The 97,364-nt window shown below is 59.5% G+C and carries 86 protein-coding genes and 9 pseudogenes; 30 read left to right on the top strand and 65 right to left on the bottom strand.

Annotated features, from left to right (window positions below):
- A pseudogene (locus C7411_RS29640) lies at positions 1-292 on the top strand (IS6 family transposase); the annotation flags it as partial.
- Positions 293-405: 113 nt separating this feature from the next.
- Here C7411_RS29640 and C7411_RS29635 read toward each other — a convergent pair.
- The 9 genes from C7411_RS29635 to C7411_RS29590 form a co-directional block, all read right to left on the bottom strand.
- Complete coding sequence (locus C7411_RS29635) at positions 406-1,605, bottom strand: acetyl-CoA C-acetyltransferase (protein WP_110387541.1); 1,200 nt, start codon at positions 1,603-1,605, stop codon at positions 406-408.
- A gap of 459 nt (positions 1,606-2,064) precedes the next feature.
- A complete protein-coding gene (locus C7411_RS29625) occupies positions 2,065-3,303 on the bottom strand; it encodes an MFS transporter (RefSeq protein ID WP_165822913.1) in 1,239 nt (412 codons plus the stop codon).
- Between the two features lie 63 nt (positions 3,304-3,366).
- A complete protein-coding gene (locus C7411_RS29620; protein WP_110387538.1) occupies positions 3,367-4,020 on the bottom strand; it encodes a 3-oxoacid CoA-transferase subunit B in 654 nt (217 codons plus the stop codon).
- Positions 4,021-4,057: 37 nt separating this feature from the next.
- On the bottom strand, positions 4,058-4,723 hold the full coding sequence (locus C7411_RS29615; RefSeq protein WP_110387537.1) for a 3-oxoacid CoA-transferase subunit A: 666 nt from the start codon (positions 4,721-4,723) through the stop codon (positions 4,058-4,060).
- A 276-nt stretch (positions 4,724-4,999) separates the two neighbouring features.
- Positions 5,000-5,896, bottom strand: a complete 897-nt coding sequence (locus C7411_RS29610; RefSeq protein WP_110387536.1) for a LysR family transcriptional regulator — start codon at positions 5,894-5,896, stop codon at positions 5,000-5,002.
- A gap of 54 nt (positions 5,897-5,950) precedes the next feature.
- Entirely contained in the window at positions 5,951-6,517 is a 567-nt protein-coding gene (locus C7411_RS29605; protein WP_110387535.1) for a carboxymuconolactone decarboxylase family protein, read from the bottom strand.
- 37 nt (positions 6,518-6,554) lie between these two features.
- Positions 6,555-7,733 (bottom strand): porin, encoded by a 1,179-nt coding sequence (locus C7411_RS29600; RefSeq protein ID WP_243413392.1) that lies wholly within the window; start codon positions 7,731-7,733, stop codon positions 6,555-6,557.
- A gap of 40 nt (positions 7,734-7,773) precedes the next feature.
- On the bottom strand, positions 7,774-8,610 hold the full coding sequence (locus C7411_RS29595) for an amidohydrolase family protein (RefSeq protein WP_110387534.1): 837 nt from the start codon (positions 8,608-8,610) through the stop codon (positions 7,774-7,776).
- 12 nt (positions 8,611-8,622) lie between these two features.
- Entirely contained in the window at positions 8,623-9,813 is a 1,191-nt protein-coding gene (locus tag C7411_RS29590) for a CaiB/BaiF CoA transferase family protein (protein WP_181431391.1), read from the bottom strand.
- A gap of 584 nt (positions 9,814-10,397) precedes the next feature.
- Between C7411_RS29590 and C7411_RS29585 the strand changes: the two genes are divergently transcribed.
- From C7411_RS29585 to C7411_RS29575, 3 genes are all read left to right on the top strand, one after another.
- Positions 10,398-11,129 (top strand): IS6 family transposase, encoded by a 732-nt coding sequence (locus tag C7411_RS29585; protein ID WP_110387533.1) that lies wholly within the window; start codon positions 10,398-10,400, stop codon positions 11,127-11,129.
- A gap of 69 nt (positions 11,130-11,198) precedes the next feature.
- A complete protein-coding gene (locus C7411_RS29580) occupies positions 11,199-11,489 on the top strand; it encodes a hypothetical protein (protein WP_110387532.1) in 291 nt (96 codons plus the stop codon).
- Positions 11,490-11,786: 297 nt separating this feature from the next.
- On the top strand, positions 11,787-12,218 hold the full coding sequence (locus C7411_RS29575) for a hypothetical protein (protein WP_110387531.1): 432 nt from the start codon (positions 11,787-11,789) through the stop codon (positions 12,216-12,218).
- 60 nt (positions 12,219-12,278) lie between these two features.
- Here C7411_RS29575 and C7411_RS29570 read toward each other — a convergent pair.
- A pseudogene (locus C7411_RS29570) lies at positions 12,279-12,910 on the bottom strand (DNA adenine methylase).
- Here C7411_RS29570 and C7411_RS39050 point away from each other — a divergent pair.
- Positions 12,854-13,105 carry a hypothetical protein gene (locus tag C7411_RS39050; protein WP_423802875.1) on the top strand — a complete coding sequence of 84 codons (252 nt, stop codon included), beginning with the start codon at positions 12,854-12,856 and terminating at the stop codon, positions 13,103-13,105. The pseudogene C7411_RS29570 and the gene C7411_RS39050 sit on opposite strands and share 57 nt — an antisense overlap.
- Here C7411_RS39050 and C7411_RS29565 read toward each other — a convergent pair.
- From C7411_RS29565 to C7411_RS29470, 19 genes are all read right to left on the bottom strand, one after another.
- Positions 13,073-14,086: a relaxase/mobilization nuclease domain-containing protein gene (locus C7411_RS29565; protein WP_110387530.1), complete on the bottom strand. Its 1,014-nt coding sequence runs from the start codon at positions 14,084-14,086 to the stop codon at positions 13,073-13,075. The two genes, C7411_RS39050 and C7411_RS29565, sit on opposite strands and share 33 nt — an antisense overlap.
- A gap of 1 nt (position 14,087) precedes the next feature.
- Entirely contained in the window at positions 14,088-14,621 is a 534-nt protein-coding gene (locus C7411_RS29560; protein WP_110387529.1) for a plasmid stabilization protein, read from the bottom strand.
- Between the two features lie 8 nt (positions 14,622-14,629).
- A complete protein-coding gene (locus tag C7411_RS29555; protein ID WP_110387528.1) occupies positions 14,630-16,171 on the bottom strand; it encodes an LPD7 domain-containing protein in 1,542 nt (513 codons plus the stop codon).
- Positions 16,172-16,224: 53 nt separating this feature from the next.
- The gene (locus C7411_RS29550) at positions 16,225-18,102 is read right to left on the bottom strand and encodes a PriCT-2 domain-containing protein (RefSeq protein ID WP_110387527.1); all 1,878 of its coding nucleotides are present in this window, start codon (positions 18,100-18,102) and stop codon (positions 16,225-16,227) included.
- Positions 18,099-19,817: a type IV secretory system conjugative DNA transfer family protein gene (locus C7411_RS29545; protein WP_110387526.1), complete on the bottom strand. Its 1,719-nt coding sequence runs from the start codon at positions 19,815-19,817 to the stop codon at positions 18,099-18,101. The genes C7411_RS29550 and C7411_RS29545 overlap by 4 nt, the downstream gene beginning before the upstream one ends.
- Positions 19,814-20,188, bottom strand: a complete 375-nt coding sequence (locus C7411_RS29540; protein WP_110387525.1) for a hypothetical protein — start codon at positions 20,186-20,188, stop codon at positions 19,814-19,816. The genes C7411_RS29545 and C7411_RS29540 overlap by 4 nt, the downstream gene beginning before the upstream one ends.
- Positions 20,189-20,197: 9 nt before the next feature.
- Positions 20,198-21,310, bottom strand: a complete 1,113-nt coding sequence (virB11, locus tag C7411_RS29535; RefSeq protein WP_110387524.1) for a P-type DNA transfer ATPase VirB11 — start codon at positions 21,308-21,310, stop codon at positions 20,198-20,200.
- Positions 21,307-22,542 carry a type IV secretion system protein VirB10 gene (virB10, locus tag C7411_RS29530; protein WP_110387523.1) on the bottom strand — a complete coding sequence of 412 codons (1,236 nt, stop codon included), beginning with the start codon at positions 22,540-22,542 and terminating at the stop codon, positions 21,307-21,309. Before virB10 ends, virB11 begins: the two co-directional genes overlap by 4 nt.
- Positions 22,535-23,359 carry a P-type conjugative transfer protein VirB9 gene (gene virB9 / locus C7411_RS29525; protein WP_110387522.1) on the bottom strand — a complete coding sequence of 275 codons (825 nt, stop codon included), beginning with the start codon at positions 23,357-23,359 and terminating at the stop codon, positions 22,535-22,537. The genes virB10 and virB9 overlap by 8 nt, the downstream gene beginning before the upstream one ends.
- Positions 23,356-24,060 (bottom strand): VirB8 family type IV secretion system protein, encoded by a 705-nt coding sequence (locus C7411_RS29520; protein ID WP_110387521.1) that lies wholly within the window; start codon positions 24,058-24,060, stop codon positions 23,356-23,358. Before C7411_RS29520 ends, virB9 begins: the two co-directional genes overlap by 4 nt.
- A gap of 241 nt (positions 24,061-24,301) precedes the next feature.
- Positions 24,302-24,997 carry a P-type DNA transfer protein VirB5 gene (gene virB5 / locus C7411_RS29510; RefSeq protein ID WP_110387571.1) on the bottom strand — a complete coding sequence of 232 codons (696 nt, stop codon included), beginning with the start codon at positions 24,995-24,997 and terminating at the stop codon, positions 24,302-24,304.
- 27 nt (positions 24,998-25,024) lie between these two features.
- A complete protein-coding gene (locus tag C7411_RS29505) occupies positions 25,025-26,176 on the bottom strand; it encodes a TrbL/VirB6 family protein (RefSeq protein WP_110387519.1) in 1,152 nt (383 codons plus the stop codon).
- On the bottom strand, positions 26,173-28,653 hold the full coding sequence (locus C7411_RS29500) for a VirB4 family type IV secretion/conjugal transfer ATPase (protein ID WP_110387518.1): 2,481 nt from the start codon (positions 28,651-28,653) through the stop codon (positions 26,173-26,175). Before C7411_RS29500 ends, C7411_RS29505 begins: the two co-directional genes overlap by 4 nt.
- 1 nt (position 28,654) lies before the next feature.
- Positions 28,655-28,975, bottom strand: a complete 321-nt coding sequence (locus C7411_RS29495; protein ID WP_110387517.1) for a VirB3 family type IV secretion system protein — start codon at positions 28,973-28,975, stop codon at positions 28,655-28,657.
- 16 nt (positions 28,976-28,991) lie between these two features.
- Positions 28,992-29,333, bottom strand: coding sequence for a TrbC/VirB2 family protein (locus tag C7411_RS29490; protein ID WP_110387516.1), 342 nt, complete (start codon positions 29,331-29,333; stop codon positions 28,992-28,994).
- A gap of 50 nt (positions 29,334-29,383) precedes the next feature.
- Positions 29,384-30,034, bottom strand: coding sequence for a lytic transglycosylase domain-containing protein (locus C7411_RS29485; RefSeq protein WP_110387570.1), 651 nt, complete (start codon positions 30,032-30,034; stop codon positions 29,384-29,386).
- Positions 30,034-30,609, bottom strand: coding sequence for a hypothetical protein (locus tag C7411_RS29480; protein WP_110387515.1), 576 nt, complete (start codon positions 30,607-30,609; stop codon positions 30,034-30,036). Before C7411_RS29480 ends, C7411_RS29485 begins: the two co-directional genes overlap by 1 nt.
- Before the next feature lie 373 nt (positions 30,610-30,982).
- A complete protein-coding gene (locus C7411_RS29475; protein ID WP_110387514.1) occupies positions 30,983-31,261 on the bottom strand; it encodes a hypothetical protein in 279 nt (92 codons plus the stop codon).
- Entirely contained in the window at positions 31,254-31,493 is a 240-nt protein-coding gene (locus C7411_RS29470) for a helix-turn-helix transcriptional regulator (protein WP_110387513.1), read from the bottom strand. The genes C7411_RS29475 and C7411_RS29470 overlap by 8 nt, the downstream gene beginning before the upstream one ends.
- Positions 31,494-31,735: 242 nt before the next feature.
- Here C7411_RS29470 and C7411_RS29465 point away from each other — a divergent pair, with 242 nt between their 5' ends.
- Positions 31,736-32,617 (top strand): hypothetical protein, encoded by an 882-nt coding sequence (locus C7411_RS29465; RefSeq protein ID WP_110387512.1) that lies wholly within the window; start codon positions 31,736-31,738, stop codon positions 32,615-32,617.
- A gap of 134 nt (positions 32,618-32,751) precedes the next feature.
- Complete coding sequence (locus tag C7411_RS29460) at positions 32,752-33,624, top strand: hypothetical protein (RefSeq protein WP_110387511.1); 873 nt, start codon at positions 32,752-32,754, stop codon at positions 33,622-33,624.
- 106 nt (positions 33,625-33,730) lie between these two features.
- Here C7411_RS29460 and C7411_RS29455 read toward each other — a convergent pair whose 3' ends face one another.
- Together C7411_RS29455 and C7411_RS29450 are read right to left on the bottom strand one after the other, a co-directional pair.
- Positions 33,731-34,273, bottom strand: a complete 543-nt coding sequence (locus C7411_RS29455; RefSeq protein WP_110387510.1) for a hypothetical protein — start codon at positions 34,271-34,273, stop codon at positions 33,731-33,733.
- A 202-nt stretch (positions 34,274-34,475) separates the two neighbouring features.
- The gene (locus C7411_RS29450; RefSeq protein ID WP_243413391.1) at positions 34,476-34,874 is read right to left on the bottom strand and encodes an ACT domain-containing protein; all 399 of its coding nucleotides are present in this window, start codon (positions 34,872-34,874) and stop codon (positions 34,476-34,478) included.
- Between the two features lie 210 nt (positions 34,875-35,084).
- Between C7411_RS29450 and C7411_RS29445 the strand changes: the two genes are divergently transcribed.
- Positions 35,085-36,452, top strand: a complete 1,368-nt coding sequence (locus tag C7411_RS29445; RefSeq protein WP_110387509.1) for a fatty acid desaturase family protein — start codon at positions 35,085-35,087, stop codon at positions 36,450-36,452.
- A gap of 402 nt (positions 36,453-36,854) precedes the next feature.
- On the opposite strand, the gene C7411_RS29440 is transcribed toward C7411_RS29445, so the two are convergent.
- The 3 genes from C7411_RS29440 to C7411_RS29430 all read right to left on the bottom strand — a co-directional run bounded on the left by C7411_RS29440 (position 36,855) and on the right by C7411_RS29430 (position 39,286).
- Complete coding sequence (locus C7411_RS29440) at positions 36,855-37,799, bottom strand: HTH-type transcriptional regulator ArgP (RefSeq protein WP_110387508.1); 945 nt, start codon at positions 37,797-37,799, stop codon at positions 36,855-36,857.
- Between the two features lie 187 nt (positions 37,800-37,986).
- Positions 37,987-38,616, bottom strand: coding sequence for a TetR/AcrR family transcriptional regulator (locus tag C7411_RS29435; protein WP_081645154.1), 630 nt, complete (start codon positions 38,614-38,616; stop codon positions 37,987-37,989).
- Positions 38,617-38,848: 232 nt separating this feature from the next.
- On the bottom strand, positions 38,849-39,286 hold the full coding sequence (locus tag C7411_RS29430; protein ID WP_110387507.1) for a tautomerase family protein: 438 nt from the start codon (positions 39,284-39,286) through the stop codon (positions 38,849-38,851).
- Positions 39,287-39,746: 460 nt separating this feature from the next.
- Between C7411_RS29430 and C7411_RS29425 the strand changes: the two genes are divergently transcribed.
- The 6 genes from C7411_RS29425 to C7411_RS29400 all read left to right on the top strand — a co-directional run bounded on the left by C7411_RS29425 (position 39,747) and on the right by C7411_RS29400 (position 46,263).
- The gene (locus tag C7411_RS29425) at positions 39,747-41,156 is read left to right on the top strand and encodes an amidase (RefSeq protein ID WP_110387506.1); all 1,410 of its coding nucleotides are present in this window, start codon (positions 39,747-39,749) and stop codon (positions 41,154-41,156) included.
- 260 nt (positions 41,157-41,416) lie between these two features.
- Complete coding sequence (locus C7411_RS39045) at positions 41,417-41,542, top strand: tautomerase family protein (protein ID WP_110387505.1); 126 nt, start codon at positions 41,417-41,419, stop codon at positions 41,540-41,542.
- Between the two features lie 116 nt (positions 41,543-41,658).
- Positions 41,659-43,086 (top strand): amidase, encoded by a 1,428-nt coding sequence (locus C7411_RS29415; RefSeq protein ID WP_110387504.1) that lies wholly within the window; start codon positions 41,659-41,661, stop codon positions 43,084-43,086.
- Between the two features lie 98 nt (positions 43,087-43,184).
- On the top strand, positions 43,185-44,159 hold the full coding sequence (locus C7411_RS29410) for a quinone oxidoreductase family protein (RefSeq protein WP_010811208.1): 975 nt from the start codon (positions 43,185-43,187) through the stop codon (positions 44,157-44,159).
- A gap of 402 nt (positions 44,160-44,561) precedes the next feature.
- Positions 44,562-45,212, top strand: coding sequence for a glutathione S-transferase (locus tag C7411_RS29405; RefSeq protein ID WP_110387568.1), 651 nt, complete (start codon positions 44,562-44,564; stop codon positions 45,210-45,212).
- 112 nt (positions 45,213-45,324) lie between these two features.
- Positions 45,325-46,263 (top strand): nucleoside recognition domain-containing protein, encoded by a 939-nt coding sequence (locus C7411_RS29400; RefSeq protein WP_110387503.1) that lies wholly within the window; start codon positions 45,325-45,327, stop codon positions 46,261-46,263.
- A 483-nt stretch (positions 46,264-46,746) separates the two neighbouring features.
- Here the strand turns inward: C7411_RS29400 and C7411_RS29395 are convergent, their stop codons facing one another.
- Positions 46,747-46,911 carry a transposase gene (locus C7411_RS29395; protein ID WP_110387502.1) on the bottom strand — a complete coding sequence of 55 codons (165 nt, stop codon included), beginning with the start codon at positions 46,909-46,911 and terminating at the stop codon, positions 46,747-46,749.
- Positions 46,912-47,176: 265 nt separating this feature from the next.
- The gene (locus tag C7411_RS29390; protein ID WP_110387567.1) at positions 47,177-48,121 is read right to left on the bottom strand and encodes an AraC family transcriptional regulator; all 945 of its coding nucleotides are present in this window, start codon (positions 48,119-48,121) and stop codon (positions 47,177-47,179) included.
- Positions 48,122-48,292: 171 nt separating this feature from the next.
- Here C7411_RS29390 and C7411_RS29385 point away from each other — a divergent pair, with 171 nt between their 5' ends.
- The 3 genes and pseudogenes from C7411_RS29385 to C7411_RS29375 all read left to right on the top strand — a co-directional run.
- Positions 48,293-49,045: an SDR family NAD(P)-dependent oxidoreductase gene (locus C7411_RS29385; protein ID WP_110387501.1), complete on the top strand. Its 753-nt coding sequence runs from the start codon at positions 48,293-48,295 to the stop codon at positions 49,043-49,045.
- Positions 49,046-49,076: 31 nt separating this feature from the next.
- Positions 49,077-49,784: an SDR family oxidoreductase gene (locus C7411_RS29380; RefSeq protein ID WP_110387500.1), complete on the top strand. Its 708-nt coding sequence runs from the start codon at positions 49,077-49,079 to the stop codon at positions 49,782-49,784.
- Between the two features lie 72 nt (positions 49,785-49,856).
- Positions 49,857-50,138: pseudogene (locus C7411_RS29375) on the top strand (LysR family transcriptional regulator); the annotation flags it as partial.
- Between the two features lie 117 nt (positions 50,139-50,255).
- Here C7411_RS29375 and C7411_RS29370 read toward each other — a convergent pair.
- The 4 genes and pseudogenes from C7411_RS29370 to C7411_RS29350 form a co-directional block, all read right to left on the bottom strand.
- A pseudogene (locus C7411_RS29370) lies at positions 50,256-50,390 on the bottom strand (ISNCY family transposase); the annotation flags it as partial.
- Between the two features lie 751 nt (positions 50,391-51,141).
- A complete protein-coding gene (locus C7411_RS29360; protein WP_110387498.1) occupies positions 51,142-52,161 on the bottom strand; it encodes a zinc-dependent alcohol dehydrogenase family protein in 1,020 nt (339 codons plus the stop codon).
- A 28-nt stretch (positions 52,162-52,189) separates the two neighbouring features.
- On the bottom strand, positions 52,190-53,266 hold the full coding sequence (locus tag C7411_RS29355) for a cupin domain-containing protein (RefSeq protein WP_110387497.1): 1,077 nt from the start codon (positions 53,264-53,266) through the stop codon (positions 52,190-52,192).
- 281 nt (positions 53,267-53,547) lie between these two features.
- Entirely contained in the window at positions 53,548-54,312 is a 765-nt protein-coding gene (locus C7411_RS29350; RefSeq protein ID WP_110387496.1) for a GntR family transcriptional regulator, read from the bottom strand.
- Positions 54,313-54,411: 99 nt separating this feature from the next.
- On the opposite strand from C7411_RS29350, the gene C7411_RS29345 reads away from it, so the two are divergent.
- From C7411_RS29345 to C7411_RS29335, 3 genes are all read left to right on the top strand, one after another.
- A complete protein-coding gene (locus C7411_RS29345) occupies positions 54,412-55,287 on the top strand; it encodes an isocitrate lyase/PEP mutase family protein (RefSeq protein WP_110387495.1) in 876 nt (291 codons plus the stop codon).
- A gap of 189 nt (positions 55,288-55,476) precedes the next feature.
- Positions 55,477-56,715, top strand: a complete 1,239-nt coding sequence (locus C7411_RS29340; protein ID WP_243413390.1) for a porin — start codon at positions 55,477-55,479, stop codon at positions 56,713-56,715.
- Positions 56,716-56,799: 84 nt separating this feature from the next.
- The gene (locus C7411_RS29335) at positions 56,800-58,146 is read left to right on the top strand and encodes an MFS transporter (RefSeq protein ID WP_110387493.1); all 1,347 of its coding nucleotides are present in this window, start codon (positions 56,800-56,802) and stop codon (positions 58,144-58,146) included.
- Positions 58,147-59,101: 955 nt separating this feature from the next.
- Here the strand turns inward: C7411_RS29335 and C7411_RS29330 are convergent.
- The 3 genes from C7411_RS29330 to C7411_RS29320 form a co-directional block, all read right to left on the bottom strand.
- A complete protein-coding gene (locus tag C7411_RS29330) occupies positions 59,102-60,682 on the bottom strand; it encodes a class I adenylate-forming enzyme family protein (RefSeq protein ID WP_110387492.1) in 1,581 nt (526 codons plus the stop codon).
- Positions 60,683-60,884: 202 nt separating this feature from the next.
- Positions 60,885-61,724 carry an aspartate/glutamate racemase family protein gene (locus C7411_RS29325; RefSeq protein WP_110387491.1) on the bottom strand — a complete coding sequence of 280 codons (840 nt, stop codon included), beginning with the start codon at positions 61,722-61,724 and terminating at the stop codon, positions 60,885-60,887.
- Between the two features lie 73 nt (positions 61,725-61,797).
- Positions 61,798-62,499 (bottom strand): maleate cis-trans isomerase family protein, encoded by a 702-nt coding sequence (locus tag C7411_RS29320; protein ID WP_133253715.1) that lies wholly within the window; start codon positions 62,497-62,499, stop codon positions 61,798-61,800.
- Between the two features lie 281 nt (positions 62,500-62,780).
- On the opposite strand from C7411_RS29320, the gene leuC reads away from it, so the two are divergent.
- Together leuC and leuD are read left to right on the top strand one after the other, a co-directional pair.
- On the top strand, positions 62,781-64,181 hold the full coding sequence (gene leuC / locus C7411_RS29315; RefSeq protein WP_110387489.1) for a 3-isopropylmalate dehydratase large subunit: 1,401 nt from the start codon (positions 62,781-62,783) through the stop codon (positions 64,179-64,181).
- A gap of 1 nt (position 64,182) precedes the next feature.
- A complete protein-coding gene (gene leuD, locus C7411_RS29310) occupies positions 64,183-64,800 on the top strand; it encodes a 3-isopropylmalate dehydratase small subunit (RefSeq protein ID WP_110387488.1) in 618 nt (205 codons plus the stop codon).
- 259 nt (positions 64,801-65,059) lie between these two features.
- Here the strand turns inward: leuD and C7411_RS29305 are convergent.
- From C7411_RS29305 to C7411_RS29295, 3 genes and pseudogenes are all read right to left on the bottom strand, one after another.
- Positions 65,060-66,317, bottom strand: a pseudogene (locus C7411_RS29305) (IS3 family transposase).
- Positions 66,318-66,430: 113 nt separating this feature from the next.
- Positions 66,431-67,874: pseudogene (locus C7411_RS29300) on the bottom strand (IS1182 family transposase).
- A gap of 140 nt (positions 67,875-68,014) precedes the next feature.
- Positions 68,015-68,989, bottom strand: a complete 975-nt coding sequence (locus C7411_RS29295; RefSeq protein WP_110387486.1) for an alpha/beta fold hydrolase — start codon at positions 68,987-68,989, stop codon at positions 68,015-68,017.
- Between the two features lie 84 nt (positions 68,990-69,073).
- Between C7411_RS29295 and C7411_RS29290 the strand changes: the two genes are divergently transcribed.
- On the top strand, positions 69,074-69,517 hold the full coding sequence (locus tag C7411_RS29290) for an RrF2 family transcriptional regulator (RefSeq protein ID WP_110387485.1): 444 nt from the start codon (positions 69,074-69,076) through the stop codon (positions 69,515-69,517).
- 145 nt (positions 69,518-69,662) lie between these two features.
- Here C7411_RS29290 and C7411_RS29285 read toward each other — a convergent pair.
- Positions 69,663-70,281: pseudogene (locus C7411_RS29285) on the bottom strand (tyrosine-type recombinase/integrase).
- Positions 70,282-70,513: 232 nt separating this feature from the next.
- The gene (locus C7411_RS29280) at positions 70,514-71,449 is read right to left on the bottom strand and encodes an SDR family NAD(P)-dependent oxidoreductase (RefSeq protein ID WP_110387484.1); all 936 of its coding nucleotides are present in this window, start codon (positions 71,447-71,449) and stop codon (positions 70,514-70,516) included.
- Positions 71,450-71,786: 337 nt separating this feature from the next.
- On the opposite strand from C7411_RS29280, the gene C7411_RS29275 reads away from it, so the two are divergent.
- On the top strand, positions 71,787-72,737 hold the full coding sequence (locus C7411_RS29275) for a LysR family transcriptional regulator (RefSeq protein ID WP_110387483.1): 951 nt from the start codon (positions 71,787-71,789) through the stop codon (positions 72,735-72,737).
- A gap of 64 nt (positions 72,738-72,801) precedes the next feature.
- Here the strand turns inward: C7411_RS29275 and C7411_RS29270 are convergent, their stop codons facing one another.
- From C7411_RS29270 to C7411_RS29250, 5 genes are all read right to left on the bottom strand, one after another.
- Entirely contained in the window at positions 72,802-73,515 is a 714-nt protein-coding gene (locus C7411_RS29270; protein WP_110387482.1) for a DUF5677 domain-containing protein, read from the bottom strand.
- A gap of 148 nt (positions 73,516-73,663) precedes the next feature.
- The gene (locus C7411_RS29265; protein ID WP_110387481.1) at positions 73,664-74,290 is read right to left on the bottom strand and encodes a tyrosine-type recombinase/integrase; all 627 of its coding nucleotides are present in this window, start codon (positions 74,288-74,290) and stop codon (positions 73,664-73,666) included.
- A gap of 262 nt (positions 74,291-74,552) precedes the next feature.
- A complete protein-coding gene (locus C7411_RS37140) occupies positions 74,553-75,128 on the bottom strand; it encodes a hypothetical protein (protein ID WP_133253714.1) in 576 nt (191 codons plus the stop codon).
- A 94-nt stretch (positions 75,129-75,222) separates the two neighbouring features.
- Positions 75,223-75,576 carry a putative periplasmic lipoprotein gene (locus C7411_RS29255; protein WP_110387479.1) on the bottom strand — a complete coding sequence of 118 codons (354 nt, stop codon included), beginning with the start codon at positions 75,574-75,576 and terminating at the stop codon, positions 75,223-75,225.
- A 312-nt stretch (positions 75,577-75,888) separates the two neighbouring features.
- A complete protein-coding gene (locus C7411_RS29250) occupies positions 75,889-76,515 on the bottom strand; it encodes a tyrosine-type recombinase/integrase (RefSeq protein ID WP_110387478.1) in 627 nt (208 codons plus the stop codon).
- A gap of 545 nt (positions 76,516-77,060) precedes the next feature.
- On the opposite strand from C7411_RS29250, the gene C7411_RS29245 reads away from it, so the two are divergent.
- Positions 77,061-77,957 (top strand): LysR family transcriptional regulator, encoded by an 897-nt coding sequence (locus C7411_RS29245; protein WP_110387477.1) that lies wholly within the window; start codon positions 77,061-77,063, stop codon positions 77,955-77,957.
- A gap of 1 nt (position 77,958) precedes the next feature.
- Here C7411_RS29245 and C7411_RS29240 read toward each other — a convergent pair whose 3' ends face one another.
- The 3 genes from C7411_RS29240 to C7411_RS29230 are packed head-to-tail and all read right to left on the bottom strand — an operon-like array spanning position 77,959 to position 81,821.
- Positions 77,959-79,392, bottom strand: coding sequence for a zinc-binding metallopeptidase family protein (locus C7411_RS29240; protein WP_207786573.1), 1,434 nt, complete (start codon positions 79,390-79,392; stop codon positions 77,959-77,961).
- Between the two features lie 26 nt (positions 79,393-79,418).
- Positions 79,419-80,969, bottom strand: coding sequence for an amino acid ABC transporter permease/ATP-binding protein (locus C7411_RS29235; RefSeq protein WP_110387476.1), 1,551 nt, complete (start codon positions 80,967-80,969; stop codon positions 79,419-79,421).
- Between the two features lie 39 nt (positions 80,970-81,008).
- Positions 81,009-81,821, bottom strand: a complete 813-nt coding sequence (locus C7411_RS29230) for a transporter substrate-binding domain-containing protein (RefSeq protein ID WP_110387475.1) — start codon at positions 81,819-81,821, stop codon at positions 81,009-81,011.
- 578 nt (positions 81,822-82,399) lie between these two features.
- Here C7411_RS29230 and C7411_RS29225 point away from each other — a divergent pair.
- Positions 82,400-83,815 (top strand): IS1182 family transposase, encoded by a 1,416-nt coding sequence (locus C7411_RS29225; protein ID WP_110387474.1) that lies wholly within the window; start codon positions 82,400-82,402, stop codon positions 83,813-83,815.
- A 213-nt stretch (positions 83,816-84,028) separates the two neighbouring features.
- On the opposite strand, the gene C7411_RS29220 is transcribed toward C7411_RS29225, so the two are convergent.
- Positions 84,029-84,610: a TetR/AcrR family transcriptional regulator gene (locus C7411_RS29220; RefSeq protein WP_110387473.1), complete on the bottom strand. Its 582-nt coding sequence runs from the start codon at positions 84,608-84,610 to the stop codon at positions 84,029-84,031.
- Between the two features lie 80 nt (positions 84,611-84,690).
- On the opposite strand from C7411_RS29220, the gene C7411_RS29215 reads away from it, so the two are divergent.
- Both C7411_RS29215 and C7411_RS29210 read left to right on the top strand, forming a co-directional pair.
- The gene (locus C7411_RS29215) at positions 84,691-85,440 is read left to right on the top strand and encodes a glucose 1-dehydrogenase (RefSeq protein WP_110387472.1); all 750 of its coding nucleotides are present in this window, start codon (positions 84,691-84,693) and stop codon (positions 85,438-85,440) included.
- A gap of 439 nt (positions 85,441-85,879) precedes the next feature.
- Positions 85,880-87,187, top strand: coding sequence for a HEPN domain-containing protein (locus tag C7411_RS29210; RefSeq protein ID WP_110387471.1), 1,308 nt, complete (start codon positions 85,880-85,882; stop codon positions 87,185-87,187).
- 265 nt (positions 87,188-87,452) lie between these two features.
- Here the strand turns inward: C7411_RS29210 and C7411_RS29205 are convergent.
- A pseudogene (locus C7411_RS29205) lies at positions 87,453-88,904 on the bottom strand (IS1182 family transposase).
- A gap of 58 nt (positions 88,905-88,962) precedes the next feature.
- Here C7411_RS29205 and tnpC point away from each other — a divergent pair.
- A pseudogene (gene tnpC / locus C7411_RS29200) lies at positions 88,963-89,760 on the top strand (IS66 family transposase); the annotation flags it as partial.
- A gap of 64 nt (positions 89,761-89,824) precedes the next feature.
- Here tnpC and C7411_RS29195 read toward each other — a convergent pair.
- From C7411_RS29195 to C7411_RS29165, 7 genes are all read right to left on the bottom strand, one after another.
- A complete protein-coding gene (locus C7411_RS29195) occupies positions 89,825-90,709 on the bottom strand; it encodes an NAD(P)-dependent oxidoreductase (RefSeq protein ID WP_110387470.1) in 885 nt (294 codons plus the stop codon).
- Between the two features lie 58 nt (positions 90,710-90,767).
- The gene (locus C7411_RS29190) at positions 90,768-91,196 is read right to left on the bottom strand and encodes a tautomerase family protein (protein WP_110387469.1); all 429 of its coding nucleotides are present in this window, start codon (positions 91,194-91,196) and stop codon (positions 90,768-90,770) included.
- A gap of 98 nt (positions 91,197-91,294) precedes the next feature.
- Positions 91,295-92,050: an SDR family NAD(P)-dependent oxidoreductase gene (locus tag C7411_RS29185; protein ID WP_110387468.1), complete on the bottom strand. Its 756-nt coding sequence runs from the start codon at positions 92,048-92,050 to the stop codon at positions 91,295-91,297.
- A 189-nt stretch (positions 92,051-92,239) separates the two neighbouring features.
- Positions 92,240-93,583, bottom strand: coding sequence for a class-II fumarase/aspartase family protein (locus C7411_RS29180; protein ID WP_110387467.1), 1,344 nt, complete (start codon positions 93,581-93,583; stop codon positions 92,240-92,242).
- The gene (locus tag C7411_RS29175) at positions 93,580-94,056 is read right to left on the bottom strand and encodes a hypothetical protein (protein WP_110387466.1); all 477 of its coding nucleotides are present in this window, start codon (positions 94,054-94,056) and stop codon (positions 93,580-93,582) included. The genes C7411_RS29180 and C7411_RS29175 overlap by 4 nt, the downstream gene beginning before the upstream one ends.
- Before the next feature lie 16 nt (positions 94,057-94,072).
- The gene (locus C7411_RS29170; protein WP_110387465.1) at positions 94,073-95,500 is read right to left on the bottom strand and encodes an NAD-dependent succinate-semialdehyde dehydrogenase; all 1,428 of its coding nucleotides are present in this window, start codon (positions 95,498-95,500) and stop codon (positions 94,073-94,075) included.
- A gap of 41 nt (positions 95,501-95,541) precedes the next feature.
- A complete protein-coding gene (locus tag C7411_RS29165) occupies positions 95,542-96,093 on the bottom strand; it encodes a type 1 glutamine amidotransferase domain-containing protein (protein ID WP_110387464.1) in 552 nt (183 codons plus the stop codon).
- Between the two features lie 164 nt (positions 96,094-96,257).
- On the opposite strand from C7411_RS29165, the gene C7411_RS29160 reads away from it, so the two are divergent.
- A complete protein-coding gene (locus C7411_RS29160) occupies positions 96,258-97,151 on the top strand; it encodes an AraC family transcriptional regulator (RefSeq protein WP_110387463.1) in 894 nt (297 codons plus the stop codon).
- Positions 97,152-97,364 lie beyond the last annotated feature (213 nt).

The following is a 97,364-nucleotide window of genomic DNA, read 5'->3' as shown; positions in this document are numbered from 1 at the left end:
CGATATTCCCGAACTGGCGAACGTGAATCACGTGTTTGCCAAAGCGGCTGCACGTGTGAGCAACCGCGCCGAGAACAGCCACCAGCCGACTCGCAGGCGCGAACGCCAGATGTGCGGCTTTCGCGATCCGCGTCGCACGCAGGCGTTTCTCTCATGCTTCGGCCCGATCCGGCAGCACTTCGCATTGCCCAGACATCAGATGAATGCGGCACGCCATCGTGCCGTACTCCAAGAGCGCTTCGCCAAATGGCATGGTTGGACTGTCTCTTCCGCAGCCGAGAAAGTTATCTGATAAGGATAACTACGTTGTAGCCAAACAGGCTATCTACGCCCCTCAACTTGACAGAGCCCGTGAGATGGGCAACTACCCCCTCATCAAGTGGCAGGTCATTGTCTTTCGGTCTTTCAGATCGCGCGCTCAAAGATAGCAGCGATTCCTTGTCCGCCGCCAATACACATTGTCTCCAGGGCGAATCGACCTTTGCGTCGATGAAGCTCGTACAGTAATGTGGTTAAAATACGGGCCCCGGTCGCACCGATCGGATGTCCGAGGGATATGCCCGAACCGTTGACATTAAGCCGAGAAGTATCGAACCAGTCCCATTTTTTCAAAACCGCCAAAACCTGACAAGCGAAGGCCTCGTTGATTTCGACGAGATCGAAATCGTCAAACGACAAGCCGGTTCTGGCTCGTAGCTTTTCCACGGCCGGCACCGGTGCGATTCCCATCAAGCGCGGATCGCAACCCGCGATAGTCCAGTCGGTGACAAAGGCCATCGGCGTCAAGCCAAGCGCGTCAAGGCGATCCTCGCTGACTACAAGACAGGCAGCGGCCGCATCGCTCTGCTGACTCGCGTTTCCCGCTGTGACCGTGCCTTCCGGGAGAATGGGACGTAGCGCTGCAAGCGCGTCGATCGTTAAGCCCTCGCGTATGCCTTCATCCTCCTGAAAGCGTTGTTCTTCTCCCCTCGCGTTGGTCGCGACGACGGGTACGATCTCTTCAGCGAACCGGCTAGCCTTGAGTGCCTCCGCGGCAAGGCGATGACTTGAAAGCGCGAAAATGTCTGCTTGCTCGCGGGTGATGCCAAACTCGCGCGCGACGTTCTCTGCAGTTTCTATCATACCTGAGATGTAACCGAAACGTGCCTCTGGCTGAGACCGCTCCCGGCCTCTCTCCAGCCGATCGTGTAGACGTGACGAACCGGAACGCGTGCCCCATCTCATATCGGTTGTGTAATACTCGATGTTGCTCATGCTCTCAACACCGCCCGCCAACACCACCTCAAACGCGCCGGATTGAACCAGCGCCGCAGCCGTCAGTATTGCCTGCAAGCCGCCGCCGCATCGCCGATCGAGCTGCATACCGGGCAGCTCCACTGGCAAGCCTGCCGCGAGTGCCGCCCAGCGGCCGATGCACGGCGTTTCGCCGTTTGAATAGGATTGCGAAAAAATTACATCGTCAATGGCGTCGGCTGGCACACCGCTACGATCGACAGTACCCTTAATCGCGACGGCAGCGAGATGGCCCGCGTCGACGTTGCGCAATCTTCCCCCAAATTTGCCCACCGCCGTCCGGCAAGGGGCCACAATGGCAGCTCTTTTCACTTTAACTTCCCCTATGACGGCCTGTGCCGCCGTTTAGCGAGACAGGACAGGATCCCTTGATAAGTAGATGCAGCGCATCGTCGGTCGTTCCAGCGTTGGCGGGAATACGCGCCACCCGCCATCCTTGTGGTAAAAAAAATACAGTCCCACCGGCCCCGTGTCCTTGTATGCTTCGACGAATACATAGCGCTCTCGGAGCGAATTCCGACTTTTTAAGCGAGTGACGCAAAGCTTTTCCGCGGCTGTCGGTGCGAGCCAACTGCCGACTACCTGGTGCAGAGACTTCCCTGTCTTAGCCATCGAGGTTTCCTAAACGATTGCAACTAGCCACACGAAAGAACATCCACGGTTGACGAGGCGGCGATCATGCTCTTGCGCGACAGTTCGGCTCGACAAACAAACAACCCTATGAAAAGCAGTATGACTGCGGCCGATTGGACCCGAAAGTCAAGTCCCGGCTCAAAAACTCTTTTTCTCCCGTACAAATGCCATACACACCGTGGCCAGAGCTGGCCCGGCAGCAAGCGTTAGGAAGGCGTCGGGAAAAGACCGAGTGGTCTGGAACACGGCTCCCACGACGGGAGGGACGGCTACAATGCCAAGTTGCCAGAAGGCATTAATCAGTCCGATCGCCGAAGCGGCGCGACCGCGGCTGACAAGCTCACCTGCCATCAGCGTAATCAGTGGTGTATAGGCAAAAGCAAATGCGCCGAGCAATGCGACAGCAATGCGAAGTGCTGTCACTGATTGCAACCATCCGAATAACGCAAGCGAAATACTAAATGCTATCCAACAGGCGATAACAAGAGCTTTGCGCTTACCGCCGAGGCGATCGGAGACAAATCCTATGAGAGGTTTGGAGATTACCGCTCCTACACCGAACATTACCATGACGTTGCCAGCAGCCTGCGCAGACATATGACGTCCGAGGGTCATGAGGGCGTTCGCCCAAAACGCGAAACCCCAGGTACCCCATAGCCCTCCGAAGCCGGCGATACCGAGAAGCACATAGTTACGGTCTAAGAACAGCGAGACGGGTCTCGATGATTCGCGAGAGACATCAACAGTGTTGGTTTTTTGGGGGGGCTGGGGGGCCTCTCTTAACGTCATTCCGCAAAGTAGGGCATATGCGCTCGTCGCTGCTCCGAGGATGATATAGACGCTACGCCAGGAGTATTGAGCTAATGCGAGGGGAATCAGCGCGTTGGCGAGTACGAGGCTAGCCGAAGAAGACGTCACTAGGATGCCGACGGCTCGGCCACGTTGCTTGACGTCAAACCATGCGGCGACGATTAAGACGCTCGCCGCGAAATCAGCTCCGGCCGCCACACCCATTAAAGATTGCATTATTAAGCCATGGGCGACGGACTGGACCTGGCTAAAGCCCGCAGTTACCACGCCTAGCACGAGGAGGGACAATACGAGCATTTTCTTCGGACCAATCCGATCAGTCACGATTCCACCTATGCAGTTCGCGATAACATAGCCTACATAGAACGCTGTGACGAATACGCCAAGCGCCGCGACCGGGACGCCGAAGCTGTGCCCGGCCGGGACAGCTATGTTGGCCCACGCGATACGATCGAGAAACGACGTCAGCATTGCTCCCCAAGCGATTAGAAGTACTGCCCATCTAAATCTTCCGTTCAATTCGCTTTCACACGGCTTATTGTCAATGGTCGCGTCGGTCGTGTTCATCCGGTGTCTCCGTGTCTTATCTGAGCGGTGCATGCCGACTCAGGTTTTCGTTGCGATTTGATGCTAGCGGGTGCGGCGGTACAGTTCGACACCCACGAGCTTCTCGAGATCTAGTAGGGTGAGCCCACTAAAGTTTTCTACGATCTCAAGCCCGCGATGCGTCACATCAACAACGAGCATGTCGGTATAAACACGGTTCACGCACCCAATAGCCGTTATAGGGTAGCTGCAGTCCTGCACAATCTTGCATTTACCTTCCCGTGTGAAAAGTTCCATCACCACCACTGTCCGTTTCGCCCCGATCGCTAAATCCATCGCGCCCCCGACGCCGGGGACAGTCCCAGCTTGGTCGACGTGCCAATTGGCGAGGTCTCCGTTTACCGATACTTGGTAAGCTCCGAGCACAGTCAAGTCCAAATGGCGACCTCTCACCATCGCGAAGGAGTCTGCGTGATGGAAGTACGAACCGCCCCGCACCAAAGTAACCGGTTGCTTTCCGGCGTTAACGAGATCCCAGTCGACATCGGCTGCTGACGGTGCTGGACCCATGCCAAGGATCCCGTTCTCGCTGTGGAAAATCACTTCGCGATTTGAAGGTATATGTTCGCTAACCAGCGTTGGCAATCCAATCCCGAGATTGACGTAGGCGCCATCAGGGATATCTTGGGCAACGCGTTGAGCAAGTTCTTGTCGGGACAGCCGATTTACGTTTGTCATTTTAAGAATCGGGGAATCAGGGAGCGGGAATAATGGCTTAGATCGCCGACGGTACGACATAGTCGATGTAAATTCCCGGTGTCACGACACATTCGGGGTCGAGCGCGCCTAGGTCCACAACCCGGTTTACGGACGCAACTGTCACGGCGGCGGCCGTAGCCATTACCGGGCCAAAGTTGCGGGCGGCTTTTCTGTATGTGAGATTACCCCAACGGTCGCCGACGTCAGCTTCTATCAACGCCAGGTCCGCATGCAGGGCTGATTCGAATACGTAGTGGTCGTCGCCGATCTGACGCGTTTCTTTTCCTGCCGCTAGCGTCGTGCCGATTGCAGTGCGTGTAAAAAAGCCGCCGATGCCAGCCCCTGCAGCGCGAATACGCTCTGCGAGCGTTCCCTGTGGGACAAGTTCCAATTCGATATCACCAGCCAAGTACAGGCGGTTGAAAACATGGGAATCAGATTGACGCGGGAACGAGCATACGATTTTCCGAACACGGCCAGTGTCGAGCAATGCAGCAATACCAGTTTCACCATTACCAGCATTGTTACTGATGATTGTGAGATCTCGAGCGGTCGTAGCTATGAGCGCATCGATCAATAAGGTCGGCTGTCCCGCACCACCGAATCCTCCAATCATTATGGTTGCGCCATCGCGAAGCTGTGCGAAGGCGTCCGAGATAGTATAGGTGAGCTTGTTGATCATTTCTGTTAGAGAAATTTCGACAGCGAGTTTCGCGAACCCGCAGACCAAGTTTTGCGCTTGCGGTTCACCGCATTCAAGTCTCGCCAGCGGGGCGCAACGATGAGGTTCGCCTTTTTAGTTGAGCAGTCGGCTCGTCGTGAACGATGCGAGGCGCGTTACAGTCATGTTATTGAGGCGGTATCAAACGGTCCAATTCACAATTTTGATACCTGTTATACACATTGCGATCAGTACCGTGGTACGTTGTCTTGCCTCGGCCTGTGGTCCCGAAAGTGTTCAGGCAAGCAATGGGGAGAGCGTGTCTGGAATCTCGTGCCAGATTGCGCTGGCCGCGGCTGTCAGTGGTCGACCCGCTGGTGTGGCTAGTTGGAGCCGGCGATTAATCGCCGGTTCGACAATTTCCCACGCCCCGAGCTTGCCTGTCTCTATTTCGGGTATGACAGTGGACCGGGGCACGATTGAGTAACAGAGTCCGCGCGCGGCAAGTCCGATCTGCAGTCGCACAGAATCGATTTCCAGTTTCACGAGCAGTGTGAAGCCCGAAGCCTCTGCGCGCGAGTCCAGTGTTTGACGAAGACTATGCACGCGACGTGGCAATGCGAGTGGAAGACCATTCAACGCATCGAAGGCAATATTGCCTTGCGGGCGGACGCCTGGGTAGCGGACACCGACAAGACACAAATTCTCGTTGAGAATCGGCTCCAGTCGGAGACTTTCACCGCTAGGCGGATTGTATAGAAACGCGATATCCACTTCGCCTCGCTGGAGCTTCTCAATAAGATGACCGCTCAAGGCGGCATCTACGCGAATCAAGACATCAGGAAAGCGTTCCATGAGCTCTGCGATTAGCGGAGGACCATACACTTCTGCAAATGTCGGTGGCATGCCAATGGTGACCTCGCCGACGATCTTAGATGAAATCGCGCTGACTTCCGTACAGGTATCGGCAACGTAGCGAAGAATTACCTGGGCCCGTTCGAGCAATTTCTGCCCAGCTGCGGTCGTGTCCATCCCTCGTCCGTGGCGTTGGAACAACTCGACCCCCAGTTCTTCTTCAAGCATGCGTATCTGCCGGCTTAGGGCCGGTTGCGCGGTATGAAGCCTATCCGCTGCTTTGGTCAGCGTCCCGAGTTCCACTATCTGGACAAAGCTGCGCAACTGCCTGATTTCCACGGGTTAGTCCTCCAGTCCTGGGAAACTCGCGCCACTATGCCGCACCGGACAGAATCATCTGGAGCACGTTGAGGTGACGAACGGGTCCGAGGCGCCCGCTGGCGCCGGGAGCTCGAAAGCGGCAATCGTCATCGAGATGAGCCCATAGTAACCGAGAATTCCGACCAAATCGACGACACCAGCCATGCCAAGCTCTCCGAGAGCAAGGCGCCAAGTTGCATCGGAAACCCGCCCGGTCTTCAGCAACTCATGCGAGAACTTAAAAGTCGCCTCTGCGTCAGTTTGCTCGAAAGAAGGAGCTCGGTTTGCGGCGATTGCACAGAGCGCGTCGCCGCTGACACCTGCGTTCAGCGCATGTCGCTCGTGCGCTGCCCACTCGTAGCCAGAGCGCCAATGAGCAGCGGTCGTCACGATGGCTAACTCGGAAAGGCGTGGAGGTAGTGCGCTCCCAAACCGGCAATACTCTCCAAGTGCTTGAGCGAGATCGGCAAGCTCCGGATTGTGAAGCCAGATTCGTAGTGGCCCAGTCACGGCTTTCCGCTGCCCCGAGGCGATACGCTCATAGACTTCCAGTTGCCGTGGCGTGAAAACATTGGGATCGAAATTCGGATAACGATACATTATCTTCAACCTAAAAATGGGCGATCAATTCGCGTGACTAGAACTTGTGGCGAATCCCGAGGATGGCCGTCCACTGCGATTTTGTAGTTGACGGGGAGAGGGAGTAGATCTGCGCTACCGCCGCGGCTCCTCCCGCACGTTGATAGATCCCGTCGAGATACAAATCAGTCCGCTTGCTGAGGAAGTAGTCACTGCCAACATTCACCTGGTTATAATGCGGCTTTGCGTCGTTCGCGGTATAACGACCGAATGTGAAGATGTAGCCGAGACCAACCAAGAAGCTTGGTGTTACGGATTTGCGGATCGATACTTCCACGTTCTGTAAGCGTAGACCCGTGGTATCCATATATCCAAACGCGGCATTCGAGTAAATGCCCGCCAACACCCAGTCGCCCAGTGCATAGGAACTGGCCACGACAAACACCGATTGGCTTTCGACACCCGCTTGTCTGCCTGGGCTTGCCAGGAACGGAGAGGTGAAGCCATAACCATTATTGTCAACAGCGCCACCGGAGTTGGTGACGCTTGCCGGATGATTCAACCGGCTATATGCCGTTGCCAACTGAAATGCATTTCTGGAGTAAGTGCCGCCTATGGACCACGCGCTATTGTTCGAAAATTGTCCCGATGCATTAGAGAATGCGAATTGGCCTGCGACTTTTAGGCCGCCGTAGTTAGTCGACTGGTAACGGATAGAGTTATTGAAGCGGAACGAGTTGAAGATGTTATCGTTGTCACCCACGTGCGCGCCGAACGCGCCGAAAACGACGCCCGACTGGAACAATGGGATGTTTTGGGCGATTTCATCGTACTGCCTGCCCAGCGTGACCGTGCCGAATCCCGTGGAAGACAACCCGACGTATGCTTGCCGGCCGAACATGCGCCCGCCTTGCGAAGCGGTACCGTTGGTCAAAGAGAAGCCGTTCTCGAGTACGAAAAGCGTCGAAATCCCACCGCCTAGATCCTCAACACCCCTCAAGCCGAAACGGGGATTCTGTTGGGGACCAGACAGCATCATCGTTTGACCGTGACCACCAGCATTGTCGGTGTATACCATGCCCACGGATAGCAGACCGTACAAGGTGACGCTGCTTTGCGCGTGCGCATTGGCTGCACCGAAAAGCAAACAAGCCGACAACATGCTGCAGAGGTGATATAGCCCGCTGCAACCTCCGCTGAAGAAATCGCCCCGTGAGTATCGGGCGTACGTTTTCATATTCGTCTCCTTAATTATTTTATAATATTTGTATTACCAATTAACCGAAACCAAAAAGGCGCGCGGGATTTTCCCAAAGGATCTTGTTTCTATCATGGTAGTTCGGTACACAGTGGCTGAGCCATTCGAACTGCGGACCGTAGTCCACGCGGCGCCCAATGTTGACGAACGGCCAATCGGATCCCCACACGCAACGTTCGACGCCAAATGCTTGTATGACACGTTGGACCCAAGGCGCCACGTCTTCGAAAGGTTCATCTTGATTCGAAGTCCTGAACGCACCGGACAACTTAGCGTAAGCGTTTCCCTTGTCGGCGACGCTGAGAAGCGCTGCAAAGCCTATTTGGTCGGGTCGCCCTAGAACGTCGGGACGACCGAAATGGTCGAAAAGCAGTTTGACGCCGGATTTTTCGAGCAGGGGCATAGCTGGAACTAGATCGTCGGCGATCGAATGAATGTCCAGAAACCACCCTGCTTCTTTCATCCAAGCAAGAAGGCGTGCGCTGGAGTTAGCGGTAAGCTCGCCAATACCGAGAGCAAGATTGAACCGCACGCCGACGATCCCCGAATCGGCGAGGTGGCGAAGGAGCGGTTCGTTGAACGTACTGGGATCGACGAGCGCAATGCCTTTAAATCGTCCCCCCGACCCAGCGATCGCATCGAGTATTGGGCCGTTTTCTGTTCCGTACGGGGCTGCGGCGACTAAAAGTGCATGGGTTAAGTGGTGCGCAGAAAGGGTGGCTGTCAGTTGAGCAGCAGTGCCTCTAAATGCAGCGGGCGGCACGTATCGTGGTGCGTGCGAAAAGTTGTAGCACGGGTCGAAGATGTGCACATGACAGTCGACAGCTTGATCCATCGTTGGGCGTGGGTCGTTCATGACGATGCCTGCTTAGATAATGTCTGCGGCTTTGAGCGAGTCGATTTCCGATTCGGAGTAGCCGAGAGATTGCAAGATTGTGAGGGTGTCTGCCCCCAGCGCTCGCGGCGGAAAATCGATACGTGGGCCGTCGCTCCGGAACGCAAACGGGGCAACGGGAACTGAGAAAGGGCGGGGAACACCAAGGCATTCCCGATGTTCATGAAGAACTCGACGCGACTTAATTTGGGGATCCTGAAGTGCCTCGGTCATACCTCTGACACGGGCAGCAGGTACGCGGTGCTCTTGAAGCAGGCTTTCCCATTCGTCAGCAGTTTTAGTGAGAAATATGCTAGATAACAACGCGAATTCCTTATGCCTATCTGCGATGCGTTCTCCTTCGTCGCATTTAATCATTTCCGCATGTCCGAGTAGACGCCATAGTCGCGCCTGTTGGCGATGGTTGGCAGCTGCGAGCATCAGCATCCCATCGGCCGTCTCGTAGCAGGAAATCGTCGCAGTGAAGTGGCTGTTTCCCATCGGACGCGGAATGTGTCCACCGTATGTATAGGAAGTGATCTGGGCGCCCATCAAAATCATCGCGACATCGAACATGGAGACATCTATATGTTGGCCCCGGCCTGATTGCTGTCTTTGATAGAGGGCGCTTGCAATTGCGAATGCGGCGCTGGTTCCGGTTGCGTAATCGACAACGGGAGAGCCGATTCGAACCGGGTTCACCTCGGGGGTACCGGTATGTGCCATAAGGCCTGACGCCGCCTGGATCACAAGGTCATAGGCGGTCTGTTCTTTGCGAGGAGCAGTCTGCCCAAATGCGGAGACGGAGCAGTAGATAAGCCCGGGATTAGTGATCGAAATCTGTTCGTAGCCCAGCCCGAGGTCGTCCAAAGCACCAGGGCGGTAGTTTTCGACAAATACATCGGCGGTTGCCACCAGTTGTGTCAGGATCTCTTGGCCGCGCGACGTCTTTAGATTCAGTGTCATGCACCGCTTGTTCGACGCCTGTGCAAGGTATGTGGTGGCCATCCCAGCTGTGCGCAACTCCGAGTCCGGGCCTTGATCGCGTGTTTGATCGGGATCAAGAGGATTTTCAACCTTAATAACGTCCGCACCAAGCAACGCCAACTGGTAGGTTGAAAATGGCCCAGCGAGGACGTGCGTGGCATCGATGACCTTGATTTTTTCGAATGGACGATTCGTCACTATCTGTTCTCCGGCATGTACGACTTTCCGACGTTCGGCGTGCTGTCGCTCGGTCCTACGTGGGCCGTGCGCGAAGCGGCGTTCGAATTCACTTTAACTTTGAGAAACACACGAGATCCAATACAAGTTTGCGAAAGCTGCTATGCGTAGGGCGGATCTGAGCTGGTCAGGGTCGACTTGCATCTACAGCGGAGGGGTGCCGCAAGGCAGCCGCCGTTCGACGCGATTCGGTTAGTCGGTGCGGGAGCGTGCGAGGCGGCGATAGCGGACGGCACCGGCAACACGTTGGAGTAACGAGGAGTGAGGCGACCCTCACAGCAGGTAGCGAGCGGAGCGACACCCGCGCATGATCGGCTATTTCTTCTGGCGCAAGCTCAGATTTGACGCCCCACTCGAACTGGATGAAGCGGACGGCTACCCGCAGTTCATTACGACCTGGTGCAGTATCGTCTGATTTATCTTGCGCTAATCTGAGCGGTTCTGGTGCAAATATGAGACCCGCGGGGTAGGCTCAAGGGTTTATTGATCCGCGCAGGGCAAACGGCTCTGTCAGGTTGGTGGGGAGGCAGCGGTAGAATCGACAGATGAAGAAGACAAGATCGCTTTATCACGGCCACCGCTTTCCTGCCGTTGTCATCAGCTGTGCGGTTCGCTGGTATTTCCGGTTCAACCTGAGTCTGCGCGACATCGAGGAGTTGTTGCTCGAGCGTGGTGTCGTGGTCACGTACGAAACGATCCGCTGCTGGTGCGACAAGTTCGGCGCCGGATTCGCCCAGTGCGCCAAAGCGGCGCGGCGCAAGCCGGGCGGCACCTGTCATCTGGACGAGATGTTCGTGACGCTGCGTGGCGAGCCGTATCTGTTGTGGCGTGCGGTCGACGAGCATGGCACCGAACTCGATGTGCTGGTGCAAAAGCGGCGTGACAAGGCCGCGGCAAGGCGCTTCTTCCAGAGCGTGCTGCGTTCGAACCCGGTGCCTCGCCGGATCGTTACGGACCAGCTGCGTAGCTATGCGGCAGCGAAGGCCGATATTCCCGAACTGGCGAACGTGAATCACGTGTTTGCCAAAGCGGCTGCACGTGTGAGCAACCGCGCCGAGAACAGCCACCAGCCGACTCGCAGGCGCGAACGCCAGATGTGCGGCTTTCGCGATCCGCGTCGCACGCAGGCGTTTCTCTCATGCTTCGGCCCGATCCGGCAGCACTTCGCATTGCCCAGACATCAGATGAATGCGGCACGCCATCGTGCCGTACTCCAAGAGCGCTTCGCCAAATGGCATGGTTGGACTGTCTCTTCCGCAGCCGAGAAAGTTATCTGATAAGGATAACTACATTGTAGCCAAACAGGCTATCTACGCCCCTCAACTTGACAGAGCCGCAGCCAGGACATGATGCTGTCCTATAGTCTTGCTGCAGTTCAGAGCCGTAATGCTGACGACGGAAGTCTGGATGAAGACGTCGAACTTGTCGCGGCCCTTCTCTTTCTCGCCGGTGCGCTCGAGTCCGGCCGCATAAACGCCGGCGACCAAGTCGTCGCCGAGATCCGCATCCCGATCTTATCCAAGCTGCGCGCCAAACGAAAGCGTTTCATGGTCCGGACGCCCTTACCCGTACCGTCGATGGAACGCATCAGGGATCGTGGGGCGCTCTGCTTCTGGACCTGTACGAACGCGTGCTGAACGGCGACAATACGAAACTGTTGAGCATCGAAGCAATATGCTGCGACGTGGTATTGATCCGGCAGCGGCTTCGCTCCTGGTGGGAGATTTTCCCTTAAATATAGACTGCCGAATCGGCCAACAGAAATTTTTTACTCCATCTTTCCATGCTCTCGCAAAGGATCGAAATTCCGGATCATTGCATTCGTGGCACGGCCGTCTATATTGGAAAGTCCGGCTGATGTGAGTTGCGCACAGTCCAGCTTTCCCAACCGTTGATTGAGCAGGCGATCAGGCCGAACGTCAGGAGCACATTCCATGGAAGTTCTGAAGCTCGCAATCATCCTCGGCGCTGTTGTCGGAATTGCCAAGGGCATCCAGCTCTTCAGTCGCCACTGCCGACGCCGCTTCGGCTACTACCTTCTCACGAAGCGCGGATTCTGGCTCGCAGCCATCGGCATCAATTTTCTGTGGTGGGGATTCTACGCATGGGGAACTGCGTACCTGCGTCATGCCCAGCAAGCGGGCGGCATCGCCCTCATGGGAATGGGGCTGGTAACGGTCGCGTGGCTGATTTATGAGAACATCCGGGATACCGATCTTCCGCATGGCATTGGTGGATCAGCACTGCAGCTCGTGCTGTTCTTCCCGCTTGCGATCTACGGCGTTCCGATGCTCCTGATCACCATAGTCTTCCTGCTGTTTGTCACGTTCAGGGCTGGGCCCGCCGCATGGTTTGTTGAACCGTAAGTCCTCAAGGTTCCCGATAGCCTGCCGCGATGGCGCAGACTGTCGCCCGCCCCTCTGCCATCAGAACAAGCCTGCCGGATCATCAGCCCTGTTCCAGCTATACAGAATCAGTTCCCCGCGCGGTGCAGTAGGTCTGGGAGCGCCGAGCGAATACTGGATTTCTACATGTTCGAAGTCCAGCCCTGCGAATACTCCGCGCATGTCCGGGTGATCGTTCACGGTCAGGATCGCGCGCCCGTGATCTCACGCATGACGCTTGCCATCCTCACATACTGCTCGATCCCAAATGGCACGCCGTACCCTTCCGTCTCCCAATACGGCGGGCCCATTATGGGGCCGGTCGTACCGGTTCACGCAAATCCGCCAGTCGAGCTTTTCAATGTACGCGCCGGACAGACGAAGGTGTGCGGCCGACAACGTATCCTCCAGACGCATCAGGTTGAGCCCCGGCGGCGACGTCGTGGCCGTCCCGAAGGTACGTCCCGCCACGCGACCACCGAAGCAGTTCTGCTGAAGGTATAAAAACGCGCGGCGCGCTGGATATCCGTGAGCGTTTCCGGTCGTGTGTCGCTCAGCCACCTGAACGCCTGCCGGCTGCTCAAGGCCTACTTGAACTGGCGGATGAACTCCTCGGGATGATGCTGCACAACGCGATACAGATTGACGAGATCATCGTTGACGTCGTTCAGCACTTCGACTTCCGCTGGCGGTCAAATGAAGAACAACGCTGCCGCGCCCGCGAAGACCTCGACGTAACAGGTATGCGGCGGGAACCGGGGGATCAGGATATCGGCCAGACGCCGCTTGCCGCCGATCCACGGCACGATAGGTATGGCCACGCCGTCCTCCCGCCATCAACGATCCACATCGGGCTCGACGTCGCCTGACCGATCCCCGGCTTCCCGCGCCGTTGTTTCCGCCGGCTCACGCCGGGTGCTCTGCGACCACTCCGTTACTGGACGGTCTCGCTGGATCGGCATACCCCCGACGAAATACGCCATTTCGACCGCCATCGCACGATCCTCACGCACACGCGATCTCGCCATCGCATAGGCCATCTCGCGCCAGGCAGCGAACACCCCGCCGTGCGCGACCCAGCCAGCGTCACGCTGTGTGTCGGCTGACAGAGGCTTCCAGTATTTCGGGACCTCGCCGCGCGCGATCATATGAACCACCGCAGGTGTTGGATAGCGCTGCGTGACACCGCGCGCGCGCCGGGGCGTCGCGTTTGCGCCGACGCCGTGCTCACGCAACTGCTCCGCAAAGCGTTCACGCCAGCGCTGCAGATCCTCGTGGCGCGGATTCAGGCGGCGGCCATCCGGGCCGCGCACCTGCACGCTCAGGTGCACGTGCGGATGGGCCTCGTCGTCGTGCGCCGCGAATACGTATGCACGTCCGTCGCCGAACTCCTGTGCCGCAAAGTCGCGCACGGCATCACGCACGGCACGGCGGTCCGTGCCCGCCGGCATCGACAGCAGAACATTGAACACCTCACGGCGTGTGCTGTTCTCGGGGATACCCCATCCACCGAGTTGCCAGGCCTGCGTCAGATCGCGCAACGCGTCGACGCCCGCAATGCGATCGCCGTTCTGGTCTTCCAGCTCGACCCTGCCGTTGCGCGAGATATAGCGCAGGTGCCGGCGCACGGCCCCCATGCCCTGCGCACTGGCTGCCTTGTTCGTGATCTTGACCATCACCTCGGGCGTGCGCCTGAGCGTACGCGCGATCTGGGCGCGCATGCGGGCGGCTTCATCCCGGATACCGACATGCGAGAGCCGCGCAGCGCGAGCGTGCCGTAGCGGCTCCTGAAACAACCGGTCGCCCCAGTTCACGAGCATCGCGTCGATGTAGATTTTTGGGTACGGCATGTCAGCTCCATCGGTCGAGATTCGCACGAATGAGAGCAGAGGTCGCACGCAAATGCGCGTCAATCCGGTCCCGCATGTCTGCCCAGTCCACCATCCGCTCCCTCGCCACCGGTTCGATCGCGCCGGACCGCACCAACTGACCCAGCAGGCGGTTGACGCCGGCAAGCTGCTGACTGGATTCCGACAGCACACGCATCTCGTGCTCTCCAAACTGCGGCTCACGCGTCAGCTGCGCGCGAACCAGCGATACGACCCAGCGGTTACCACTCAGGCCCGATGCCGTCGCCCGCTCTTCTACGGCCGCCAGCTCGGACGCTGTCAGGCGAATCTCGATGCGGGCACGTGGTTCGCCAACAACGGGGCTGCCCAGGTCACGAACGACCACGACGGATCGCGCTCCCGCATCATCGTGGATGGCAGCCATGATCAACCGGCGCGCGCCTTCGCCTGCCGTCAGACCGCGGCGCGCGCACCAGTCGTCCCAATGCAGTCTGACTGCACCGAGTTCGACGCACAGACGCTCGCGCGCGGCCACGATCCACCTCAGCGGGATGGCGACATCGGCGCCGGGCCGGCCGGCTCACGATCGATTTCCGGCGCAGGCGCGCGCTCGGGCGCCGCACGCCTGCGTTGATCCCGGCCCGACGGCGCCTTCGGATCGAATACCCTTGGCGGCGGGACGGACGTGCCCTCCTTCCCGAACGCAACGAGCATGCGTTCGGCACGCTGCTGCACGCGGGCAATCGAACGGTCGCCGAACCCCTGCTCCCGCATCGCCGTCACCAGCACGGCCATGTGCATGGCCTGGTCGTTTTCCGGATGCCGGGTGCCACGCTGACGATGGGCAGGCGGTTCCATAGCAGGTGCGACGGACGAATCGGCGACGCGTGCATCGCCCGATGGGCTAGCAGATTCCGGAGGAACGGACGCCCCCCGGTCGCGCTGCACGACATCGACCTGCCAGGTATTCCGGTAAACGTCCTTGTCTTCCTCGCCGACCACCTTGCCCTCGCCGTCGAAGGCCGGCACGCGCACGGTCACGAGGCGCTTGCCGAGATTTTCGAGCACGACCTGCTGTCCGACGCTCACCCCCGATTCGCGCATGGCACGCTCAAGATCCACACCCCATACAGCCTGATCCACTCCCGCCGGATCGCGGAACACCACGTAATACGAGTCACTGCGCGCAGGATTGTGCAGATACGGCGCACTACCGTGCTCACGCAGTTCACCGACATACCGCCGTGGCGCATCGGGTTCGTCACCAGCCGCGTTCCGGTCTGCGCGCGGCGTGCGCGGTTCCTGCACAGCGGCATGTGCCGGCGCCGGAGATGAGGCTCCGTTGACGGCAGCGGCTGGAGCAGAAGGCATCGCGGGAGACACAGTCGGCCGTGCATCCGCGCGCCCCTGCTGACCCGTAGCACCCGCCGCCATGGTCGCCGTCGTCAGCGCTACTACCTCGATACGATTGTCCAGTCGAGCCTGCCGCGCATCCGCGAGACGCGCGAGGTCCGCCGCCTTCGGCTCGTAGCCGCTGACCTCGATACCATGCAGCGTCGCCTGCAGCCAGACCTCGCTACGGAACGCCTCATTGCCCGACACACGGATGCGCTGCCACGATTTGGCATGCACCATGTCGATCATCGATTCGACCACGTCAGGCCGGTTGTGCCCGGTGACGAGGTACGGTCCCAGATCCTCGAATGCGAGCTGATACGGCGCATCCTTCAGGAAATACTGGTTGCCCGACCGCATATAGAGTTTGGTTACGCGTTCGGGCGGCCGTTCGAGCGGCACGTAACCACGATCGAGCCTGGCCGCCATTCCAGTCGGTGCCGGCCCTCCCGTCTGCCCTGCCGCCTGAGATTCCACGCCGGGATCGTCCCGGATTGCCTGATCGCGCAGCCTTGCGCGGGCCGCGTCGAACTCGCGCCGGCGCCGGGCGGACACGGCATCCATCGCAGCCGGATCCAGCGCGTCCCGATGGTCGTCCAACGGGCTCGGGCTGCCACTGCGGCCCGGCACGTCCTGCTCGATCACGTTGATGACCGGATCGGCCTCCTGAGCCGAAGTTGTCTGCGCCATGTCACCACCTCATCAATTCAAAACACGTTCGCCCTGCACGGCACTGCGCCGGCTTATCGATCCGGCTCCGTACCCGCCTCGCGCGCCGCACCGTGTTCCTTCGCTTTCTCCAGCGCTTCGGTCCGTAATTCGCGAATACGTGCCCATGATCTGGCCTGCAGCTGGTCGAGCATTCCTTCGAGATTGGGACTGAAGTTCAGCTCCTGCGCCGACTTCTTCAGCGAGCGCACGGTTCGATCCAGCAGGTCACGCGCACGGTCCCACGGATAGACCTTTGCGTGACCGCCGTCGTAGCCGACCTGCAGTTCGGAGCCGTTGAGCCGTGCGTTTTCGTCCATCCATTTCAGACGCTCGGAAACGAACGTCATCTGGTCCTTGCGGTGGAACACGACACTGCGGGTCGCCACCTCCTGGATCAGGTAGTGCTCGGTGTTGAACACTTCGCCGCGATACGGTCCGCCGTTCTCACGTGGTGTGCCCATCTTCAGCGGCGAGCCGAACCGATGCTCGGCCAGCGCCCTGATTTCGCCTGGCACGTCGCCGACACCAAACAGGGGTTCGCCGACCGGCGGGCGCGACGGCGGAAGTCGGGGCGGACTGGTGACCGGAGGCGTCGTGGCCGGGGCGGCAGCATCCGGCGATGTAGTGGCCGGTGGATCGGCCGATGTGACAGTAGCTGGTACTTCGCCTGTTGTCGGTGTCTCCGGCCCGTCCGACTTCGACGCGCCACGCTTCGAAGACCGGCGACGTGGACTGCCTTCGTCGTCGGGTAGCAGCTTTTCCTTGACGTTGCTCATTTCTGTGCCCTCCTCATACCTGTCCACTTCGACCACGGTCACCCCGGATGCGGCTGGGGCATCCGGCACCGGCCCGCCGTCTGTTCTCACGACGGAACGAACCACCTCACGCAGATGCGTGCCGACGGCATCGAAGCCCGAGAGCACCGCCATGTCGCTGAAGTCGTTCGGCGCCTTGTCGTCAATGCGCGCGTCAGCGGCAAACCGCGGCCAGGCCACGCGCGCCCCCGCGTCTTCCGCTGCCTGCCGCGCCTGCGTCTCGCCCCTGCCCAGTTCGCCGAGGACGATCAGGTCCGCATCGGGATATCGCTCGCGCAGGTTCGTTGCGACCAACGACAGATTTCCGCTCGAAAGCGCCGCCACCGCGAACCAGCCCGTCGCTCGCGAGGCAGACAGTGCCGTCGCCATGCCCTCGGCGATCAGGATCAGCGACGATTCACCGTCCGGAACCAGCGTCGGCTCTGTCATCCAGTAACCGCCCTTCTTCACGCCGCCGGCCAGCGACGACTTCAGCCCCTGCTCGTCGATCAGTTCCAGCGTCGACATGGAACCGTCGTTCCAGACCGGCACGATCAAAACGCGCCCCGTCAGGATTTCCTCTTCGCTGGCCGGCGCATAGCCGAGCAATGCGCGCAGTTCCAGCGCATCCAGCTCGCGCAATGTGTCCATCGGCCCAAGGCGCTTGCGTTCGAGATACGGATGCGCCGACCCAACGGGACGCGCCCAGTCCCATATCGATGCCGCTTCGCGCGCAACCGCCGCATGGCGTGCCTCGCGACGGGCCGCGTCGCGCTCGCGCTGCGCGAGCACTTCAGCGGACGGCGCGAGCACGGCCGTCATCTGGTCGGGGTAATGCGCGCGCCTGAGATCGAAGCCATGCTGGCGCGCGTGCCAGAACAGGGTGGACAGGGTTTTGCCGCCCGATGCACTGGCCGAGCGCCACGTCGTACGGGCCGCGCGCTCGTCATAGTTGGCGGCCGTGCGACTCCACGCGTCCCAGATCTCGAACCCCTCGTCGCCGAATCCGTGCTTGAGTGCGAACGCCATATCGACCCAGGTCTCGTAGTCGTCGGCCGGGATCACGGCAAGCGCGGCACGTGCGCGATCGGCCTCATTCACATAGGGCGTCGTCATTGCAGAACTCCCGTCGCTTGCGGACCATTCGCGGCAGCGCGCCGGGCCGGTTCAACGAAGTCCAGTTCAACCACATCGAGATCGTCCGCGCTCAGATGGCGTCTCGCCCGTTCAATCTTCCGGGCCGGCACGCCGAGCAGCCTGAAGTGCCGCTCCACGTAGGCGACTGCATCGTCCTCGCTGATATCGGCCAGGTTCGGCGGCAGGTCGCGCGGGTCCCATGCCTGCAGCACCTCCAGATACTCGGGCGGCAGATGTATCAGGCCCGCGCCATCCGGGTCGATCTCGTCCGGCCGCAGATCGCGCAGGCGGCGCTCGGTCACCGCGCTGAAGTGGGCCAGGTTCATGGCGGGTACCGCTGGCGCGGCCGTCACGCGCGAGGTGAACTCGGGATCGCGCCAGTAGCAGATCTTGTCGGCCAGAATCGGCTTGGTGTTTTCGAGCACGATGATTTCCTTCTCGCGCCCCAGCTCCTTCAGTTCCTGCGGCAGCAGCAGCGGCCGGCGCTGCTCGGACACGCTCTCGCTCGATCCGCCGTGACCGCCGAAGACTGCGTTCGAACGACTGACGCTGCGCGACTGGTCGGTCAGCGTGCCGAGCATTTCCGAGTAGTCGTTCGCATCCTTCTGCTCACGAGGCGCATAGAGAATCTGCATCGCGTGGTTCGTGATGAAGGTACGGGCATCGGCCCGCCCGTAGACCGATTCGAGCTGCGCGATCGACTGCACGATCGACAGCAGGCGCAGGTTGTAGCCCGCCATGTAGGCCACCGCGCGCGCGAGAATATGGATCTTGCCGATCGCCGTCATCTCGTCGAGCAGAAGAAGGCACTGGAACCGGAGCGTTGGATCGGCCTCGGGCAACTGCTTCGTGTTCAGGTTAATCACCTGCGAAAACAGCAGGTTCACGATCAACGCCGCTTCCGACAGGTGATCGGGCGTCACGCCGATATAGATGGAGATGCGGCGTCGGCGCAGATCGCGCGGATCGAAATCGTTCGCGCTCGTCGCCGCGTCGACGACCGGATTGGCCCAGATCGTCAGCGGCGCATTGAACGTAGCGAGGACACTGGCCAGCACCTTGTCGTCGTTCGACAGGAAGCGGTTCAGCGCATCGACACACTGCCCCGACAGCAGATCGCGATACTGGACCAGCGCGCGCTGCAGATACGTCTTGACCGGCATGCCGTTGCCCGACGACTGCCGCAACACCTCGCCGATCGTGACCGGATAGTTCGGGATCGATGCCCCCTTGCCGGCCCGGCGCGCATCGCGCCACTCGCACAACAGCAGTACGATGGCAAGGAACAGGTTGCGCGCCTGGTCCTTCCAGAAGTCATCGTGGCCGCCCGGCGGATATAGCGCATAGCCGATCGCGAGAATGTCGCCGACCCTGAACAGGCCGTCCGAAATCGCCGACAACGGGTTATACCGATGCGTGCGACCGTCCTCGGCGAACGGATTGAACAGGTAGACCTCCTGCCCATGTGCGCGCCGAAAGCCCGCCGTGATCGCATAGTTCTCCTGCTTCACGTCGAGCACCACGACCGAATCGGGGAAACTGAGCAGGTTCGGAATCACGATGCCGACGCCCTTGCCCGAGCGCGCGGGTGCCGCCAGCAGCACGAACTGCTGGCCGGTGAAACGCAGGTAACGGCCGCGCCACACGCCGACGACAATCGGCGGCGACGAACCGAGGTATGCGGGCGTCGTCATAGCAATCCCGCCCGACGGATTTCCGATTCGCTCGCAAAGCGCGCGCTACCGTAAAGACGGCGCCGGCCCGAGCGCTCCCACAATGTGTGCAGACCGAACACCGGTCCGCCGAAGGACAGCAGCACGCCGAAGAGCGCGGCCCCGGCGAGCTTGCGGCCCGCATTCGCCATCAGACCGTGCCGCCAGGCCAGCAGCGCGTCGAGCCAGCCGGACAAACCCGCGTGCAACGGATTGATCCGCAGGCTCGCGTACAGGAAGAATGACGCGAGCCAGAGCGACGCAGCCAGCCCGCCAAAAAGGCAAGCGAGCACGGCCAGCGTCACGACCGCCGTCCGGATATGCTGAATTCGATGCGAAGATGTCTGGGTCATGACCGTCCCCTATACGAACGCAGTGCGCGCCTTGCGCACCGGATCGAACCAGACTTCCGTCATGCCCCACTGCCGGCCGACCTGCTCGCCCGACGCATCCAGCACCGGATGCGCCTCCACGTGTGCGACGACATCGATCGTCAGGAACAGCAGGCGCTTGAGCGCGGCATCGTCCCAGGCGGCGGCCTCTGGATGCTCCTTCGCCATCAGCGCGAAACGCTCGATCGCCACCGCAGCATTCGGCGCGTGGTAGCTCGTGATCGAGCCGGCGTGGCCCGTCGTCAGGAGCTTGAGGAAGTCATAGGCTTCGGCGCCGCGCAGCTCGGTCAGCAGCACGCGATCAGGGCGCATGCGCATCGTGCTCGCGATGAGATCGGCGGGCGTGACGCGCGCCTGCCCGTGGCCGCCCTTGCTGTACAGCAGGTGAACACAGTTTTCGATATGCCGGATAAACAGCTCGCGGACATCCTCGATCGTCACGATCCGCTCGGTCGCGGGAATCGAGCGGCACAGGGTCTTCATGAAGCTGGTCTTGCCCGAACCCGTGTTGCCGACGATCACAAGATTGAGCCGGTCCGTGACCGCTCGCTCGAAGAACGTGCTCCAGTCGCGCTCCTCCAGCCACCGGACGAGCCTGCGGTCTTCTGCACGCAGCACGGGCAACGCCGTATCGAGCCCATCCGGGCGATGCCATACCGTGTCGTCGAACAGCCCTTCGTCGCGGTAGGCCTCGAGTGTCTTCTCGCGCGACGACGGGCGACGAATCGTGACCGAGACCGTGCGCGGCGAGACGACCGGCGGCACCACGATCTGGATGCGCGCATCGCCCGGCAGCAGCGCCGAGAGTACGGGATGCTGCGCCGAGATCTCCTGGCTGGTCAGCGTGGCCACTGCTACGGCGAACGACATCAGCCGGTCGAAATCGAGGTCCGGGCAATCGTGGCCGTGCCAGCCGCGCGAGTTTTCGGTCAGCACGCGCTGCGGCCGGTTGATCACCAGTTCCGTCACGTCGGCGTCCTCGAGCAGCGGCGCGAACGGCCGCATCAGCTCACGCACCGAGGCGTCGTCGGGCAACCGGGCGAGGACCGGGTCGCGATCGGGTGTGTCGGCGCGGGGCATCATGGCGTGGCCTCCGGCTGCAGCGCATAGACCGATCCGAAATCGAGGTCGCGCGCGACGACGATCGTGAACTCCGCGCCCTGGTTCTGCTTCAGGGTCGGCGGGATGTTGATCGTGCTGTCGAGCACGCGCGTGGCCATGTCGTTGCCCTGCTGCTGCGTGTTCTCGAACACGACCGACCCGTTGCTGTTGCCGCCGCGCGTTGCCAGATAACCGATCGCGTCCTGGGTGATGCCGAGCAGCATCGCCGCGCCGATGCGCTGGCCCCAGTGGTTATCCACGTATCCGTCCATCCCCATGCGACCGAGCGCGTCGGCAGCGGGAGAGTCGATCTCGACCGTGACGCCATCCGGCGTCTTGATGCGGGCCGACAGCACGAATACGCGCTTCTGTCCCGGCGACAGGTTCGAGCGGTACTCGCTGTTGATCTGCGAACCGCGTTCGATCAGCAGGACGTGCCCGTCGTCCGAGTACACGTTCTTCGTGACCGTGCAGGTCGAGATACCGGCCTGGGTCGAATCGAACGCCGTATCGCCGACGCAGTCGATCTTGGCGCCCTGCGCGAGGATGAGACTGCGATTGCCGAGCATCGCGGCACGCACGCGCGGGGTCGCCGTCGGCGTCAGTGCCGGGGCGAGCGCGCCGCCCGCCTGCCCCGATCCCGCGGCCGGTGCGCCCGCGCCGCCGGATACCGCCGCCGCTACCGACGAAGCGGTGCCTGCCACGCTGCCGGCCTCGGGCAAGCCAGGTAGCCCGGCCGCACTCTCCTGCCCGCCGCCGGTAGCCAGCAGTGGCGCGTCGTAATAGCTGTGGGAAGCCGCTGCATGCACGGTGCTAACAGGGGCAACGGCTACGCCCGAAGCTGGCACCGGACGAACGACAATGGCACTCGCCGGCACCGGCGTCGATGCGACGACGGCCGCAGACGCGGGAGCGTCCCTGAACGTGTGGCCCTGCGCGGATGTGTCAGCGACCGAATCGCGCCGCGCTTTCGCCTGGGCATCGTGACGCGCGAGGAATCCATGCACAGTCCAGACCGCGCCGGCGCCGACGACCAGCACGATCACAATCGGCGTCAGCCACCAGGCCCGTGGACGGGCACTGCGGTACTGACCGAGCGCAGGCATGCCGCGATCAGCTGATGCGCCTGACGCCGCATCGTTCCTGTCGGGGGTCAGCCGTGATACCGGAGAATCGTCGGGCTCAATCAGATTGCGTTCGGTATCGTCATTCATCGCCGTGGCTCCGCAGGGCACGCTTCACGCCGTCGACGGTCGTGCCATCGCGTGGCGGTACACCGTCCATGTCGTAGGCGTCGTTCCAGATTCCGACGACCTCACTACCGAGCCGCAGCACGAAGCGTTTTGCCACTTCGTGGATCACGATCGTGTCGCCATCGACGTGCCTGTCGACCACGCTCTCCGTACCATCGTCGGCCACCCGGAAGATCGCCGGCATGCGCCGGTTGTTCGGGATACGCAGATACGTGAAGCGGCCGTCGTCCCATGCTGCAGTCGGCGCGATGTCGTCCGAATCGCGCATGACCTGCATCGAGTAACGTGCATTGCGAACGGCCGGCGGTTGCGCGAGACGCCGGGCAACGAGCCCAGCATCTGATTCCGTGTGCGCCTGCTTTGCCAGCTCGTCCGGATAAACGAAGGTCACGCGATACATCACACGGTCGTTGCCGAACTTCGACTGAAGCGGGAGCACGACCAGATCGAAGCTGTAGCTGCGGCGGTCGGTGCGGATCTCGAGATTCGAGTCGTGCGCGGCGAGTTGCGGCTTCAGGTACACGTCGTGATCGCCCTTGCTCGCCACGATCTGCCAGCCGTCCCGGTCGCCGGGCGCGACGACCTGGATCTGCTCGTGCGGATCGAGCGCGATATGCGTAGCGAAACCACGCTGCGCCTCGACGCGCACCACCTCGTCCGCGCGATAGATCACCTGCCGCACGCGCGAGTCGTCGTTCCAACCAGGTAGATCGACCGCGTGGACCATGCCGGAAAACAGCAGACTCGCGACCGCCATCGTCGAGCAAAGCATTTTCATGGCGTGTCTCCCACCGCCGCGGCCGATGCCGGCGGCGTATATTCGGGATCGCGACTGTAGGCCGTGACCTTGAAACCAAACGGATTGGCGATCGCCACGCTCTCGCGCGTGAACACGGTCGGCCGGTAGGTATAGGCCAGCGTGATCACGAAACGCTGTGTCGGTTCAACGTCGGCCTGGCCGTTTTTGAACGAGGTGCGCTCGATATGAATGACTGCGTGGCCGGGTTCGTCCGGCAGAAGCGTGACCGAGAGAATCCGCACACGCCGCTCGGTGCCGGCCCCGAGCTGCCGGTCCAGCGCATCGGGGCCGCTGTAAATGCCGCGGTAGTCGCGCGCGACCACGTCATCGCTCATGGCGAGCACGCTGTCATAGTCCATCTGCAGCAGGCCCCAGTCGTAGCGCTCACGCTCGCGCACATAGGTCTCGACCCAGTGCTTGTCCTGGATCTCCTTCGTATGCACATGGCGCGCATCAAGCACGTCGATCACCTGGGACTCACCCGTCAGGCGATCGACCTCGATCGGCAACGGCACCACGCGATAGAACGGCACCATCACCGCGAGTGCGACCACGCTGAGCACCGCTATGCCGACCGACGCATAGGCGACATGCCAGGCGCGACGCTCGGAGCGTTCCTGCAGGTACGTCAGCGACGCCTCGATGTCGAGTACGCGCCCGTAGTCGTGCGGCGCACTCATGATCTGTCTCCGGTATCCGGTGCAGCAGGTCCATCGGGAACAGGCGACGGTGCAGTCGGCACAGCGGTTTGCCCATCACGCACAAGCGGCACAGGCGGCACACGATTGACCGGCACGCGGTGCAGACCATCCGGCAACATGGGCTTCGGCGGAGAGCTGCTGCACGCGGCGAGGCTCCAGGCGAGGCAGCCGGCCAATGTCATGGAAGTCAGCGAAGTCGTCATGGACATGACACCCCTCCTCAGTTCCCGAACGACGCGGGAACCATCTGGTCCTGCAGCCGGTTCGTCCTGCCCGCGCGACTCAGCACCAGTTCGCCCTGTTGCTCGGCCACGAGCTTGTCTTCCGCCTCGGACAGCATCCGGAACAGTTGCAGCTTCGTCATCTCGTTACCGACCGTCGTGCTCTCGACCTGAATGCGTGCCTGCAGTTCGGCGACACCCTTCGGGTCCTGGGTCACATCGATCTGCTGCGCGAGGCTCTGGATCTGGTTCAGTTCCTGCAGTTCGGTCTGGTAGGCCTGCTCGCCGAACGCCTTGTCCTGGAACGGCTTGTTGAGCGCGCGCTGGCAGACCTGCTGGTCGATTCCGGTCTGGTCCTCGCAGTTGTAGATCTGGCTCGCGGAACGCAGCGCCTGGGCGTTGCCCGTCAGGCCCGAGTAGCCGCCGTTCTGGACCGCCGTGTAAACGCTCTGCCAGTTCGACGGCAGCGAATTCGCCACAACCGGATTGCTCATCAGCGCGCCGAAACCGCGTGTGCCGACCGTCGACTGATAGATCTGGATTTCCTGCTGCACCTCCTGCTCGAGCTGGGCCACCGTCGCAATGGCCTGCACGACGTTCTGTGCGTCAAAGACCGGGATGCCCTGGGCATGCGCACCAGCACACCACGTCGCCATCACGAACACGGCGCCTGCCCATCTGTTTCGTGCGTTCATCGTCGTCACCTTGTTGTCCTTTCGCCGTCAACCGCCCTGCTGCCCCAGGTTCGCGCGTGCGGCACGCTGATAGGCCGGCACTGCACCACCGCCACCACCCGAACCCGTCCGGTCGTGAATCTCGCCGCCCGGCTTCGGCCCACGCCCGTTGCCCTTTAGCGCCCTCCCGATCGCGCCCACCAGGCTGCGCGAAGCCACGCCTGCAGCGAACGCACCGAAGCCGGACAGGGTTGCGCCGCCGGACAGGCCTGCCGCCACGGATGGCAACTGCCAGCCGACCATCGCGAGGAACACACCGGTCGCGAACAGGCCGAGCGCCGTTGCGGCCGCTGCGGCATCATTGAGTCCGGCTGAAATGCCCTGCACCACGGCCGAGGCATCGGCGCCGGGGGAGGCGCCAGTCGCATGCATTGCGGTCAAATCGGCCGAGAACGCCGTGAGCGCCATGCCGAGGAACGCGGCAACGAGGATCTGCAGCAGCGCGTAGTTGACGACCTTTGCGGTCCACGCCTCGAAGAAGCGGGCAGTCGGCGAAAACGCCGCGCAGGCAATAAAGACTGGACCGAGACCGAGTACGAGATCGAGCAGCATCCTCGCCATCACGACCTCGAAAGCCAGCACGATCAGGAAGATCGAGCCACCAAGCGCTGCGACCAGGCCGCACAGGAAATCGCCGATGGCGGCGGCCAGGCCACTCGCACTGAAGCCCTCGTGCGTCGCCTTGTCGAAGTAGGCGTCCATCACGAGATCGATCTGCTGGTCATAGCAGTCGAGCGTCAGGTAGATGCTGGTCGCGGCTCCCTGAGCCGTTACGCTGCTACCGCTGACGGAACCACAACCGGGATTACCACCACCCGTTGTGTTCGCCGCATTCTGGATCGTCTGGGCGAGCCCGGACGTCGCGCCGTCGACGGCAGTGACGACCTGCTGCTGGTAGATCCCGGCGCTCAGCGCGAACGCAAGCGTGATTGCCACCTTCAGTCCGCGCCACGCAAACGCCGGCACGGCCTCGTGCGCTTCACCGCGCACGACCGCGAGACCATAGGCGAGCACCCAGATCGTGACGGCCGTGGTCACGACAGGCACGAGCGCACCGGACAGCGCCGACGACACGCTCGTGACGTAGGTCGACATGCCGTTCTCGAGCGTGCCGCCGACGGCGGTAAAGAGGCCGCTCATCGCGCACCTCCCGGCCCCGGCAACTGCGGCGACTGGCGCGCGCTGGTCTGCTCTGACTGTGCGGCGCGGCGCTTCGCGAGCTGCTCGTGGAAGACCGGCAGCCAGTTCTGCGGCAGGTCGCCGACCTGAGCGCGGATCGTGTCGAGCAGTTCCACGTTGTCGGTCGTGCCGGACAGCACATCGAGCACGTCGCCGAGGCCCGCGAGATCAAGCCGGCCGATGGCCGATCGATGCCCCTGCTTGACGAGGAACATGCGGCTGTTCTCGCCGAGGTTGCGCACGATGTTGAATTCCGCTTCGGTCAGCTTGAAGCCACGGACGTAATCGTCGTAATCAGCACGCGGGTTCGGCAGAAAGAAGAATGTCGCACTCTGTTCGATCAGCGCACTGGCGATCGGGCTACGCAGCACATCGGCCGGCGACTGCGTATCGAAGATGCCGAGCCCGTTCTGCTTGCGGATCGTCTTCTGCTTGTTCTGGGCGAAGTCGGTAAAGACCGGGTCGCCGAGCCGCTTCCAGAATTCGGTCATGACGTACACGAAGCGCCGGCCGTCAATCAGGTTCTCGGTCCGGTGCAGCAGGTACATCGTGACGGGCGTCGAAACCTCAGCGTCATCGAGCAGTTCCGTATCGTCGAAACCGAACAGCGTCGCGCGCGCGTGATCAATACGGTCGGTCGGGTTGTCGAGCACCCAGCCCAAGCGCCCGCCCGCGCACCATTTCGCGAGCCGCGCATGCAGGCTGTTCTCGCCAACATTCGGCAGAAGCTGCCGGACCATCGACAGACGCCGCAGCGGCTTGTCCATGCGTGCGACCTCGCGCACCGCGCCCGAGATATCGAGTTCGTCCTTCGCGGACAGCGCCGCGCCGATATCGACGAGCTTGCGGACCAGCCGCTCCCAGAAATCGATCACAGGTTCGCCCGGCTCCATCTGGAACGGGTTCAGCCCGGTCGGCTCGCCGCGACGAAACACCGTATAGGTGCCGCCCATCGCCCGGATGGCGATCTCGGTGCCCCGATCCTTGTCGAACAGCACGGCCGTGATGCCGTATTTCGTCGCCATCGCGAGCAGGAACAGTTCGAGCACGGTCTTGCCCGCGCCAGCGCGGCCGATGATCTGGGTATTGGCGAGCGCCTTCTCGTCGAGCGAATCCTGCTTGTCGGGCGTGACGTGGAAGTTCAGGTAGAGCGGCTGGCCGCTCGGCGTCTTGACGATCGTGATCGCCTCGCCCCAGGGATTGCCGTCGCGCTTTCCCGTCGCGAAGTTGTGCAGGCTCGACAGGCCGCAGAAGTTGCGAGATGTGAGCTTGGCCTCGCGCGGCCGGTAGCGCCAGTTGCCCGGCAACTGCGCGAACCAGGCCGCGTCCGCGACGAGGTCGATCAGTGCCGTCTGGAAACCGGCATCGGCCAGTTGCGTGCGGGCCTTCGCGGTGCTCTTCGACACCTCGTCGAGCGTGTCGCCGAGCACGGCCAGCGAATAGTGGTATTCGCCGAGTACGAAATCGCCGTTGATCAGTTCATCGAGCGCGCGGTCCATCGCCTCGACCTGCGACACGGCCACGTCCTCGCCCGCAATCAGCTGGTTTCGCTGCCGCTCCAGTGCTTCCTTCGCGCTGGGCCGGTCGAGGATCGTGAACGACTGCGTCTCGATGTACTCGAAGTCGCCGTACAGCAGGCCGTTGAGCATGCCCGGCTCGGTGTCTTCGGGGTAGTCCTTCAGGTCGAGCATCGCGGCGAAGCGCGTCGCGCCCGGCATGCGGATCTCGATCTTCTCGGCGCCGACGAACAGGCGCGAGGTCGGCAGCGCCTCCCGGATCGGACCGGACGGAACAGGCTCGCGCTCCCAGACGCCGTTGACCAGATAACCGAGCAGTTCCAGCGCCGACGAATAGCGGCGTGGACGCGGCGTAAAAGGGCTTGGGCGTGTATAGACGCCGAGCGCGACCGGATCGTAGGGCTTGAGGCTTGACTCGACCTGGGCAGCCAGTTCGGCCATGACCTTCAGTGCGTCAAGCTGGTCGCGCCTGATGTCGTCACGGGTGCGGCGCGCGGCGCGGCTGAAGACACGGCCCAGCCGGGTGCGGTTCGGCCGATAGACCACTGTGAGATACAGCTCGTTGGCCATCATCCGGTAGCCCGCGAAGCTCGCGTAGTAGCGGGTGGCCAGTTCCTCACAGAAGCGGTTGCGGTATTCCGTCGCGAAGCGATCCGACACACGCCGACGCAGGCGGTGCGACCACAGCGCCACATGACCGCCGGCAAGTCCACGCACGAACTGGTTGAACCCATCGTGTCGCGCGAGGATATCGGCGGGGTCAGCCGCCTCGAACGCGATGCCGGCGATCTTCCAGAACTGCAGGTAGTCGCCTTCGCGCGTCTTGATGACGTGATCAGTCACGTGCGTCGAATACGGGATGTAGCCGGCGAGCGGCACTTCCCGGCTGGCGACGGACGCGAGTTGCGGTTCGGCCGACATGTCACGCCCTCCTCTTGAGGCGGACCGGCACGTAGGCGTGCCCGCCCCAGAAGCGGCGGTTGCCTTGGCGCAGCACCATGCGCAGACGCAGAACGTACTGTGCAAGCCGCTTGTCGTCGTGGCGCGTGATGACGCGCATCGAGACGAACGCCGGGATCATCAGAAACAGGATCGCGACACCCAGCGGCGGGCTCGCCAGCAGCGCCCAGATGGCCGGAATCAGCATGCCGCCGCCGATCAGCAGGAAGGCCACCAGCGGCACGCCCCAGATCATCGCGGGGCGCGTGGCGCCTTTGAAAACGGGATCCTTGAGCGGATTCATGGTTCGCGCTCCCGGATCAGCTCGTCGGAATCAGCATGCCGGCGATCACGGTCGCGCAGCCGACGAACAGTCCGCCGATGAACACGTTCGCGATGTCACCGAAGCGGGCGTGCTGGAACATCATCCGGAAGCCGGCCCAGATGATGGAGATCGAGCAGATCACACCGCCGACGCCGAGCAGAGTCGTCTGGATCGTGGTCAGCAGCGTATTAACCTGGGACAACTGCGCCCAGGCAGGCGACATAGCCAGCACGCCGGCAGCCACCGTCGTCACCCCGCGAGCGACCCGCTGGCTGTGGCGACGACGACTCAATGAGTCGGAGACACACCGCTTATTAATAAGTAATCCTAATTTCATGATCAACTCCTTTCCGACCTGGATATTTCTGTTACCGACTGATCTCTGGACTAGAACACCACCGCACTACGACTCGGCTCGTCGCCAGAGACCTCGGATGAGGTATCGACCGTTTGCGATCCAGGACGCCGCGAAATTGCGCGCTGCCCCGACGGCGCCGAAGCGCTGGAGGCTGGAACAACCGGAATCGGGGAGATAGCGGGCACAGCGACGGATATCAATGACGCCGGCATGACGCGCGCATTGCCGATCACGCGCTGCACGTACCCTGTACGGTAGCCGACCGAAAAATCGCCGCTGGCATAGCAGGACAGGCTGGCGCGCAGCGCCGACTGTGAATCAACGGGCGCAGTCAGGCGCGCGCGCTTCGCCAGGTCGAAGCAGCCTTGCAGGATGGAGGCTCCCGCGGCGAGGTTGCGGCACGGATCAAATGCACTCCGCTCGCTCAACCCATAGGCGGGCCAGTTCGCGTGGTTCACCTGCGCCAGCCCGACGCTGAAGTTCCAGCCGCCGGCCTCCAGCGCATGCACGATCGCTACAGCTTCGGCTTCGCTGGTTGGCTGGCGCTCGAGCCGACCATGCACCACGCCAATCGCATAGGGATTGAAGCCGGATTCCGTCCGCACGATCGCGGCCATTGTCGACAGCGAAACCTGCGGCGCGCACTGTTGCGCGAGCGAGATGAAGTCGAGCGGCGGCATCATTGCCCCCCGCCGCCGGCGCGGTCCCGTTGCCTGACCTGCCGCAGAAACAGGGAGGCGGATTGCGCCGGGTCATGCGGCACCTGTGTGCTGCCCGAGCCGTAAAATTCCGTGATCGTGCGACCCTGGCCGCTCACGTCCCACCAGACGCGGGTGTAGAGCTGGTTGTCGATATCGACGTTGATTGCCCCGGTGGCACGGCACAGCAGTTCGCTCTGTTCGGGGCCGCCCCAGTACAGCAGGTCCTGCCTGCAATATCCCCCGCTCGCGAAGGTATTGGTCGCGAAACTTCCCTGCGAGCCACCGGCACCGAACTCGCACGTCGGGAACGGATCACCGTGACGCAACGCGGTCCACAGCTTCTCAATCGGCGGCACGCACTCGCCGTACCGCTCAGGGCCGCCCGGATTGGAGAGGCACAGAAGCACCTGGCAGCCCCAGTCATCGGCATGCGCCACACCAGGCGCGAAGATCGACGTCCCGACGAACAGCATCAACGCAATCGACCAGCGTCGTGCGAGGCGATGCATCGCTCTCAGTTCACGGCACCGGCAGACGATCCAGTCCGTCTTCATGATCCTCCTTCCGTCAATCCAGTTCATCAAGGACCGAGGTACCGGAACGGATATGCGCGGAAAAAGGAACCTGCGGGGCCTGGGAGGCACGCCGCGGGTTCAAGGGGGATCAGCACCAGAAAATGAAAAAGCCTGCGACCGTCAGGCTCGCAGGCTTCGCTCGCATCTCGACCACCACGCCAACGCACATACGTCGGTACTTCGGCCGCTAACGCGTACTCGGTCTTGTTTCAATGCTTCGACCGGAACAAGTTGTTGACTGCACTCTAGGCTCGATTTTTTAGCGATGCAAGCCGCAAAATCGCCGGTTTCTCTATGTCATTGTCCCTTGAAGTCCGAGACCGTCCGACAAGGTCCGAAAAAAAATTTAAGCCTACCCTTGCTCAAGCAGACGTGCCAGCGCGCGCCTGGCCGAAGCCAGTTCGAGGTCGTAGCGGCTGCGCGGATGACGGGCAATCTTAAGCCGGCGACACACAACCTCCCGACCGGCACGCCACAAGTACACCATGCGAAGCAGCTCCTTGTAGTGAGGTTCGAGGCATCGCCACGCGGCCTCGATCTTCACCGCATCAATGGGGTCATGCGGACCACGCGCGGCATTGGCCCAGTTGTCCAGCCGGGACTCCAGCGAGGCGTGGGATGAGTCAATCATCGCCGTGCTCCTCGCTTCGCGTGCTGGATGGCACTCGATATCCGGCCGGATCGACGAGAAACAGTGCGATATCCGAAGTACGCCAGCCGACCATCCTCCCGCCGAGCGAAATTGCCCGGGGAAACGTGCCATCCTTCATGCGCTGATAAATGGTCGAACGAGACAACCCGACAATCTGCTCGACCTGCTTTCGACGCAAAATCGCGTCCACCATCCGTATCGTATCCGACATGGCTCCTGTCCTCCTGGCTTTGCCCGGATCAGCCCGGCACAGATCCGATTCAAGCAACAGGAGAGGGAGCGGAAAATACCGTCATATCAGCGGAATCATCCGTCGTCGGGTACGACGCACACTGCCTTAGCTCAACTTCGATATCTTGTGCCTACCAGAACCGGCCCAATTCCAAACCCACCCATATATTCTCGGCTTGAAGAAGGCCACCGGATGCTCGCCCAGCGTGATAGATTCGAAAAATGCTACCTCCTCCAGAAGCACCCGACATCTCGTTTTCCGCCATTTGCGGCGACCAGTTTGCGTCCGGCAAGCACCGGACAGTGCATGATGTCATTGGCCATCCGGACGTCGTCGTGAAGGTTGCGACGCACTCGACATACGCGAACTGGCATGAGTTCTTTATCAGCAGTGCCTTGCAATGCCGCCCTGGGCCTGTCGCGGATATTGTGGGCGAAGTTAAATCAACCAGCGCAAGTGGGCATTACCTGATCATGGAGCGCTTGCCCGACATTAGTAACACCAATACGGTGATACGTTATCCGAGCTGGGCGACCGACCTGCAACGTGTCAATTTCGGTATGACCTCCGGTGGCTCTGCGAGATTGCGCGATTTCGGCCACAGTAAGATCGGCATGAATCTCGCTCAATCGACCTTCGCCTTTGAAAATAACAGCCCCTCCGCTAGGGCTCACATAGTTCCAGATGGACACGACGCCGATTACGAAAAACTTCTAGGCAGTCTGATTCGGTCGGAACAGGACCGGACTATTCATGAGGTTACTGGACACCCTGACCTTGTAGTGAAACGGTGCACCGATTCTCATCGAGCAAATCAAGCAGAACTGTTCGTCTTCCATGCCTTACAGCAGAATGACGCAGACATCCTTGACAATTTTGGCGTGCTGGCGTGCAGCCGCTCAGGAAAATATCTCATCATGGAACGCCTATCTGACTTGCCCAATCACTGGACGGGCAGTCGGCCGCAATTGCCCGTTTGGCTCAAAGACAAAAGCAACACTTGCCTCGGCATGAATGTAGCCGGCGCAGTGAAGATAAGAACTTATAAAGAGATCGACATCGTTGACGCATTGACCCATACGCCCGTCTTTACGCGAGTATAAAGTGGAGGTAGCCGAGCAAAGTCGTAGGCCGATGCGCTAAGCGTCCTTCAGCCAACGTATGGTGATTACCTTCGCAAAATAGTGGCATACAACGGCGAAACTTATCTGATCCGCCACATTTTCCCGACTGAACTATGCTGAATATATTCAATCCGACGATTGACGCGCCGACCGATGTATCCCCTGCATGGTACGTCACGTTCCATGATGCTTATTGCCTCTCCCAACTTACCAATGCCGTTCTTGTCGGAGCTCTGGATTCGCTGGCACACGTCAGTCAGGCAGACGTATCCGACGATGACGTCCATGCCCATCAGCGACCTTCAGCGGGCATCGATTCCGTTGTCTCCTCGATCATCGATCGGCTACATCAGTTGCCGGAGGAATTGAAAGCGCTGGTCATGGGGATGATGCTGGATCCAGGAGACAGTTTCGCGAGGAACATCAACATAGACGGCCCAAAACTACTTCAAACCACTGGGGCCGAAAACTGGCAAGCAGCGATCAGCGGCTTCCTGAACATTTGGGAGTTTCTTTTTCTATACAGTCAGGTCGAGAGCACGCTCAAGCAAGTTTTGAACGCCCCTGACGAAGGAGTAGACGGCCTCGTAAATGCTGCGTTCAAGCGTGATGCAAATCTTGCCGATCGGCTATCCAAGCGCGACTACGTTGATCGGAATTATTGTGCTCAGCTCTGGAAGTTATTCACAGCCGTTCGACGCCTATGTGCGCATGCGCATGGCTTTCTGGCACGGCGAGACATTGAAGATCTGAAAAAATTCATAGTCCCCTTCAGAAAAAGTGTCGATACTTACTTTGAAAGAGTAAGCGAAAGAAATTTGCTAACAGCGCAGTTCGTGCGCTTCGATCCGATGGATCTGTTTCGCGAGGAAAAACTCGTGGACGGAAGGTTCTATCTTTTAGACGACCTTGAATTGAACGTCTTCCGACATTTCGTCTGCTGCTTCATGCCCGAATTGCAATCACTACCACAGTCTATCCAGTGAGAACAGAGCTCTGTTCGGTCAAGTTTTCCTTGAGCACCGAAGCTACCTTGACCGCTGTGGGTTGATGGTGATGGTTTCGATGCAAATATTCGGTCGCTGTCAGCACTTAACGGTGGCGACCGTCGGCATCCCCGAGAGAATCAGGGCGCAGCGCAGCCGCGAACGACTGCGCGTTGCGGGATGTTTCTCCATCAGCCTGCCCTTTCAGCCCGAGCTTTGCGTCGATGGAACGTGCAACGGTTGAGGACTTGGGAGGACGCTCCGGATCCCACTGTGCCCAGTGCTCCCACATCACCTCGAAGAGAAGAGACAGCGTGCGCGTCAGGTGCGGCAACCGGACGATGACGCTGCTGCCTGGGTTGTCGGACGGCGCCTGTACCGATCGGCCCGGTTCCACGGTATGCTCTCGCTGCTCTGAGTATTGCTCGAGACGCTGCTCAAGGCTGTCTTCCAGTGCATGATGAAGTGCAGCGGTACGTGCGATTACGCGCTCAAGCAGCAGGATCCGCTGATCTCGCCCTCGCAAACGAGAGGCGAGACGGGATGCATCAGCCTGGGCATCCTCGAAACGGGTTCGCCAGTACTCGGCTGATTCGGCTAGAACCTCGCAAGCTGCCGTATGAGAATCACCACTCTCGGAATAGCACATCTGCCCTCCTACCCCTCCATGCATCGTTCACGGGAGGGTGACGAATCCCCGATTCCCAATTGCTCTTATAAATAGGCCTACAAAAGCAATCTAGAAAGGGAGATGCTCGGACGCAAGACAGATGAAGTGGTCGCCACATTAACTATCCGGCCATAAGTAAAACTCATCGAGTTACTTTCGATGCCGATTCATAACCAACAGGCTATAGGTGTGATTCGCGTATTCCTTTCAGAACCGAGAGCGCCTCGATTGCACGATCGACAGGAACAAGAATGTGATCGTGGTAGTAACCGGCGATCGCGTTACAGGGTATTCCCGCTTTAGCCAGGCGTGCTGATACGACAGCCAGGAAACCCACCGCTTCGAGACTCGAATGCACCTTGAGGGTAATGAGGCGTGCCTTGAACGTATACGGCAGTGCGTACTGGTCGGCATCCCGTAGATCCAGCACGGCGGTCAGCCCTTCGGCCTCCCTGAAAGTAAAAAGCGCCGAAAAGCCTCCAGGCAATGTGAAATCCGGAAAAGAGCAGTAAACATAGACCGGTTCAACCATCTCCGGCTCGATCGTTGCACATAGCGTTGCAAGGTCTTTCTCGCTCAACGTTTCCTCCTTAGGTTGCGGTGCATCGACTCAACCTTACACCACGGTTGGCTGCTTCCGGCGGCCAGAAAAACTCAACGCCATGGAAGATTCCTAACCGCCTCAATGACGAGATGATTCATGCCTATGCTCAAGTCACTACATCCAGAAAAGTAAATACTTTCACCAATCTGAACCGCGGGGAGTTCATGCCTTCCGACGGAGGCTGCAATGAATCCTGGCGACACCTCGTCGATCCTAATTGACCGGATCTCAATCAGGCGATCCCTAGTTGCCAGTGCTCCGGCCTGGCAACTGATGAAAGCGAGAACATGGTATGCCATTTACGATATCGCTCTCGACTGGACCGTTATTTTCCTGTCCGTCTTCGCCGTGTACAAAATTGGCTGGACGCTAGCGCCAATCGCACTCGTCGCTATCGGAAACCGGCAGCGTGCGCTGGGCAATCTTCTGCATGAAGCCAGTCACGGCAATCTGAGTCAGAATCGCCTCCTCAACGATTATCTTGCGCATCTGCTGCTCGCCGCTCCGTTGATGAACAGCCTGGCGGTCTACCGCGAGCTTCACGCACGCCACCATGCATGGCTAGGTGACGCCCTACGCGACCCTGATCTGCTGCAGCCACTGGCTCAAAAAGGAGATCGTTGGCTTCGCGTCTACACTCGATACCTCGCCAAATCCTCGCTCATTCTCGGGTCGATCTCCGGCCACTTAATAACCGGCCAATGCCGCTATCGTCAGCTGCTCTGTATTGCGGCATGGTGGATCGCGACGATGTTGCCTCTGGTCACGGCCAATATCCGCCTCGGGGTGATATTCCTCGCCCTCTGGCTCAGCGCACGTATCACCGTTTTCCATGCAATCACAACCTTCCGAGAGATGACCGACCATTACGGCCTAAAACCCGGAGGCATCTTCAGCTTTACGCGGGAAATTCCAGACCACGGGATATTGTCGATGCTGATCCATCCGCATCACAACGGTTACCACCTCACGCACCATCTTTTCCCGGCAGTCCCATACCACCAGTTGCCTGCGCTACATACTCAACTGATGACTCTGCCGGCCTTCAACGAGCACGCCATCGTATGTCCGTCATATCTGGACGGACATGTTCGCACTCTCTATGTGCGGATGCACTGCGATACTGATCTTCGCTCTCGCCGAAACCCACGCCTTGATCCTATGGTTTCGCGCGCCGGCGATCTTTGTGGAATCGATACGAACGCAGCCAGTCGAGCACACGGGACTGGTGCTTCTGTCTGTCGCCGCGTTAGTTCTTTGCGGTGCCGACTATCAGCAGTTCCCTGCCATGGCGCGAACGCCAACACACGCTCGATCTGGCTGTCTGATTGCCGCCGTCATTGTCTTGGGAATTGGATTTCTTCCCGCCTCTGCCGTCATCGCAGGCGCAAACCTGTGGCAGCTCAATCACTTAACCGATCAAGCCCAAGTAGTTCCGACACTGCTTACTCGAGCGATCGACAGTTCCAGCCAGGCCATTTCACTAGCGGTCACATGCATTTTGATAATAACGACGCTCGGTTCGGCCTGCTCCATTCTTCGTGCTATGAGTGACGCGACGGCTGCCATATCGCGCAGTTCACCAATTCCATCGGTCTTCTATCGGATGCTGCCTATCCTCGCAGCAACGCAACACTCGTTGCCATTCGTGGACAAAGCATCGTCAACTTGATGGTCACATTGAACATCGTCTACCTGTCGGCAGTAGTTCCTCTACTCGTACTCACGCTGCTGGGCTATTCGATTCAGGATAAGTCTGCGAAGCAATCGATGTTGGTCGGCGCGGGGGTATCCGCGCTGTGTGTTTTGATAGACTGGATACGCGCCATCCACATACCGGAAGCGACACCTCTCATACTGGCATGGCCCTGTGCGCTAGTTGCAGCCTTGCGATCGCGCGCCACGATCACCCAGATCAAATCGCGTTGCCTCAGTGTGCAGGAGCACCGTCAACGCTCACGGGGATGACCGATCCATAGGCTCATCGTCGTCGATGCATGATATTGCGTAGTCACCTGGTTGAATGAGCACTTGACGCGCGTGGCGAACCACGAGTTCACTGATCTCCTGCGCGTTCGACGGCGCAGTCTCCCAATGATGCCAATAGAGATTGACCTCGACCTTATGGTCAGGAGCTAACCGTATCAGCTTTCCCGCGTCGATCAGCGGCGCGGCTTGCAAGCGAGGAACAAGTCCATACCCAATCCCTTTCTCGATTGCAGCCAGCAAGGCAGAAGGAGACGGGAAGTAGTGTGCCGCGTAGTTCCTTACCTCAAAATCCAGAAACCGTTCGAGAAACTGCGCATGCAATCCATCTTTCTTGTTATAGAGCACAGCAGGCGCGGAGAGGACGCCGTGCAATCCCAGCCCCTGTGGGAAAAATTTTTCGGAAAACGCGACGTTCGCTACGCACTCGTATTCCATCATGCCAATGGATTCGGCTAAAAAACCTGTCGGGGACTCACTCGAGGTTGAAACACAACCCATCGCTTCACCCTTGGCAAGCAGTGGCAGCGTGTAGTCCTGGTCGTCAACGATTAGTTCGACGGCTACGTTTCTTTCCGCAATTTCCCAAGCAACGGCTTCAAACCATGTTGCGAGGGAATCTGCATTAACAGCGATAGCTATACGAGGCTGCGTATCATCCATCGGCTTGATCTGCCGAACAGTATCCGCTTCAAGCATCTTGAGCACGCGGATATGCCGCAACAGAACCTCACCCGCGGGCGTGGGAGTGTTACCGTCCCTCAGTACCAGTGGAGTTCCAAATTCTTCTTCCAGAGCTTTAAGCCGGAGAGATACTGCACCGCGAGTTACGTTCAACAACGCTGCCGCACGACCGAAATGCCGCGCTTCCGCGATCGCAAAAAAAGCTTCGAGTTGTTGACGATCAAAATTCATGTCGATGAAAGATCAACGCCACAAGGTCACGCTTAAGACGCTACTCTGTAAATCGAAACAATATTCTCCGCCATCACCTCGAGGGACGATTAACACGCGATTCGATCTGCAGAATCGCGCCAGGCGCACCACGGCTACGGAATAGAGCACCACAAACCCTCATCCCAATGAGTGATTTGCCTCCCATTCATGCCGGCAAAAGGCCTGTCGCTCGATAAGTCGCGATCATCGTGTCAAAAAGCTTGATATCAGAACGGCTACGGGCCATAAGCTGAGCACCCGCGACAGCAGCATAAATAGCGAGCGCTCGCCGTTTAGCCTCTTTTGAGTTGCCGACTACGCCTGCCGCTAATAAGACCTTTCCGAGCCAAGCAACATTGACGTCAGCGAAGATCTGGACCTCCGTCTTAACGACGTCCGGGAGATCGTCATACTCTGCCGCCATAAAGCTGGACAAACACATACGGTTGTCATTCTCAAGTGACCTGCGAAACGTTTCTGGGTATTTACGCAGGCAAATGAGAGGATCTTGCACATCGGTCAGCAGCGCTTCCAGCGTCGATGCCGAATCTTCCCAGTACCGCTTGGCGACTGCGGCGGCCAGGTCTGCCTTGCTCGGGAAATGATAATAAAGGCTTGCTGCCTTGATACCCACCTCCTCCGCCAGGTCACGGACATTCAATCCACCATAGCCGTGCGCCTGCGCGATTTTGGTCGCTGCAGCCAAGATCTTGTCGCTGGAATTTGTGCTTACCTGGCTCTTCACGGCTTTCGCCCTCGACGAAAAGTGTTGACTGTGCCGTATTGTAGCCCACATCTGACGATCTAACAAACGTTAGTCAGTTTTCTGTACGCAGGCCTTAGTCTCGAAAGACTCACGTCGAGTGCCAAGGCTGCAACCTGCTGAACAGGCTGTGGGGCGGACGGTCTGCTCGCTTCCCCAGGGCAGGATCGCGACCGAGACGAGCATCACACAGCGGACTGCAATACCCATGGCGTCTACAGGGAAAGATCAGGACAGGAAATCAGCTCAACACCGTGCCCGGCAATCAGGTCAGCGAGCGCAAGCGTTCTTGAAGTTCAACGGAGAGCGCGGCAAACCAGGTGTCTTCCTCTCCGGGAGGTGGAAGAATGCGACCAAACTCCAGCACGCTCGGACCCGGAATGTCGGAAATATAGACCCAAACGCTTTCCCTGGAGGTTCCCGCAATTTCGGAAACCTCGTCAGCAATGCGCATTAGCAATTGGTCTTTTTGCTCTTGGGTTCGCCCTGATCGAATATCTGCACGGATCCAGATCTGGTCAACCGATGCCTCGGTCCCACCGATGAAATGGGATTGGGCCCCTAGTTCATTGAAGATAACCTGCACGAAGTAGCGCGGAGCGCGACCCACTTCATGATGTATCTCCGTGACAGACTTTGCGATTTGCGCGCGTTGGTCGGAGGAAAGTCGTCCGGTTTTAGTCCAGCAAACATAGGTTGGCATGTCGCCCTCCTTTCGTGGAACAGGCTAACTAACATATGGTAGCTACTAATCGGCTGGTCTGCTAGACATCCTAGGATTGTCCACACGCCCGGTTCGACGAGAAGCCGCACTCCGCTTCAAGCGACGGATTGCCGGCTTGAGCGCCATTCTCAAGTAACTGGTCAAGCACGTCGCTCACGTTGCCACAGATCTACGACGTACAACCCGGAGAACTCTGAGCATTAACTAAGGTGCGGCGCCCAGTATCGATACGTATGTGAATGCCTGAGCGGCCTTTGTCGTAGCCGCCCCAATTCCGTTGCACGACCTTTCAGCTAGCTCGCTCTTCACGTCTTTTTCCCTCCACGAAAAAGTTGTTGACGAGATGCACGACAACGTCTATCTTTTTATCTAACAAACGTTAGGTAGTCACAAAGCCTGACTTTTTGCATCGTCTGTCAACTTCCACAAAAGGCAAGCCATGAACTCGGAACTCGTTTATCAGGATGCGACCAAGCTGGCCGAGCTGATTCGCACCAAAGAAGTCTCTCCGGTAGAAGTCGTGCAAGCGCATCTCGACCGGATATCTGCCGTGAACTCCAAGATCAATGCGATCGTTACGGTGGCCGATGACGCGCTCAAGGCGGCGAAGGTGGCGGAGGCCGCGGTCCTGTCGGGTGAAACACTCGGCCCGCTCCACGGGGTACCCTTCACGGCGAAGGATTCGATCGACACCGCAGGCGTACTGACGCAACGCGGCTCACCGATATTCAAGGGCCGCCGCCCCCATACCGATGCGACCAGCGTTGCTCGCATGAAACAGGCCGGTGGCATCCTGCTCGCGAAGACGAACCTCCCGGAGTTTTCCTACTGGATCGAGAGCGACAACCTGCTCACCGGTGCGACGAACAACCCTTGGGATCTGACCCGCACGTCCGGCGGCTCGAGCGGTGGCGAATCGGCGGCCATTGCAGCGGGCATGTCGCCGATCGGTCTCGGTACTGATCTCGCCATCTCGGTGCGTGGCCCAGCCGCACAAACCGGCATCACCTCGATGAAAGCCACCCACGGCCGCGTGCCCATGACCGGCATCTGGCCTCGCGCGCCGCGCCGCTTCTGGCATGTCGGCCCCATGGCCCGTTCGGTGCGCGACATCGCGCTCGCCTTCTCTCAACTCGCCGGCCCCGATGGCCTGGACGCCTTTGCCTCCAGCACTGTCCCGTTCGACGCCGGCATTGGCCGTCAACCGTATCGTCAACTACGTGTGGGCTGGATGGTCGGCCCTGGCTTCGGGCCGGTCGATCCCGAAGTCACGGCGACGGTGCGGGCAGCAGCAGAAGCGCTGAAGGACATCGGCGTCTTCGTCGAGCCGGTGGGCATTCCCGCGCTCGAGCGTGATTTCGCGCTCGACGTGTTCAACAAGCTGCACGTCATGGAAATGAAGCCGGCCTTCGCCGAGGCCAGCGCCGGCCGGCGTCAGGACGAACTCTTCAAAATGGCAAAGACCATGCTCTCCCTGCCCGACACCTCGATGAAGGACTACATCGAGGCCGAGCAGGCAGCCGAGCGCATCCGCGACGGCTATGCCGACTACTTCGCGCGATACGACGCGCTGATCACTCACGTCCTGCCGATTCCGGCCCACAAGCACGGTGTCGAGGAATTCGTCATCGACGGCCAAAAAGTAGATGCCACCTATCTTCAAGGTGCGACGGTACCGCTCAACGTCGCCGGCTTGCCGGGCGTCTCGATGCGTTTCGGCACGAGCAAGGAGGGTCTGCCGATCAACGTACAGATCGTCGGCAAGTGGCAAGCAGAGTCGACCATTCTCCACGTTGCCTCGCTGCTCGAGGCCGTGAGCCCGGTACGCGGTATTCGCCCGACACTCTGACTTCAGCAGCGTCCGGAAACCACGAGCTTCTGGACGCAATACTTTTCAACAGGAGCATGAAATGTCCGTCTTCAATGTGCACGTCCCCGCAGGCAGATATTCGCGGGAGCACAGAAAGAAGATCGCCGATTCGCTGGCTCAGTCCCTTGCGGATAGCTTCGGCCTGCCCGTAGAAGACTAGTTCGTCACTCTGATCGAGCGCGAGGACAGCTGGATGTTCATTCACCCGACGTACATGGACATCAAACGATCAGCAAACGATCGTCCAGCTACTGCATGAAAACGTCGGAATCGATCCGGACGAAGTGTTCATTTCACTCGTGCCCATTCCGCCGGAAAACTTCTCCTTCGGTCGAGGGTTCAGTCCCTTCGACAAAGGTGACTAACAAGAACCTCACTTGCCGCTGTTATATACCACTTCAGCGAAAGACAGCTCCGACTTGGCCTACAGGCCGACGCTACCGAATCAGCTTTATTCAACAATGGTCATCAGGAGAAACCCATGACCACCGATCTTACCTATGCCGACGCAACCAAGCTGGCCGAGCTGATTCGCACCAGGAAGGTTTCCCCGGTCGAAGTCATGCAAGCGCATCTGGACCGCATCGAAGCCCTCAATCCCAGTCTGAACGCAATCGTCGCCGTCGCGGACGATGCGTTGAAAGCAGCGAAAGCAGCGGAAGCCGCCGTGATGGCACGGCAAAAACTTGCTCCGTTACACGGTGTTCCCTTCACCGCCAAGGATTCGATCGATACAGCCGGTGTGCGAACCCAGCGCGGCTCGCCGATCTTCAAGGGGCGCGTTCCCGACACTGACGCAACAACCGTTGCCCGCATGAAACAGGCCGGCGCAATCCTGCTGGCGAAAACCAATCTTCCGGAATTCTCCTATGCCATCGAGACCGACAACTTGCTGTCGGGACGCGCCAACAACCCGTGGAATCTGGACCGCACGCCGGGCGGGTCGAGCGGCGGCGAATCGGCTGCTATCGCTGCCGGCATGTCACCGATAGGCTTGGGCAGCGACGTTGCCATCTCGCTGCGTGGCCCGGCGGCCCATACCGGCATCGTGGCGCTCAAGGCTACCCACGGTCGCATTCCCATGACGGGTCTCTGGCCGCGCGTCTCGCGCCGCTTCTGGCATGTCGGTCCGATGGCCCGCACCGTGCGAGACATCGCACTCGCCTACTCGCTGCTGGCCGGGCCGGACGGCGCAGGTGGTTACTCGACGAGCCCGCTGAAGCTGGACATTGGCGTGAGCGCGAACCCTGGTCAGCCGCTTCGAGTGGGCTGGCTGGTGGATTCGGGCCTCGGTCCGGTGGACAACGACGTCGCCGCGACCGTGCAAGCCGCCGCCGAAGCGTTGAAGGGCCTGGGCATCATCGTCGAGCCTGTACGTATCCCTGTACTCGAACAGGTCGATGCCATCGACGTGTTCTGGAAGCTGCAGGAAATGGAGGCCAAGCCCGACTTCCAAAAGGTGACCGCCGGGCATGAGTCTGACATCTTCAAATATGTCCAACTCGTCTATGACACACCGGACACCTCTATCAGCGATTTCGTGCAAGCAGAACAGCAGGCCGAGGAACTGCGCGATGGCTTCGTCGACTACTTCCAGCGTTACGACGCGCTACTCAGCCCGGTGACACCGGTGCCGGCACACGAGCACGACGCCGCAGAGTTCGTCATCAATGGCCAGACGGTGTCGTCCCTGCACATTCCGCGGGCGACCGTGCCGTTCAACGTGACAGGACTACCGGGGCTGTCGATGCGCTTCGGCACAAGTCGCGACGGACTGCCAATCTCAGTCCAGCTAGTCGCGCCGTGGCTGGCGGAGTCCACCACTCTATACCTGGCTTCGCTACTTGAGAACGTGAGTCCGGTTCGCGACCTTCACCCCGACTTGCCGGGCATGGGCGTACGGGCGTGATCCCCCCAGCGCCTGCGCTTCGGCCTTGCACAGTGCAAGGCCAACATTGCCGACCGTAAAATCGGAATCGGGAAATCAGAGATCAACAGGAGTGAAATGTGGATATCGCGATACGCCTCACCCAACCAGGCGGTCCGGAAGTCCTCCGGGTCGAACCGATCGAGAAGGCACACCCTGGCCCCGGCGAAGCCTGGATTGAACAGGAAGCAATTGGCGTCAACTATCTGGATGTTACCCAGCGCAACGGAACTGTCCCGATTCCGCTCCCGAATGGCCTGGGACTTGAAGCGTCCGGTCTTGTGACTGCTACCGGTGCCGGGGTTACCAATGTCGCTGTAGGTGACCGTGTTGCCTACATCCTGGGGCCGCTAGGTAGCTATGCGAGCGGCCGGCTTTATCCAGCCGACCGCCTCATCCGACTCCCGGACGAGCTAAGTACAGAAGATGCGGCAACGGTGCTATTCAAAGGCATCACCGCCCATTATCTGCTGCACAGCACCTATGCGGTCAGCAGCGGCAGTATCGTGCTGCTCTATGGAGCCGCCGGTGCGCTAGGCCAACTCATGGCACCGTGGGCAAAAGCATTAGGCGCCTTCGTCATCGGCGTAGTATCCAAAAACCTAAGCGTGGCACGTGCGCAGGCCGCCGGCTGTGATGCGGTTCTCGTATGGGGGGACTGCGATCTGCCATCTGAAGTCGCCAAACTCACGAGCGGGCAGAAAGCCGACGTGGTCTACGACGGTATCGGCAAGCCGACCTTCACTGCTTCGCTCGACTCTTTGCGAGCCCGTGGCATGATGGTTTCGTTCGGCGCATCCGGCGGGGTGCCCGACCCCGTCCCAATCGGCACGTTGAATGCCAAGGGGTCTCTGTTTCTCACACGGCCTGGACTCGCGGCGCACGCAACCGATCTGCAAGAATATCGCCGTCGGGCAAATGCTGTGTTTGCTGCAGTGGCCGCTGGCGTAATCAAGGCCGCCCCGTCGAAAGTCTTTCCGCTGGCCGACGCAGCGGCGGCGCATGCGGCGCTCGAAAGCGGCACGGCAGGAGGCGCGGTACTGCTCAAGCCATAAAGGAACTTCGGCTCTACCGGCACTTGCAATCGTTGACTGTCGCCCTGCCTCCGGTCAACGACTACCCGTCGCGGCCAAGCGGGGCGGCGTTCTCGGCTCCGGCTCGTCGAGTCATGCTGTCCCGTACGTTAATGTGGCCTTTTTCATCGATAAGGGCGTACGCAGGCTGACAACTTCATCCTTGCAGGATGGAATCACAGCTCCATCCTGGATCCAACGCTGCTGGATCTCCACCTTCGATACACAATCGCGGATCGCGTTGACACATACGACAGTCTCCACACCTTCTGCACATCGCATTCGCATTCGCATTCTAACAATCGTTAGTTAGTTGTTGACGCCCGGAACGTCTATCTTTATCATAAATCTACCTATCGTTAGTTTGACAAGGAAAAGGAAATGATGAAGATCTATGACTGGTTCGATGGCCCCTATCCGGCCCGCGTTCGCATCGCTATCGCAGAAAAGAACCTGCAGTCCCGGGTGCGCTTCGAATCCGTCAATCTGTGGAAAGGCGAGCACAAGTTGCCGGAGTTTCTCGCCATTAACTACTCGGGCACGCTGCCCGTGCTGGAACTCGAAGACGGTACGCGCATCGCCGAATGTACCGCCATCACCGAGTATCTCGACAATCTCGACGGGGCACCCACGCTGACCGGCCGAACAGCCCTCGAAAAGGGCCTCATCCACATGATGAACAAGCGTACCGAGATCGAGTTCCTCGATGCCGTCAGCGTCTATTTTCACCACAGTACGCCGGGGCTTGGCCCGCACGTCGAGCTTTATCAGAATCCCGAGTGGGGCAACCGCATGCGTGACAAGGCGGTGCGCGGCATGCGCTATCTCGACGGCGTACTGCAAAAGCAACCGTATATTGCAGGTGATTTCTTCTCGATGGCCGATATCGCCGTGATCGGCGGGCTGGTCTTCACCAAGATCGTGAAACTCGAGGTTCCCGCCGAACTCGAGGCGCTGCACGCTTGGCACAAGAAGGTTCAGGAGCGTCCGAGCGTACAAAACTGGATGACGATGTCGGGACCTGCACCGGTCTAGATTCCAGTTCACCCGCCAATGACAGAAGCTCCCGGGACGCACCTCCGGGAGCTTCTGTCATTCGGTCACGACTCACGGAAAACCGCCCGCCCCAATCGAATAGGGATAAAGAATGGAGAATTTGATCGAAATTGTGCTCCACGCAGGTCATGGAGCCGTAGACGTATCACTATATACCCTGCTGCCAATCATGGTCGTAATGATGATCCTGCTACGAGCACTCGAAGTATGGGGTGTTCTGGACTGGTTCATCCAGATCTTGGCTCCTGTCGCCCGCCCCTTCGGCCTCACCGGCATGGGGGTACTGGCCATGGTGCAGATCAGTTTCGTCAGCTTCGTAGCGCCATTGCCAACCTTGGCGCTCATGGAGGACCGTGGCACCTCCGATCGCCATCTGTCCGCTGCCCTGGCTGCGGTGCTGGCTATGGCGCCGGCCAACGCACTATTTCCGATGGCAGTCGTGGGACTCAAAGTCGGACCGACGCTCGCCCTGTCCGCATTGGGTGGAATCATGGCCGCCTCCAGCACTTACTGGCTGTTTGGCCGCACGCTGTCCACGGCAATGCACGAGACCACAGCTTTCGAGCAAGAAGCCACGAACAAACCGTCTTCGCTCCTGAAAATCATCAACGTGAGCGGAGCCGAGGCCATCCAGATCGTGATCAACATCATCCCGATGCTGCTGGCATCACTGGTCGTCGTCACGGCACTGCAACAGGCGGGAGCCATCCAGTGGCTCGAAACCATACTCACCCCGGTTCTCTCTCATCTCGATATCGACCCTGCGTTCACGTTGCCTAGTTTGACCAAGTATCTCGCAGGCAGCACGGCGTTGGTTGGAGTCGTGCATGATATGGCTGTCCGACATATTCTTCCGGCAGCCGTGACGACTGCAGGAGGCGCGGGGTTCCTGCTCCACCCCCTGGACCTTCCTGGCGTCGCCATCCTTTTGTCTGCCGGGACTCGTATCGGCAAGAACGCCATGCCCGCTATCGCCGGTGCCTGTGTAGGCATCGTGCTACGCACGGTGCTCGGTGCCTGCCTCGGATAAGCGCAATGATCGGGGTTATGCCCTCTATGTTATGCCCTCGTTGGCTGTTCCCCTGTGCTGCGTTCGGCACCCTCTGCTCGCTACGGAACCCGCTTTTCAGATGGGGCTGACTCGCCGAGATTCAGCACCATGTACGCCCGACCTTTGCCGCATGCACCAGCCAGTATTCCTGCCGACATTACCCTGGTCATCCCGACAAGATTTCCAACCTACGAAGCTCATATCGAGCCCCCGACAAACGAGAATAACTTCGTGTTTGTCGGGGGCTCGAATGCCCGTCAGGCGGAAACCGTACTCGATTCGTCTTGTTCCGCATAGATCGGTTCGCTTTCATGAATCCGTACCGCCCTTCGGTGGAACGGCTCCCGTCTCCCTCGCGAACCAGGCTGCCGCGCGAGAGAGTATGTCGCGCTCCATCTCCAGTTGACGGACCTTACGACGCAGCCGCGTGAGCTCCTGCCGCTCGGCCGTGGTCAGCCCGTCCTAGCGTACACCAGCATCGCGATCGGCTTGTGCAACCCAGTTGACGATGGTCTGCGCCGTTGGCTCGAACTCACGCGCAAGCTCCTGCGGTGTGCGTCCGGCCCTGACCAGTTCCACCATCTGCGCCCGAGATTCTGCCGGGTACGGCGTACGAGTCTTGCTCATTTCGGCACCTCCTCTTGAAAAAGAATAGGTGTCCGTTCTTGCGGGTCAATCTCAGTCGTGGGATTTGGGGCGGCGACAATGGGGACTCGCTGCGGGATAAATGGAAGGGTGCCACCACTTATCGACGGCTGGCGACCACTGCACTGTTCCTGGATTGCTCTATGCCATCTGGTCACTCCGCGTCGATCAGGGCGAAACACCGTATGTCGGAGCGGACCAGCATTAGAGCCAGAATCGGAGGGCTGGTACCCGAAGTTTCTGGGATTTACTCTCGGTCTGGCAGAAAGTCCTGCCAAACCGATTCAGCCTTGACCCGCAGTATGTTCCGCATCCGGCGCGCTTCTTCCATCGGTGGCTGTCCGAAAAGACGCTTGAATTCCCGACTGAACTGCGATGGACTTTCATAGCCAACGCGGGCGGACGCATCGACTGCCGACAACCCGCTACGGATCATCAACAAGCGAGCCTGATGCAAGCGTGTCGATTTCAAATACTGGATCGGAGTGCTTTGTGTGATAGTCCTGAAATATTTGTGAAACGATGGCAAGCTCATGTTTGCTTCGCGTGCCAGATCTGCAACTTCGAGATGTTCGTGGAATGATGTCTGGATCTTGCGGATGGCTCGCGCAATCTGACCAAAGCGATCCCTCTGCGTCAGTGCTGCACGCAACGCGGGACCTTGTTCGCCGACCAACACTCGATAGTAAATCTCTCGTAACAGGCCAGCACCGAGTGCATGCGCCTCAAGTGGGCGTTCGAGTGCGCGCAAGAGCCGTAACACCGTGTCGGCTAATTCGTCGCCCATCTCCGTCGATACCATGCTGACCGGCATCGCATCGGGCACGGGTAGCGCGCGCTCTAGTGCGAGCAATAGATCGGCAAGCATCGTCAAATCCAAGCGAATCGAAAGAGCGAGAAGCGGTTCTTTTTTCGTCGCTTCCGTCTGACTGATGAACGGCAGCGGCACGGACAGAACCAGATAATGCTGAGCGTCGTACAGATACGTACGTCTGCCGAGAAATCCTCGCTTCCTCCCCTGGCAGACGATCATGATGCACGGTTCGTAAAGCACTGGCGTATGTGGGAGCGATGCGTTGGCACGCAGCAATCGAACGTCGGCCAGTTCTGTGCGGTTATATCCCTCGTCAGGCGCGAGTCGGAGTACGTGCGCCACCATCTTTTGTTGAAATCTCGCGCGTGATGCAGTCATCGAAATCCCCTTTTTATCAATGTACACCCGAACAGTCGAGAAGGCATCAGAAGGTTTTTATAGAAATAGGCAATCTTTGTTTTCTTATAGGTATTCGCAGACTAGTACGGAACTCGTAGCATGCTTGCTGTCGATTGATCGCAAGTCGGCGATTCAATATCAGGAATACGCATGAACGTGGATACCACTTTGGGCCTTGACGGAAAGATTGCTGTCGTAACAGGTGCTGCCGGCGATATAGGGCGTGCGACCGTCGCGCTATTGCGCGCACATGGGATGCGCGTTGTGGCCGAAGACCTTAATCCCGCGGTGACGGACCTCGCCGAATCGGGTTATGTCGTGCCGCTAATCGGCGACGTCAGCGAAGAGGAAACGGCGCGGGCAGCCGTCGAGTGCTCGTTGCGGGACTTCGGGCAACTGGATGTACTGGTGAACAACGCTGGGCGCACGTTGAACAAGACTGTGCTGGATACGTCCGTCGACGAATGGGATGCGATCCTCGCAACGAATGCTCGGGGCAACTTCCTGCATTCACGCGAAGCGCTGCGCGTAATGGCGAAGCAGCGCAGCGGCACGATCGTCAGCGTCGCGTCGATCGTCAGCAGCGTTGGTATGCCTGACCTCGCAGCCTATGCTGCGTCCAAAGGCGCGATCGCCCAGTTGACGAAGGTGCTCGCCGTTGAATATGGAAAGCTCGGTATACGTGTCAACGCAGTTGCACCGGGCGTCGTCGAGACGAATATCTTGGCCGGGATCGTAGAGGACAGCCGCGCAACGCTTGCGAGCTACGGACATCTTCATCCCCTAGGCCGTGTCGCACAGCCTGCTGAAATTGCCGACGTTATCGCATGGCTTGCGTCGCCGCGAGCCAGCTTCGTGACAGGCGCACTGATTATGGCTGACGGCGGCTATACGGCACTTTGATTCCTCTGTTGAGACGGGAGATTCTTCATTTATGTCGCAACCCAATATTCTGATCGTAGCTGCCGAGCGTGGCTTGGGCTTGGGTCTGACAGGGCAGTTCCTGCAACGCGGCTGGCAAGTGTTTGCCACGGCATTCCCTGGTTCGGACGTATCTGCGCTCCAAATAGCCGGACAAGCCGCGCCCGGACAATTGGAGATCGGGCACATTGACGTGACCGATCCCGCGCAGATCGCACCACTGCTTAATTCGCTCGGTGAGCGCCGCTTCGACGTGATCTATCTGAACGCGGGGATCTTCGGCCCGCTGCATCAGTCGGTGCTGCAGGCGACGCCGGACGATTTCCAGCAGATTATGATGGTCAATGCATTCGGTCCGATCCGGCTGGCTCGGCGTCTGTTGCCACATTTGAAAGTACCAGGGACGCTGGCGTTCATGTCGTCACATCGCGGTAGCGTCGCGGCTAATCTGGAAGGTGGACTCGAACTCTACAGAGCCAGCAAAGCAGCGCTAAACATGTTGGCGCGCGGCATCCACGCTGAAATCCGCGACCAAGGCCAGACGGTGCTGTCTATCCATCCCGGCTGGGCTGCGACGGCGATGGGAACGCTGGACGGCGCGGTGCAGGCAGAGATCGACGTGGAAACGAGCGTTCGCGGTGTAGCAGACGTTGTCGAGCGCTACCGCAACAGTGGCGAAAGTCTTTATCTCGACTACGCTGGCGAACGCTGGCCTTGGTGAGCGGTCTGTGGACGCTGTCTGGTTAGCTTGCCGGAATTGATGTCTCCCGGGAAAAGTAAATGAGTGGCCTGAATGGAACTGCGCCATCTCCGATGCTTTCTTGCAGTGGCTGAAGAACTCCATTTCGCACGTGCGGCGGAACGGTTGCACATTGAGCAATCGCCCTTGTCGCGGGCGATCAAGGAACTGGAAGAAGACCTAGGCGTGCGACTGTTCATCCGCAACTCGCGCAGCACGCGCCTGTCGCGTGCTGGACAGGTTTTCAAGGAGTCTGTGCCACGCATCTGCACCGCCTTGCAGCAGGCGCGCGAAGGGGCCGACCTGTCTGCATGTCGACGACGCAAGCAGACGCGATAGTTCAGGGAAGCATCCGCACCCCGATTTCCTTATTCCACCAAGATATAAAGATCCGCCGCCTCATAACTTCTACGCTTATGATCGCAATTCGGCTGACTCGTGGTCACGTGCCTACTGCGTGACGCCTTTGCCCGCGGTCTCCGAGCGCCCCTTCACGTAAAAGGCGCTGGCCTTGTCGCTGTAGAACGCGACCGGCTTGCCATGCGCCACCAGATACTTCGACAGCGCCTCAAAATAGCTGAAGGTAGATGGGCATATTCCTGGTGAACCGTGACAGACGGAATGGAGCTTTTCCACCCACTGCCCATCTTTTGGCGATGACACACAATTTGTTGATACCTATGGCCGCAAGCCGAGATACTGCGGAGTGGGCGGAAAAACGCACCAAGCGCCTGTGGCATGCTGAAAGAATGCGATACTGAGTGGATAACGCGTCCCTGCTGATGCTTCTATGCACACATATCGAGTGCCGTTAGCAGTGCGCCCAAGTCGTGTCACGCGCCCTGGCCTGCCTGCAGTCGGCGCAAGCCACTTTTCGACAAGTGAGCGTAGGGAAATCTTCTCTTCCATGATCATTCCCGATATCAATTAAATCGTGGCAATGCGCGGTGCGCTTTCCAGTTCACAACAAGTCATCGCTGCGAGGGCGAAACATAAGCTCGGCGGGCCGTGGCTGCCAGCGCATCAACTTCGCAACGCCGCCGGAACTACCTTGTGTTCGTTGACGTCCCAGTGTCCATGTTCGTTAAACATGGACACTCTGGTCGTATGTGAAACTCCATCGGCAATTGAGTAAGCCAGTTATTGAAGTGCATTATTCGATGCTACGACATAGCCGCGGTGAGGGCGATTTTCGATTAGCAGCAAAGTGCGCTCTCCGTACACATGTCGACTTGCCTATTGCTCAGGCGTCCGAAATATACGTGCGAGATTTTGTGTCAACTTGCAAAGCACGGCTATGGTCTTTACATCCTGCTGTCAGCTTGGTTCCGCGCGGAGGCTAGTCAGGCAGAGCGATAACGATCTTTCCCACATGTTCGCTTGAGCCAAGCGCTTGCATCGCCGCTTTGCTTTCGGTGAATTCGAATACTCGACTAATAACGGGCTTCACCCGGGCGCTCGTTACGGCGCGAAGCAATTCCTCAAGCAACGCTCGGTCGCCTACGCCGACTGGCCTGAGCGTGGCCCCACTCGCCTTGATCTGTGCTGCGTCTAGAGCTGGGCCGGATGTCGACAGTTGGCCGACCAGAACAACTTCGCCTCCGCGGCGAACGGCAACGAGCGAATGGTGCAAGGCGCCTGCGCCGACTACATCAACCACACGGTCTACGCCTGTGCCTTCGGTCACCTCCTGCCTGACATAACGCCCCCACGCATCGATGGCCTGGTAGTTGACGATCCGATCCGCGCCCAGTTCGAGAAGTTGCGCGCCTTTGCGATCATTTGAAGTCGTGCCGATAACAGTGGCGCCGAGAGCCTTCGCCAACTGAATCGCAAACAGTGAGACCCCTCCGCTGCCGAGAGTCAGTACTGTATCGCCCGCCCGGACAGGAGACGGGCCTGAGAGCGCGTTCCAGGCGGTCACTGCGGCGCACGGCAGTGTGCATCCCTCCTCGTACGATAATCCGGACGGTAATGGCACAACAGCTTCCTGTGACACGGCTTTGTACTCCATAAGCCACCCGTCGGTACCGTTGCCGTATGTGTCATTGCCGACGGTGGCGGGCGGGCGGCCGCCGAACCAGCGCGGATGAAACGTGCTGATCACCCGATCGCCGGCACGGAAGGCAGTGACCCCCTCGCCGACGGCGACCACCTCTCCTGCCGCGTCGCTACACGGTACACGACCTTCGGCCACTGGTCCCGGATATCCTCCCTCGGCGATCAGCAGATCACGACGGTTAAGCGAAATCGCCCGAATTTTGACGAGTACCTCGCCGCGCTGCGCGACTGGCTCATGTTCGTCATGCAGTGTTAAATGGTGCATGCCGGGGAGCCTATCGAATCGGAAAACTTTCATTGTGAGTCTCCTTGTTGTGGGGGATTGATTAGGGAGTGGCGACCGGTGTGTGTGAAACAGGTCTGACGTTTGCCGGTGCTGGAACTCGCGGTCGAGAGGCGATACGAAAGATGAGTACGCGCGCGAGCTGGCCCGGACCCCGATTCCGCCAGCAATGGCGCACTCCCCTGAGCACAGCCGATTCGCCTGTGCGAAGGTGGACCTGCATGCCGGTATCGAGTTCGATATCGGCTTCCCCCTCGAGAATCAGGCAATAGTCAATCGAGTCCGTGTGAATGTCGCCTGTCGAGCTTCCGCGAGCGAGCGTCAGAACTCCGAAGCTGGAGCCGCCGGCAAGATGACGTCCGCGTTTTGGTATCCGGAATTCCGGCGTGCCAATGTTCGATGGTGGTACCGTTGCAGTGCGCCAGATTTCAATCTCGCTGACGCCATCCATTGCATAGGAAGGCGCAAAGGATGTTTCAATCCGGTCGATGACGGCATGCCTGGAACGATCGTGCGAGGTCACAACGCATTGCGCATGCGAGAACTGGCTGCATCGTGACTCACGGAGAACAGCGTCGGACCGACGGTGGCGTTTCGGTTTTAAGGCGATTGCCAGTGATGCTAAGATCATCCTTGGGAGTGATGTCGCCCGAAGCACCTGATCGTCAATCACGACGGGTGACGCTTCGATCATGCAGACGGCGAGCCTGCTCGGGTCGGTGCCGTTATTGCGCCAAGCATGGCGGGTGCCTCGCTGAACTACAGCATCGCCTTTGCACAGCGTTACGGTCTGACCGCTATCCAGCATGAGTTCCAGCTCGCCTGAGAGCACGAAGCAGTAGTCAACTGATAGCGTACGATGCATCGGCGTCTCGTAGCCGGGACCGAACTCGGTTATCCGAAATACGGATCCCCCATAAAGCGCAACCCCCACATTGCGCCGATGTCCGTCGAGGTCCAGATCGCTGTTGTCCGCGGGCACCTCTGCTGTGCTCCACATCACTGCCCCCGCTGCCTTTGATCCGGTCCATTTCACAAGTGCTGCTTCGTCGTCGAGAAAGACTACGCCTCGGCCGTGGTCATCTTCTTTGATGACCACCCTGCGTATCGATTCGCCCATTTCGAACTCCACTTCCGTAGCTTGCCTGCTCTAAAAAGCACCCCATCAATGGCTGGGCCGTTGGTGCGGCGGAATATCTTCGAAAAAGCGCTGCATGGCGCTGGATCGTCTGATCCGGGCCACCGGAGCGTGGCCCACCGGAATGTCCCGGGCATTGTCTGACCGCTGTTGTGCCGCAGGGCACTGACTGGTACCTCACGAAGCGGCAGCATCTTTGCCTTCAAGATTCTCGCGTACCACTGTGGCTTGATGAATGTTTGGAGAAAGCTCTGACACTGGGGCTACATATGCACCAACGTGCCGCCTTCAAAGCCGTGATCATCATTGACGGGCAGTTGTTGGAACACTTTTGTACGCTCGGGTACCAGGAACATTTCCAGATACTGGATGGGTACGCGTTGCTCATTGAAGATCGTCCGGTTCAACTGCATGAGTGCGATGCCGACGTCCACCTTGAGCGCTTTCGCGCGCGCGGGGTCCGCGATGCAGGCGCTGATCTCCTGGACCACATGGCCAAACGTTAGTCCCCGGGATACCAGCACCTGGTACAGCGGCGTTTCCTGCAGGTCGTGTTTCGTCAAGCCTTCGCTGAACCGCTCGGGCACGTACGCGTCAAGCAGCATGACCGGTACCCGGCCCTTGTTGCGCGTGCGGATCACATGGAGCGTGAGTTCGTCCGGTCCGGTCAACAGGTTCTGTTGCACATGGTTAGGCGCAATGCCGAAAGAAAATTCGAGCATGTGTATGCGCGTTTCGGTGGACGTTTGCTTGAGGCGTTCCAGATACGTTGTCGCCGATAGCGGCACGTGTACGGAGCCTTGTGTGACCGGAAAGGAGCCCTTTCCATGCACGCGCCGGATGAGCCCAGCGGTTTCCAGATCGGCAAGTGCGCTGCGCACGGTCGCTCGCGAGACCGAAAACTCCAGGGTCAACGCCTCTTCGGTCGGAAGCCCCTGATCGTACCGATGTGCCGCAAGACGCTCTTTCAGTACCAGAAAAATCTGGTGATGAAGGGCAGTGCCCCGCTTTCTTTGGATGATGTCCACGTGTGGTGTTCCGTTGTGACCAGTGTAAACACTATGCCATATCTCGCTTGTCTGCCTCTGTTATGGTTGTTAGTATAAACGTACAACTAGGAGGAATCAATGACTCGACGACAACTGAAACTGGCTGGAGCAAGTACCGGAATGATCCGTGCTCCTGGGGTATACGACGGATTGTCCGCGAGGGTCGCGGAGTCCATCGGTTTCGAGGCACTCTATGTGACTGGGTACGGCGTTTCGTTCAGCCTTGGTCATCCCGACGCTGGACTCGTCACTTATTCAGAGATGGTCGAACGAATTGCGGTCATCGCTGATGTGACAGACATTCCCTTGATCTGCGACGCGGATACCGGCTTTGGTGGCGTGGCCAATATCCGGCGCACGGTGCGAGGCTACGAATCTGCAGGGGCTGCTGCGATTCAGATCGAGGACCAGATTTCCCCAAAAAAATGCGGTCATACGGATGGCCGGCTTGTCGCACCGGCCGAAGAGATGGAGGTTCGGATCAAGGTCGCAGTGGACAGCCGACGCTCCGAACACACCCAGATCATTGCGAGAACCGATGCGCGCACCACGCTTGGGCTATCGGAAGCAATCGACCGCGCGGGCCGGTACGCGGAGGCGGGCGCGGACGTCCTGTTTATTGAGGCTCCTGAGAGCATCGACGAATTAGTCAAGATCACTTCGAATCTGAAAGGACCTTTGCTCGTCAACATGGTGGTTCGAGGAAAAACGCCAATGGTGTCCGCACGCCAGCTCGAAGAAATGGGGTTTGCGATCGCTATCTATCCGAGTATTGGGTTCGCGTCGATTGCGCAGACGCTTGCTGTCGCTTATAGGTATTTGAAGGAACACCCTGACGCAATCGACTTTCCGGTCGACTTTTATGGCCAGAACGAGGCACCGGGTGCGCTGCATCGCCTTGCCGGCTTTCCGGAGGTCTGGGACCTTGAGCAACGCTTTGAGCCCAAACGGTGACAGTCCAACGCACAATTAACAGCCAAGTCTCGCGCGATTAGGGGAGTATCTACGATTATCTAAGATCACGTAAAGAAAACATAGCAATACTAATAAAAATACAAGAATGGTTCGTTGGAATAGACGGAGTTTGAGTTACTCCGTCGCCCTTTCCTGCGGGCAAATTAAAAAGAATTTTGGAGACATGCAGTGGAAAGAAAGATGCTTGTGGCGACAGTGTCACTCGTGGTCGCATCGGCTGCGCATGGACAGTCGAGCGTCACGCTGTTTGGTGTGATTGACGAAGGTCTGATGATTCAGTCCAATGCGCGAACCACTGCAGCGACCGCCGCAACCCCGGGAATCGGCTCGAGACGTGTGTTTCTCGATTCAATCGCCGGTCAGCTCGGTAGCCGATGGGGGCTCAGGGGCGTCGAGGATTTAGGCGGTGGGACCAAGGCCGTGGTCATGCTTGAGTCTGGCGTTAACCTCAATTCGGGTGCATTGGGCCAAGCTGGACTCCTCTTTGGACGGCAGGCCTACGTCGGATTTTCGAACGACCATTATGGTACCGTGACGTTCGGGCGGCAGTACGAAAGCATGGTTACCTACTTCGCGACCATGATCGCTGCAGGCCAGTTCGCCACCGGTTTCTACGCGCAGGCGGCCGATGTCAACAACGTGAACGCATCGCAGCGCGTCAACAACGCTGTCAAATATGCGAGTCCCAATCTGAACGGCCTGACGTTCGGAGGAACATACAGCTTGGGTGGCGTGCCCGGATCCTTGGGTCGGAACTCCATCTACTCCGCAGGCGTGAACTATGCGCGTGGCCCGATCGTTCTGGCAGCCGCCTACTTGTTTGTTCATCAGCCTAACACCGCGCTATTCAGCAACAGTGGACTGGCTTCCGGCCTGCTGAGTCCCGGCGGCTCGCAGGTTGCAGCTGCGAACACAATCTGGGGTGGATATGCAACGGCTGCTACGTATCAGACCTTTGCAGTTGGAAGTATCTATAAGATCGGCGACGTCGGCATCGGTGTAAATTACTCGAACACACAGTTTCGTGACCTCCAAAGCCCTTCGTCGGGGTTGTCGATCTCCGCGCTTGGCCCACAGGGAACGGCAATATTCAACGTCGGCGAATTGAATGCCGTCTGGCATGTGACGCCTGCGTTCCAGCTCGGTGCTGCATACACGTATGCACACGGTAGCCAGGTTTCCCGCAGCGCATTGAGGTCATTCGGTGGCGCGACCTACAACAGCGCAACGCTTGGGGCAGACTATTTCCTGTCGAAGGCAACGGACGTGTACGTGGTCGGTATTATCCAGAAGGCACACGGCACGGATTCCACTGGCAATCCGGCCGTGGCGAACATTGCAAACCTTACGCCGTCGTCAAATGACCGGCAGGCCGTGATGAGGATCGGACTGCGCGTGAAATTCTAGGAGAGCTGGCTCCCGGTGGCTGCGAATCTGGCCATATGGGCGGAGCGCCCTCGATTAACCGCTATCGAACACAAGGAAATTCAGATGAGCTCAGGTACGGATGAAAGGCTAGCTGTCATCAATCGGAAGAACGCATTGCGACTGCTTCCGCTTATGCTGGCGGGATACGTATTGAACAACATTGACAAGTCGAACGTTGGCGTCGCCGCGCTCGCAATGAACCGTGATCTCGGATTTACGCCATCGATATTCGGATTCGGCGCAGGTATTTTCTTCATTACGTATACGCTGTTTCAGGTTCCGAGCAATCTCGGTCTGGAACGCTTTGGTTCACGCAGATGGCTGGGCGGCATTCTGATTGCGTGGGGATTGGGCGCGTGCGCAACTGCAGCAACGGTGGGGCCAAAGAGCTTCTATATGCTGCGATTGCTGCTTGGTGTCGCTGAAGCGGGCTGGTACCCAGGTCTGCTGTTCTTCATGTGCTGCTGGTTCCCTAAGGCGTTTCGTGCACGCGCGTTTACCTGGGTTGCACTCGGCGTTCCCATTTCGGCCGCGATCGGTTTCCCGGTCGGCGGCGCGCTGCTCGAATTGCCGACTGTGTTCGGACTCGTGAACTGGCAGTGGCTCTTCATCATAGAAGGGCTCCCGTCTGTTCTGGTGGGTGTTCTCTCCCTGATATGGCTGCGCGATGGCCCTCACGAAGCATACTGGCTAACCAGTCCTCAACGCGAGGAACTTGCCGACGCCCTCGAAGGGGAGCGGGCGGTCGAAGACACGAGGCATCTTTCAGTGTGGTCGACGCTGTGGCATCCGCTGGTGCCATTCTTCTGTCTCGTCCATTTCCTGTACGCCATGAACGTATTCGGCGTATTCATGTGGATTCCGCGCCTGGTCAAGGACTTGGGGGGACTGACGTATGCACAGGTGGGCATGGTTAGCGCGATGCCGTTTCTGTGCGCTGCCGTAGCGGTGTTCCTGTGTGGGCGGAGTAGCGATCGCTGGGAGGATCGAAAGTGGCACATTTCTGGAATGCTGCTAATCGGCGCGGCCGGAACACTCGGTGTAGCGCTGTCCACGGACGCGGTCTACAAGATACTGTTCCTTTGCATCGCCGTCGCTGGGGTGTCGGGCCAGGCAAACGTCCTGTACGCATTCGCGACCGAGGTATTCGGAAATATTTCTCCGACCAGCAAGATTCTGGCGATCCGACTCGGCATCCTGGTCATGTCCGGCGGTGTGGGCGGCTTCCTGGCGCCGTATCTGGTCGGGCTGGTGCTTGAGCGCTTCGGCAATTTTTCGTACGCATTATGCAGCGCTTCGGCAATGCTATTTCTGACCTCGCTGCTCATGGCGCTCGCGAGCAGGAGATTCCTCGGTCTGGACGGTCCCTCGCCTGTGTCGGCGGTGGAGTTGAGTCAGTGGCGTTCGTAGCTGAGAAGGCAGCGCGATAATCAACTGCGAAATGAAATGTCCACAGGCGTGAGCGTTGGGCGTAGTCCGGGAACTCGAAAAGCACGGTGTTCCGCCCATGAGCCGGGGGGGAATGTATGTTGTCGCTGGAAAACAGCGCGAATTCTCCTCCGGACTCAAGGCTTATCGACAGAAGATCGGAGCTGGGACCCTTGGTCCGGTCGAACGTAAAGCCGGTGACCGGTAGTTGATGGGTCGCGTCGATCAATCGCGATTGGCCCGCATCGACAATCGGTTACTCGTCATCGGCAAAGATATTTCGCGCTGGGCACCTTCGCATGCAATTCGTCGGCGGACAAGTGTTACTTGGGCTCGGGAAGGGCATTCACCGGGCAGCTTTATGTACTGTGTCCAACCTACGCGAACGACATGCAGACGCTTGATTGGCACAAGGTCGACATCGGCGTGCTGCATGCCAGTGACACCGAGACGTGTGAGGCAAGCGTCTCGAGTTGATCAAACAATGGGTTCACGTGGCGGTGCTTGCCGTTGCTGGCACTGGTGTTGATCGGCATCGATTAACTGCTGGATCTGAACGATCCGGGTGTGCGCAGAGTGCGAGCTCCTGGTACCCTCCGAGATGTTTGCCGGTCCAAGTCAATCCGGGCCGCCCGTAGTCCAGATGGATCGATCTCGGTCGGGGATCAGAAAGTCCGATGGAAGCGTCCTGACAGTTCAACTCGTTTACGCTGGTGACGGTTGTTTTGCTTATCCGATAACTTTGAACGGTTTCCACTCTATTGCGGGACCCTGAGATTGACCCGACGAAGTGGCTCGGCATGGACAACATGGTGCACGCGAGACATCACGCGAAGGCCGGCGGGGCGAGTACGTCGTCGCGCTGTCGGTTGATTCGCGGTAACGGGAGCAGCCCGCTTCGCGTTACCGGAAGTGGGCAAGGAATTCGACTCTCGGGTTAGCTGGAAGCTGTCTGGCTACTCTGCTGCTCGTATCGCTGTCGTAGATCCCGCTTGAGTATCTTGCCAATCGCACTGCGGGGGAGTGTATCGACCAGTAGCAGATCGCTGAGTCGCTGTGTGCGGCCTACCCGATCATTGACGAATGCCTTGAGCGATACTGCATCCACATCGGAACCATCGCGCAAACGGGCGAAGGCGACGGGAGTTTCTCCCCAAGCGGCACTTGCCACGCCCACTACTGCGCACTCGTCAACAGCAGGATGTGTCGACAGCACCGCCTCAAGATCACTCGGGTAAATGTTGAAACCACCCGATATGATCAGATCCTTGGCACGATCGATTAGAACAAGGAAACCGTCGGCATCAAATCGGCCAATATCTCCGGTACGGATAAAGCGCAGACCATCTGGGCTGACCCATTCTGCCTCGCGGGTCTTATCGGGCAAGTTGCGATACCCCGTCATCATCGACGCCGACCGACCGACAATCTCTCCGGCCTCTCCCGTGAGACATTCGACTCCGTGCTCGTCGATGACGCGGATGTCATTGCCATCCATCGCCTTGCCCACTGTATGCAGCTTCTCTGGGTAACGGTGCGCCTCCAGCATGCAGCTTCCGCCGCCTTCGGTCATGCCATACAGTTCGATGAGTCCACCCGGCCAGCGTGTGAGGACCTCCTGCTTCAACTCCACAGCAAACGGTGCGCTCGTCGCGAATTTAACACGATAGCTCGACAGATCGTAGTCGTCGAACGAAGGGTCGCGCATCAGCCGTTGGTATTGGACGGGAACGAGCATCGTATGGGTAACGCGATGGTATTCGCTGAGTCGGAGGAATTCGGGCACGTCGAACTTCGGCATCAGCACCGCCGTCGCGCCGGCAGCCAGCGTTGGCAGAAAGCAGACCAACGTGGTGTTCGAGTAAAGGGGCGTAGAAATAATGGTGACTGCATCCGCTGCGTAGCGCAGGCGTCTGAATTGTGTCCACCGCATACCGTGAGGCTGCACAATTCCTTTGGGCGTGCCCGTGGTACCAGAAGAGTAGATGACGTTGAACGGATCCTCTGGTCGAATCTCAATCCCATCGGATTCAACCGGTTCGCGTGCCAGCCAGGCGTCCAGTGGTATGCCGGAACCAGAGCCATCCAGAGAAACGATAGAGAAGATTGGCATCTTAGCTAGGGCGCGGCTCGTCCTGGCGAGCGACAGGGTAGCCGCACTTGCGGCGTCCATGAATACGATAGCTGCACCGCTATCGACGAGCATCGCCGCCAGGACGTCCGGTGTTGATGAGGGTGCGAGCGGCGCAACGGCTGCGCCGGCTCGCAGGGCCCCCAGGAATACCTGCGCATAGGCGATCGAAGTGGACGCGCAAATGGCCACCACGTCGCCCTTCCCAACATGATCGCGCTTTAGAGAGGCCGCTACGCGCCCAATCCTGAGATCAAGCGTGCTGTAATCGAGTTCTTCCGGACCGCAAATAAGCGCGGGATGCAGCGGTCGGTGCTGCGCGTGCGCGAAAATCAATTTATCCAGGGTGCCAAAGTCCTGTTTTAGCAGGGCATCCTGATAGTCCATGCGAGTCTCCCTTCCGACGCAAATCAGCAATCGGAGCAAACGATCGTTGAAATAGGGACTGGAGGCACCTGAGCCCTCCGGTCGTGGCTTGAGTAAGGTGTGGTTGGTCTGTACGGTGCCAGCGATCGACGTACGTGCGCACGCTTGCCTGTCAAACATGCAACTGCCGTGCTTCGCCGCACCGGTCGAAGACGCGACTAGATCAGGCTGTCGGCCAGAGCGACTTGCGAAAGTGAGCCAGTTGTTGCTCGTTCGGGCGCCGATATTCCCATTCCCGACCCACCTCGAGATTCATCCTCCGCTTCAGACTGACGAGCAGCTCGGCGTACTTCCAGGCCATTCCGAAACTGTCAAAGACTGGTGCCTTACGGATCCGCTTGACGCCGTTCAGATACAACAATTCGCTCAGCACCCCTTCGACGGGGATGATGACGTCGGCGCCGTCGCGGATTGCCTCTTGGGCTAGAGCGGTGAAACGGGCAATGATTTCGCCCGGTTCGTCCCACATTTGCTGCATCTGCAATTCATCCATTTCCGGACCCACTGCATAGACTCCAGCGACGCGGTCGGTCAACCGGTATTCATGGACGTGGTCGGTGACAATACGTGCGACTTCAGGAACGTTAGCGATGTGGGCCTGGAATTTTCCGAACGAGCAGGCCAGCAGGAAGTTTGCTTCGCCAACCGACACCACAGGAATATTGACCGTTGCGCGCAATTCGCGCAGGAACGGTTCGCTGAATGAGCCGATAACAAACGCGTCGTAGCCGTCACGCTCAGCTTCGATCGCATGGTCGATAATCCGGCGGAACCCCATATGGTAGATGTACGGAGAACCGAGCATGTCACTCGTTGTCATCCGGTCCCCGTCGTCAGCTCCGGCAGCCTGCGTTGCGATGCCGATGATGTAGTCTTTTGGAGGCATTCCTTTGACGACTACTTCCGTGTCTTCCTCGCATACCTGAGAGGAGTGTTTCCGGATCGCTGCGCCATAGGTTTCAAGTCGACCAAAGTCGGCCATCGATTGGTGCCATATTTTCATACTTCGCTCCTTGATGTATTGGGCAGCAGATGGCGGCAAGCGTCGCGTTCACCGCCACCCTGGTGGGTAACGATTAGTAATGGGAGAACAGGTGGCCGTAGCCGTCGACGCGGTCGGTAATGTTTTCCCGTCGCAACGCGTACCAGTAGGTGGCTACGTTGACCGCTATAACCGGCTTGCCGAGCCAGAGTTCGGCGGCAGCCGCGGCACGTCCAAACGGAAGATTGGCGCCGAATTGAACGATGGCGGCGACGTCGTCGCCATCTACCGCGCGCACCGCATCAAAGATGGTGCTCAGTTCTGTGTGCGCGATTCCCGTGAGACTTGACACTGGCACCGCCTGCGTTCGCGCGACGTCATAGCCTGCTTCATCGAAGTACGCACGTAGCTTCGGGTCACCCTTGTCCCCATACGGATGGATCACGCCTAGCTTCCCAGTTACGCCAAGCGTCTTCAATGCTTTCGGGAAGGCGTCTGCAGCCTGTGAGACAGGGATGTCGCCCACGATCGAACGAATGCGTTCGTCAATGTTTCGGGCGGCCGATAAGCCACCACCCCAGATGCTTTCTGCGGATACACCCAAAACGATGTGATCGGGACGGCACGTAGCAATCCGTTTGACAGCGTCTTCGAGTGCCAGATCGATAAGGCGGAGGCTCTCTTCGTCGCGCGAGCTTGCGCTTGTTGGCATATCCGGGACGAACATTCCTTCGCAGTGGTTGACGACGCCGGCAGGACGCAGGTCGTCGAATTCAAGTTGAACGACTGTATTCACTGAGGGGGTCGCGATGCCGAATACGCGACGCCAACCTAGTATGCTGGGCATATTGTCTTCTCCAAGTTGGAATGGTTTTGGAAATAGTGATCTGTAGTGTCAAGGGCCGCTCAGTCCGCTCCTACACCGATCCCGCCAGGCGTAAACCCTGCCGTAACCGGGATTGTCGTCATGTGTTTCGGTTGTTAGTATAAACGAACAACACGTCGATGCAATGTCCACGATGCGTGGTCGCTGCGTCGTGGGATGTGGCTTAAGATGGAAGCCTTGAGGAGCTGGGAATGGGACTCACACTGTTTGAGAAAATCTGGAATCGACATGTAGTCGCGCAACTGCCGGATGACTGGGCGTTATTGCATATTGACCGCCATCTGCTACACGATTTGTCGGGTGCCATTGCACTCAACGAGGTCAAGAGCCGGGGTTTTCGCGTGCGCAATCCGGAACTGGTATTCGCCACGGCCGATCACGCGGTCGCGACGGTTCCGGGCCGGACTGGGGCAACGAATCCTGATGGCGCGGTTCGCTATGCGCAACTGAAGGCAGCGACTGCGGAGGCCGGCATCAGGTTCTTTGATTTGGGCAAACCTGGCCAGGGTATCGTCCACGTCATGGCGCCGGAACTCGGCCTCGTTCAGCCGGGAATGACGCTGATTTGTGGCGACAGTCACACGTGCACGAACGGGGCACTCGGTGCGCTTGCATTCGGTATCGGCTCTTCAGAAATCACGCACGCGCTCGCCACACAGACACTATTGCAGCGCAAGCCACGAACCATGAACATTCAGATTCGAGGTGAGTTAGGGGGCGGCGTCTTTGCAAAGGATATTGGTCTCTTTCTGATAGGTCTGCTGGGCACACGCGCCGGAACAGGTTACGCGGTGGAATACAGCGGACCCGTGGTCAGCGCGCTCAGCGTGGAGTCCCGCATGACGCTGTGCAATCTTTCGATTGAATTGGGTGCAAAGATCGGAATGATAGCCCCGGACAATAAGACCTTTGCGTACTTGCAGGGCAAGCCGTTCTCGCCGGCCGCGTCCCGATGGTCCGAGGCGCTCGCTCAATGGCAACAGGAAGTCGGCGATGCCGACGCAGTGTTCGACGCTATTCATGTCGTCGACGTGGATTCGATCGGTCCGATGATGACCTGGGGCACAAGTCCCGAACAGGTCATCGAGATCAACCAGCAGATTCCGTCACTCGATGAGTTCGATCCCGGTGATGCGCGAGATGACGTGGAGGCCGCGTTACGTTACATGGCATTACGGCCTGGCGCCACGCTCCTCGGCACGCCGGTTGATCGCGTATTCATTGGCGCATGCACCAATGCGCGTCTGACTGATTTGCGCGAAGCTGCACGCCTTGTCGACGGCAAGCGGGTTGCGGCTAACGTGCGCGCGTGGGTGGTACCGGGGTCTGAGCAGGTCAAGCGGGATGCGGAGCACGAAGGTCTCGATGACATATTTCGGAGCGCTGGTTTCGAATGGCGTGAACCCGGCTGCAGCATGTGTGTGGCCGCTAACGGCGAACGAGCGAAGCCAGGCGAACGCGTCGTCTCGACCTCCAACCGAAATTTTGTGGGGCGTCAGGGGCCAGGTGTGCGCACACATCTGGCAAGTCCCGCGAGCGCGGCGGCTGCTGCACTTGCCGGAAAAATCGTTGACCCGCGGGAGGTGATCTGATATGAAGCCGTTTTCCGCCGTTCACGGTCGGGCCGTCGTGTTCCAGCGCCCGAACATCGACACTGACGTGATCATTCGCATCGAGAGGCTAATGAACACGCCACGTGAGGCGCTGGGCCGCTACGCGTTCGAGGTACTGCGCTACGATGCCAACGGTGAACTTCGAAGCGATTGCGTATTTAACGATCCGCAAAACCACGCGGCGCCTGTCCTGATCGCTGGTGAGAATTTCGGTTGTGGCTCATCGCGCGAGGGCGCAGTCTGGGCGCTCGAATCGCTAGGTATCCGTTGTGTGATAGCGGGTAGTTTCGGCGATATCTTCTACAACAATTGCCTGCAGAACGGCCTGCTACCGGTCAGGCTGGGTACTGACGAGATCGCTACTCTCGTCGACGAGACTGATGGTGGACGCGCCATCGCTATCGACCTCAGATCGCAGATTGTTGCCACCGCGGCAGGGCAAAAATTTCACTTCGACATAGATCAGCTCAAACGCGATGCGCTTCTCGCCGGCCTTGATGACATCGCGAGCACACTTTGTCACGAAGCAGAAATCGCTGCCTGGCAGGACTCAGATCGGCAGCACAGAGCGTGGGTATGGCATACCAGCGCCAGATAGATCAATTCGTGTGCCCTTAGCCAAATTAGGGATTCTCATGGGGGCGTCGGTTTCGGTCCAGGTGGCAGTGTCGCCATGTCGTCCATCCACGCATGTTGACACTCGAATTGACGAGATAGATTGACGATGCGGGAAAAGACAAAGGCTCATAAGTCCGCGACTGGCTTGGTTTTTCAATTCAGTCAGTTACTTACGAGCCTTAGATTGTCGTCGGGGTGAGAGGACTCGAACCTGCCGGCGAACGGACGGGCCGAGCCTCTTAATGAGGGGAGCGCATTGGCTGGAGTTGCCCCTGTAACTCAGGACACTTGGACACCGTTAGATTGATGACGCCGCTGCTCGCCTGAACTCGCGAGGCGAGCGGTATTTGAGGGCTTTGTGCGGGTGGCGCTCATTGTAATGTTCAAACGCAATGGCCAGACGCGAGAGCGCCGTTGGCGCGTCGGGCTTGTCCATATAGGCGACGTAATTGTGCTTCATGGTCTTCACGAACGACTCAGCCATGCCATTGCTCTGCGGCGAACGTACGGGCGTGGTCAGCGGCTCCAGGCCCAGCTCGCGCGCGAAGCTTCGCGTGCGATGGTCGGTGTAGGCCGAGCCGTTGTCCGTCAGCCATTCGATGGGCTGCGCCGTCTGCGTGGTGCCGAAGCGCTGCTCGACGGCGGCCAGCATCACGTCGCGCACCACGTCGCCGCTATGCCCGCCGGTTGTAGCAGCCCAGCTAATCGCTTCCCGGGCGCAGCAATCCAGCGCGAACGTCACGCGCAGCGGCGTGCCATCGTCGCATCGGAACTCGAAGCCGTCGGAGCACCAGCGGGTATTGCTCCTGTCCACGGCCACGCGACCGTCGTGCCGCCGCTTGTCTCGCCGCACGCCGGGACGACGCAGCAACAAATGGTGCTCACGCATGACCCGATACACGCGCTTGTGGTTAATGCACGGTGCGCCGACCATTTCGCGACTGCGGCGCAGCAGCGCCCAGATGCGCCGGTAGCCGTAGGTCGGCAGGTGCGCCACGTGGGCATGGATTTCCTCGACCAGTTCCGTGTCGTCGGTTGGCTTGGCACTGCGGCCGTCTTGCCAGTCGGACGAACGAGCCAGCTTCACCGCCACAACAGAGCGCGCCACACCGAGAACTTCGCAGACCGTTTTCAATGGTCGTCCCCCGGCAGCAAGGGCGAGCGCGCAATCAGGTTTTTTGAACGGCCCCATTCCACGGCTTCCTTCAGGATTTCGACTTCCATTGTCTTTTTCCCGAGCAGCCGTTGCAGCTCCTTGATTTCCTTGATGGCTGCGGCCAACTCCGATGCGGGCACTACGGTTTCTCCCGCTTTTACCGCAGCCAGACTGCCCTCCTGGTATTGCTTGCGCCAGCCGAATACTTGGTTCGGGTTCACGCCGTGCCGCCGGGCTACGGCTGACACCGAGGCGCCGGGCGCCAGCGTCTCCTGCACGATGGCGATTTTTTCCTGCGCCGTGCGCCGACGACGGCGCTCCGGCTCGGTCAGAATTTCGATGGGTTCCACGTAATGACTAGGCTTACTGATAGGCACAAGACTATCCCTTATTTTATGAGAGTCCTCGTGTCCTCAGATACATGGGGCCGCTCCATTCAGGACCTACGGGGTGCTCATGCACCCACCAGCCGCATTGCCTTCATCGTCTTGCCGAAGCCCAGGATTTTCAGCACTCGAGTGAGATTGTAGGCGAGTACGTTCAAACTCATCTCGGTACCTACGTTGGGCAACCTGCGCATCAGGAAGTGCGTGTAGCCCATCCAATGCTTGAACGTCCCGAAGACATGTTCGACGGTTCGCCTGCGCACTGTCATCGCATCAGGCGTCTTGTCCAGTCGACGTTGAACTGCGTCCAGCACCGACTCATGCTCCCATCGACTTATCCGTCGTTGGCCGCTGGGCGTGCACTGTGACTTTATTTTGCATTGCGGACAGGCGCTGCTCCAGTATCGGTGCAGCTGCATCCCGTGTTCCTCGCTGGTGTAACGGTAAATTGCCCGCTCCCCAGCTGGACATTGGTATTCGTCGTCCCGCGCAATGTAGATGAAGTCTGCCTTGTCGAATCGGCCGTGGTGTTTCGCTCCCGACGTTGTCGGCTTTGGCAGCATGACTGCAACCCCCGCATCGGCGCACTCCTTGATCTGAGGCCCACTGTAGTAGCCACGATCGGCGACTGCGCGCAGTCTGCTTTTGCCCATTGCGTCGCGCGGCTTTTGCCATGGGGCTAAGCTGCGCCCGGTCACTGCCAGAGTTTGTGACCTCGTGAGCAACGATGAGGTGATGTTTGGCGTCAACGGCCACCTGCACGTTGTAGCCGACCATTCCCGATCCTTTACCGCTCGTCGCCATGGAGCGTGCGTCGGGATCAGTCATCGAGAGTTGGCCATCAGGCTGTGTCTTGAGTTGCTGCGTGATCTGATCGAGGTTTCGCATCTGCTCGCGCAAGCGCGCAATCTTGTCTTGCAATCGGGTCGTCTTCGCTTCCAGCTCAGCGGGTTGCGTACGATCGGCAGTCTCCAGCGCGTTCAAATACCGCTGGATGCTCTCCTCGATCTGCTTCTGGCGCTTTTCGACCTTACCTTCTGTGAAGTTACGATCGCGAGTGTTGACGGCCTTGAACTTGCTGCCGTCGATTGCAACAAGCGCTTGCGAGAACAGCTTCAGTTCACGGCATAAGACGACGAAGCGCCGGCATACGTTGCGGATGCCGGTACCGTTGTCACGACGGAAGTCAACTATGGTCTTGAAATCCGGCGCCAAACGGCCCGTGAGCCACATCAATTCAACGTTGCGCTGGCATTCACGTTCCAGGCGCCGGCTCGACTGGACCCGGTTCAGGTAGCCGTAGATATAGATCTTCAGCAGCACGCCCGGATGATAGGACGGGCGACCTGTAGTCGACGGCATCGCGCCATCGAAGCCCAGTGATGCCAGGTCAAGCTCTTCAACGAACGCCTCGATAATCCTGACTGGATTGTCCTCGGCAACGAAGTCATCCAGGCACTCTGGAAGCAGCGTCACCTGCTTGCGATCTTCACCTTCTATGAATCGCTTCATCCGGTCACCCATGCTGAATGAGTTAATCCAGTCTAGGCGATCAGCGTGTTTTCACACAAGCTCGACCCGTAGCAGTCCCTTGGTGCTGACGTGGCAATGTCCGGTGACGAGCCAGGAAGGGACAGCGATGGTCGATGGCGTCAAAGCTCCCGGAGAAATTCGACTAACGCTGCGTTGACGACGCCCGGTGCTTCTTGGGGCAACCAGTGGCCTGCCCTCGGTACCACATCAGACTTACGCAGATTTGGCACGATTTTGGGCATGGCCTCGATGATTTCACGCATGCCGGGCATAGCGAGCCCTGTGTCTCTTTCGCCGACTAGGTAAAGGGCAGGCACTTCGATTCGAAGCCCCTCAAACGCGGCTTGCATTTCCCAATTTCTGTCGAGGTTCCGATAGTAGTTCAGGCCGCCTCGAAAGCCAGAGACATTGAAGGCGCGCACGAACGCTTCCAGATCGACGGAACCAAGCCAATTCGGCAACGACGGGAAATCACCGAGGGCATCGAGATATTGCTTGTCCCGAGGCACCAGTCCAAACGGGTTCGGGGTGCTAGCGTCTCGAACGCCGACATCGCCCGAGGCCGAAAAATAAATCTTGCGCAGGGTCGCTGCAACGTCACGCTTTAGCTCGCTTTCGGCGAGTCCAGGTTTGGAGAAGTAATGGGTGTAAAACCACGCCTGGTCGTTCTGCGGAAAGAGGCGACTTGGCGCAAGTGGCGCTCGGCCCATCATCGGAACGCCGAGCGCCACGACACCCCGAAATCGGTCGGGCCGAAGCATTGCCGCCTGCCACGCAATAGTCGCACCCCAATCGTTTCCGACGATGACTCCTTCGCTTTCGCCGAGTACGCCAACGAGCGCAACAAGATCGCCGACAACGTCAAGCGTCGTGTATTGCCCGATACCTTCGGGGCAGTCGCTCAACCCATATCCGCGCAAGTCTGGCGCGACAGCGTGAAAACCGGCTTGCGCCAGTGCTGCGAGTTGATACCGCCAGGCATGCGATGTCTCTGGAAACCCATGGCAAAGCAGCACCAAGGGCCCCTTGCCTTGCTCCGCGACATGTAGTCGGATGCCATTAGCTTCAATAAAGTTCTGACGGTAGGCGCTCATGGTGGCTCGGTATTATGGTCGTTTACAGCACTTATTGCATTAGAGTAACATCAAACGTTACGGAAACTCAATAGTTCTGATTTCATGCGATTCGACACCCGATTGGCCCGACTCCTGCACGTTCTGGTGCACATGCATCTACGCGGTGGTTCAACCACGTCTGAGAACATTGCACTGATGCTGCACACCAACCCGGTTGTAGTTCGAAGAACGATGGCGGCGCTGCGCGACACAGGCTACGTCCAATCCACGGGCGGACGAGGGGGCGGGTGGGAGCTTGCGCGAGACCTTGAGGACTTCACGGTAAAGGATGTCTACGTGGCGATTGGACACACTGCGCTTTTCGCACTTGGCTCCGCTGATGACAATCCGGCATGCCCGGTAGAGGCCGCGGTGAATCGCCACATCAATAAGGCATTGAGTTCCGCGGAGACGACGATGCTTCGAATTTTTGGAAAGAAGCGCCTGGCCGAAATCGCCCGAGATGTCACTTCGTCGATATCAGGAAAACCCAGCCGCCAGGTCTAAGACCTGCCGCCAACTGACAGCTCGTTAAATGCTGCAATATCAAGCGGCCGCTTTGGGGTGAGTGCCGGCCCTTGATCTGTTGAATGTAAGAGGCCGTTCCTAGCCGGTCAGCGACCACTTGCTGACCGGCATGAAGCCGTACCCCCTACACCTCTGTCTGTTCAGCCATTTCAAGCGAGTCATCGACCTCAATGCCGAGGTATCGGACAGTGCTTTCGAGCTTCGTGTGGCCAGGCAACAGTTGGACAGCCCTGAGGTTCTTCGTGCGGCGATAATTCAATGACGCCTTGGTTCGGCGCATCGTGTGCGTACCGTAGGCAGTGTCGTCAAGGCCGATTGACGCGACCCATCGATGCACCAGCCGGGAGTATTGTCGTGTCGACAGGTGGGGAGAGCCGTGAATCCTGCTTTTGAACAGGCAGTCGGCCGAATGCAGCCCGGCAGACGTTATCCACGCTGTTTCGCGTCTGCTCGGTGATATCGAATTGCACCGGCCGTTGAGTCTTTTGCTGCATGATCGTCGCGCGGCTGGCGACATGCTCCCCATGACAAACGTCGCGTACGCGAAGCTTGGTCAAATCACACACCCGAAGCTTGCTATCGATGGCGAGGTTGAACATTGCCAGATCCCGAACCTGGGACGAAAGCTGCAAGCGCACGCGGATCGCCCAGATCTCCTTAAGCTTGAGCGGGAGCTTCTGTCCCGTCAATCTTCCCTTGTTCCAAGGTACCCGCGACGGGCCTGTGTAGGTTGATGCGCTCATGACAATCTCCTTTCAGATGAAGGGAGATTCAGTCTGCACTTCTGCAATGGGCGCTACCCGACCCTGAGCGGAACTTCGTGAGATGCACGAGAAAGTCCGTTGCACACATCAAAGCGGACTGTCGTGATGCTCCCGCCCAGCTAACCATTCCGCTCGTGTAGAACTGCTTCCCGGCTCATTTCAATGCCTCTAATCACCAGGCTTACCCGCGCATCGGTGGCAGTGCGTTACCCTAGGACGAGACTTCATCGTTGAGCACCTGAACGATTTCCTCTGATTCGGCCCACAGTCGCATGGCGAGCGCGGCGTCTTCTGCATCGGCGCGGGGCTTGTCCTCGTTCGAGTCAGAAAGGTAGCTACCCGCCAAGGGGAGTGCCTTCGCGCTGACCGCCGCGAAAACCGCGGTCGCGGCGCCCTCTCCGACTGACTTGAGAAAAAGCGGGCCGATGGCCGCCAACACCCGCCTGAGCACCGGTCCCAGGTTGCGGGCGAGGTTGGTGGCAACGACGCCGGGGTGTACTGCGTAGGCGGTCTTCCCTGTACCGGTGAAGCGACGCTGCAGCTCTTTGGCGAAGAGCAGATTAGCGAATTTCGACTGGCCGTAAGCCGCCAATGGCTGGTACCCCCTGTCGCCCGAGAGGTTGTCAAACTCGATGCCCCCGACGGGCGCGTATCGATGCCCCTCGCTGCTGAGCATCACTACCCGGCCCTCGTCTTTGAGCTGCTCGAGCAGACCCGTCACAAGCATGAAGTGCCCGATGTGGTTAGTGAAGAATTGCAGCTCGTAGCCGTGCGACTTCTTGAGCTTCGGCAGCATCATGATGCCCGCGTTGCAGATGATGGCGTCGAGCCGGTGGCCGTCTGCCTTGACGGCTGCGACGCACCCTCGTACTGACAAAGGCTCTGAAAGCTCACAGGCGTAGCCGATTGCCCTGCCGGGAAACGTCGTGCAGGCTGCATCGGCCTTCTCCTTTGTACGCGCTGTGCCTAGCACCAAGGCGCCCCGCAGGGCGAGCACTCGACACGTCTCCCGCCCGATTCCCGAGTTGCAGCCCGTCACCAGAATCGATCTGCCTGCGAGCGAGAGTCCCTCGGTGATCTGCTCCGCCGTCGACCCGTAACCAAAGCCGGTCGGCCCGGCTGATTTGAACAATGCAAACAAAGACAAGTGGGTTCTCCTTTTCGACGAGAAGCGTGCCGCGGCTACCCCTTACATCGTCCGGATGTCAGCCTTGCGAGCGTTGAGCATAGGGGTCATCTCACCATCCGCCGCGTGGTTCACTCACACGTCAATGCCTTGCGCGCCCGGCAACCGTGCGACAGTTACCGCGGCCTGCGCCTGCAAGGAATACGCGAGACGGCGGCAAGTGGACTAGTAACGTCAGCGGTCGGGATGGCTTGTCGCGTGCGTCGCTCACTTAACTGGGGTTGAGCATCATTGAGCCACCAATCTACTCATTGCACAATCACAATAATCTGTATGTACTAGTGGTAAAGTGCCATGAATGACAAAACCCGACATCACCGAGCTGGACGCCTTTGCCGAGGTGGCGACGTTGCGTTCCTTTCGGAAGGCAGCAGAAGTTCTCGGGCTCTCGCCATCAACGGTCAGTCACCTGATGCGTCGCCTGGAAGAGCGTATGGGCGTTCGTTTGCTTCATCGCACCACCCGCAGCGTGGCACCTACACAGGCAGGGGAACGCCTTCTCGCCCGTCTGCATCCCGTGCTTGCGGAACTCCGCAGCGCGCTTGGCGAAATCGATCGCTTTCGGGATCAGCCAACGGGCCGCGTCCGCGTCAATGCGCCCGAGCAAGGAGTCCGGCTTTTGCTCCACGACGTCGTACCTGCGTTTCGGAAAAAGTTCCCGGACATCGAACTCGATCTCGTGACCGAGGGGCGACTCGTCGACATCGTCAAGGAAGGCTTCGATGCCGGCGTACGGCTTGGCGGCACCATCCCCCGAGACATGATCGCGGTACAGCTCGGCGGCGAAGCACGTTGTATCGTGGTGGCTTCCCCGAGATACCTAGCGCGGCATAAGAGACCTCAGACCCCGGAAGACCTCAAGTTTCACGAATGCATCCGAATCCGGCTTCCGAACGGGAAGCTCTTTGCATGGGAATTTGAAAAGCGCGGGCGAACGCTTGCGATGGAGGTGCCCGGAACGCTGATCTTGAATCAGGAAGCTCTCGTAATAGACGCTGCGCTCGCGGGGCTTGGCGTCGCCTACGTGTTCGAGAGTTCGGTGCGTGACGCACTGAAGGCGCGACGGCTCGTCAGCGTGCTCGATGATTGGTGCCCCAGCTTCCCGGGCGCATTCCTCTACTACCCAGGTAACCGCAACGTTCCCTCGGCGCTCCGCGCATTCGTCGATGTCGTCAAGATATCGCGTGCGTCTGAGGTGGAAGTGATCAAGCGAAAGATCTCACGGCACTCATCGTCAGCGAATGACTGATGCTGAACCTGGAACGGTCTCCATGCGGCGCCCTGCAGGTCCGGGTCGCCCGACTCACCAGCACCTACTCGACGAGTGCCTGCGCTGCGCTCCACGTTGCGTCGGCAGCGTCGATTGCTTGCCGCAGCTCGGCGTCGGTCAGGTCGGTGTAGTGCGATGCCGTTACAGCCGCCTGGCACAAAATGCTGACGGATACATTCAGCAGGCTGGCAGTTAGCGCTTTCGGCGCTTCGACATGGTAGCGAAGCTCGAAACGGTCCGCATGACGCGCCAACAGTGTTGTGAGTTGGTTATGTGTGAACGAGCAAAAGACGCGGTAGGCCACGTATGTAGACAAGATGTTTGCTATCTTGAATCGCTGGTACACGTCGAGCTTGCCATAGCCCTTCGCTCCCAATTCATCGCGCACCGGTTCCGCAACGGCTTTCCATCTGGCCAATGTTTCCTGCGCGCCCGCGTTGCCCTGCATCTCGGGGTCCGCGGCATATTCAGTGAACAACACGACATCGGCACGCGCGTTGTCGTACCTGATCTGGTCGACGAATGCAGGGTCGCTTACCAGGTTCAGCAGATTCGCATGTACCTCTAGCATTGAGCGCACCATGACTGGTGCGTGGGACGAGAAGCCGCCCTCTATCAAGTGCAGCGTCGCCGCAAACTGCTCGGCAATCGTCAGACACAGCGTTGCAGCGACGCGATGTTCGCCACTATCCTGCACGCGCCCACGTAACAGCAGTCCGTCGATCTGTGCCTTTATATCGTGCGCGGCCACAAGCATTGCGGGTATGTTCGGCGTTGCGTTCCCCCTCTCGCGCGTGACGTATCCATTCGGCGTCGAATATACGCCAAACTTCGGTCATTCGATGAAACTAGTCGACTGCCCCTTGGTGGCCGGTCAGCGTCCCATTGCTAACCGGCCTTCCACGCTAGACCTCAGTCTGTTCCGCCATTTCAAGTGCGTCATCTACCTCGATACCGAGGTAGCGGACCGTACTTTCAAGCTTCGTGTGGCCGCGCAGCAGTTGGACAGCCCGGAGGTTTTTCGTGCGACGGTAGATCAACGACGCCTTGGTCCGGCCCATCGTGTGGGTACCGTAAGCGGAGTCGTCCAGGCCGATTGACGCAATCCACCGATGGACCAGTCGGGCATATTGGCGCGTCGACAGGTGCGGGGAGTCGTGAATTCTGCTTGGGAACAGGAAGTCAGTTGCGTGCAGCCTCGCATGCCCTATCCATGCCGCCACGCTATCGCGGGTCTGTTCGGTGATTTCGAACTGTACCGGCCGTTGCGTCTTCTGCTGCATGATTGTTGCCCGGTTGGCGACGCGTTCCCCGTGACATACGTCCCGCACCCGCAGCTTCGTCAGATCGCATGCGCGAAGCTTGCTGTCGATGGCGAGATTAAACATGGCCAGATCCCGCACGCGGGACGAAAGCTGCAGGCGCACGCGGATTGCCCAAATCTCCTTGAGCTTCAGCGGTGGCTTCTGGCCAGTCAATCTTCCTTTGTTCCACGGCACCCGCGACCGACTGGTGTTGGTTAGTGTGCTCATGACGATCTCCTTTCGATTGAAGGGAGATCTAGTCTGACCGGTGGGCGCTACCCGACCCTAAACCGCCCTTGAAGCACGCACAAAGCCAACGGCGGCTTCTGGAGCGCAACGGCCGCTCGACTAGCCGAGTGACCGCGTGAAGCCGCACGTGAACGTCCGGGCGACGCATCCGGCGAAGGTCCCTGCATGGCCTTACTGCGTCTCACACCGCTTTGACTTGGGCTGGCGGATCTCTAACTAACAGGCCCACTCTACGCGCGATCTAGTCGACGCATTTCGTTGCCCGCTCAACAGGTACCTTATCGTCTGCGTCGCGACCATCAATGCGATGAACCGCAACCCAGCAGGATCGGCCCTTCCAGTCCAAAAATGCGTCGTAATCCTGTCCTGCCTGCGGAGTGAACGTCGCTGCGGGTGGGCTGCATGAGACGTATTCGCTTCCGTATGCCAGCGCCAACGTGAGTGGCTCGTTAGCATCAACAACATACTCCTTGATGAAGTCCTTGAAATAGAGCCCACCTGGGCGCATTCCCTCGCGTGGACTGGGCGGCATTCCAATCGTGACGCTAGTGGATGAATATTTCGCGGCGGCCCAAAAGCCGTCATTCACCCGCACCCGATTGCCCGGATCGGGAAGGGAATATGTGTAGCACGAACTGTTCGTCCAAAAGTTAGCAGCCACGCCAACGCCATTCCCTGCGAGGATACGGACACGTGCCTGGCTGGCCGGATCATAGGGCGGGTTAGCCTGCGTCACATTATGGGCTGGTTGCAGGAACGTGCATGCGGACAGCACTGCTGCGGTGCTGGCCACTGTCGCGACACACTGCATTGACATACGCTTTTCTCCTGTACTCAAGTTCTCGGTCTGCTCTCATAGAAATCCGGCAGGTGGCTGCGAATTCTTGCCATTCGTTGCCACGAGTTCACGATCAACCGTGATGCGATTCAAAATCGACCCGCTTGAGAAGCCCTGTCTTGTCATCAAAATAGAACGTTGCCGTCTTTGTCGTCCCTACGGGCGTGGCAACCACAACAAGGGCAACCGCTGCGCGCCTGACGTAACGATAGGTCCAGATTTCGAAACTCCCGGCAGTCGTCTTCGAATCCGGCGCACCGAGTTTCGACGCCACATCATCTCTTGACGCAACTCCCACTGCAAACTCGCTCTGAAGCGATTGTTGGGAAGCGTCTGCAAGCTTATCGGTACCCTCGCCCGGTCCAAATGACACCGCACATCCGGTAAGAAACGAGGCAAACAACAGCACAAGGAAAAACTTCTTCATAAGTGTTCTCGAAGATTCCGATTTGAAATTAGATCGCCTGCCGCTGGGGGAGCCACGCTTCCACTGGAACCGCGCGTCCGTTGTACAAGATGTCACATACGCGGATCTCGCCGTCCGCCAAAACGGCGGGCCGGGCGGTTACCCGAACACGGGGCGATCCCATCGTTACTACGGCAACTGAATTTGAAACTTGAGAGTCCGACTGGGCGGCCGCTATCAGTTGCGCTACCGACACTCGAATGTCGCGATGGACCTCGCGGCGGATGGCTCATGATGGCCGGTCAGCGACCACTTGCTGACCGGCGTGAAGCGCTACACCTCGGTCTGTTCAGCCATTTCAAGCGCGTCATCGACCTCGATGCCGAGGTATCGGACGGTGCTTTCGAGCTTCATGTGGCCGAGTAGCAACTGGACAGCCCTGAGGTTCTTCGTGCGGCGATAAATCAAAGACGCCTTGGTTCGGCGCATCGTGTGCGTACCGTAGGCAGTGTCGTCAAGGCCGATTGACGCGACCCACCGATGAACCAGCCGGGCATATTGTCGTGTCGACAGTTGCGCAGAGCCGTGAATCCTGCTTTTGAACAGGAAGTCGGTCGCATTCAGCCCGGCATGCCTTATCCACACTTCCACGCTGTCTCGCGTCTGCTCGGTGATCTCGAACTGCACCGGGCGTTGCGTCTTTTGCTGCATGATCGTCGCGCGACTGGCTACGTGCTCCCCATGGCAAATATCGCGCACGCGTAGCTTCGTAAGATCACACGCCCGAAGCTTGCTATCGATGGCAAGATTGAACATTGCCAGATCCCGCACCTGGGACGAAAGCTGCAAACGCACGCGGATCGCCCAGATCTCCTTCAGCTTGAGCGGGGGCTTCTGACCCGTCAATCTTCCTTTGTTCCACGGTACCCGCGACGGACCTGCACCGATTGATGCGTTCATGACAATCTCCTTTCAGATGAAGGGAGATTCAGTCTGTACTTTTGCAATGGGCGCTACCCGACCCCCAGCTGCCGCTCGCACCGTCTGGGCTTCAACGGCAGGTATCAGAGTGATCCGGTCATTCACGCTGGCGTCACAAGGGCGGCTGCTCGGACGGATGGTCGTCGCTCGCTCAATGTCTCTTCAAAGGCTGAGCAGGCGTTAGGACTTCCGCGTCAAGGAATAAGCCAAATGTCTTCGACTGACCCGGTCATTGCATTTCGAATTGACTACTTTCGGCGGGAGAGAGATTCGATTGTCATCGCGGCCTGAGCGAACCTTTAAACTGTAGGCCTCGCAGAATTTTAAGCGTGGCGATGCCCCATAGATCCGACGTTTTCATGGGCATCCAAGAACCGCCCCGATTTGTTGTAATCGGCTCGCACGCACAAGGGACTTCAATGAAAGGCTGGTTTCACGACTGAGATAAACTATGGGCAGGTATTTGTCTCTTCCTTAGGATCATTTTTTTCTGGGCTACCGCTTCCACTCAGTTCGATCGACCAATGAAAACCGTACTACCTGACTTACGCCTGTTGCGCGTATTCATGAGCGTCGTCCAGCATCAGGGCTTCGCCAAAGCCCAATACGAGCTGAATATGTCGACGTCGGCAATCAGCACTTACATGAGTCAATTGGAGACGCAACTCGGCGTCGTACTCTGTCATCGCGGACGGGGCGGCTTCAGTCTCACGCCCAAAGGCGCGGAGTTTCACGTCGAGGCCCAAAGGCTGTTGGGCGAAGTGGACGGCTTCGAACGTTTCGCCGCCGACCTGAAGGGGGAACTGCGCGGCAGCGTGAAAATCGGCATGCTCGACGGTATCGTGACCGATACGAATCTTCCCCTAGATGCCGCCATCGCCGCGTTCGCGACGACGCGACCGGCGGTGCATCTGCATCTGCTGCTCGGCGGATCGAACGAGTTGCAAGTGCACGTGCTGAACAACCGCCTTGATGCGGCGATCAGCACCGTGCAGCCCAAGATGCCCGGGCTCAAGTACCACCCACTCTATCGCGAGAGGCACAATCTCTATTGCGCGGACGTGCATCCGCTGTTCGCTGTCCGGCGCGTGAGCGAACGTGATCTGGAGAATCATCGCTTCGTCGGCCGTGCATCCTGGAATCAGGCGATTCACTCACGGCACGGCATGCGCGAAACGCAGGCGACGGCGAACAGCGTCGAAGGACAGTTGATTTTTATTTTGTCCGGCGCCTATATCGGCTTTTTGCCGGTGCATTTCGTAGAACGTTGGGTCGACGAAGGACGATTGCGCGCCATCGCGCCCGGGACAATGCGCTTCGATCTGTCGTTTGCGTTCATCGAACGTCAGGGCCGGGCCGACGAACCGCTCACGAAGGAATTCCACGACCTGCTTCGCGCGCGCATCGGCGCGCGAAGCTGATCTAGTCCGACGCGCCCTGCACCTTCAGGCCCTCCGAGCATTCGCCCTCGATCCAGGTGCCTTTCCAGAAGGACTGCGGATTCTGCGTCAGCGTGTTCCATGCGCCTAGTCGCGGCGCGCCAATTGTCTCGCCTGCGACCCTCGTTTTGAGTTCGGCTTTTGCTGCATCGACCAGTCGCGGATCGTCGAGCAGCCTAATTGCCGCCAGTGCAATCGCCTTCGATGCCATGTGGGGTCCCGCGCGGCCCGCCGAGTGACCTGACAACGCCGTCCACGCCCAGTGATGAATCGGGACCTGCTTCGGGTACGCCCAGTTCACACGGCCAAGCGGTATGTGCCAGCTTGCTTCGCCATCGTCCTGGCTGTAGTAATCCTGACCATCATCGTAGAGCCGGATCTCTTCATCGAGTTCGAAGGCCTGCCCCGGCGCGCTTTGCTGCGCGAGTTGCTCCATCCACGCCTGATCGTCTTGCGACCACGCGGGCGGTCCGACATCGTTCAGGCATTCATAAAGCACGGCCGCGAGCGCGTCGTTCGCGAGATAGCCGCGACATGTCGAGATTGGGAGATGGCGCCATTCGAGTCCCGACTGCTCGGCGATCGTCCGGCATGTTTCGATGACTACGTCGTACACTTCGAGCGCGCGCGCCATATCCAGATGACGAATCGAAAAGTAAAGCCTAACGTCATCCGGCACGACGCCAGCAATCTTCATGTCGCCGCGAATGATGTGCTTGATCGGCGTATCGGCGAAGCGCTTGGCTAAGTCGCGCAGCGCGAACAAGGCTTCTTCCGCTCCGGCGAGCGCGTTCACCTTGCCCGTGTAGCCGCCATGACTGCTTTGACCGGCGAACACGAATTCGCCCGTGGCCATGGCCTGACAAGGCCGCGATATCGCGCCGTTCTGATAGTCACCGTGTGAGGTGAGCAAGACGTCGCAGTTGTCGAAGGCGCCCTTCACGAACAACGCAACCTTGCCCCATAGCAACTCCTCCGCGGGGCATCCGACCACCTTGATCTCACCGCCGAGCCCGAGCGCCTGCGCGCTTCGCGCCGCCGCGATCGCCGCGCCCGTATTCGCGGGTCCGATGTGATTGTGACCGCACGCGTGCCCCGCTTCCGATGGAGGCTCGCTGCGCGTATGGCATGCGCAATTGCCGAGGCCGGGCAGCGCGTCGTATTCCGCGAGAATGCCGATGCACGGTCCCTCGCCAGTCCTCTTCCTTGCGACGAACGCGGTGAGTATGCCAAACACGGCGCGCTCGACTTCGAAGCCTTCACTTTCGAGCCAGTCCGCAAGTGCCGCGGACGCGCCGAATTCCATGCATGGCAGTTCGGGATTGCTCCAGAGTTGCGCAAATCCTGCGTCGATGCGGGGACGGATCGCCTCCCAATGAGTCTCGACGTCTTTGAGTTCAATGCTTGTCATAGTCATGCCGGTGCGTCGATATGCGCGCGTCATTACGCGCTGTTGCTGAATGCCGCGCGAGCGGCGCCCGGCGCTTCTAATGCGCCAATGCCGATAAAGCGCCTGACGCGTTCCGCGTCGGGATGCGTTCGAATGACGTCGGGCGACGCCTGCAAGCGCACTTCCCCGTTCTCCATGAACGCGATGCGGCCCGATATCGACATCGCGAAGTTCATCTCGTGTGTGACGATCACCATGGTCATATGCTCACGCGCGAGTCCGGAGATGACCTGGAGCACGTCGTCGACGAGTTCGGGGTCGAGCGCGGAAGTCGGTTCGTCAAAGAGCATGACGTCCGGCTCCATCGCGAGCGCGCGGGCAATCGCAACGCGCTGCTGCTGCCCGCCTGACAGCTGATGTGGATACTTGTTCGCATGCGCGAGCAACCCCACCTTGTCGAGCAACCCGAGGCCCATGTTGCGCAATTCATCACGCGAGCCGCGCCGATGGTAGTGCGGCGCCATTAGCACGTTGTCGAGAATGGTCCGGTGTGGAAACAGGTTAAAGCCCTGAAACACCATGCCGATTCGACTGCGTCCCTGCCACACGCGCTCCGAATCCGGCCGCGCCGACGCATCGAGACAAGGTTTGCCGAACAGGTCGATCTCGCCCGCATCAAGCGTCTCGAGACCGTTGATCGTGCGGATGAGCGAGGTCTTTCCCGACCCGGACGGCCCGATGATCGACAGCACTTCGCCTACGGCCACGTCGAGATCGACGCCTTTTAGCACTTCGTGCTTGCCGTAGCGCTTATAAATGCCCTTAAGCGAAAGCGCCGACTCGCCTCTGCTGCGCGCTATGCTCGCGCTCCTTTCGACGAGGCCGCTGCGCAGGCCGGCCATATCATCGGCGGACAAGGTCTCGGGACGACGGCGCGTAAGATCGAGCCTGAATTCGAGGCGCTTGAGCAGCCAGCCGAACACCGTCACGATCATCACGTAGTACACGCCGATGGCGAACAGCGTTTCGAGAACGAGAAAGTTCTGCGAATAAAGACGTTGCCCGACCATCAACAGTTCCGTAAGCGAGATCACCGAAGCGAGCGAAGTCAGCTTCACGCAGGTGATGAACTCGTTGACGAGTGTGGGCAGCGAAATCCAGAACGCCTGCGGAATCACGACGAGCCGTTGCAGACCGAATCGACGCAAACCGAGCGCCGTCGCCGCTTCAAGTTGTCCCCGACCTACCGACAGAAGCCCGCCGCGATGAATCTCCGCCATATAGGCCGCTTCGGTGGCGACCAGCGATACGAAAGCGGAGAAAAACGGATGCGATAACGCCGGTCCCGTCCCAGGAAACAGCTGCGGCAGGTTGAACACGAACACCATCACGACCAGGAGCGGCACGCTCCGGAAGAACCATACATAGGTGCCCGCTATCTTGCGCAGCCACGCTTTCGACGACAGCTTAGCGAGCGCGATGGGATACCCCACGACCATACTGACGAACCATGCCAGCACACCCAATTCGATGACGGTCAGGCAGGCTTCCCAGAACATGCGTTCGAGAAAGAGAGAAAAGAAATACGAAAAATCGAACTGCATGATCGCCTCGATTCGCTATCAACGAACGCCGTCTTCGGCTCAGGGAAGCTGCGAAGGCGGCAACAGGCTGTACTTCGCAAGAATCTTGTCGAACTCGCCGCTCTTCTTGAGCTTGTCGAGCGCAGTCGTGAGGCTTGCGTTGAGCTCCGCGTTGTTCTTCTTCGTATAGATGCCGAGCAACACAGGATTAATGAGTTGCGGCGACGACACCACGACGCGTCCCGACGACTTCGCCGCGAGCGCGTGCGCGGCGGGCGCGACTTCGAGCTGCGACTGCACGTTGTTCGACATCAGCGCCTGAAACGCTTCCGGTGCGGACGGGAACGAGCTGACACCGATCTCGCCTTTGCCGTTCGGCTTGCAATACGAGTCCGACACGCCCGCGAGCGTCGACGCCCACACGTTGCCCTGTTCGACGCCGACCTTCATGCCGCACAAGTCCTGCAACGTGGCGGGCTTCTTCGCGGCGACGGAAGGCGCGAGGATCGCGCCGCCCGTCGTCGCATAGGCGATGGCGTTCGCCTGCGCGGTGCGCTCGGGCTTGATGAACATCGCGGAAATTACGGCGTCGAAGTGGCCCGCGTTCAGGCCAAGAATCAAATTCGGAAAGTGCGTATCGACGAATTCCACCTTGACGCCCATTGCTCTCGCGAGAGCACGCGCTAGGTCTGCGTCGGCGCCCACGACGTCCTTGCCAGAGTACGACTCGAACGGCGGATACGTGATCTCCATGCCGATCTTCAGCACGTTCGGCGTGACGGTGACGCCGGTGGCCGAAGACCGCTCGTCGGCATGAGCGGCGGTCGCGCAGAACAGTGCGAGGGCGAAACCCGCAACGCGCATCAGTTTCATCTGTATTCCTCGGGCGTTAGTTGGATCGAAATTCAATAACGCCATAATGGACGTGCGCGATGAACGGAAGAATCTCGGTCATAAAAAGCTTTAGTTCAACAATTCTTGAAGTAACGGGACACTGGTTGTTTGTATCCAGAAGCGGAGCCGGTCAGATCGCGCCCGGATCTGGTGCGTACATTCGCCAACAAGCGGCACGATTTGAACGGACTGCGCCGGATGCTGCTGTGAATGCTGGTCTTGCGAATAGAACATTCGCGCGGATTCGCTGCTGAGGGATAAGCGCTCGTCGCGGCTCAACTTTGAATGCGCGATAGAATGCGTCCCCGCACGGTCATCGCATTCCTGTGCAACGCTCGTAGGTCCGCAGGTAACCCTAGAGCAGCCGTTCGAGCGTCCGCGCAAGAACGTCGGCGAGTGTCAGAAACTGGCCGCATGTCGACTCATGCGATTCGTATGGGATGGCTCCGCCTCCTAGCACCCCGACCGGCAGAGTGCGACCTATTTCGTTGAAAAACACCCCTGAGAGTCGGATTGTTCGCTATCCTGGATTCATCAATCGACGGGAGTGCATCGTCATGATGGGTCAGCGAAGCGGCGATCAGGAGCAGCTGTTTTACGCGTTCAATCTTGATGATCATGTTCCGAAAGGTCATCTGTTACGCGGCATAGATCACTTCTTCGATTCCGGAGATCTCCGCAAGCACATGGCGTCGTTCTACAGTCATACGGGGCGCCCTTCGATCGATCCAGAGTTGATGATTCGCATGCTGATCGTCGGATACTGCTTCGGCATCCGCTCCGAACGGCGCCTGTGCGAAGAGGTCCATCTGAATCTGGCGTATCGCTGGTTTTGCCGCCTCGGCCTTGAAGATGCGGTTCCCGATCACTCAACGTTTTCAAAGAATCGCCATGGCCGGTTTCGCGACAGCGATATGCTGCGCCATGTATTCGAATCGGTTTTGCGTCGCTGCATGAGCGAAGGCCTCGTAGGTGGTGAAGGGTTCGCGATCGACACCAGTGTCATCAAAGCCGACGCCAATCGCACTCGAGGCATCGCCGGGACTGAAGCAATCGACTGGAGTCGTGGCGAAGGGCCCAGCCGTGCGGTGCGTGAGTATCTGGCGACGCTCGACGCGAACGACACCGACACCCAGGCCCTGGAGCCATCGCAGGAACCCGCTACGCAACCAAAGAACATTTCGCTAACTGATCCTGCAGCACGTTGGACAGCTGCGCCCGGTGGCCCGGCGTTCTATGCCTACTCGACCAACTACCTGATTGACCTGCAGGCGGGAATCATCGTGGATGTCGAGGCCACACCCGCATATCGCACACAGGAAGTGGACTCGACCAGGACCATGATTGATCGGGTCGAGCAGCGCTTCCATCTCAAGCCTCAACGTCTGGTAGGTGACACGGCATATGGCACAGCGTCGATGCTTGCCTGGATGATCAATGACAAGGCGATCGAGCCGCATGTTCCGGTGTGGGAGAAAGGGACGCGTAGCGACGAAACCTTCGCGAACAGCGATTTCCAGTGGCTCGAGCAAAGCAACGAGTATCGCTGCCCGGCTGGACATGCGCTGCGCAGCGAACGACGTCCATTCAAGAATCCGCGCACGCACATCACCAAGGCCAACACGGTCGTCTACAGATCAAGCCAGTTGGACTGCGCTGGGTGTTCACTGAAGGATCGATGCTGTCCAAACACACCAATGCGGAAGATAGCCCGAAGCGTCCATGAATCAGCACGGGATAAGGCGAGGGCTATTGCGAAAACACCGGCATACAGGCAGTCACGCAAGGACCGCAAAAAGGTTGAGATTCTGTTTGCTCACCTCAAACGCGTCATGAAGCTCGATCGTCTCCGACTACGAGGTCCATCAGGTGCCCATGACGAGTTCTTGTTGGCTGCAACGGCGCAGAATCTGAGGCGAATGGCGAAGTGGTTGATGCCAAAGCAGCAGGAAGTGGCAGCGGTGGCCGCTTGATATGCATCACCGGGCGGCGCCCGGCAGCAGCGCGATCGGAAAGAGCGTCGAGCGCGTCGATCGCATGTCCAAACGTGACCGCGTCCGCGCGCGAAAACACAGTTTTTCAACGAAATAGACCCTCGGCGTACCTTCACCGTTCTCTAGCCAAGGTCCGCTTCAGAGCCAATCGCGGCCCCTGTTGCGAGTTCAAATCCAGAAGCAGTAACGCTTTCACATCGCTTGGGTATTGCCTATGCCGTCGAGGAAGAGGTCCACCAGGTGGGCAACGCGCGATTTCGACGAGCCGCCTTGCTCGATGGCAAGAGAGATCGCCGTGACCATACAAACGAGATCGTCGAAAGAAACGTCCTTGCGAACAGTCCCCGTCTTCTGGGCACGCTGGAGCAGTCGGCGTCCCTCTTCACGTCCGGCGTGACAGCCAGGCGTATCTGCCTGGAGTACCGTTCCCAGCAACGCCGCTAGCCCGCGATAGTGACTCGCGTGGTTCACGAGTTCTTTGACGAAGGCGCGTATGGAAGCGCTCGGTTCGAGCTTTTCATCTCGTGCCCGGCTCGCCTTGGCGAGTGCCAGGAGGCGCTCGTCGCTCGCCGCCGCGAGGAGCGCATCGCGCGTCGGGAAGCGACGATAGAGCGTGCCGATACCCACCTTGGCACGCCTGGCTATATCGTCGAGCGAAGCCTCAGCGCCACGTTCGAGAAACACTTCTTCCGCCGCTTCGAGGATGCGTTCCCGGTTGCGGGCTGCGTCGGCACGCAGCGGCGCTTCGTCGGTCGCGGGAAGCTTGCTCTTCATTTTGCCTCAACTCCTCTTGAAAAGTGGATGATGCCTCCATATACTAAGTGGAGCAACACTCCACTTAAACAGAGGCAAATATGACAAAGCGATTCGAAAACAAGATCGTGGCAATCACCGGCGGTACTGAAGGCATTGGTTTGGCAACTGCCCGGCTATTCGCGAACGAAGGTGCGCGGGTCTACGTAACGGGTCGCAGGCAGGATCGACTTGACGAAGCAGTGGGGGAAATCGGCAACGGCGCCGTTGGCGTTCAGGGGGATGCCAGTAACCTCGCCGACCTTGACCAACTCTACGATCGCATCCGGCGCGATTACGGCAGGCTCGATGTTGTTTTTGCAAACGCTGGGGTCTCTGAAATCGAACCGCGACCGCTGGGAACGATTACTGAGGACAGCTTTGACCGACTCTTCGGCCTGAACGTGCGTGGTCTGCTCTTCACCGTGCAGAAAGCCTTGCCGCTACTGTCGTCAGGCGGCGCGGTCGTCCTTAACGGCTCGGTTGCAGGCAGCAAAGGCATTCCGGGCCAGTCGCTTTACAACGCGAGCAAGGCGGCAGTGCGCTCGTTCGCACGAAGCTGGACCAGCGACCTGAAGGAGCGAGGCATCCGTGTCAATGTGGTCTCGCCGAGTGGAACAGAGACGCGCCCGATGCGTAGCTACCTCGACGCGCGTCCGGGAGTCGAAGACGTGTTGAAGCAGCTTGTGCCGATGGGGCGCCTGGGGCAACCGGAAGAGATCGCGCGTGCCGTGCTTTTCCTGGCATCAAACGAAAGTAGCTACGTCGCGGGCGTCGAACTCTTCGTCGACGGGGGATCACTCGCCGTTTGAGCGCCAAAGCACCGTTGCGTCGCTCACGCCAGACGTACGCCGATTTCTGCAGTGACTGGGCTACGGTATATACGTCCGTTTGTTGGCGTCCTGCGGACGCTCGAGTCAGGAGACGATAGTCAGGCTCTGGCCGAACCCGGAAGCAGGAGACCGGCCGCCCGGCCTCCTGCGGCCCCGAAGTCTCGAACTGCCGTAGCCGACCCGTTCGAGCCATTCGGATGCGATGTAGATACGTCCGCTGTTAGCTCCGATTGAGACACCACGTGCCGGCTCTTCGTCGTTCCTCCGCTAACGGCCAGCGTCCAACCTATCGCAACGAACTCGGGTTCGACGGGAGATGCTCAAACGGGTGGCGCATGTCACAACATGCAACTTCCCGCCCGCTTGGTCAGCTCACCCGTAAGGCTACAATGGGTCGTCAATCGCCCGCGAGCCCGGAATGTCAACCCAAACACCTGAACCTCAAGACCGAGAGCCGGAGCTAGAACGTCTGCTCGACAGCGTCCTTGAAAAGATAGACTCGACTCGTTATCCGAATATCGAGATTCCGTTCCTTGGCGCACTGCGAAGTGAGGATAGAAACGTTTGGTGGGGTGCAGTTACTCAACTTCAAGAGCTCACAGCTGGCATTAAGGATGCCATCCTCCGAGACAGCCGATTTCCCGGTGAGCATGTGAGAATGATGCACAGCGGGTTAGGTGGCGGGTCCGGGTTTTATCCAAACTTTGTCGACCAACTCCTTGTTCGCCGTGCTGCTCAATTGGGGTCAGCTGATAAGGCGATTCAGTGGCTCCAAAAGGTCTTAACCACTTCGGACGCAACAGGCCGATTGATCTTGACGTTGTGGGGAGTTCCCGTTGAGAGTGAGATTCAACTGACGGACGATGTAAAGATTGTTCCGGTGGAAAGGCTTCCTGAAAGCGAGCAAAAACGAATCGTGATCGACCACGCGTTCGGAGTTGGGGGAAGGATGCCCACGTCCGCACTCGATTTCGCGGCTCCCAAATCTGCTCTTGTGATAGAGCGACAAGTCGCGCCGCTTACCTACGATGGTTCCGCGACGCCGCACCACGATGACTACATATCGACGCACGAGCTTCTACGCGAAATCGCCCTCGTTCTCACCATAGTCGGCCCAAGGGTCTCGCTACCTGCAATGCTTTGGTTTACTTTTGACGACTCCGATTTCAATGTGTGGCCTAGCAGCATGAACTCGCTGATGGAGATTATGCCCACGCAATTCGGAAATAACGCAAACCTCGATCCGGACGAAGCGCCGGAGATGGTGAGGGCATACCTCGCGTTGCCGGCAGGCACACGTCAACATGTACGGGTCGCGATCGAACGAATTAGTCAAGCGCAGCGCCGTCGAAGCGTCGGCGATCGCGCAGTTGAGTTAGCCACCGCGCTCGAAGCTCTGGTGGGGGACGGAGCTAACAACGAGATGACTCACAAGGTCAAAGTCCGCACGGTTCGATTGGTAGGCGGCTCGCGTGACGAACGTATTATCAATGCGGCCATCATCAACAAGACCTACTCGATTCGAAGCAAACTCGTTCACACGGGGCGGATTGACGAAAATGCTACTGCTGCAATCGCGGGCTCACACTTCACGGTGTCGCAGATCGTCGATCGAGGTCTGTCGTTGTGCGTCCAACTGACAAAAAAGATCATCATGCGGGGTGAAATTCCGGACTGGTCGCTCTTTGATATTACAGAGCAGCCGGGCTACTCGGCCGATGGCTGAACGTTATCAAACTATCTGCTTTCTGCGATGAGCCTGGAGAAATCGCTGCGAAATCCCTGCCGCAGACGCGACGTGTGCGTCCACAAACGCATTTCCAACGGACCTTGACGGAAGATTGGCGACAGTCCGCTGCTGGCCGAGGCCGTGTAAAAACGTGCGGAACGGCCGGTTGGTGAAGTCCTGTCGGGAGCACGATTGCGTTGGACCGAGACGCAAGCGGATGAAGTGATCGAGCTTTGCCGGTGAACAACGTCGGCGCGCGAGTTCACGCGCCTGCCAGCTTCATTGCGCGCATCGTCTTTGCGAACCCGAGAATCCTTATGACGCGCTTGAGGTTGTATGCCAGTACATGCAAACTCATTTCGGCCGCGACATGGCCCAAACGGCGCGTCTGGAAGTGGGTCGAACCCATCCAGTGCTTGAGTGTGCCGAACACATGTTCGACCGTTCGGCGTCGTATCGTCATGGCGTCGAGCTGGCGATCCAGCCTTGACTGCATTGTCTCGAGCACCGCTTCGTGTTCCCATCGTCGGATACGCCGGTAATCAGCCGGTGTGCACTGGCTTTTCATCGGGCACTTTGGGCAAGCGCTGCTCCAGTAGGTACGCAGGGTCATCGGATTTTCGCGCTCGACCGAACTGAATCGGTAAATCGCCCGTTGGCCCGCCGGACACAGGTACTGGTCATCCTTTGCGATTTAGATGAAGTCGGCCCGGTCGAATCGTCCGTCAGCCTTTGCACTGGAGGTTTGCATTTTCGGCACCAGCGCCGCGATACCCGCGTCATCGCACGCCTTGATCTCCGGGGCACTGAAGTACCCACGATCGGCCAGTGCCTTGATCGTCTTCTTGCCCATGGCATCGCGGGCGGCCTTGGCCATCGGGCTCAACTGCGTCCGATCGTTGCCGATGTTCGTCACTTCATGGGTCACGATGAGGTGATGCTTCGTGTCGACAGCCACCTGAACGTTGTAGCCCACCACGCCTGTACCCTTGGCTTGCGACATCATCGAACGTGAGTCGGGATCAGTTAGCGAGACCTGTTTTCCCGGTAAATCATTCAACAGTTCTGCGGCACGATCCAGATCGCGCATCTGTTCGCGCAGCGTTTCAATCTTTTCCCGTAGCCGTTCGGTTTTTGCTTCTACCTCAGCCGGTTGTGTTCGGTCGGCGGTCTCCAGTGCATCCAGATAGCGCTGAATGCTTTGCTCGATCTGTTCCTGACGCTTTGCAATCTTGTTGGGTGTGAAGTTGTTATCGCGGCTGTTGACCGCCTTGAACTTGCTGCCGTCGATGGCAACGACAGCTTGCGTGAAGAGTTTCAGGTCACGGCATATCACTACGAAGCGCCGACATACGTTGCGAATGCCGGGACCATTGCTGCGCCTGAACTCGGCAATCGTCTTGAAGTCTGGCGCGAGGCGACCAGTCAGCCACATCAGTTCGACATTGCGTTGACACTCCCGCTCCAGTCGTCGGCTTGATTGCACGCGATTGAGGTAGCCGTAAATGTAGATTTTGAGCAGAACGGCTGGATGGTAAGACGGTCGGCCTGTAATCGCGGGCGTGGCCCCGTCAAATCCCAGGGAGGCCAGTTCGAGTTCGTCTACAAATGCGTCGACTATCCGGACGGGATTGTCTTCGGCGATGAAGTCTTCGAGACATTCCGGCAGCAGCGTTGCCTGATTGCGGTCCGCACCTTCGACAAATCGCCCCATCTCCGCCTCTCGCGCTAACAGGTTGATTCAGTCTAGGTGATCGGCCGGGTTTTGACACGGCCTCGGCCGCACGAAGACAGGACGCCTCTGGGTTTACGTTCGCGATGATCGCAACAGCGCCTCGATTGAGGCGCCGGCGGTCTGGTTCGCGTACACGGCTGACCGGCGCGGCGAGCATCCGCAGCAGCATCTGGCCGACTTCACCGGCGTGCTGCAGGCTGATGCCTTCGCTGGCTACGCGGAGCTATATCGCGGCGAGCGCATCCAGGAAGCTGCCTGTATGGCGCACGCGCGCCGAAAGATGCACGACCTGCACGCGGTGCGTCCCAATGCGGTGACGGAGGAGGCGCTGCGCCGTATCGGCGCGCTCTACAGGATTGAGGAGCAGATCCGCGGCAAGCCGCCTGACGAACGCCAGCGCGTGCGTCAGGCACAAGCGGTGCCGCTGCTCGACGACATGAAACGCTGGTTCGAGGCCACGCTCACCACACTCTCGGCGAAGTCCGACACGACCAAAGCGATTCGCTATGCGCTCAATCGCTGGCCGGCGCTCGTCTACTACTGCGCAGACGGACGGGCGGAGATCGACAACCTGATCGCCGAGCGCGCGCTGCGCGGAGTTGCTCTCGGTCGCCGCAACTTCATGTTCGCAGGCTCCGATGCGGGAGGCGAGCGGGCTGCCGCAATGTACAGTCTGATCGGTACTGCACGTCTGAACGGCCTCGATCCCGAGGCCTACTTGCACTACCTCATCGAGCGTATTGCGGATCACCCAGTCAACCGCATCGACGAGCTGCTGCCGTGGAATGTCGCGCAGCATCTGCCCGCCGCTGCAAAGACAGCGCCCATTCGGTAAACACCTCCATCGCGTTTGTCAACAACCTCGGCTACGGCCTCGCTTGAACGCTTACCGTCATCTCCTAGTAGCCACGATTGCGCTCACTTGCTGCCCAGTAGGCAGGTACATACGAACAGTCGCAGTCGCCCAGACCGGCAGCGCTGATATCGTTCAGAACTGAGAGCGTTTGTGACGCCAAGGGCAACAGAAGCCCACGCTCTTCGCCTTCTGCCAGCATGGTTCGAAGGTCCTTGCACATGGCGTCGATGGCGAAGGTGGCCGCGACATGCTGGTCGCCGGCCAACGTCGCGGCGACCGCCGCCGCCTTGACCTTCAAGACATTCGGCGCGCCGGCGGTTTCAGAAAACAACTGCACGAGCCAGGCGGGATCCTTGCCGAGCCCACGCACCAGCGCCAGCGCCTCCCCGAAGCTCTGCCAAAACACCAACAGCGGCAGATTGATGGCCAACTTGGTCAGGGCACCGCTACCGACCGCCCCCATCCGTTCAATCCGGCGACAGAGCATCTGCAGCACCGGGCGTGCACGCTCCAGATCGCCGATCTCGCCCCCGACCAGTCCCAGAAGTTGGCCCGAACGAGCTGGCCCGGTGGTGCCTCCGACCGGGCACTCGATGAAGGCCGCGCCCCCGCGCCTGGCTGCCTCGAAAAACAAAGTCTGCGTGGCCGGACTCAGCGTACTCATTTCGATGAAGAGTTTGCCGCACCCCGCGGCGAGCAGCCCCTCGTCTCCGCAGTACACGGCCACCGCGGCACTATCGTCGAACAAGGACGTGATGATGATGTCGCTGCGTTCGCAGAGCGCGTGCAGCGTATCTGCGATCGGAAGCCCGCTCGCTTCGGCCTTTTCGCGGGAGCGGTTCCAGACAGTGACCTCCTCGCCCATCTCGTGAAGACGCGCTGCCATGGCAGCGCCCATCTTTCCTAGTCCTGCTATTCCAATACGCATAATCCATCCTTCTTGAGTTAAATTGACTTAAACAGTGGAATGAGCGGCACGTGATCGATCAGAGGGCCGGCGCATGCGGGTCCGACGCACGCAATGCGGCCAGATTGGCGAATTCGCCGAAGATGCCCCAATTGGTCTCAGGGATTTCGTGGATGACGAGATAGACCGGGATGCGCCCGGCACTGCCGGAATGGCGCCCCAGGATCTGCGTCGCGCCTCGGATCAGCTTCAGTTTTGCCTCGTCATCGAGGCCGCCCTGGATGACGTAGATCTGTGCGCTGATGATCTTCGCCGTAGCCGGCCCCTCGCCCATGAACACGGCATCGCCGGAGTATGTGTTGAAGTAAATCCAGACCGTGCTCTTCACGAAGGCCGACTGGGGCAGGCTCTCACACTCCAGCGCAAAGGGTGTCAGTTCGGCGGCAACCCGTCTGCGCGCCGCGACATCGAAGGTGCCTTCCGGTGCATGGATGATGATCTTGGGCATTTTCCGAATCTCCAATCAGAGGTAGCAGGTGCCGCGGCATGACTGCCGCGGCACCAAGCCACCGAATAACGCTGCAGTTTTCAGCGGACGATGCGAGGTCAGATGGCCTGACCGCCCGAGACCTCGATGCGCTGACCGGTGATCCAGCGGTTGTCCGGTCCCAGCAGGCTGGCGATCATCGGGCCGATGTCATCGGGCACACCGACCCGTCCCAGCGCGGTCATGCCGGCGAACTGCTTGTTGAGATCGGGCATATCGCGCACCGCGCCGCCCAGGAAGTCGGTTTCGATCGCGCCAGGGGCCACGGTGTTGACGGTGATGCCGCGGCTGCCGAGTTCCTTGGCCATGCACACGCTGAGAATCTCGACTGCACCCTTGGCCGTGGCATAGGCCGAGAACCCGGGGGCGGTCACGCGAGTCAGTCCCGTGGACAGGTTGACGATGCGGCCGCCATCAGCGAGCAGGGGCAGCAGCGCTTGGGTGAGGAAGAAGACGCCTTTGACGTGGACGTTGATCAGCGCATCGAACTGCGCTACGGTCGTCTCGGCGAAGGAGGCCATCTCGCCGTGGCCGGCGTTGTTGACCAGGTGGTCGAACGTATCGCGCCCCCAGACATCTTTCAGCGCAGCGCCGACGTTCTGTGTGAAACGTGCGAACGTCGATACGTCGCTGGCGTCCAACTGCAGGGCGACGGCCTTGCGGCCCATGGCTTCGATCTGACTGACGACCTTGCGGGCTTCGGCTTCGCCACTGCGGTAGGTCAGGATCACGTCGCCGCCGTGGCTGGCGATGCTCAATGCGGTATTGCGGCCGAGGCCACGGCTGGCGCCGGTGATAAGCGAAATGGTGGACATATAGGGCTCCTGTGAAGTGGTGTCGATGTGACAGGAACAGTATCTGGCCGAGTCCTACGCGCTTGTTGCTGGTTCCTCGGGTCTTTTTGCCTATTCCTCTGGCCGACACGGGCCGTGTTTGGGCACAAAAAAAACACCTCCGCGCCTGGCGCGGCGGTGTCTTCAACGCCGAAGGCAATCGCGTGTCTTTCAGCCGTGTGCGAGCACGCGATCAACCATCTCGGGCGCTGCGCCGAGGTAGTGCGTTGGGTCGGTCAGCGTCCGCAGCCGCTCCAATCCCAGCGGAACGGCGACCTCCTTCATTCTGGACAGCACCTCGAACAGCGACTGATCGGCTTCGATAGCGCGGCGGCAGCCGACGTACACCAGGTCGTGCGCAGTCTGCCTGCCGGTTATCGGCGCCAGCGCCATCATCACAGCTTCCGCGACGATGAGACCACGCGAGGCACTGAGGTTCGAACGCATCCGCCCGGCATGAACTTCAAGGCCCCCAAGCATGAAGGTGGCCTGTGCGAGCGCACCCGATGTCAACGCGAAGCTCTCGGGAACAGCCGCCCATTCGAGGTGCCAGGGCCCGGTCGCTCGCTCGAAATCGTGGACCATCGCATCCAGCATGAGCCCGGCGTGCTGTCGCACCATCGTGGCAGCCGCGAGGATCAACTCGCACGAGACCGGGTTGCGCTTCTGAGGCATCGTGCTGGAAGCGCCACGGTGGCGGACGAAAGGCTCCGACACCTCCCCGAATTCGGTGGAGGCCATGATCGAAATGTCGAAAGCAATCTTGGCGAGGCTGCCGCTGATGAGCGCCAGTAGCTGGACGGCTTCAGCCATGCCGTCGCGCATCGAATGCCAGGTGATCGGCGGCACGTCGAGTCCGAGGACGCGCGCTAACTCCGCCTGGACATCAAGCCCCTTCGAGCCAAGCGACGCGAGGGTGCCGGCGGCGCCCGAGAACTCGACGACAAGCACTCGAGGACGCAGTTGGAGAAGCCGCTCGCGATGCCGCCTGAACGCGCTCAGCCATACTGCCGCCTTGTACCCGAAGGTCACCGGCAAGGCATGCTGCAGATGCGTGCGCCCTGCCATCGGCGTATCGCGATAGGTTTCAGCCAGACGGCGTAGAGCCTCGATCGTCTCACCGAGCCTTCGATCGATCAGCTCCAGCGCGGTTCGGACCTGGAGCACGGTCGCCGTGTCCATGATGTCCTGGGTGGTGGCGCCCCAGTGGAGATAGCGCCCACCTTCTCCAGCGGCGTCAGCGAGCTGCTCGACGATGGGCAGAATGGGATAGCCGACAACCTCGGTCTCACGCTGCAGGCGATCTGCGTTCAGGAAGGGTTTCTCGGCAGCGGAAGCGATCTCAAGCGCTGCCTTTTCTGGAATGACGCCTATCCGAGCTTGCGCTCTTGCAAGTGCGACCTCGGTCTCGATGCAGCGCCGAACGAATGAGTCACTGGCAAACAGTTCGCGCATTTCGTCATCGACGAAGCTGCGACCGAACAGCGGTGAATCCACAAGCGAAAGCGCACTCATACTCTCGCTCCTGAATCGCGCTGCAGGTGCCGGCCCATGAGGGTGCGAGTGCAACGGGTTTCCTGAAGGATCGTGGCCACGACAGCGACGAGCGCGGCCAGACCCAAGGCACCGGAAACCAGCATAGCTACGGCTGCCACTGGTGACGCGACACTCTGGATCTGAGACAGCACTGACCAGACGAGAGCGAGTACGCAGGCGACCCCGAAAAGGCATGCACCAGCCACAAGGAAGTCGAGTTCGCGCGGTTGCGGTTGAAGTCGCTTCTCCGAAAGGCGCACCACTGCGCTCGGGTCCGAGTACAGCCGCGCGAGCTTCCCGTCCTCCTCAGCCAGCGACGTCTGGAAAGTCCGCCACTGATCCACGGCATGGCCGTATCGCATGTTGGCGCCGTTCTGGAGAATCGCACGGGCATTGGCGAGGATTGCGGGACCGCCCACAAAGGTGAGCGGGATGAGCGAATGATCGAGCATGGTCACGCACCAGCGCCTATTGGAGGTTGACGTGCTTGGTGATGGTGTACGGGTCGAGGATCTCGATGCCGCCTTCGGTATCGATTCCACTTTCCTTCCAACCACCGAGCGGGGCTTCGGGCTGATGCGTGAGGCCGCCGTTCACGCCGACGACGCCATAGTGCAGCGCGTCGATAAGGCGGCGCTGCCGCTCGCCATCGTGCGTGAACACATAGGATGAGAGTCCGAACTCCAGCCCGTTGGCTTCGGCTAGCATCGCGGCCTCGTCGGAGAAGGGAAGGATCGGCGCCACCGGCCCGAACGGCTCCTCGTGCAGGATCGCGGCTTCGGCGGGCACGTTGGTCAGGACGGTCGGCGCGTAGAAATAGCCTTGATTTCCGACCTTGTGGCCACCGGCGAGGATGGTCGTGCCGCGCTGGCGCGCATCCTCGACAAGCCGGTCGATCGCCTCGACGCGACGCTCATTGGCGAGCGGCCCCATTTCGGTCTCGGGGTCCATGCCGTCACCGACCTTCCACGCCCGCGCCAGCTCGGCGAAGCGCGCGGTGAAGCGATCGGCAATGCTCGCCTCGACGAAGAAGCGCGACGGGCAGAGGCAGATCTGGCCAGCGTTCATGAACTTCGCCTTGGCCAGCAATTCGGCGGTCGCTTCGGGATCGACGTCACCGCAGACGATGACCGGCGCGTGGCCGCCGAGTTCCATCGTTACCGGCTTCATGGCCGCGCCGGCGGCAGCGGCGAGCCGCTTGCCGATCGGGATTGAGCCGGTGAAGGTGATTTTCGCGACCGAGGGAGACTCGATCAACTGGGTCGAGACACGGTTTGCATCGCCGAAGATGACGGCGACGGCGGCGGGATGCACACCGGCGGCGACCAACGCCTTGGCCAACTCGAGCACCGAACCCGGGGTCTCCTGGGAGGGCTTGCAGATGATCGGGCAGCCGGCGGCCAGCGCGCCCGCGAACTTCTTGGCGGCGAGCGCCATCGAGAAGTTCCAGGGCGTGAAAGCCGCGACGATGCCGATCGGGTGCGGCTGGATCTCGATGTGCTGGCCAGGCCGGCGGCCGGGGACGATCCGACCAGCGATGCGCCGGGCCTGCTCGCCGCCCCATTCGAGGAAGTCGGCTGAGCGGTCGATCTCGATATGTGCTTCGGCGAGCGGCTTGCCCTGCTCGCGGGTAATCACCTCAGCGATGCGGTCGATGTCCGCGCGCAGGCGGGCCGCAGCGTCCTTCAGGATACGGCCGCGCTCCCATGGCGGAACCGCGCTCCAGGAGCGCAATCCTTGCTCGGCGAGGTGGACGACCTCCTCGATATCGGTCGGCGAGGCGTACGCGACCTTGCCGATGGCGAGCCCGGTCGCGGGGTTGATGACATCGACGGACTGGCCCTCGGAGCCTTCACGGCAAACGCCGTGGATGAAAAGTTGAAATTTGCTGGTCATGGCAAGAAATCCTGTTTGGGCGACGAGCTCGCGTGAGCGGATCAGGCGGAGAGCGCCGCGACAAACGCCTCGGTGAAGGCAGGAATGTCGGTGGGCATACGGCTCGTGATGAGGTTGCCGTCGACCACCACTTCCTTGTCCTCGACCGTCGCGCCGGCATTCTTGAGGTCGGTCCGGATCGAATACCATCCGGTCACCTTGCGACCGCGCAGCACGTCGGCTTCGACCAGCAGCCAGGGGCCGTGGCAGATCGCGGCGACAGGCTTGCCGGCAGTGTTGAACGCCCGGATGACCTCGATGGCATGTCCGTCCAGACGAAGCTTGTCCGGATTGACGACGCCGCCCGGGAGAAGGAGCGCGTCATAGTCGGCGACATCGACGTTTGCGATCAGCATGTCCGGCGTGATGGTCTCGCTGGAATCGGGGGAGTGGCCCGTTTCGAAGTTGTAGACGGTGCCGCGAATGGGGGCTGCGCCCGGCGAGGCCAGGGTCACGCGAACACCCGCATCGAGCAGAGACTGGCGCGGGCTGTAGAGTTCCGAATCTTCGAATCCATCGGTCGACATAATCAGAACACGGGTCTTGCGAGTCATGGTGCGTTTCCTGGAGAGATGAGGACGGGGCGGAATGCCCAGGTCCGGTGTACGATCACTTTCGTCCCGAATGAACCGTGGGAGTTGCCGGAACCTCGAATCTTCTTGCCTGATCCTCTGGCAACCGATTGCGTACCCGCCCGACCAGGATTACCCATCTATACATGGCTGAAACTCTGCTCACCGCCGTCCGCCGCTATGCGGATATCCATTCGGACGCGCAAGGCATCGCGAGCACCCCGATCGCGGGGTTAACGACGATTCGCGCCGGCACGCCTAGCGAATTGCAATACGACATCTCGCGCCCGCTGATCGCGCTCGTAGTGCAAGGCAGCAAGCGCGTGATGATGGGCAGCCGCACGTTTGATTTCGGCGCAGGCGACTCCCTGCTCATCACCGCCGATGTGCCCACGGTCAGTCAGATCACACGGGCCAACGCGAGCGTGCCGTATTACTCGCTGGTTTTTGATTTAGACCCTGCCGTGATCGAGGCACTCGCGCTTGAAATGGATATTGCGCAGGAAGAGATTGGCGCCCCGGTGCGAGTCGAACCAACCGAAGCCGAGGTTGCCGACGCGGCACTACGCTTGATGCACCTGCTCGACCGCCCTGCGGCGATTCCGGTGCTGAAAGCGCAAGTGATCCGGGAAATGCATTTCTGGCTTCTTGCCGGCTGCCATGGCCCAGCGATCCGCAATCTGGGCATAGTCGAAGGCAACGCCCAGCGTGTCGCTCGTGCCGTCGCCATCATTCGGTCTGAATACGCGCAGCAGTTGCGGGTCGAGCGCCTGGCCGAGGCCGCGGGCATGAGCCCCTCCACGTTTCACCAGCACTTCCGCGCCGTCACCACGCTGTCGCCCCTACAGTTCCAGAAGCAATTGCGTCTGATCGAAGCGCGACGGATGATGTTGTCAGAGGGCACCTCGGCCAGCATGGCTGCCTATGCTGTGGGCTACGAGAGCGTGCCGCAGTTCACGCGCGAGTACAGTCGTATGTTCGGTGCCCCGCCGGTGCGCGACATCAAGGTCTCCAAGACAAAGGTCTACGCTTCGGCTTGAACTTGGGCATAAGGCGGTAAGAGCGACAAACCAGAATTAAGGAGTGGATGTTGCCTAGTACCACTGCGTCATCGGCTTCCTCATCCCTGCGGAAGGGAACAACCTCCTGAAACTCACACTTAGAGTGGCTAACACAACCTGGACATGAAGCCATGAAGGCCATATCCTGGGGGCATGGCCAGACGAAAAATCAGTAACGAGCTATGGGCGGCA

The sequence above is a fragment of the Paraburkholderia silvatlantica genome (genome assembly GCF_003096715.1).
Classification (GTDB): domain Bacteria; phylum Pseudomonadota; class Gammaproteobacteria; order Burkholderiales; family Burkholderiaceae; genus Paraburkholderia; species Paraburkholderia silvatlantica.
The sequence above is the reverse complement of the archived record's forward strand: the minus strand, read 5'-3'. Positions and strand labels throughout refer to the sequence as shown.

Coding starts and splice junctions, on each gene's coding strand:
- C7411_RS29440 (WP_110387508.1), bottom strand. CDS start 37,799: ATGAATTTTGATCGTCAACAACTCGAAGCTTTTTTTGCGATCGCGGAA.
- C7411_RS29540 (WP_110387525.1), bottom strand. CDS start 20,188: ATGACCCAGACATCTTCGCATCGAATTCAGCATATCCGGACGGCGGTC.
- C7411_RS29405 (WP_110387568.1), top strand. CDS start 44,562: ATGAAGATCTATGACTGGTTCGATGGCCCCTATCCGGCCCGCGTTCGC.
- C7411_RS29470 (WP_110387513.1), bottom strand. CDS start 31,493: ATGTCGGATACGATACGGATGGTGGACGCGATTTTGCGTCGAAAGCAG.
- C7411_RS29430 (WP_110387507.1), bottom strand. CDS start 39,286: ATGCCAACCTATGTTTGCTGGACTAAAACCGGACGACTTTCCTCCGAC.
- C7411_RS29355 (WP_110387497.1), bottom strand. CDS start 53,266: ATGGGCGAATCGATACGCAGGGTGGTCATCAAAGAAGATGACCACGGC.
- C7411_RS29180 (WP_110387467.1), bottom strand. CDS start 93,583: ATGAGTGCGCTTTCGCTTGTGGATTCACCGCTGTTCGGTCGCAGCTTC.
- C7411_RS29465 (WP_110387512.1), top strand. CDS start 31,736: ATGCTACCTCCTCCAGAAGCACCCGACATCTCGTTTTCCGCCATTTGC.
- C7411_RS29330 (WP_110387492.1), bottom strand. CDS start 60,682: ATGGACTATCAGGATGCCCTGCTAAAACAGGACTTTGGCACCCTGGAT.
- C7411_RS29415 (WP_110387504.1), top strand. CDS start 41,659: ATGACCACCGATCTTACCTATGCCGACGCAACCAAGCTGGCCGAGCTG.
- C7411_RS29605 (WP_110387535.1), bottom strand. CDS start 6,517: ATGTATCGTTATCCGAATTTCGATCCCAATGTTTTCACGCCACGGCAA.
- C7411_RS29345 (WP_110387495.1), top strand. CDS start 54,412: ATGACTCGACGACAACTGAAACTGGCTGGAGCAAGTACCGGAATGATC.
- C7411_RS29380 (WP_110387500.1), top strand. CDS start 49,077: ATGTCGCAACCCAATATTCTGATCGTAGCTGCCGAGCGTGGCTTGGGC.
- C7411_RS29160 (WP_110387463.1), top strand. CDS start 96,258: ATGGCTGAAACTCTGCTCACCGCCGTCCGCCGCTATGCGGATATCCAT.
- C7411_RS29555 (WP_110387528.1), bottom strand. CDS start 16,171: ATGGCGCAGACAACTTCGGCTCAGGAGGCCGATCCGGTCATCAACGTG.
- C7411_RS29335 (WP_110387493.1), top strand. CDS start 56,800: ATGAGCTCAGGTACGGATGAAAGGCTAGCTGTCATCAATCGGAAGAAC.
- C7411_RS29595 (WP_110387534.1), bottom strand. CDS start 8,610: ATGAACGACCCACGCCCAACGATGGATCAAGCTGTCGACTGTCATGTG.
- C7411_RS29185 (WP_110387468.1), bottom strand. CDS start 92,050: ATGTCCACCATTTCGCTTATCACCGGCGCCAGCCGTGGCCTCGGCCGC.
- C7411_RS29620 (WP_110387538.1), bottom strand. CDS start 4,020: ATGACAAACGTAAATCGGCTGTCCCGACAAGAACTTGCTCAACGCGTT.
- C7411_RS29165 (WP_110387464.1), bottom strand. CDS start 96,093: ATGACTCGCAAGACCCGTGTTCTGATTATGTCGACCGATGGATTCGAA.
- C7411_RS29425 (WP_110387506.1), top strand. CDS start 39,747: ATGAACTCGGAACTCGTTTATCAGGATGCGACCAAGCTGGCCGAGCTG.
- C7411_RS29385 (WP_110387501.1), top strand. CDS start 48,293: ATGAACGTGGATACCACTTTGGGCCTTGACGGAAAGATTGCTGTCGTA.
- C7411_RS29550 (WP_110387527.1), bottom strand. CDS start 18,102: ATGACGACGCCCTATGTGAATGAGGCCGATCGCGCACGTGCCGCGCTT.
- C7411_RS29245 (WP_110387477.1), top strand. CDS start 77,061: ATGAAAACCGTACTACCTGACTTACGCCTGTTGCGCGTATTCATGAGC.
- C7411_RS29505 (WP_110387519.1), bottom strand. CDS start 26,176: ATGAGCGGCCTCTTTACCGCCGTCGGCGGCACGCTCGAGAACGGCATG.
- C7411_RS29190 (WP_110387469.1), bottom strand. CDS start 91,196: ATGCCCAAGATCATCATCCATGCACCGGAAGGCACCTTCGATGTCGCG.
- C7411_RS29240 (WP_207786573.1), bottom strand. CDS start 79,392: ATGACTATGACAAGCATTGAACTCAAAGACGTCGAGACTCATTGGGAG.
- C7411_RS29325 (WP_110387491.1), bottom strand. CDS start 61,724: ATGAAAATATGGCACCAATCGATGGCCGACTTTGGTCGACTTGAAACC.
- C7411_RS29210 (WP_110387471.1), top strand. CDS start 85,880: ATGTCAACCCAAACACCTGAACCTCAAGACCGAGAGCCGGAGCTAGAA.
- leuC (WP_110387489.1), top strand. CDS start 62,781: ATGGGACTCACACTGTTTGAGAAAATCTGGAATCGACATGTAGTCGCG.
- C7411_RS29390 (WP_110387567.1), bottom strand. CDS start 48,121: ATGACTGCATCACGCGCGAGATTTCAACAAAAGATGGTGGCGCACGTA.
- C7411_RS29435 (WP_081645154.1), bottom strand. CDS start 38,616: ATGTGGGCTACAATACGGCACAGTCAACACTTTTCGTCGAGGGCGAAA.
- C7411_RS29215 (WP_110387472.1), top strand. CDS start 84,691: ATGACAAAGCGATTCGAAAACAAGATCGTGGCAATCACCGGCGGTACT.
- C7411_RS29500 (WP_110387518.1), bottom strand. CDS start 28,653: ATGTCGGCCGAACCGCAACTCGCGTCCGTCGCCAGCCGGGAAGTGCCG.
- C7411_RS29475 (WP_110387514.1), bottom strand. CDS start 31,261: ATGATTGACTCATCCCACGCCTCGCTGGAGTCCCGGCTGGACAACTGG.
- C7411_RS29565 (WP_110387530.1), bottom strand. CDS start 14,086: ATGCCGTACCCAAAAATCTACATCGACGCGATGCTCGTGAACTGGGGC.
- C7411_RS29235 (WP_110387476.1), bottom strand. CDS start 80,969: ATGCAGTTCGATTTTTCGTATTTCTTTTCTCTCTTTCTCGAACGCATG.
- C7411_RS29225 (WP_110387474.1), top strand. CDS start 82,400: ATGATGGGTCAGCGAAGCGGCGATCAGGAGCAGCTGTTTTACGCGTTC.
- C7411_RS29445 (WP_110387509.1), top strand. CDS start 35,085: ATGAATCCTGGCGACACCTCGTCGATCCTAATTGACCGGATCTCAATC.
- C7411_RS37140 (WP_133253714.1), bottom strand. CDS start 75,128: ATGTCAATGCAGTGTGTCGCGACAGTGGCCAGCACCGCAGCAGTGCTG.
- C7411_RS29520 (WP_110387521.1), bottom strand. CDS start 24,060: ATGAGTGCGCCGCACGACTACGGGCGCGTACTCGACATCGAGGCGTCG.
- C7411_RS29255 (WP_110387479.1), bottom strand. CDS start 75,576: ATGAAGAAGTTTTTCCTTGTGCTGTTGTTTGCCTCGTTTCTTACCGGA.
- C7411_RS29295 (WP_110387486.1), bottom strand. CDS start 68,989: ATGAGCGCCTACCGTCAGAACTTTATTGAAGCTAATGGCATCCGACTA.
- C7411_RS29220 (WP_110387473.1), bottom strand. CDS start 84,610: ATGAAGAGCAAGCTTCCCGCGACCGACGAAGCGCCGCTGCGTGCCGAC.
- C7411_RS29545 (WP_110387526.1), bottom strand. CDS start 19,817: ATGACGACGCCCGCATACCTCGGTTCGTCGCCGCCGATTGTCGTCGGC.
- C7411_RS29615 (WP_110387537.1), bottom strand. CDS start 4,723: ATGATCAACAAGCTCACCTATACTATCTCGGACGCCTTCGCACAGCTT.
- C7411_RS29495 (WP_110387517.1), bottom strand. CDS start 28,975: ATGAATCCGCTCAAGGATCCCGTTTTCAAAGGCGCCACGCGCCCCGCG.
- C7411_RS29480 (WP_110387515.1), bottom strand. CDS start 30,609: ATGAAGACGGACTGGATCGTCTGCCGGTGCCGTGAACTGAGAGCGATG.
- C7411_RS29270 (WP_110387482.1), bottom strand. CDS start 73,515: ATGCTTGTGGCCGCGCACGATATAAAGGCACAGATCGACGGACTGCTG.
- C7411_RS29265 (WP_110387481.1), bottom strand. CDS start 74,290: ATGAGCACACTAACCAACACCAGTCGGTCGCGGGTGCCGTGGAACAAA.
- virB9 (WP_110387522.1), bottom strand. CDS start 23,359: ATGAAAATGCTTTGCTCGACGATGGCGGTCGCGAGTCTGCTGTTTTCC.
- C7411_RS29600 (WP_243413392.1), bottom strand. CDS start 7,733: ATGAAAACGTACGCCCGATACTCACGGGGCGATTTCTTCAGCGGAGGT.
- C7411_RS29625 (WP_165822913.1), bottom strand. CDS start 3,303: ATGAACACGACCGACGCGACCATTGACAATAAGCCGTGTGAAAGCGAA.
- C7411_RS29395 (WP_110387502.1), bottom strand. CDS start 46,911: ATGAGCAAGACTCGTACGCCGTACCCGGCAGAATCTCGGGCGCAGATG.
- C7411_RS29170 (WP_110387465.1), bottom strand. CDS start 95,500: ATGACCAGCAAATTTCAACTTTTCATCCACGGCGTTTGCCGTGAAGGC.
- C7411_RS29400 (WP_110387503.1), top strand. CDS start 45,325: ATGGAGAATTTGATCGAAATTGTGCTCCACGCAGGTCATGGAGCCGTA.
- C7411_RS29275 (WP_110387483.1), top strand. CDS start 71,787: ATGACAAAACCCGACATCACCGAGCTGGACGCCTTTGCCGAGGTGGCG.
- leuD (WP_110387488.1), top strand. CDS start 64,183: ATGAAGCCGTTTTCCGCCGTTCACGGTCGGGCCGTCGTGTTCCAGCGC.
- virB10 (WP_110387523.1), bottom strand. CDS start 22,542: ATGAATGACGATACCGAACGCAATCTGATTGAGCCCGACGATTCTCCG.
- C7411_RS29460 (WP_110387511.1), top strand. CDS start 32,752: ATGCTGAATATATTCAATCCGACGATTGACGCGCCGACCGATGTATCC.
- C7411_RS29490 (WP_110387516.1), bottom strand. CDS start 29,333: ATGAAATTAGGATTACTTATTAATAAGCGGTGTGTCTCCGACTCATTG.
- C7411_RS39050 (WP_423802875.1), top strand. CDS start 12,854: ATGATGCTGCACAACGCGATACAGATTGACGAGATCATCGTTGACGTC.
- C7411_RS29485 (WP_110387570.1), bottom strand. CDS start 30,034: ATGCCGCCGCTCGACTTCATCTCGCTCGCGCAACAGTGCGCGCCGCAG.
- C7411_RS29455 (WP_110387510.1), bottom strand. CDS start 34,273: ATGTGCTATTCCGAGAGTGGTGATTCTCATACGGCAGCTTGCGAGGTT.
- C7411_RS29575 (WP_110387531.1), top strand. CDS start 11,787: ATGGAAGTTCTGAAGCTCGCAATCATCCTCGGCGCTGTTGTCGGAATT.
- C7411_RS29585 (WP_110387533.1), top strand. CDS start 10,398: ATGAAGAAGACAAGATCGCTTTATCACGGCCACCGCTTTCCTGCCGTT.
- virB5 (WP_110387571.1), bottom strand. CDS start 24,997: ATGAACGCACGAAACAGATGGGCAGGCGCCGTGTTCGTGATGGCGACG.
- C7411_RS29360 (WP_110387498.1), bottom strand. CDS start 52,161: ATGAAAGTTTTCCGATTCGATAGGCTCCCCGGCATGCACCATTTAACA.
- C7411_RS29580 (WP_110387532.1), top strand. CDS start 11,199: ATGATGCTGTCCTATAGTCTTGCTGCAGTTCAGAGCCGTAATGCTGAC.
- C7411_RS29250 (WP_110387478.1), bottom strand. CDS start 76,515: ATGAACGCATCAATCGGTGCAGGTCCGTCGCGGGTACCGTGGAACAAA.
- C7411_RS29175 (WP_110387466.1), bottom strand. CDS start 94,056: ATGCTCGATCATTCGCTCATCCCGCTCACCTTTGTGGGCGGTCCCGCA.
- virB11 (WP_110387524.1), bottom strand. CDS start 21,310: ATGATGCCCCGCGCCGACACACCCGATCGCGACCCGGTCCTCGCCCGG.
- C7411_RS29195 (WP_110387470.1), bottom strand. CDS start 90,709: ATGCGTATTGGAATAGCAGGACTAGGAAAGATGGGCGCTGCCATGGCA.
- C7411_RS29290 (WP_110387485.1), top strand. CDS start 69,074: ATGCGATTCGACACCCGATTGGCCCGACTCCTGCACGTTCTGGTGCAC.
- C7411_RS29230 (WP_110387475.1), bottom strand. CDS start 81,821: ATGAAACTGATGCGCGTTGCGGGTTTCGCCCTCGCACTGTTCTGCGCG.